Genomic DNA, 115,343 nt, shown 5'->3' on the forward strand with positions numbered 1-115,343 from the left:
TCCGCGCCAGGCCTCCAGGCCCTCACGGACCGCGACGGCGGCGATCACCAGCGCGGCCACCGGGTCGGCCCAGCCCCAGCCGAGCGTCGCGTTGAGCAGCAGCCCGACGAGCAGCACGCCGGAGAGATAGGCGCACAGCCGTGTCTGCTTGCCGTCGGCCTCGACCGCCCGCGAGCCCAGTGCCTGACCGGTGCGGCGCTGGGCCCAGGAGAGCCACGGCATGATGAGGATCGAGGCGACGGCAAGGCCGATGCCGACGGGTGAGGCCTCAGGCTGCTCACCGCCGACGAGCGCTCCCACCGCCTCGAACGTCACGTAGGCGGCGAGGGCGAAGAACGACACCGCGAGCGCCTTGAGGGCGGCGCGCTCGCGCGACTCCGGGACCGCATGGCGGAACTGCCAGAGGATGATGAGTGCGCTCGACACCTCGACGGTGGAGTCGAGCCCGAAGCCGATGAGGGCCACCGAGCCCGCAGCGATGCCGGCAGCGATGGCCACGCCGGCCTCGACGACGTTGTAGGCGACGGAGGCCCCGGCCAGCAGCTGGGCGCGGCGACCGAGCCGCGCCTGTTCGGCCGGGTCGGCCACCCAGTGGGAGTGCCCTGCTGCACCGTGCTCGTGACCGACGTGATCGACGTGCCCGGCGTGATCGACGTGACCGGCGTGAGCGGCCGGGGCGTCGGCGCCGCCGTGACCGCGCCGGTCGACGGGAGTCAGCCCGAGGTCGGGGCGGCGACCCTGCGTCATGACGCCTGCCGTCCGGACGTCGGGCACAGCGCCACGGCGTCGCCGGTGAGGGCGAGGAGCCGTTCGGCTGCTTCGAAGATCTCGAGCATCGCCTCGGGCTCCGCGAGCCGGAAGAGCGAGGCCCGCCCCTCGGGCCGCGACACCACGAGTCCGCACTCGCGCAGGCAGGCGAGGTGCTTCGAGACGGTCGACTGCGCGAGGCCCAGGTGGGCGGTGAGGTCGACGACCCGGTGCTCCCCCAGCGTCAGGTGACGCAGGATCGCCAGCCGGTTGGGGTCGCTGAAGCCATGGAAGAGCAGCGCGGCCACGGCGAGAGCGTCGGCTGCATCGGGCTGATCCACCAGCTCTTCATCGATCATCTTCGCTGTCATCGCCATTAGGCGATGCTATCTGCAGGGTCGTCCCGCGTCCCGGCGGCGCACGTGCGGCTCGACTCCTTGACGGCCGGCGCAGCCGGGCGACATGGTGACCCCCCGTGACCCCTCACTCGCAGGCCCCGCACCTTCGGGCTCGCCTCGCCGCTGGTGCAGCCTTCTTCGCCCAAGGGCTGCTCTTCATCACCCTGACGACGCGACTGCCGCAGATCCAGGACCGCTGGTCGCTCGACGAGCTGGCCGTGAGCGGCCTGCTGCTCATGGTCGTGCTCCTGGCCGGGGTCGGATCCGTGCTCGCAGAGGTGGTGGCGGGGCGGACCTCGAGCGCGGTCGTCGTGCGGCTGGGCCTCGTCGTCGCGACCATGGGCTTCGTGCTGCTCCTCGTCGCCCCGACCTTCCAGGTCTTCGTCGGAGGGCTCGCGGCCTACGGCGTGGGACTGGGACTCGTCGACGCCTCGAGCAACATGCAGGCGGTGACGGTCGAGCACCTCTATCGGCGACCGATCCTGCCGTCAGCGGGCTCACGGCGCTCGCCACCCTCCCCTATCTCGTCGCGACCCTCATCGCCCGCGGGATCGGGGACGGGCTCGTGCACCGCTACAACGCGGTGTGGCTGCTGCGGATCTGCGGTGTCGTCGCCGCCCTGTCCCTGGCCGTCATCGTCTTCGCGCCCAGCTGGGTCGTGGCGGTCATCGGCTTCACCGTGCTCGGTGGAGCGGTCGCGACGATCGCGCCGCTGTCCTTCTCCGCTGCCGGGGCGATCGCCGGAGGGCAAGGACAGGGCGACGTGCGACGCATCGAACGGGTCGACCAGGTGGTGGCCCGCTTCAACCAGTTCAACTACGTCGGCGCCCTGCTCGGCGCCGTGCTCACGGGGGTGATCGGCTCCGACAACCTCCGCCTCGGCTTCGCCGTGCCGATGGTGCTGGTCCTCGGGATCATCCCGCTCGCCTCGCAGTTCGCGATCATCCGGACTCGGGCCGACGGCTCCAGCGCTCAGGAGTCATCCGGAAGAGGCACGACTCTCCCTCGTAGTACTTCTCGATGATGCCGAGGTCCTCCATGCCGAGCCGTCGGCACACGGCCTTGGACGGCTCGTTGTCGGTGTGGGTGAGAGCCAGGATCTCGGGCAACCCGCCGTCGAAGCCGTGCTGCACGACGGCCACCGCTGCCTCCGTCGCATAGCCGCGACCCCAGGAGTCGGGGTGCAGGTGCCAGCCGATCTCGACCTCGCCGTGGTCGGCGTTCGGGAGCGTCAGGAGCAGGGCCGAGCCGGCGACCCGTGCAGGCGCGTCGGCAGTCGCGCGGACCTCGACCGCCCAGAAGCCGAGCGGGGGGTTCGCGCTCCTGCTGTGGTAGCGCTCGATCCGCTCGTGCGCCTCGTCGAGGTCCTTCATCAGCACCGGCTCGCCGTCGCCGAGCCAGGTGACGACCTCGAGGCGGCTCTGGATGTCGAGCAGGCGCTCGGCCTCGTCATGGGTCCACGGCCGGATGACCAGGCGCGGGGTCTCGACGTGCATGGGCACACCGTGGCACGAGAGCCCGCCCGTCGTCACGCCGATTGCGCGTGCGACGCTCCGGGCACGGCAGGATGGCAGCATGCCCGACGACACCTCCGTGACCACCGACGCCATCGCCGCGTATGCCGCTGGGCGGCCGGAGCTCGAGGCCGCCACCGAGCGCTTCGTCGAGATGGTGCGCGAGCTGCTCGACGACGCCGGCATCAACTACCTGTCGGTGACCGGCCGCACGAAGTCGCTCGAGTCGTTCGCCGCCAAGGCCGAGCGGCGCCACGACGGCAAGCTGCTCCACCCCAACCCGCTCGTCGACATCACCGACCAGATGGGGGTGCGGGTCATCACCTTCGTGCCCGACGACGTCACGGCCGTGGCCAAGCTGCTCGCCGAGGAGCTCGCCGTCATCGACGACCGCGATATGGGTCAGGAGACGGCTCGGGCCGGCCGCTTCGGCTACGCCAGCCGTCACCTGCTCGTGTCGGTCGATGCGAGCCGCACGATCCCGGCGGCATACTCCTCGTTGCGCACGCGGAGCGCATCCGTGCAGATCCGCACGGTGCTCCAGCACGCGTGGGCCGAGTTCGAGCACGACATCCGCTACAAGGGCACGGTGCCCGAGGAGCACGCCCACGACCTCGACCGGCGCTTCACCCTCGCTGCGGGGCTGCTCGAGCTCGCCGACCGGGAGTTCTCCGCCATCCGGGTGCGCCTCCAGCAGGCCCTGCCCGAGAAGCCCGACGACCCCGACGAGCCGGGCGGCCACCACCCCGGCATCGACGCGCAGGATCTCGCCAAGTTCCTTGCAGGCAAGTACACCGACGCGGGCTGGTCGCGCGGAGACCACTACACCTGGGTCTCCGGCCTGCTCCTCGAGCTCGGCATCACCTCGGTGGAGCAGCTGGCCGAGGTCATCGCTCCCGTCGACGGCATCGACCTCGGCGCGCGGATGGGCTACCGCTACCCGCCGGGGGCGGTGCGGCGCCTCGACGACGCGCTGCTCGCGACCTTCGGTGAGCGCTACGTCGAGCTCCCGGGCAACGAGCACCGCCGGGCCTCCCTCGAGACGCGGCTGCGCAAGCTCCAGGACTGATCGCACCACCGTGTCGATTCCCTCGGGGCGAGTTCGTCAGGATGATGTGGCGAGGGTCGCCACGAGCGCCAGCGCCACACCGGCGCAGCGCACCAGAGCACGAAGGAGCCTGCCATGGCTGACACGTACGTCTACCTGATCCACGAGAGCGACTGGGACTCCGACGCCCTGCTTGGCGGCGGACCCGACGTCGACATGAACGCGTCGTTCCCCGAGCACGAGGCCTTCCAGAAGGCCGTGGCCGACCTCGGCGCCCGCATCGTCGGCGGTGCAGCACTGCAGAACTCCCGGCACGGCGGCACCGTCACCCCGGGCGCCACGGGCCGGCTGGTCGAGGAGGCCGTCTACACCGACGGCCCGTTCACCGACACCTCCGAGGTCATCAGCGGCTTCTACCTCGTCGAGACCGACGACGAGGACACCGCCCGACGGATCGCCGCGCTCGTGCCGACCGGCGGGCACACCGAGTGGCGCAAGGTCTTCCCGTCGGGGATGTGAGTGACGGGCGCGGGTGACTTCGAGGAGGCGTGGCCGCGCATCGTGCGCGCCCTCGCCTCCTTCACCGGCAGCCTCGACGATGCCGAGGAGTATGCCGCCGAAGCCGTCGCGCGGGCCGCCGCCCACGAGCAGTCCGGTGGGTCGCCGATCCAGTCGTATGCCGCATGGTGCACCTCGGTGGCCAAGCGCGCCTGGCTCGACGACGCCCGACGTCGCACGGTGGAGCGCCGGCTCGCCCCGGAGCTCGCCCGCCCCGACGCGGACCCCCGGTCCGCTCCTGTCACCGATCGAGCCTCCATGGATGCCGACGACCTCTCCCGCGCGGGGCTCGACGACCGCCTCGCCCTGCTCTTCGTCGCGTGCGACGAGGCGATCTCGCCCACCTCGCGCATGGTGATCGCGCTGCGGGTCGTCTGTGGCCTGACCGTGCCGCAGATCGCAGGGCACCTCGGCATCCAGGAGACCGCGGCGGCCGCTCGGCTCACGCGGGCCAAGCGTGCCCTCGCCGAGGCCCGCGGCAGCTTCCGCATCCCTGATGCGCAGGAGCGCGAGCGGCGGCTGCCAGTCGTGCTCGCCTGTGTCGCAGGCATGTTCACGGTCGCACATCGCACGGTGCTCGACCCGGTCGACGGCGTGGCCGACACCGGACGGCAGGCCCTCTCGATCGCCGACGCCGTCGTCGCCGCCTATCCGGCCGACACCGAGGCCCTCGGTCTGCGTGCCGTCATCCGGCTCGGCCTCGCCCGGCGGCCCGGTCGCATCGACGACACCGGCACCGGACTGGCTCTCGACGAGGTGGACCGCCACGCCTGGGACCTCGCCCTCCTTCGGGCCGGCCTCACGGATGCGACCGCGGCTGCCGCCGGCGACGGGCGCTTCGCCATCGAGGCGGCGATCTCCGGGCTGCACTCCAGTGCCGCCAGCTTCGCCGAGACCGACTGGGATCGCATCGTCTCGCTCTACGAGGCCCTGGAGCAGCGCTGGCCCTCACCCGCCGTCCACGTCGCCCGCCTCGTCGCGACCGCCCACGGACGCATCGCACAGGCGCGGGGCACCACCGCGGTCGAGCGGGAGCTGCGGACCCTGGAAGCCGGCCCCGCGGCATACGCGAGTCGAGACGCCGCCCTGGCGCTGGCCGACATCGCGTGGCGCACGGGGCGGCGTGACGAGGCCGTGGCGCTCTACCGCGACCTCGCGGAGGTCATGCAGGCCGAGCCGCTGCGGCGCTTCTGCCTGCGGCGCGCCGGTGGGCCGGCTGCCCACCCGTCGGAAACGGCGTGACCGCACGCCGCGGTGGCTCCACACTGGTGGCGTGCCCACCTCCAGCCAGTGGCTCGCCTTCCTCGTCGCCTCGATCCTCTTCATCCAGGTGCCGGGTCCGAGCCTGCTCTTCACCATCGGCCGCGCCCTGACCGTCGGCCGCCGCGAGGCCCTGCTCTCGGTCGTCGGCAACGGCGTCGGAGTCACGGTGCAGGTGCTGCTCGTCGCCGTCGGCCTCGGTGCCGTCGTCGCTGCGAGCGCCACGGCCTACACCGTCATCAAGGTCGTCGGCGCCGGCTACGTCATCTGGCTCGGCATCCAGGCGATCCGGCACCGGGGCGAGGCCCGGCAGGCCCTCGAGTCGCAGGTGGCGGCGACCCGCGGCCATGCCCTGCGCATCGGCTTCGTCGTGGGAGTCACCAACCCGAAGACGATCCTCTTCTTCGTCGCCTTCCTCCCGCAGTTCACCAACACCGCTGCCGGCCGGGTCGGCGTGCAGATGGCGGTGCTCGGCGTCGTCTTCGGCGTCATGGCGATCTGCTCCGACAGCATCTGGGCGGTGCTCGCCTCCAAGGCCCGCGACTGGTTCGCGCGCCAGCCCCACCGCCTCGACCGGCTCGGTGTGGCCGGCGGCACCATGATGGTCGGTCTCGGGGTCACGCTGCTCGCCCGCGAGTAGCAGCCCGGGACAGCCAAAACCCAGCCGATCCCCAGCCGATCCCCAGCCGATCTCCGGCCGATCTCCCTCACACCGGCCCCCGGCCTTTGGTATGACGGAGGGGTGACGTTCGGCTCGTCGGTGATGACGGGCCCGCCAGACACGCACGAGCGGGCCCGTCATCACGAGCGCGCTGTCTCCGACGCCGCCACGGCGTATGCCGCCCTGCCGCCCGACCAGCCGGTGCGTCTCGCCAAGCACACGTCCAACCTCTTCCGCACGCGCAGCGCACCCACGGCTGCGGGCCTGGACCTGTCGGCCCTCCAGGGCGTCGTCGAGCTCGATCCCAGGGCGCGCACGGCGCGGGTCGGCGGCCTGACGACCTACGAGCAGCTCGTCGACGAGCTGCTCCCGCACGGCTTCGTGCCGCTCGTCGTGCCGCAGCTGCGCACCATCACCATCGGCGGAGCGGTGACCGGGCTCGGCATCGAGGCGTCGTCCTTCCGCAACGGCCTGCCCCATGAGTCGGTGCTCGAGCTGCGCATCCTCACCGGCACCGGCGAGGTCGTCACCGCGACGCCCGACGGCGATCACGCCGACCTCTTCCGCACCTTCCCCAACTCCTACGGCTCGCTCGGCTACGCCCTCGACCTCGTCATCGAGCTCGAGCCGGCGCTGCCCTACGTCTGCCTCCGCCACGTGCGGTTCCCGTCGGTGGAGCAGCTCGTCGCGGCCGTCGACGAGGTGATGACGACCCGCGCCCACGAGGGCGAGCGGGTCGACTTCGTCGACGGCGTCGTCTTCAGCGCGACCGAGTGCTACCTCACCCTCGCCCGCTGGACCGACGACCTCGAGGGCCGCGTACGGCCGAGCGACTACACGGGCGACCAGGTCTTCTACCGCTCGATCCAGACCCGGCGGCGCGACGTGCTGACCGCCCACGACTACCTCTGGCGTTGGGACACCGACTGGTTCTGGTGCAGTCGCGCCTTCGGTGCCCAGATCCCGGCAGTGCGCCGACTCTGGCCCCGGCACCTGCTGCGCAGTGACGTCTACTGGCGCATCGTCGCCTTCGAGCACCGGCACCGGGTCATGGGTCGCATCGACCACCTGCGCGGCCAGCCGCCGCGCGAGCGGGTGGTGCAGGACGTCGAGATCCCGCTGGGCCGCACGGCCGACTTCGTCGCGTGGTTCCTGCGCGAGGTGCCGATCGAGCCGATCTGGCTGTGCCCCATCCAGCTCCGTTCCCGGGGCGACGGGCAGCGAGGTGTCACGGATGGCGACCCGCCCTGGCCGCTCTACCCGCTGCGCCCGGACGAGCGCTACGTCAACGTCGGCTTCTGGTCGACCGTCCCCATCGCGCCGGGCGCAGCCGATGGTGACGTCAACCGCGCCATCGAGCGGCAGGTGACCGAGCACGGAGGCCACAAGTCGCTCTACTCCGACGCCTACTACGACGAGGCCACCTTCGCCCGGCTCTACGGCGACACGGCATACCGGCCCGTCAAACGGCGCTACGACCCCGACGGGCGGTTCCCAACCCTCTACGAGAAGGCGGTGCAGGCGAGATGACGATGACCGTGGGTGAGGCGTTCGACCGGATCCTCGGCGAGGGGACCCCCTTCCATCTCGTGGCCTTCGACGGATCGACCGGCGGCAGCCCCTCGGGGCGGGTGGTGCGGCTCAAGAGCGACCGGGGGCTCAACTACCTCCTCACGGCGCCGGGAGAGCTGGGACTCGCCCGCGCCTACCTCGCGGGCGACCTCGAGTTCGACGGTCTCGACGAGGGCGATCCCTACGAGGTGATGCGGCTCGGCGGCGGCGGGCTCGTGACGCGACGGCTCGGCCCTCGCGACGCCGCCGAGCTCGTCGCCTTCGTCGCCCGGCTGGGGCTGCACGTACCGCCGCTGCCCGACGTCGAGACCCCCGGCCCGCTGCGCCGCCTCGCCCACGGCCTGCGTCACGCCCGCGAGCGTGACGCCGAGGCGATCCACCACCACTACGACGTCAGCAACGAGTTCTACGAGCTCGTCCTCGGGCCGTCGATGACCTACACGTGCGCCTGCTACCCGACCGACACCGCCACGCTCGAGGCGGCCCAGGCCTACAAGTACGACCTCGTCGCCCGCAAGCTCGGCCTCGAGCCCGGCATGCGGCTGCTCGACGTGGGCTGCGGGTGGGGCGGCATGGTGCGTCATGCCGTCGAGCACTACGGCGTCACTGCTCTCGGCGTGACCCTGTCGAAGGAGCAGGCCACCTGGGCCCGGGCCCGCATCGAGTCCGACGGCCTCGCCGGCCGGGCGGAGGTGCGGCACGCCGACTATCGCGACGTGACCGAGCGCGGCTTCGATGCCGTGAGCTCGATCGGCCTGACCGAGCACATCGGGGTGCGCAACTACCCCGCCTACTTCCGGTTCCTGCGCGAGCGGCTGCGTGACGAGGGGCGGCTGCTCAACCACTGCATCACGCGCCCCGACAACCAGCACCCGGGCCTGCCCTCGCGCGGCTTCATCAACCGCTACGTCTTCCCCGACGGCGAGCTCACCGGGTCGGGCGAGGTCGTGCGGGCGATGGAGGACGAGGGCTTCGAGGTGCGCCACCACGAGAACCTCCGCGAGCACTACGCGAAGACCCTCGCCGGGTGGAGCACCAACCTGTCGAAGAACTGGGACGACTGCGTCGCACTCGCCGGGCTGACGACGGCGCGGGTGTGGGGGCTCTATCTCGCAGGCTCGCGAGTCGCCTTCGAGCGCAACGAGATCCAGCTGCACCAGGTGCTCGCATCACGCACGGCACCTGAGGGCGCGTCGGGCTTCTCACTGCGGCCGCGCTTCGAGCCGTCACACCCCTGACCCACCACAATCGAGAGAGCAATCCGTCCGCACCCTGGGCCCCGCGCGGTCGCCGAGAACTGCGGACGGATTGCTCTCTCGATTAGTCAACGTGCGGGCCGGGCCGGCCAGCCGGAGCCGCCGAGGTCAGATCGGAGACCACTGACCTACTCGATCGAGAGAGCAATCCGTCCGCACCCCGGGGCCTGCGCGGTCGCCGAGAACTGCGGACGGATTGCTCTCTCGATTAGTCAACGTGCGGGCCGGGCCGGCCAGCCGGAGCCGCCGAGGTCAGATCGGAGACCACTGACCCACGCGATCGAGAGAGCAATCCGTCCGCACCCCGGGGCCCGCGCGGTCGCCGAGAACGGCGGACGGATTGCTCTCTCGATTGTTCAACGTGGGGGCTGGGCCGGTCAGCCGGAGCCGCCGAGGTCAGATCGGCGACCACTGACCCACGCGATCGAGAGAGCAATCCGTCCGCACCCCGGGGCCCGCGCGGTCGCCGAGAACGGCGGACGGATCGCTCTCTCGATTGTTCAACGTGGGGGCTGGGCCGGTCAGCCGGAGCCGCCGAGGTCGACGTCGTAGGCCTCGTAGATGAGGTCGCTGCCAGCTTGACGATGGCGCCTCAGCCGGCCCATGAGCGTCGTCAGCTCCTCGCGGAAGACGGGCAGGTCGGCCATCGTGCCGCCGTGCTCGAGCACCGCGAGGTAGCCGTTGATCGCCTCGCCGAAGTCCTGGTGCTCAGCCCGCAGGCGGTCGACCGCGGGCCGCAGCCGCGGCGACGACGACTGCACCCGGTCGTAGACGCCGCCCGGGCTCTCGGTCAGTGCGACGTGGTCGCCGAAGTCGTGGGCGAGCTCGGCCAGGGCGGCGCGCACGCGCTCGCGCCACAGACCTCCCTTGCCGATCGGCGACTCGAGGGCGAGGTCGACCGCGCTCAGCGACTCGTGCAGCTCGGCCCGGTGCGCCCGCACGCGCTCGAGGTAGGCGGCGAGCTCCGTGCCCGTGGTGACAGGCCGATCGGTGTCCTGCTCGAGCGCCATGGTGACCACCTCCGTGGCCCCATGATCCCGCCGCGACAGCGGCGCCGTCCAGAGGGAGCGTGCACGTGACGCAGCCGGCATCTCACCCGGGCCGCGGCGCATACATGATGACGGCGACGCCGACGAGACAGAGCAGCGCACCGGCGACGTCGAAGCGGTCGGGCCGGAAGCCGTCAACGACCATCCCCCACGCCAGCGAGCCGGCGACGAACACCCCGCCGTAGGCCGCGAGGATCCGGCCGAAGTTGGCGTCAGGCTGGAGGGTGGCCACGAAGCCGTAGAGGCCGAGCGCGATGACCCCGGCGCCGATCCACACCCAGCCGCGGTGCTCGCGCACACCCTGCCAGACGAGCCACGCACCTCCGATCTCGGCGACGGCAGCGAGGGCGAAGAGGAGCATCGAGCGGGCGACGGTCACGGGCCCATCGTCGCACCCGGTGACCTCCGGTCAGTGGGCGCGTGGTCAGAGGTCGCCGGACGCGCGCCGCTCGCCCTCGCTGCGCAGGATGCAGAACTCGTTGCCCTCAGGGTCGGCCATCACGACCCACCCGCGGCCGTCGGCCGTGCGGCAGTTCTGCACGACGGAGGCGCCGAGAGCGGTCACCCGCTCGACCTCCTCGTCCCGCGGACGGTCGGTGGGCTGCAGGTCGAAGTGCACCCGGTTGCGCACCTGCTTGGCATCGGGCACCTCGATGAAGAGGATTCGGTGCGACCCGTCGGGCGAGAAGATCATGCACTCCTCGTGCCCGGGCTCGTTGGGATCGTCCGGATCCTCGTGGTAGCCGAGCAGGTCGGCCCACCAGACGGACTGGCGATGCGCATCGAGGGCGTTGACGGTCGTGTGCGAGAGGTGAAGGGCCATGCCCGCCATCCTGTCGCGACCGACGCTCGGGCCGCGAGGTGATGCGCGAGCGCGGCTCAGCCGACCTTGCGGCGAGTGGCGCTCCAGCGCCAGATGGCCGTGACGATGACGGCGCCGACGATGGAGCCGAGGATGCCGCTGGCTCGCAGCTCGAGCCCGTCACCCGCGATGAGACTGGAGAGCAGGCCGCCGACGAAGGAGCCGAGGAGACCGGCCACGAAGGCCATCGTCCAGTCGATGCCCGTGCTCCCCTTGCCGAGGATGAGCTGGGCGGCTGCGCCGACGAGCATGCCGAAGAGGATGAGGGCGATGATGAGCATGGGCTGAGCATAGGTCTCGCCCCGAGCAGCGCGCACGCTCTCGTCGGCGCCCGTGCCGCTCGCGTCAACCGCGGTTGACGTACGGGCCGCACTCCGCCTAGCGTGTCAACTGACGTTGACGACCCGTGGAGGTTCCCGTGGAGGTGGACGAGGTGCTGATGATCGCGCGCGCGACAGGAGATGACGACCCGCGGGTTGCCCTCGCGGCGGCGCGCGAGCTGCGGCGGGCTGCCGACCGCACCGAGGCCGCGGTGGTGCGCCGCGCCCGGGTGGGCGGGATGGCCTGGGCCGAGATCGCGGAGCAGCTCGGGGTCTCGCGACAAGCCGTGCATAAGAAGTACGGCCGCCGCTGACGCGGACGCCTCGACGTCGGGGCCGTCGGGGCCATCGGACGGTCGGGGGCGTCAGAAAGCGGGCACTCGACCGGAGGGAGCGGTGCGAACTGCCCACTCGACGGTTGGGAGCGGTGCGAACTGCCCACTCGACGGTGAGGGGGCGGTGCGAACTACCCACTCGACGGTGGGGGGGTCGGTGTGCGCCTGGTCAACGGTGCAGGACGACGACGGTGTCGAGGGCTTCGCGTGGGCCGTCGTCGGTGTCGACCGGTCGGACGCGGATCTCGGCCACCTCGACCCGCGCGTCCGAGGCCGCGGGGTCCAACTGCGCCAGCACCTCGTCGGGGTCGTAGAGCACGGCCCGGTCGTTCGGCCCGCCCCAGCCGTGCTCGAGGTTGCGCCCGGCGTGGCCGACGACGACGAGGTGCCCTCCCGGCCGCACGGCTTGCAGGCCCGCGCGCAGCGCCTCCCCCAGCTGCGGGGGCGGCAGCTGGAGGTAGCAGAAGAGCACGAGGTCGTGGGTCTGACCGCCCGGCACCGGGAGCGTGGCGTCGGCGACGACGGCGGTCAACCGGTCGGCGCGGTCGCCGAGCACGGCCGCGGCCCGATCACGCAGGCGGCTGATCGCCACCTCGGAGTAGTCGGTGGCGAGCACCGTCCATCCCTGCTCGACGAGCCAGATCGCGTTGCGCCCCTCGCCGGCCGCGATGTCGACCGCACTGCCCGGCTCCATCGCACCGACGAGCTCGGCCACGAAGCGGTTGGGCTCGGCCGACCACACGAGCTCGGAGGCGGCATACCGCTCGTTCCATGCCTGGGCGTCCATGACCCTCATTGTGCTCGCCCCTCCCCCGCGCGGCACGCGGCTGCCCCCCGGAGGGAGGCCCACGGCGCGACCCTCAGACGCGGCGAGCCCGAGCCGTCAGCCCGTTCCGGGCGAAATGTCCCTAGAGTCCTGCCTTGTGTCTGACAACTCGGGGATCTCACGTCGAACCATCGTCCGCGGTGCCGCCTGGACGGCGCCCGTCATCACCCTGGCCGCCACTGCGCCTGCAGTCGCGGCCTCCGTCACGTGCCGCGCGACACGGACGGGCACGGCCGCGGTCGAGCTCCTCGGCGTCGACCGCATCGTGACCATCAGCCGCATCGGGCTGCCCCCGTGCGGCGGCGCGCCCGCCACGCCTCTGCGCGTCACCATCTCGGTGGGCCGTGGCGCAGCCCGTCTCGAGCCGGCCTCGACCTCGCTCTGGGGACCGAGCGGCGTCGCCGGCAACCCCATCACCTTCACGACGCTCGGCTCCTACGCCGCCGGGACCAACGGCCTGGATCTCGGCATGATCGTCTCCGGCTACCCCGCCGGCACGACGCTGTCGTGGACGGTCTCGGCCGACGGCTACGTCGACAGCCGCGGCAGCGTCTTCATCAACTGACGGTCCGCGGCTCGAGCACCCTTCAGTCGACAGGGTTCTCGACGCCCTGGAGCCACGGCTCCAGGGCGGCCATCACGTCGGCGGGCACCTCGAGCTGAGGGGTGTGCCCCGCGCCGTCGAGGTATGCCGTGTGCCAGCTCGGGTTGAGCGCTGCCGTCCGCCGCGCTGCCGACACCGGCACGAGCCGGTCGAGCTCGCCGTGCACGAGGAGCACCGGCCGGTCGATGCCGGCGATGAGGGCGTCGTAGCGCCGGGGGCGCCGCAGGACCGCGAGGAGCGAGCGCGCGGCCATCAGGAAGTCGGCCTCCGGTGCCGGTGTCGTGCGGCGCCAGGCCGCGAGCTCGACACTGGCACTGACGAGCTCGTCGTCGGCGCGGGAGGCGTCGGCGAAGCACAGCGCGATCGTGCCGAGCACGCGCTGCCGGTCGCTGAAGCGCGCGTTGTAGCGGGTGAGCACGGCCTCGCCGACCCGCGGCACGGCATACAGCGCGAAGGTCGCGGCGACCTGGGGGTCCGGCCGCTGGCGCGGGATGGGCAGCGACGGGTCGATGAGCCCGAGACCGACGACCTGCTCGGGACGACGATCGGCGAGCAGGAGAGAGATCATCCCGCCCATCGAGTTGCCGACGAGCACGACCGGCCGGCCGAGCACCTGGTGGATGAAGCGGCTGAGCAGGGCGGCGTTGTGGTGGACCGACGACGACCGTCCCAGCGACGGGCTGAGCCCGAAGCCGGCGAGGTCGAGCGCGACGACCCGACGGTCACGAGCGAGGCGCGGCCCGAGCCCGACCCAGTTGAGGTGCGAGCCGCCGAGCCCGTGCACGAGGACGGCCGGCGGAGGGGCGCCGTCCTCGTCGCAACCCTCCGGACCGCCGAAGTCGACGTAGTGCAAGGGCCCGTCGAGGTCGACGGTGCGACTGGCCCCGCCCCACGGCGCGGCGAGGTCGAGGGGCGCGCCGGGGTGGGGCTCTGTCTCCGGCGACGCCGACCACGTGGACGGGACGGACGACGCGAGGGACTCCGACGGCTGGGTCGACATGAGGGGCAACCTACCCGGCCAACCTGAATGGCGGTCAGGCGTCGTGACGCGATGCACGCAGGTCGATGAGGCGGGCCTCCGCACGGTTGTCGGTGAGGGCCCGGGCGCGCTCGAGAGCCGCCGCGGCCTCTGCGGAGCGGCCCAAACGGGCGAGCAGGTCGGCCCGCACGACGTGATGGGCGTGGTAGCCGTCGAGCTCGAGGTCCTCGAGCAGTCGCAACCCCGCTGCAGGCCCGTCCACCTCGGCCACGGCAACGGCCCGGTTGAGGCGCACCACGTCGGTGGGGAGCACGGCAAGCAGCTGGTCGTAGAGCGCGACGACCTGGGCCCAGTCAGTGCCGGCGCCAGCGGCTGCGTCCGTGTGCACGGCGTTGATCGCGGCCTGGATCTGGAAAGGCCCGGGAGCGTTGCGGCGCAAGCACGCTCGCACAATCTCGTGCCCCTCGGCGATGAGCGCGCGGTCCCACAACGTGCGGTCCTGGTCGGCGAGCAGCACCGGGTCGCCACCCGCGTCGATGCGGGCCGGGCGGCGCGCCTCGGTGAGCAGCATGAGGGCGAGCAGCCCTGCCGCCTCTGGCTCGTCGGGCATGAGGTCGACGACGGCACGCCCGAGGCGGACGGCCTCAGCCGCGAGGTCCGGCCTGCCCAGCTCGGCACCCGTTGTCGCGGTGTGCCCCTCGGTGAAGACGAGATAGACGACGGAGAGCACCGAGGTGACCCGAGCCGGGAGGTCCGCGTCGCGCGGCACCCGATAGGGGATGCCCGCATCGCGAATCTTCCTCTTGGCACGCACGATCCGCTGCGCCATCGTCGCCTCGGGCACGAGGAAGGCCCGTGCGATCTCGGGCGTCGTCAGGCCACCGAGCAGGCGCAGGGTCAGCGCGACCTGCGCCTCCCTCGACAGCGCGGGGTGGCAGCAGGTGAAGAGCAGCCGCAGTCGCTCGTCGCGCACAGGGCCCTCCTCTCGGGGCTCGTCCGGGGTGGAGAGCAGCGCTGCCTCGGTCTGCCGTGCGTCACGGCTGGCCTCCCGGCGCAGCCGGTCGATGGCCCGGCGACGTGCAGTGGTGATGATCCAGCCGGCGGGACTGGGCGGCATACCGTCTCGAGGCCAGCGCTCGACGGCGACGGCGAAGGCGTCCTGCACGGCGTCCTCGGCGAGGTCGATGTCACCGAGGGCCCGGATGAGCACCGCCACCGCCCGTCCGTGCTCGTCGCGGAAGACGCGGGCGATGTCGGCGCTCGTCACCGGTCGGCGACCCGTGGAGTCGTGCGCGCTCACTCGGTGGTCGGCGCCTGCCCGGGGCCGCCCTCCTCGAACGGACGGATCTCGACAGCGAGCCCGGTGGCCCCGGCGATGCGCTCGGCCCACCCGAGCGCGATGTCGTAGTCGGCGGCGCGAACGATGGAGATGCCGCCGAGGTGCTCCTTGGCCTCGATGAACGGGCCGTCCGTGAGCAGCGCGTCGCTGACCGCGTCGGGCTTGCGCACGACGGTCGCCGAGCTCGTCGCTGCGAGCCCGCCGGCGAAGACCCAGCCACCGGCGGCGCGGATGTCGTCGTTGACCTTCTCGAGGTCGGCCATGACGACGGCGAGGTCGACCTCGGGCGGAGGCGGCCCGTCGCCGGAGAAGAGGCTGATGAGGTAGGTCCTGGTGGTGTCCATGGTCACTCCTGGTCTGTGCGCTGCGTGCGGGTGGTGGAGCCGGCGGCGTGGCCGCCGCTCACCCACTACACGATCGGCGCCGCCCTGGATCGACAGGTGCCACGCGCTCGCCCCCCGCTCAGCTGCGCCGTCGGTGCTCGACGAGGCCGACGAGGTTGCCCTCGGGGTCCTTCACGAAGGCCATCCACTCGTCGGTGCCGGCCGGGCCGAGCGTGTCGTCGTCGTGCCCGAAGATGACGTGCGGCGCGCTCTCGACGGGCACCCCGGCGGCGCGGAGTCGCTCGACCGTCGCGTCGATGTCGTCGACGCCGAGGTAGAGCAGGGCGCTCGGCGCGCCTCGGTCGAGCAGGAGGCGCACCCCGCCGAGGTCGAAGAAGACGAGACCCGGCGGGTCGAACGTCGCGACGGGTGCCCCACCGAGCAGATCGGCATAGAAGGCACTGGCGCGCTGGAGGTCGTCGGCGTGCTGGGCGATCTGCACGAGCGTCATGCTCCGCACGCTAGCCCCGTGCCCGGACCCCCGTCGAGAGGGCGCCGCACCGCCCGGGGGCGTGGTCGCAGCTGTCGCGACCACGCCCCCGAGCCCTGATGTCACCGGCGTGTCACCGGCGTGTCACCGGCGCTTGGTCACATCCCCGCTGCGCGCAGGCCGGTCTGCCACTCGATGAGATCCGCGATCTTGGACGCGACCTCGGCTCCGCCGACGAGCCCGTTGGCCTTGCCCCGCGCCGTCTGCAGCGCGTGAAGCGCGGCGTCGCGGTCACCGGCGTCGGCAGCGGCCTCCGCTGCCGCGAGCCGCTCCTCGAGCTGGGCCGCGAGCTTCTCGGATCGGACCGAGCCGTCGTCGGACGCCGCGAGCAGCCCCGCGACCTCGGTGAAGGTCACGCAGTCGCCGCCACCGCTCACCTTGCCCGCGGTCCACTCGATGCCGCCCTTGAGGTGCTCGAGGAACACCGGGTCGGAGTAGGAGGCGTCGACGTGGCCGGCGCCCTCGTACCAGGAGCGGCCGCCCTCGAAGTTGTGGCACCACGCGATCGGGTGGTCGGCGCCCATGCGGCCACCGGAGTAGGTGGACTCGTCGAGCGTGAGGAGCACGCGCACGTCGTCACGCGGGTTCGTCGTGAAGTTGTACCACTCGTCGAACCGGACCCACTCGAGCGGCAGGTGCTCGGTCGACGGGTGCGTCGGGTCCTCGACCCGCATCGTCGCCGTCTGCTGCGCCGGGTGGTTGACGAAGCGGGCCCCGCCGCCGGACAGCTTGGAGTACCACGGCACGGAGTGCATGGTGTCGGTCGCCGCGTGCAGACCGACGTAGCCGCCGCCGCTACGCATGTAGCCCTGGAACGCCGCGAGCTCGGAGTCGTTGAGCAGGCGCGGCGTGGCCGGGTTGAGGTTGTTGGTGTTGTCGACCGGCGAGGCGAACAGGATGGTCGCGTACTTCGACAGGTTCTCGGCACTCGTGAACGGCGTGCTCGACATCGTCAGCCCGGGCTGTCCGGGCGAGCCGGGACCCCACCAGCCCCCGGAGCTGTTGGGCGGGTCCCAGACGTCGACGGTGAAGCCGCTCTCCTCGCCCATGTCGATGACGGCGTTGGTCGTCTCGTCGATGTGCGAGTGGCGGAAGCCGAGCGTCTTGCCGACGACGAGGACCTTGTACTCCTCGCTGGCGCCGGCCTGGGGGCTGGCGTTCGTGCTTGCCGCCGAGTCGACGGCCCCCGCGGATGCCGCGCCGAACCCGAGGAGGAGCGCCGCGAGACCCGTCAGGGTCCCGAGCAGTCGTCCGGGTCCGACACGTCGATGTGTCGTTGTCATGGTTGTCTCCTTGTGTGGTGCCCGGGGCGGCGGTCGCCCGGGGGCCCGTCCCCCGGACCGCGGGCTGCGGTCCGGGGACGCTGGTGGGTCAGGGTCACCCCGGTGGGGGTCACCCCGGTGGGTTCACCCCGGGGTCGGGGTCACTCCCTGGTCGAGAACGCCGCGTCGAACGCTGCGCCGGACGGCTCGTAGGACGAGAGCCGGCGCACGAAGGAGAGCGCCTCGGGAGCTCCGACGAGGCGGTCCATGCCGGCGTCCTCCCACTCGACCGAGAGGGGGCCGTCGTAGCCGATGGCATTGAGCATCCGGAAGGCGTCCTCCCACGGCACGTCACCGTGGCCCGTCGAGATGAAGTCCCACCCGCGCCGGGGGTCCGCCCACGGCAGGTGCGACGACAGCCGACCGTTGCGGCCGTTGCCCAGACGCTTCTTCGTGTCCTTGCAGTGGACGTGGGCGATGTGGTCCTTGAAGTCCCAGAGGAACGCCACCGGGTCGATGTCCTGCCACACCATGTGGCTGGGGTCCCAGTTGAGCCCGAACGCCTTGCGGTGTCCGATGGCCTCGAGGGTGCGCACGGTCGTCCAGTAGTCGTAGGCGATCTCGGAGGGGTGCACCTCGTGCGCGAAGCGCACCCCGACCTCGTCGAACACGTCGAGGATCGGGTTCCAGCGGTCGGCGAAGTCCTGGTAGCCCGCTTCGATCATCGCGTCCGAGGCAGGCGGGAACATCGCGACGTACTTCCAGATCGAGGAGCCGGTGAAGCCCGTGACCGTCGTGACCCCGAGGGCGGCCGCGAGCCGGGCGGTGTTCTTCATCTCCTCGGCCGCGCGCTGGCGCACGCCCTCCGGATCGCCGTCACCCCAGACCCGGTCCGAGACGATGTCACGGTGCCGCGCGTCGATGGGGTCGTCGCACACCACCTGACCCTTGAGGTGGTTGGAGATGGTCCAGACCTTGAGGCCGTTGCGCTCCAGCACGTCGCGCTTGGACTGGACGTAGGCCGCGTCGTCCCAGCGCCAGGGGTCGAGGTGGTCGCCCCAGCACGCGATCTCGAGGCCGTCGTAGCCCCACTCCCCGGCAAGTCTCGCGACCTCCTCGAAGGGCAGGTCCGCCCACTGTCCGGTGAAGAGGGTGATGGGTCGTGTCATGAGGTGCTCTCTCTTTCTCTCGGTGCGGTCCCAGGTGCGTGGGACGTTGGTAGATTGCGGCGGACCGATGCCGGGACGGAGCGCAATGCCCCGGCGTCGGCCGCCGGGACGCGGACGCCGTAGCGCCCGCGCCCCTCCGCCGCGGGGAGCGAGGGCCCCCGCCGGCCGGTGGGGCCGAATCCCCACCGGTCGGTGGGTGGTCCACCGGTGCGAGACCGGATCGGGACCACGCTCCCCACGACGGAACTCATCTCAGCGACCGACCGGCATGAGGTCGGCCAGGCCGAGCATGACGGCGCGGAGCTCCGCCTGCGTCACCACGGTCTCGACGCGGGTCACGAACGCGTCGACCGCGCGCTCCGCCGCGTCCGTCCGGCCGGCGGCCGCGTGCCTGTCGACGTTGTCGAGCCGGTCAGTGAGCCCCTTGGCCTGCTGGGCCTTGAGGTCACCGGCGTCGACGTGGTCCGCGATGACGAGTCGGGCGACCGTCACCGGCTGCTCCAGCGTGAATGTCACGGTGGTGGCGTTGCCGGCGACGTCGTGGACCACCAGCGTGTTCTCGCCCAGCCTGGCGCCGAAGGCGCCCGGCACGACCGAGTTGAGGTCGGACCACACGTTGTCGGTGAGGTCCTTCTCCACGCCGTTGAGGGTCAGGCGGTCGACCTTGTTGGCGTCGTTCAGCTTGAACGACACCTTGGCGTAGGTGCCGTCGCCGCCGAGCGTGAACTGCGCGCCGTCCTTGACGGTGACCTTCGGTCCGGTGGTGTCGAGGGTGAAGGTGACCGTCGTGCTGTTGCCCGCGACGTCGAAGACGACGAGCGTGTTGGTCCCCTCCTTGCCACCGAAGACACCGGGCTTGACGCCGTTGAGGTCGGACCACACGTTGTCGGTGAGGTCCTTCTCCACGCCGTTGAGGGTCAGGCGGTCGACCTTGTTGGCGTCGTTCAGCTTGAACGAGACCTTGGAGTAGACCCCGCCCGAGCCGACCGTGAACTCGGCGCCGTCCTTGACGGTGACCTTCGGTCCAGTGGAGTCGATCTTGACGACCACCGTCTCGACCTCGGACACGTTGCCGGCCCCGTCAGTGGCCCGGAACGCCACCGTGTGGGTGCCGTCCGTCGTCAGGCTGACGGGACCGGTGTATGCCGCCCACGCGCCGTCACCGACGCGGTACTCGATGGCGGGGGCCGTGGTCACGTCGTCCGCTGCCGTGGCGCTGAGCGTCACCGGCGAGCGGAACCACCCGTCGGCCCCGTCAGGAGAGGCGGGGTCGGTGGTGACCGTGACCGTCGGCGCCGTCGTGTCCGGGGCGTCACAGTCCGTGGCGGTGTCGTCCGGGGTCAGCGTGAAGTAGTCGAACTTCGCGGTGATCGGCAGGGCCGCGGCTTGGTTGGCCGTGCCCCAGAGACCGATCCTCGGCTCGTTGATCCCGGCGAGGGACCGCGTGCCGCTGATCGTGCTCCACGTGTTGCCGTCGGCGCTGTACTGCGCCGTGACGTCGAGCCCGTTGCTGCTCGACAGGCGCAGCCAGAAGGTCTCCGGGAAGGAGGCCCCGAGGGCGGCCGAGTTCGTCTCAGACGCGGTGCCCCCGATCTCGGTGAGGAACTGCACGACGCGGCCCGCGGGGTCAGGCGATGCCGTCCGTCCCTGCATGACGAGCTTCAGGTAGTTGTTGTCGTCCCCGTAGATGATCAGGCCCGCCTGCTGGTACTGGCGGACCGCGGGGAAGCTCACCTTGGTCGTCGCCTCGAACGCGCCACCGGGGAGGTGCTGCAGCACGAGGTTCGGCGTCGCGCCACCGGTGGCTCCGTAGAGGTCCGGTGCCGCGAGCTTGATGACGAGGTGGCCGTCCTCGACGGACAGGTCGCCGTCGACCCGCACGTTGCTGCCCCACCGCGACGTGTCGAGCGCGCTGCCGTCGAAGCCGTCCGACCGTCCCGTGAAGCACGTCGGCAGCGGTGCGTTGACCTTGACCGTGACGTACGTGGACGCCTTCGCGCCGCGGGAGTCGGTCGCGGTGACCGTCGCCCGGAAGCTGCCCGGCTCGGTGTAGGTGTGCGTCGCCGTGCCGGTCTGGCCGGTGTCCGCGGTCGAACCGTCACCGAAGTTCCACGCGTACGTGATCGGGTCGTCGCCGTCGGGGTCGGTGGCCGTCGCGGTGAACGCGACCGCGAGCGGCCCGTCCCCGGTCGTGGGCGTCGCCGTCAGGCTGAGGTCCGGACGCTGGTTCTCCGTGATGCCACGGCCGCCGAAGTCGATCCAGTTGACGTTCGACCCACCGGTGAGCTGGACGAAGTAGAGCGGTCCGGAGACGGTGGCGGTCTCGCCACTCACCGCACCCGAGAAGTACTCGTACTGCTGCCAGCCCGCCGTCTGGTCGACCCGGATCCGGGCGACGGTGGGGCCGTCGGGCGAGCCCGTCCGGACCTCCCAGTCGGCGCCACCGACGTCGGATGCGGCGCGCAGCGTGATCCTGTCGATGTTCGTCAGGTTCATGACGTCCCACCGGATCCAGTCACCGGGCTCGATGTAGCCGATGTTGCTGCCACCGCCGAGCGAGTCGCTCGCGGCCTCGACGACGACACCGGGGTCGCCGTTCGTGCCCGCGCCGACGCGACCGGTGGCGTCGAAGAACTCCGCCTCCTTGCGCTTCGTGTGGACGACGACCGTGTCCTGACCCGTGAGGGCCGAGGCGCCGGCGGCACCTTTGTCGGTGTAGGTGGCGGTGATGGTGCCGAAGATGTCGGCACCCACGTGGCCCTCGTCACCGGGCAGCGGGAAGGTGCCGGAGCATCCCGTGTACTGCTCGTAGCCGTGGGCGTGCTCGTCGTGGCCGAGGGCCGGCTGCACGACGACCTTGTCGCAGTCGATCGTGCCGTCCTCCGGGTCGGTGACCTTCACCTCGTAGGAGATCGTGTCGCCGAACTCGAAGAAGCCGCCGTCGACCGGGGCGATGATCTCGACCTTCGGCGCCGTGTTGCCGACGACGATGTCGATGTTCGACACGGCCGTGCGCCCGTCAGCGTCGGTGACCGTGAGGCGGGCGGTGTAGTCGCCGACCGCCGTGTAGGTGTGCGACGTGACCGCGTCGGTCGAGTCGGTCGTGCCGTTGCCGTCGAAGTCCCAGGCGTAGGTGACGTCGGTGCCGTCAGGGTCTCGCGACCCCGAGCCGTCGAAGTCGACCTTGAGCGGTGCCGGTCCTGACAGCGGCGAGGCGGTGGCCCGGGCGACCGGTGCCCGATTGCCCTGGACGTAGTCGATCCGGTAGATGCCGGAGTCGGCGTTGTTGCCGCCGAAGCCGCTGCCCCACTCGATCATGTAGAGCGCGCCGTCGGGACCGAACTGCAGCGCGTGCGGCCGCGTCATCGCCAGGTCGGGAAGGAGGCGGTTCAGGTCGACGACCCCGGTGTGCTCGTCGTTCAGCTGCACCGTGAAGAGCCGGCTGTTGTTCCAGTCGGCCCAGATCGCCTTCTCGTCGAAGTACTCCGGCCACTTGCGGTCCGACTCCAGGTCGGGGTCGTAGGCATACGTGCCCGAGGTCATCGGGGCACCGCTGCCACCGATCTCCGGGTTTGCCGTGCTCGTCTTGCCCTGCCACAGCTCGGCGCCGATGGCGGGCGGCAGCTGGGTCAGGCCCGTGTTGTTGGGCGAGTCGTTGACCGGTGCGGCGCAGTTGTAGGCCGAGCCGGACTGGGTCGTGGCGAAGTCGTAGTCGATGTAGGGGGTGTTGGCACCGACGCAGTAGGGCCAGCCGTAGAAGCCGGGCTTGTCGACGATGTTCCACTCGACGCGCCCGTCCGGTCCACGGCTCGGGTTGGAGGACCCCGCGTCGGGGCCGTAGTCGGCCACGAGGACCGCACCCGTCTGCTCGTCCAGCCCGATGCGGAAGGGGTTGCGGAAGCCCATGCCGAAGATCTCGGGACGGGTCTTTGCGGTGCCCGGGGCGAAGAGGTTGCCCGTGGGGATGTCGTAGCCGCCTGCGTCCTTGGGCGTGATCCTGAGGATCTTGCCCGACAGGCTGTTGGTGTTGGCGGACGAGCGCTGGGCGTCCCAGGCGACCCGGCCGGTGCGCTCGTCGAGCGGCGCGTAGCCGTCCGAAGCGAACGGGTTGGTGTTGTCGCCCGTCGCGATGTAGAGGTTGCCGTCGTTGTCGAACTCGAGGGCGCCGCCGGCGTGGCAGCACTCGTTGCGCTGCACCGGGATCTCGAGGATCTGCGTGGCCGATGCGGCGTCGAGCGTGTTGCCGCTCATCGTGAACCTCGTGACCCGGTCGACCGACGCAGCGCCGGCCGGCGAGTGGTAGAGGTAGAGCCAGTTGTTCGTCGCGAAGTCGGGGTCGAGAGCGATGCCGAGGAGGCCGAACTCCTGCCCGGTGTAGACCGGGATCGTGCCGGCGGTGGAGACGTTGCCATTGGGCTGGATGACCCGGACGTCACCATTGCGGTCGACGTAGAACACCCGGCCGTCCTCGGCGATGTCGAGCTCCATCGGGTTGGCCGTGTTGTCGTCGAGCGTGACCTTCTCGAAGCTGGACGAGAGCGTCGCAGCGCAGTCGGCCGGGACCACGCCAGCGGCAGTCCGGATGCCACCGAGGAGGTGGGTGAGGAACTGCGGGTCGGCGAAGCTGGCGTCGGTGTGGCCGAGGCCGGTGTACCAGGCGCGGCCGCCGTCGTAGTCGCGGCACCACGAGATCGGGTGCTCAGCGCCCATCGTGCCGCCGGAGTAAGAGTTCTCGTCGAGGGAGGCCAGGACGTGCACCTTGCCCGTCGGGTTGCTGCGGAAGTTGTAGAGCTCATCGATGCGGTTCCACAGGCTGGGGAGCTCGGCGGTGGACGGGTGCGCGTGGTCTGCCACCTTGACCGTGTGGGTGGGAGTGCCCGCGGGGTGGCCGGAGAAGTAGGCCCCGACGAGCTCGCCGTACCACGGCCAGTCGTACTCGGTGTCGGACGCGGCGTGGACTCCGGCATAGCCGCCGCCACCCTCGATGTAGCGCTCGAACGCGGCCTGCTGGCTGGTGTCGAGCACGTCGCCGGTCGTCGAGAGCCAGATGACGACGTCGTACTTGGCGAGGTTGGCGTCTGTGAAGGCGCCCGCGTCCTCGGTGGCGTCGACGGTGAAGCCGTGGTCGGTGCCGAGCTTCTGGATCGCCGCGATGCCGGCCGGGATCGACCCGTGGCGGAAGGCGGCGGTCTTGCTGAAGACCAGCGCTGTGAACGGGTCGGTCTCGCCGTGTCCGTCGTGGGCGGACGCCATCCCGGCCGACCACAGGACCGCCATGGGCAGTGCGACGAGCATGGCGACGACGACGGCGACCAGTCGCCGTGTTCGTAGCCATGCCCTACTCGTGAGCAATCTCATCCCCTGCTCCTCCTTGAGAAGGTGGTGTGGTGCGCTCCCTGCTGCCCGGGGCGGGTCCCCCGGCCGTTCGGCCCTGGTGGTGCGGTGCTGCTCAGGTGTTGCTCAGGTGCTGCTGGTGGTGGTCGAGGCGGTGTCGATCCGCGCCGGGGTCTCGGGCCGGCGCCCCCTGCCTGCTCAGCGCGAGCCGAGCCGGACGTCGGCGGTGCCGGTCATGACAGGGCGCCCGAGGTCTCGCGAACGTCGGCCCGGAAGGGCACGAGGCCCGGCTCGTCGAAGACGTGGCGCGTGGCCCGCAGGGCGCCGCCGCGCACGGCTGCGGAGAACCCCAGGGTCGACAGCTCGATGCTGCAGCCCCCGGACTTCGGTGCGAACACCTCCGTGTCGAGCTCGGAGCGCAGTCGTGGCGCGAACCACTGGCCGAGGACGGCGAAGTAGCCACCGAGGACGATCATGCCGGGGTTGAAGATGTTGACGAGGCTGCCGCAGCCCTGGACGAGGCCGTCACCGATCTGCTCGACGGCCGCGCGGGCGACCGGGTCACCCGCCTCCAACCGGCTCCTGACCTCGTCGAGCCGTTGGACGACGTCGATCGACGGGTCGCGCACCGGGTCGCCCTGCGGCGCGAGGGCGCGCAGCAGGGCGCCGAGACCGACGACGGTCTCGAAGCACCCGACGCGACCGCACCGGCAGCGGCGTCCGGCCGGGTCGACCTGCATGTGGCCGAGCTCGCCGGCGAAGCCGCGGCTGCCGCGCAGCAGCCGGCCGCCGGTGACGATGCCACCGCCGACACCCGTGGCCCCGGTGATGAGGAGCAGGTCCGGGGCGGCCGCGCGGCCGCGCACGTCGAGCTCGGCCAGGACAGCCGCGTTCGCCTCGTTCTCGAGCAGGATCGGATAGGCTGGCTCACCGAGGTGGCGCCGCAGCGGCTCGAGGACAGCCGTCTCGTGCCACCCGAGGTTGGGGGCGTCCCACACCAGACCCGAGGCCGGGTCGGTGATGCCGGGCAGCGCGAGCGTGAGGCCGACGGGCACGGCGCCCCCCGCGGCGAGCGGCTCGATGACAGAGCCCACAAGGCCGGCGAGGCGGCGCAGGACGATCCCGGCCTGCAGGCCTGCGGTGTCGAGGGCCAGACGCTGCTCGGAGACCACCTCGCCGCGCAGGTTCGTCGCCATGATCGAGACGTAGTCGATCGCGACTTCGGCGCCGAGGGCGATGAAGTTCGTGGCGTCCAGCTCGATCGTCTGGCCCGGTCGGCCGACGCTGCCCCGCTCGATCTCGCCCTCGCGCACGAGACCCCGACCGAGCAGCTCGGCGACGAGGCTGGAGACGGTGGCCTTGTTGAGCCCCGTGTCCGCCGCGATGCGCGCCCGGGAACGGCCCCCGTGGACCCGGAGGTGGTTGAGCACGACGGAGAGGTTGTGGCGTCGCACGCTCATCTGGTCGGCGGTGTGGTGGGCACCGAAGCGCGACGCTGAAGCCTCCGAGACCATGACGGCCCCCATCTGCGATGTGACCAGCGTCGTCGCTAGTACGTTGGGACAACAAACTAAAGAGGTCACGTCGCGATCGTCAAGGTTTATGGTGTTTTTCCCGTGAAGGACCTGTGCGTCACGATCTGCGCCGTGGAGCGCAGGGAGCGCATTCTTTCTCGGCGAACCCGTGGTCCTGGGGGTGGTCATTGGGGTGCTCATGGGGTGGTCACTGGGGCCGGCTGGTCGAGAGGGTCGCCCCTGCGGCCTCGAGCACGAGGTCGTGGACGTCCGCCGCGGCCACCGTGTCACGGCGCAGGGCCGCGTCGGAGGTGAGGACGACGGGTCCGTCGGTCGCGTCGTCGGGCAGGCGTCCGTGGCTGCCGCGCACCCACCGCGGGTCGAGCGGGACGACCGTCATCGCATACCGCAGCCCGAGCTTCTTGCGCAGGAGGCTGAGCCCCGCGCGCGCCTTGGCCGAGCGGTCGGCGGGGTCGAAGAAGAGCTCCGCCGGGTCGTAGCCCGGCTTGCGGTGGATCTCGACGCCCCGCGCGAAGTCGGGCGCACGGTCGTCGTCGAGCCAGTAGTAGTAGGTGAACCACGCGCGCGGGTCAGCCACGAGCACGAGGTCGCCGCTGCGCTCGTGGTCGAGGCCGTATGCCGCCTGGCCGGCCTGGTCGAGCACCTGCTCGACGCCGGGGGTGGCGGCCAACAACCCGCGCACCTGCTCGAGTCGCTCGGCGTCCTTGACGTAGACGTGCGCCACCTGGTGGTCGGCCACGGCGAAGGCCTCGGAGGCCCACGGGTCGAGGTACTCCATGCCGGCCTGCGTGTGCACCTCGAGCAGACCCGCTCGCCGCAGCACCCGGTTGACGTCGACGGGCTGGTCGACGGCGGTGATGCCGTACTCGCTCACCACGATGACGCTGACGCCGAGGCGCTCCGCGTCGTCGAGGAGCGGGGTCAGGGCGGCGTCGAGCTCGGCGGCAGCGTCCCTGGCCTGCGGAGACTCGGGCCCGAAGCGCTGCAGGTCGTAGTCGAGGTGCGGCACGTAGGAGAGCGTCAGGTCGTGCTCGGGCAGCAGGATGCGCGTGGCCTCGATGATCCAGCGCGACGAGGCGATCGACGCCGTCGGTCCCCAGTAGTGGAAGAGCGGGAAGTCGCCGAGTCGCTCGGTGAGCCGGTCGTGCAGGGCGACCGGGCGGGTGTAGCAGTCGGGCGACTTGCGGCCGTCGGCGTGGTAGATCGGGCGCGGCGTGACGATCGAGTCGACGTCCATGCCCATCGCGTACCACCAGCACACGTTGGCCACCCGCGCGCCGGGGTGGGCCCGGCGCAGGGCGTGCCAGACCTTCTCCCCCTCGACGAGCGCGTTGTGCTGGCGCCAGAGGAAGACCTCGCCGAGGTCGCGGAAGTACCACCCGTTGCCGACCGCCCCGTGGTCGGCGACCGGGCGGCCGGTCAGCATGGTCGACTGCACGGAGCAGGTGACGGCGGGCAGCACCGTCTCGAGCGGGGCCTGCGATCCCGAGCCGGCGAGCCGGCGCAGGCGCGGCATGTCCTGCAACGCCCGCGGTGTCAGCCCGACGACGTCGAGGAGCAGCACCTTGGTGGGTGCACCCGGCTGCGGGGTGGAGGGGGCGTCGGTCGTCATGCGGGCTCCTTGAGTCCGAGGTCGATGAGCGTGTCGCGCAACCACGCGAGCTCACCGGCGATGCTGCGGGCGAGGTCGTCGTCGGTGGTGGGCCGGTGCGCCTCGGGCACGACCGACCACGTGTAGGTCTCGACCTCGAGGTGGTCGGTGAGCGCGGTGTCGCCGCCGACGAGCACACCGAGGGAGGCGCACAGGTCGTCGGTGGTCGCGGAGAGGGGTGGCTCGGGGGCGTGACCGAGGGGCACGTGGAAGTGCACCCGCCACGGCCGCTCGACCCCACCCGGCGCGGGGTCGAGCGGACGGTAGCCCCCCAAGGCCTCGCCCAGGTCGTCGCGGGCGCGCAGGGGCCGGCCCACACCGTGCTCGGCATCCTCCCCGAGGGCGCGCACCTGGTGGAGGAAGCGGTCCTCGTCGAAGGCGGCCAGCGCGGTGCGGGCCGCCTCGTCGGCGGGGTGCTCGATGTGGAGCCCGGCCGACACCTGGGCCTTGACGACCTGGCGGCCGGCCGCAGCGAGACGGGGCACCGCGACAGCGGCGTCCTCGAAGCCGACGGCGAGGTGGCAGAGGTCGAGGCAGACGCCGAGCACGTCGGTGTCCCAGTCGCTCATGCGCTCGACGAGCTCGGTCGTCGTCTCGACGACACACCCGGGCTCGGGCTCGACACCGACGCGGATCTGGCGGCCGGTGCGCTCGCGGAGGGCGTGGAGGTGGTCGGCGAGCCGGTCGAACTGCTCTGCGGCGAGCGTCTGCCGGTCACGCGCCCACGGGTGCCGCCAGGCAAGGGGAAGGGTCGAGATGCTCCCCCGCGCTGCGTCGTCGGGGAGCAGGCGGGCGAGCACCTCGGTGAGGTGGACGGTGTAGGTCAGGCGCGACGGCTCGGTCCAGTCGGGGTGGTAGACCCGGTGCTTGACGACCTCGTCCTGGAAGCCCCGGTAGGGGAAGCCGTTGAGGGTCACCACCTCGAGACCGCGCGCGTCGAGCTCGCTGCGCAGGCGGTCGGTGGCGACCGGGTCCTCGGCGAGGGTGCGGGCGACGGGCGCGCTCAGCCACAGTCCCAGGCCGAGCACGTCGGAGCCGAGGTGCTGCCGCACGGGCAGGGCGAAGCGGTCGAGCTGGCCGACGATGGTCTCGACGTCCTCACCGGGGTGGACGTTGGTGCAGTAGGCGACGTGGACCGTCTGCCCGTCGGCGTGCCGGAAGCGCACGGGTCAGTCCCTTGCGCCGCGCAGCACGGAGTTGCCCATGAAGCTCTCGGCCCCGACGAGCTCGGCCTGTGGCCCCTGGGTCTCCGGGAGCTCGAGCCGCCCGCTCTGGGCATAGAACTCGACGGGGTTGCGCCATAGCACCCGGTCGACGTCGTCGGCGGTGTAGCCCGCCGCGAGCATCGCCTCGGCGACACGCACCGTCTTGAGCGGGTCGCTGTTGCCCCAGTCGGCAGCGGAGTTGACGATCATCCGGTCGAGGCCGTAGCGCCGCAGGATCTCGACCATGCGGTGCTCGTCCATCTTGGTGTCGGGATAGACGGAGAAGCCCATCCAGCAGCCCGATTCGGCGACGACGGCGACGGTCATCTCGTTGAGGTGGTCGACGATGACGGCACCCGGCTCGACCGCCGACTCGCGCACGACGTCGAGGGTGCGCCGCGTGCCGGTCAGCTTGTCGCGGTGCGGGGTGTGCACGAGCGCGGGCAGCTCGTGCTCCGCCGCGAGGGCGAGCTGGGCCGCGAAGACCTCGTCCTCCTCCGGGGTCATCGAGTCGTAGCCGAGCTCGCCGACGGCCACGACACGGTCCTTGACGAGGTAGCGCGGTAGCACCTCGAGCACCTCGCGACAGCGGGGGTCGTTGGCCTCCTTGGGATTGAGGCCGATCGTCGCGTGGTGGGCGATGCCGTACTGCGACGCCCGGAACGGCTCCCAGCCCAGGATCGCGTCGAAGTAGTCGACGAACGAGCCGACGCTCGTGCGTGGCTGGCCGAGCCAGAAGGAGGGCTCCACGACGGCCCTGACGCCGGCGGCGTGCATGCGCACGTAGTCGTCGGTCGTGCGGGAGGTCATGTGGATGTGCGGGTCGAAGATGCGCACCGGAGGCTCCTTCAGTCTGCCCGGGAGGGGCTGGGGTCGGGGGTGTCGACGAGGGCGAGAACGGTGAGGGCGTCGGGCGGCACGACACGGCCGGCGGCCTCGCGCTCGGCGGCGAAGTCGCGCACCATGCGGGCGAGCTCGGCGTCGGCCCGCTCGGCGAGACCGGACACCTGCTCGACCGGGATGCCCATGAAGATGACCTTGAGCACCGCCTGACGCCAGGCGTCGTCGTCGAGGTGGGTGGCTGCATATGGTCCGACGGCCGCGCCGACAAGTCGAGTGTCGTTGGTGCGCAAGGCATCTCGCACGACGGGGAGCGCCGCGTCGCCGATGCGGGCAGGGCGGCCGGGGGCATCGAGCGCTGGCAGGGCGAGCAGCACGGCCCGCCGCTCGGCCGGGTCACCGTGCTCATAGACGCGGCTCACGACCTCGATGACGTATGCCGCGTCGCCGGGGATCGCGAGCAGCAGTGCCTCGCGCGCGGCGTCCCCGTCAAGGCCCTCGCGGGCCGCGGTGCGCGCCGCCGCCGGGAAGTGGCGCTCGATCGTGGCGGGGTCGCTCGCGACCTGCGCGAGCGCGTCTGCAGTCGTCCTGGTCGTCGTGGGGCTCATCGGGCCACCTCCTGCGGTCGTCGGTGCGGACGGTCCACCTGCGCCCGACGCTCGGCGTCACGCAGGAAGTCGAGGCTCGACGCCGCGAGCAGGGGCGCGGCGTGCGAGTGACGAGGCAGCTCGACGGCGACGAGGCCGGTGAAGTCGATCGTCGACAGCGCCGCGAGCACCGGCGGGAAGTCGACCTCGCCCTCGCCAAAGGGCAGGTGCTCGTGCACACCGCGTCGCATGTCGTCGATCTGCACGTTGGCGACGAGGGCGCCGGCGCCGAGCACGCAGTCGGCGGGGTCGGCGTCCTCGGTGCAGCGCAGGTGCCCCACGTCGATCGTGAGGCGCAGGCGGTCGGGCCGTCCGAGGCGCTCTCGCAGCGCGTCCACGTCGGAGATCCGCTCGACGAACATGCCCGGCTCCGGCTCGAGCGCGAGGTCGACGCCGTGCGCCTCGGCCACCGGGAGCAGCAGCTCCACGCCCTGCTCGACGCGCGCCCAGCACTCCTCACGACTCGCCCCCTGCGGTGCGATGCCGCTCCAGAAGGACACGGCCGGGGAGCCGAGGTCTGCGGCCACGCGAATTGCCGTCAGCAGCAAGTCGACTCGCCTGTCACGACCGTCGTCGGAGACGAGGGTGGGCTCGTGCTTGCGTCGGGCGTCGAGCACGTAGCGGCCGCCGGTCTCGACCATGACCCCGAGACCGTGACGGGCCAGGAGGGCGGCCACGTCGGCGGTGCGGGCGGCGAGCTCGGGCGCGAAGGGGTCGAGGTGCCCGTGGTCGAGGGTGAGCGCCACCCCGTCGTAGCCGAGGTCGGCGAGCACCGCGACCGCGTCGCCCAGCCGGTGGTCGGTGAAGCCGTTGAGGCCGTAGCCGAAGCGAAGACTCACGTGGCCGACACCCGCTTCATGGCAAAGGCGCCGACGGGGGCGGACGCGGCGAGACCCAGCGCGAGGCCGGGGCTGCCTGCCGCGGCGAGGGCGGCCGACTGGAGGGGCACGAGGCCGCGGATGCCGGCGCCGGTCGCCCGCCGCACCGTCGCTGCGTCGGGGGTGCGCGCGGCGGCCAGCTGGGCACCCACGACGCCCGCGGCATACCACCCCGTCAGGGCGAGCGAGACGAGCCGCCAGGCGACACCCCGCCCGGCGGAGGGCCCCGTCGTCAGGGCGCGCAGCGCTGACGCCACGGCGACCACGCTGGTCGTGGCGACGGTGCCCCGCGCGACGGAGACGGAGCCGCCGTGCACCTCCCCGCGGCTGAGGGCCGTCACGCCTGCCGTGTGGAGCGCCACGAGGGCGGCGGGGGCAGCGGCACGCTGGAGCGCCGGCCACCCGCCCGCGCTCGCGCCGAGCAGCACGTCGAGTCCGCGGGTCGAGGCCATCGTCGCAACGCTGAGGGGCCCCTGCTTGGGGGCGAGGTCGTAGGACCACACCGCTGCCGCGAGCACGCACGCGAGCGCGAGTGAGCGCCGGCCGCCCGCCAGCCCGGCGACGGCGAGCCCGGCTGCGGTCAGGCCGCCGGCGGTCGCGAGCGCGGTGCGCGCGGGCACCCGCCCTGACGGGATGGGTCGCTCCGGGCGCTCGACGGCGTCGACGTCGCGGTCGGCCCAGTCGTTGAGCGCCATCCCGGCCCAGTAGAGGCAGGTGGAGGCGAGGGGCAGCGCGGCCGAGCGCACGCCGGCGGGCCAGCCGGCGCTCGCCGCACCGGCGAGGGAGTCGCCGGGCACGGTGAGCGCCGCGGGGGCCCGCACCAGCTCGGCGAGGTCACGCAGTCGCGTCACGACGACGTCGCCCACTCCGTCAGCACGCGCTGCTGCTCGAAGAGACGGTGCTCGTCGGAGCCGACCGGGTCCTTGAAGAAGAAGCCGAGCGCCGGCAGCGGGCCCACCTCGTCGCGACGCAGCGCGAGGTCGGCGAGGCGGGCGAGGTCGATGACGAGCGGCGCGGCCAGGCTGGAGTCACACCCCTGCCAGGTGAACTGCATCGACATGCGGGTGCCGAGGAAGCCCGAGAAGGTCAGGTGGTCCCACGCCGTCTTCCAGTCGCCGAGGTCGGCGATGTTGTCGATGTGCACGGGTCCGTCGACGGGGTGGCCGAGCATGGCCTCCAGACCACGCGCCTTGCTGCGGGCCTTGCTCTCCATGGCCTGCGGGTCGGCGAGGGTCGCCCCGTCGCCGCCGCCGAGCAGGTTGGTGCCGGCCCAGGAGCGCACGCGCAGCGAGCGGGCGGCGAACATCGGGGCGAGCACCGACTTGACGAGGGTCTCGCCGGTCTTGCCGTCGCTGCCGCCCCACGGCACGCCGTGCCGCTGGGCCAGCTCCTCGAGGGCCGGCAGTCGGGCGCCCGTCGAGGGGGTGAAGTCGATGAAGGCAGCGCCCGCGGTGAAGGCGGCTGCCGCATAGACGGCACTCGGCGGCAGGGGCGAATCGCCTGCGGCCCAAGCCTGCTCGAGCGCTTCGAGGCTGTCGTGGGCGGTGTGCGCCTCGACGACGGCCTCGGTGGACGAGACGTTGATGACGACGACGCGGGCGAGCGACTCCGCGTCGCGGAAGGCGCGGATGTCGGCGGCAAGGCGCTCGACGGCCTCGGCCTGGCCCTCGTGGCCGGCGCGGTAGCCGGTGCGCACGCGGTCGTCGGTGCGCTCGAGCTCGTCGTGCACGAGGCTGAGCGCGGTGTGCGGGATGACGCCGGCGTCGGCGAGCTGGGCCGCGCGCTTGAGCAGGGGCACGTCGACGACGTCATGGCCGCCGACGACGAGGTGGTCGAGGGCGACGAGGCCGGCGGCCGCGAGCTCGGGCTGCTCGGTGACGAGGCCGTCGGTGCCGTGGCCGCGGGCGGTGATGAGGGCGAGACCGGTCGCCACGGTGGTGGCCACGGAGCCGCGGGCTCCGACCAGCCAGAGGCCCGTTCGTGCGTCGCTCATGTCTCGTTCTCCTCATCGGGGCCGACGTTGGGGGGGTCGTGCTGTGGGTGGTGGGTGGTGCTCGGTGTTGTCAGCGTGATGCTGGGTGGTGCTCGGTGGTGCCGGTGCCCCGGCGGCGAGGGGATGGGACCTCGCCGCCGGGAACCGAGTGGGTCAGCGCAAGGAGGCGATGACCGCGTTGGCGTCGCGAGCCAGGGCAGCCGCAGCCGCCGCGTCACGGACGTTGGAGGTGGACTTCGTCGCTGCGATGAAGCCCTCGAGCTGCGAGATGGCCGCGTTGGTGCGGCCAGCCGCGATGTGCTTCTCCGCCTGCTGGAGTCGCTTCTCGAGCTCGCGCTCCCCTGCCGGGGTGACGAGACCCTCGCGGGCCAGTCGCTCCGTCAGGGCCGTCAGCGTGAGGATCGAGGTCGTCGTGGTGAACGTCCTCGTCGTCGTCGTGACGAGACCCGCCTTGTCGGTGGCCGTCACGACGAGCGTGTGGCTGCCGAGCGAGAGGCGCCAGAGCGCCAGCGGCTTGTCGCCCGCGACCGCGACGCCGTCGACGGTGGCCGTCACGGTGTCGATGCCGCTCGTGGCGTCGGTGGCCGTCCACGTGATGTCACCGGAGTTGCCGACCGAGGCTCCCTCGGCTGCGCCGGCGACCGTGACGGTGGGCGCCGTCTTGTCGAGCTTGATCGTCACCGACCCGACCTGCGAGACGTTGCCGCCGTTGTCGGTGGCCCGGTAGAGGACGGTGGTGATGCCCTCCGTCGAGACCGTCAGGGCGTTGTTGGCGTTGACCCACGTCACTCCACCGTCGGTGGAGCGCTGACGCGAGGCGACGGTGCCGTTGTCGGTGGCGGTGATCGTCACCGTGACGTTGCTCGTGTACCAGCCGTTCGCGCCGTTCGGGGTCGCCGGGTTCAGCGTCGCCGTGACGGTCGGGGGCGTGACGTCGGCGACGCCGGTGCCCGTGAACGTGAGGGAGTCGAGCACGACCCCGCCGGTCGAGGTGACGTAGAGACGTCCGGTGCCGGTGGGCTTCGACGACAGGGTTGCTGCCGCGTCGGTCCAGCCGGAGCCGTTCACCGCGATCGTGCCGAAGGGAGCCGCGGTCGGCGAGTCCCAGCGGAGCGACAGGGTGCCCGTGCCGGTGGCGCGGGCGGTCACGCCGGTGATGCCGACGAGGTTCGTCGGGTCCCAGGCCAGCCAGTCACCGGCGTCGAACGAGGTGACCTTGCGCAGGCCGCTCGCGGCGTCGTCGTTGGTGATCTCCACACCCTGGGTCGCGTCGGCCCACTCGGCCTCCTGCTTCTTCGGGTTGAGGATGAGCTGCTCGGTGGTGGTCGCACCGGGGAGGCCGTTGGCCCCGTTGTCGGTGTAGGTGATGACGACGACGCCGAAGATGTTCTCGGTCTCGCCGTGCTGGGTCGCGTCAGCCGGGGTGGGGATGGCGAACTGGCATCCCGTGCCCTGGCTCAGCGGGTGGGCGTGGGCGTCGTGACCCAGACCGAAGGTCCAGGAGACACGCGAGCACACCGTGGCGGTGCCGTCCTCGGGGTCGGTGGTCGTGACGTTGAACGGCACGGCCTGGCCCCAGTCGAAGAAGGCGCCGTTGGGCGGGGTGGTGATGGTGACCGTCGGGGCGACGTTGCCGACGCTGATGACGGTGCTGGTCAGACCGCGCTTGCCCTCCGGGTCGGTGACCCGGAGCCGAGCGCTGTAGCGACCGAGGGTCGTGTAGGTGTACTGAGCGGTGACACCGGTGGCGTCGAAGGTGCCGTCACCGTCGAAATCCCACTCGTAGGTGAGGGCCCCGCCCTCGGGGTCGACGGACGCCGAGCCGTCGAAGGTGACCGTCAGGGGGGCGGTGCTGCTGCTCACCGGGGTGGCCTTGATGCTGGCCTGCGGCGCCTTGTTGCCGGGCGCGTAGTCGATGCGGTAGAGACCCGCGTCGGGGTTCTGCCGGAAGAAGCCGTCACCGTAGTCGAGCACGTAGAGCGACCCGTCCGGGCCGAACTCGATGTCGATCGGGCTGTCGGTGATCGGCTGCCCGTTCGTCTCGAGGGCGGCGTTGGGCAGGAAGTGGGTGATGTGATCGACCGGTCCGTCGGGCCACTGCACGTCGAAGACGGCGAGGTAGTCCTGCGAGAACTCGGCGAAGAACGCCTTGCTGTCCCAGTAGGCCGGGAACTTCGTCGTCGACGGGTTGGCCGCGTCGAAGTGGTAGACCGGACCGCCCATCGGGCCCTGGCCACCGGCCGGAGAGAAGTCGGTCAGCTCGGGCCACGGCTGGTGGGTGTTGTTGTCGCCGTAGTAGAGCTGCGGCGCGGTGGCCGGCGGGACCTGGGCGAGGCCGGTGTTCCACGTCGAGTTGTTCTGGGCTCCGGCGTTGCAGTCGAAGAACGGGCCGGGCGTCGCCGTCGCGAAGTTCCACTCGTTGTAGTTCGCGTTGGGGCCGTGGCAGTAGGGCCAGCCGCCGTTGATCGGCTTGTTGATGGCCGTGCTCTGCCACTCGACGTAGCCCATCGGGCCGCGCTGCGGGTCGGCCGCACCGGCGTCGGGGCCGTAGTCGCCCCACGAGACGGAGTTGGTCGCCGGGTCGACGTCGATGCGGAACGGGTTGCGCAGGCCCATCGCGAAGATCTCGGGACGGGTCTTGGCGGTGCCCGGAGCGAAGAGGTTGCCCGCTGGGACCGTGTAGGACCCGTCGGCGCCGACCTTGATGCGCAGGATCTTGCCGCGCAGGTCGTTGGTGTTGCCGGCCCCACGACGCGAGTCGAAGCCGGGGTTGAAGCCGGGCGCGTTGTTGTTGGGGGCGAAGCCGTTGGCGCCCGGGGCACTGGCCGGCGTGTTGTCGCCCGTCGCGAGGTAGAGGTTGCCGTCGCCGTCGAAGTCGATGTCGCCGGCGACGTGGCAGCACTGTCCGCGCTGCTGCTCGACCTTGATGATGACCTGCTCGGTCGCGAGGTCGAGCTTGTCGGTCGCGTCGTCCCACTTGAAGCGGCTGAGCTGGTTGTAGCCCTTCCACTGGTCCCAGTAGGAGGCGTCCGCGCCCGCGGGCAGGGTGTTGGGCGCCGACCCGGTCGGGGTCGTCGTCGGGTAGGGCGCCGTCATGGTGCGCGGCGCGTAGTAGAGGTAGACCCACTTGTTCGTCTCGAAGTCGGGGTCGAGCGTGACGGTCTGGAGGCCGTCCTCGGAGTTGTTGTAGACCGAGAGGGTGTTGATGACCTTCGTGACGCCGGTGTCGGGGTCGACGAGGCGCACGTCACCGTTGCGGGCGGTCGTGAGCACGCGGCGGTCGGGCAGGACGGCCAGGTCGATCGGCTCGCCGGTGTCCTTGGTCAGGGTGATCTTCTCGTAGTTCGACCAGTCGAGCGCGGGCTCGGCGCCGTGGTCGACTCCGTCGTGCGCGAGCGCGGGCGTCGTCATCACCCCGCCCAGCATGGTCGCGGCCAGGGCAGCTGCAGCAGTTGCCGCAAGTGCCCTCCGGCCTCTCAAACGACTTGTAACATTCATCGGTACGTCCTTCTTGACAGAGACGGGCTGAGCCGGTCCCCGGGGGGCGCGCCGCTGCAACGGCATCTTGCGCCCTCCGGGGGCCGGTGTTTCCGGTATGCCGCCCCGCCGGCGTGTGGCGGGGCTGCGGTCGTCCGTGCGGCCGGGTCAGCCGCGCAGGGCGGCCATCGCGTCGTAGCTGACCTTCGACAGCTCCATCGACTGGTTCGGCGCCGTCAGGGCGTTGCCCGGAGCGGTGTCCATCTCCCACATCGGGTTGTGCGAGCCCTTGGCCCCGACGCGACGCAGGAACGTCGAGTAGTCGATGTCGCCCTGGCCGAACGGCGCCATGACGTAGCCGTTGGCGACCGACGTGTCCTTCTTGCCGTCCTTCGCGTGGAAGAGCGGGAAGCGCGACGTCTGTGCTGCGACGACACCGGCCGGGTCGAAGATCGAGGTGACGACCGAACCGTCGGGAGCCGTGTAGGCCGTGTGCTTGTACTGCGCGACGTGCGCCCAGTAGATGTCCATCTCGAGGAAGACGTACTTCGGGTCGGTGTTGGCGAGGAAGTACTCGAGACGACGGATGCCGGACGACCGGGTCGGACGGCCCATCGCGTCGAGCGGACCGCTGTCGAGCAGGAAGCTGTAGGCGATGTCGTGGTTGTGGGTGTAGAGCTTGAGGCCGTGGCGGGCCGCGCGCTCCCCGTAGAAGTTCCACCGCGCGGCGGCAGCCTCCCAGTCGGCGACGTAGGCACTACCCGTGGGGTCGCTACCGGTGCCGATGTGGCCCATGCCGAGGATGTTGGCGATCTCGCAGGCCGTGTCGAAGGCGGCGATGTTCGCCTCGGTCATGCCCGACGGGATCTGGCCGTGGTTGCCCTCGGCCTCTAGGCCGAGGTCGTCGAGCCAGGTGCGGAGCAGGGTCGCGCCCGCGACGTTGTTGAGGTTGGCACCACCCTCGGAGTTGGCGTTCTGGCTGAGACCGGCGAACTCGATCTGGCGGTAGCCGATCGACGAGAGCTCGGTCAGGACCTCCTTGAAACCGGAGGCGTACTCGGAGGTCAGCGGGTTGCGGCTGACGGCGTCGCGCACGGTGTAGAGGATGATGCCCCGGCGCGGGGCGGGGATGAGGATGCCGTTGCCGCCCGGAGCGGCCTTGGCGGCGGCACCGGTCATGGTCACGGCGGCTGCCATGCCCGTCGTCGCCGCGAAGAACTGACGGCGGTTGAGGCCGAGCTTCGTGACGAGCTTCAGCGGGTTGACGTCGTTGTCGTTGTGCATGGTGTGCGTGCTCCTTCAGGGAGTGACAGAGACTTGGTTCAAGCGGGTCGAGCTGGTGACGCAGGTCGAGCTGTGGTGGAACCGAGCTCCTTTCGGCACGGGCGAGCGGCCGCGTGCGTGGACGTTCAGGACAGGGAGGGAGACGGCACGCGGGCCCCGTCGATCGGGGTCCAGGACCCCTCTCGCTCCGCGCTGGTCTCGACTGCCGACAGGATCCGCTGCACCTGGAACCCGTCGGAGAAGGAGGGCCGAGGGTCGGTGCCCTCGGCGACGGCGGTGACGAAGTCGACCGCCTGGTGGGTGAAGGCGTGCTCGTAGCCGAGGACGTGGCCGGGGGGCCACCACCCGGCGACGTAGGGGTGGGTGGCCTCCGTGACGAGGACCCGGGTGAAGCCGGCATCGCGACCGCTCACCGTGGCGTCGAGGACGTGCAGGACGTTCATGTCCTCGAAGTCGAAGGCGATGGAGCCGCGAGAGCCGTTGACCTCCAAGCGGATCGAGTTCTTGCGTCCGGTGGCGAAGCGCGTCGCCTCGAAGGTCGCGAGGGCTCCCCCGCTCATCCGCGAGACGAGCACGGCCGCGTCGTCGACGGTGACCTGGCCCAGCGTCGCCGACCCGTTGGCGCCGGACGTGCCGCTGATGCCGCTCGTGCCGACGTGGCTCGGGTCGCTCACGGGACGCTCGCGCACGAAGGTCTCGGTGAGGGCGGACACCCCCGTCAGCTGCTCGCCCGTGACGAACTGGGCGAGGTCGATGATGTGCGCACCGACGTCGCCGAGGGCACCTGAGCCGGCCCGCTCCTTCTGCAGCCGCCAGGTGAGCGGCGAGTCGGGGTCGACGAGCCAGTCCTGCAGGTAGGCGCCGCGCACGTGCAGGATCCGGCCGAGCAGGCCCTCCTCGACGAGGCGGCGGGCGTAGGAGATGGCGGGCACCCGGCGGTAGGTGAAGCCGACCATCGACCGGACGCCGCGGGCGGCGCCGGCCTCGGCGGCGCGCACCATGAGCTCGGCCTCCTCGACCGAGTTGGCGAGCGGCTTCTCGCACAGCACGTGCTTGCCCGCCTCGAGCGCTGCAACGGCGATCTCGGCGTGGGTGTCGCCCGGCGTGCAGATGTCGATGATGTCGATGTCGTCGCGCTCGAGCAGGCGCCGCCAATCGGTCTCTACGGACTCCCAGCCGAAGCGGTCCGCCGTGTCGTGTGCTGCCGCCTCGTTGCGTCCCGCGACGGCCGCGAGACGCGGCACCGCGGGGGCGTCGAAGTAGCTGCGTGCGTTGCGCCAGGCCTGCGAGTGGGCGCGCCCCATGAAGGCGTAGCCGACCATCCCCACCCCGAGGACAGGCTTGCGAGAGTTCGTCATGTCGTCATCACATCCGATGTCAGTGGTTTCCGAGGGTCCTGATCCGCTGCCCGCGCCGGCCGGGCCGGCGCGGGCAGCTGGTGCTCAGGACTCGAAGCCCAACGGCAGGTACTGCTCGACGTTCTCCTTGGTGACCACAGGAGCGTTGAGGACGATGCGCTTGGGCACCTCGACCTGCACGAGGTCGCTCAGGCCCTTGTTCTGGGCGATGAGGCGCGCGAGCTTGATGCCGTCGGCCGCCTGGGTGGGCGGGTAGATGACCGTGGCGGCCATCTTGCCCTCCTGGATCCAGCGCATCGCGTTGGCCGAGCCGGCGCCGCCGATGAAGGCCATCTCGTTGCGGTTGGCCTGGTCGAGCGCCGCCATGACGCCGACACCCTGGTCGTCGTCGTGGTTCCACAGGACGTCGATCTTCGGAGCCGCCTGGAGCAGGTTCGAGGCCTGCTTCTCGCCGGACTCGACCGTGAACTCGGCCGCGACGCGGTTGTCGACGGTCTGGTTGCAGGCCTTGAGGGCGTCGGCGAAGCCCTTCGAGCGGTCCTGCGTCAGGGGCAGGGCGTCGATGCCGGCGATCTCGGCGACGACCGGGTCGCTGATGTTCTTGTCCTTGATGACCTGGCACGCGTAGGTGCCGGCCGAGACGCCCATGCCGTAGTTGTCACCGAGGATGGTCGACCGCGCGGCGAACGGGCTGGAGAACTCACGGTCGACGTTGATGACCGGGATGCCGGCCTGCATGGCCTTCGTCGCGACCTCGGTGAGGGCGGCGCCGTCGGTCGGCAGCAGCACGATGGCGTCGACCTTGTCGTTGATGAAGGTCTCGATCTGGCTGATCTGGAGGCTCGCGTCGTTGGTGCCCTCCGCCGCCTTGAGCTCGACGTCGCTGTGCTTCTTGGCCTCCTCGAGCGCCGAGTTGTTGATGGCTGCGAGCCAGCCGTGGTCGGCCGCCGGGCCGGAGAAGCCGATGACGACCTTCTCGCCGGGGGCGTCGTTGTCGCTCGCGGCGTTGCCGGCCGCCTGCTGCGTCGAGGCGGCGGGCGTGGTGGCCGGCTCGTTGCTCGTGCAGCCGGCGGCGACGAGGGCAGCGCTCAGGGTGATCGCCGCGAAGGCGATCCGCTTGGTGGTGAGGGGAAGTGATGCAGACACGCTGACTCCTATGTGAGCGGGGTGGTGAAGTGGTGCTGTGAGTGGTGGTGCGTTGCCTCGGGAGGTCCCCCCTCGGCGAGGTCGGTCGATCGCCGCGGTGGCTAGGTCGACCTGGTGCGGGAGACCCGCTGTTGGAGCAGGACGGCGGCGACGATGATGGCTCCCTTTGCCACCGCCTGCGTGGAGGTGTCGAGATTGTTGAGGGTGAAGACGTTGGTGAGCGTCGTGAAGATGAGCACGCCGATGACGGTGCCGACGACGGTGCCGCGACCGCCGCTGAGCAGCGTGCCGCCGATGACGACGGCCGCGATGGCGTCGAGCTCGTAGAGCGTGCCGTGCGTCGAGGTACCGGTCGTCGTGCGGGCCATGATCATGACGGCCGCGATGCCGCAGGCGATGCCGAGCAGGATGTAGAGGTACATCGTCTGGCGCTGCACCCGGATGCCGGCGAGGCGGGCGGCCTCGGGGTTGCCACCGATCGCGAGCGTGCGCCGCCCGAAGGTCGTGCGGTTGAGCAGGATCCAGCCGACGACGGCCACGAGGGCGAAGAGGATGACGAGCACGGGGATGCCGAGCACGCTGCCACCGAAGAAGTTGATGAAGTCGCGGTCGCGGATGATCTGCGTGCGACGCTTCGCGATGATCTCGGCGAGACCTCGTGCCGCGGCGAGCATGGCGAGGGTGGCGATGAACGGCGCCATCCGGCCGTACGCGATGAGCACTCCGTTGATGAGGCCGCACGCTCCGCCGACCAGCAGGGCCGCGCCGACCATGACGATCCAGTGGATGTCGGCGGCCAGGGTCTGCGTCGCCACGGTCGTGGCCCACACCGAGGAGAGCGCGACGATCGCGCCGACGGAGAGGTCGATGCCACCCCCGCAGATGACGAAGGTCATGCCGACGCTGACGACGCCGATGACCGACCCGAGGCGCAGGATGGTGAGCGCGTTCTCGGGGCTGGCGAAGCGGTCGCCGGCGGTGATGATGCCGACGATGATGAGCAGCACGAGCGCCACGACGAGGCCCGCGTTGCGGCCGAGGGGGCCACCGAGGAACCCGGCGATCCCATACCGACGGTCGGACGTCCCACCGACCGGTGGTCCGTGCTGGGGCGAGGGCTCTGAGGCCCCCGTCCTGTCGGCCGCCGGATCTCCGGACGGCTGGTCGGCCTTCGTGACGTCGGCGCTCATGCCGCGTCTCCCTTCAGGATGATGTCGAGGACGGCGTGCTCGTCGAGCTCGTCGGCCGGACCCTCGTGGCGAACGGTGCGGTCGGCGAGGACCAGCACCCGGTTGGAGAGCCCCAGCACCTCGGGGATCTCGCTGGAGACGACGACGACGGCGACGCCGTCGTCGGTCAGTCGGCGGATCAGGGCATAGATCTCGGAGCGGGCGCCCACGTCGACACCGCGCGTGGGCTCGTCGAGGAGCAGCACCCGGCAGCCGCGGAGCAGCCAGCGGGCGAGGACGACCTTCTGCTGGTTGCCACCCGACAGGGTGCGCGACTCGCGGTGGATGCCGCGGGGTCGCACGTCGAGCGACTCGAGCAGCTCCTCGGCAGAGCTGTTCTCACCGTCACGGTCGAGCAGTCCGGCGCGCGAGAAGCGGGTGAGTGAGGCCAGGCTGATGTTGGCGGCCAGCGAGGCGCCGAGCACGAGGGCCTGGCTCTTGCGCTCCTCGGGGCAGAGGCCGATGCCGGCCGACACGGCGGCGGGCACCGAGCCGGGCCGGACCGTGCGGCCGCCGACGGTCACCGTGCCCGTCGTGGCCTTGCGGGCACCGAAGATCGTCTCGACGACCTCGGACCGGCCCGAGCCGACGAGGCCCGCGAGACCGACGACCTCACCGGGGCGCACGTCGAAGGAGACGCCCGAGAACTCACCGGTGCGACCGAGGCCCTCGACCCGCAGCAGGGGCTCGGCGTCGGCCACGTCGGGCTTGGGCGGGAAGACGTACTCGATGGAGCGGCCGGTCATGTGCCGGATGAGCTCCTGGGTCGGCGTCGTCTTGGCGTCGAGACCGGTGGTCACCGTGCGGCCGTCCTTGAGGACGGTCACGCGGTCGCCGATGTCGCGGATCTCCTCGAGGCGGTGCGAGATGTAGATGACGGCGACGCCCTGGTCGGTGATCTCGCGAATGACGCGGAAGAGCTGACCGACCTCGCCGGCGTCGAGGACGGCGGACGGCTCGTCCATGATGATCAGCTTGGCGTCGAGCGAGAGCGCGCGGGCCATGCTGACGATCTGGCACGACGCCGCCGAGAGCGTGCCGACCTCGGCCGAGGGCGAGATCTCCGAGTGACCGAGCCGCGCGAGGAGGGCAGCCGCCTCGCGCCGGGCGGCGGAGCGCTGCGAGAAGCCGAGGCGGGTGTGCTCGTGGCCGAGGAAGATGTTCTCGGCGACCGACAGTCCCTCGACGAGGTCGAGCTCCTGGTACATCGTGGCGACACCGAGGTCCATGGCCGCCTGCGGGTGGCCCAGCGTGACCTGCTCGCCCTCCCACTCGATGGTGCCCTCGTTGGGCTGGTGCACACCGGCCAGCACCTTGATGAGCGTGCTCTTGCCGGCGCCGTTCTGGCCCAGCAGGCAGTGCACCTCACCACGGCGGACGTCGAGGTCGACGCCGCCGAGCGCGACCACGCCGGGGAACCGCTTCACCACGCCGGTCATGCGCAGCAGGGGGGCGTCGGCTTCGTCTCGCCGTCGAGATGTCATGGGTCACACCGTGGCCCACTTCTGTCGGGGCGTCAAGCAAAAGTTTGTTTCTGTCTCAAGAAAGTTGGTGAGTGACACGCAGAACCCCGATGTGCTTCACTTCAAAGGTGAGTATTGCCCAGTCTCCGCAGCCCACGGCGCCTCCGAACGGCGCCGGTGAGCTGCTCCAGCTGCTGCGCGACCAGACGCCGCGCACGCGGGCTGAGCTGGCCAAGCTCACCGGTCTGGCGCGCTCCACCGTGGGCGCCCGTGTCGACGCGCTGCTCGCGAGCGGCCTGCTGGCGCCGAGCGGCGAGGCCGCCTCCACGGGTGGACGCCCGCCCGTCCGCTTCGCCTTCAACCCCGAGGCGCGCGTCGTCGTCGGCGCCGACCTCGGCGCCACCCACGGTCGCATCGCCCTCACCGACCTCACGGGTCGCCCGCTCTGCGAGATCGGCGAGGACCTCGAGATCACCGACGGCCCCGAGGTCGTGCTCGACTGGGTGACCTCGACGACCTCCAAGATGCTCGACCTCACCGGACGCACCGCCGCCGACCTCATCGGCGTCGGCATCGGCCTGCCCGGCCCCGTGGAGCACTCGAGCGGCCGACCGATGCGCCCGCCGATCATGCCCGGGTGGGACGGCTACGACGTGCCGGCGCACGTGAGCCGCGTGTTCGACGTGCCGGTGCTCGTCGACAACGACGTCAACATCATGGCGCTCGGCGAGCATGCCGTCGCCCACCCCGACGTCGAGCACCTCCTCTTCGTCAAGGTCGCGACCGGCATCGGCGCCGGCATCATCAGCGGCGGTCGCCTGCACCGCGGAGCCGTGGGAGCCGCGGGCGACCTCGGCCACGTCGCCGCCCCGCACGCTCCCGAGGTGCTCTGCTCGTGCGGCAACCTCGGCTGTCTCGAGGCGGTCGCCAGCGGCCCGGCCATCACGCGCGCCCTCGCCGAGATCGGCATCACCGCCGGCTCCAACGCCGACATCGTCGACCTCGTGCGCGGCGGCAACATCCCGGCCGCCCACGCCGTGCGCCAGGCCGGTCGCACGATCGGCGAGGTGCTCGCCACCTGCGTCAGCCTGCTCAACCCGTCGGTCATCGTCATCGGCGGCTCCCTGGCCCAGGCGGGCGAGAGCCTCATCGCGGGGGTGCGCGAGGTCGTCTACGGCCGATCGCTGCCGCTCGCCACGAGCAACCTGCAGATCGTCGCGGCCACCACCGGCGTGCAGGCCGGGGTCATCGGCGCCGCCACCATGGTCATCCAGCACGCCCTGACGGCCGACCGGGTCGACCTCGCCATCGCGTCGCAGTCCGCCTCCTGACCCTGCCCCCGTCGCTCCTGCAGAGCCGACTCCTGACGCGGACGCACGCCCTGCCCACCACAATGGGGGCATGACCGATCACCGGCCCGTCGAGACCTGGCTCACCGACATGGACGGCGTGCTCGTCCACGAGGAGGACGTCATCCCGGGCGCGCCCGAGTTCATCGAGGCGCTCAAGGCCTCGGGCAAGCGCTTCCTCGTGCTGACCAACAACTCGATCTTCACCCCGCGTGACCTCGCAGCACGCTTGCGCGGCAGTGGGATCGACGTGCCGGAGCAGGCGATCTGGACGTCCGCTCTGGCCACCGCACAGTTCCTCGCGGAGCAGCGGCCGGGCGGCAGCGCCTACGTCGTCGGCGAGGCCGGGCTGGTGACGGCCATGCACGACGTCGGCTACGTCATGACCGATCGCGACCCCGACTACGTCGTCCTGGGCGAGACGCGCACCTACTCCTTCGAGGCCATCACCCGCGCCATTCGCTTGATAGAGAAGGGCGCTCGCTTCATCGCGACCAACCCGGACCCCAGTGGCCCCAGCCCGGCCGGCACCCTGCCGGCCACCGGCTCCGTCGCAGCACTCATCTCGACCGCCACCGGTCGGCAGCCCTACTACATCGGCAAACCCAACCCGCTGATGATGCGCAGCGCCCTCAACCGGCTCGACGCGCACTCCGAGACGACGCTGATGGTCGGCGATCGCATGGACACCGACATCATCAGTGGCCTCGAGGCCGGCCTGCGCACGGTGCTCGTGCTCACCGGGTCGACGAGCCGTCAGCAGATCGAGCACTTCCCCTACCGGCCGACCCGGGTCGTCGACTCGGTCGCAGACCTCGTCGCCCTCGTCACGGAGCCGGCCCCGAGCTGACGAGGCCGTATGCCGCGGAGCCGGTCAGGCGGCATACCTGGCCTGAGGCACGCAGTGCCTTCACAGGCACGCCAGCGCCCGGGTGCGCGAGGGCTCAGCCCGAGACGAGGTCGCGGCCCGAGTCCGCCCACGCCCCGGTGCCGCCGCCCAAGTGGTAGACGTCGGTGAAGCCGGCAGCGGTCATCGCCGCGACCGCCGTCGCCGACCGGTTGCCCGAGCGGCAGTAGACGGCGTAGGACCCCGCGGGGTCGAGCGCGCTGATGCGAGAGGCGAAGTCGGCCGCCGACACGTCGATGTTGACGGCGCCCTCGAGGTGGCCCTGGGCGAACTCGGCCGGGGTGCGGACGTCGACGACGGTCGTGCCCGGAGTCGCCGAAGCCGCGGCGAAGGTGTCGACGTCGACCATCGCGCCGTTGGTGGGCGCTGCGACCGAGGTGGCGGTCGTCGTGGCCTGCGGCGCCGGGTCGGCCCCGCACGCGGCGATGCCCGCGACGCCGAGGACGGCGACGAGCGCGAGGGCGGTGGACGAGCGACGGACGTTCACGAGGTCTCCTTGAGCGGCGGGATCATCGCCAGCATACCCCAAGGGGTATGCAGTTCCTGATCGAGAGAGCGATCCGCGCGCCCTCGCGCCGTGCATCACCCGCACGCTGACCGGACGAATCGCTCTTTCGATCAGGAAGCTGGGGTCAGGAAGGCTGGGGTCAGGAGGGCTGGCGCCGCGAGAAGAGGCGACGCCACCACGGCGTGCGGGCGTCACGCTCGCGCTGCTCGGCGAGCTCGACCACCTGCCGCTCGGCGCGCAGACGCCGCTCGTGCTCCTCCACCTCGGCGCGCAGCGAGCGCCACTGGGTGACCATGTCGTCGACGTCGAGCGTCTTGGCGATCATCGGCGGCAGGTTGCCGACCGCGGGGCGCAGCCGGTCGGCGAGCACGCGCTTGTTGTAGTCCTCGACGATCTCGCGCACGTTGGCCTCCGTGCGCACGTCGACGAGGGACCCCGGATAGCCCGCGGCCTCCTTCCGCAGCGCCAGCGCCCCCGGCAGCGCCCCGCCGAGGTCGAGGTTCTCGCGCGCGGCGAAGCGCTTGAGCCACCAGTCCGGGTCGCCCGAGTCGCTGAGGTCGAGCGGCTTGCCCGCACCGGGCAGGTTGTCGAAGTCGCCACGCTCCTGCGCCTCGCGGATCTGCTTCTCCACGGGGCTCTCCCACGAGGGCTGGCTGGACATGCCATCAACGGTAGACGACGCCGTATGCCGGGGGGCGGGGGAGGCCCGGAGGGTGCGATCGCGCGTCGGAAGGGTACGTGCCAGGACGAGACCGGACGATCGAGCGACGAGGAGCATGAGACGTGAGTGAGCAGCGGGACCTGATGGCAGGTCGCTACCGACTGCAGCACCGCATCGGTTCGGGTGGCATGGGGCACGTGTGGCTGGCCTGGGACGAGCGGCTGAGCCGGGCCGTCGCGATCAAGCAGCTGCGGGCGCTGGCCGACCTCCCGGAGGGGGAGGCCGACGTCGCGCACCAGCGTGCGATGCGCGAGGCCCGCATCACCGCTCGCCTCGAGCACCCCAACGCCGTCCCCGTCTTCGACGTCGTCGACCACGAGGGGCAGCCCTGCCTCGTCATGCAGTACGTCCCCTCACGCAGCCTCCACGAGATCCTGCGGGCCGAGGGCACGTTGGCGCCCGTGCGGGTCGCCAAGGTCGGGGCCCAGGTCGGCGCTGCGCTCGCCGCCGCCCATGCGGCCGAGATCGTGCACCGCGACGTCAAGCCCGGCAACATCCTCATCACCGACGACGGTACGGCCCTCATCACCGACTTCGGCATCTCGCGGGCCTTCGGTGACGCCTCGCTCACCTCGACCGGCATGCTGACCGGCACCCCCGCCTACCTCGCACCCGAGGTGGCCCGCGGGGCGAGCTCGACCCCGGCCTCCGACGTCTTCTCGCTCGGCTCGACGCTCTATGCAGCGGTCGAGGGCACGCCGCCCTTCGGCGCGGGCGAGAACCCGATGGCGCTGCTCCACCAGGTGGCGTCGGGCCGGACCAACCCGCCGCAGCTGGCCGGCGCCCTCTCCCCCGTGCTCGAGGCGATGCTCGATGCCGACCCGGAGCGGCGACCGACGATGCAGGAGGCGTCCGAGGCGCTGTCGCGGCTCGTCGGCGGAGGCCTCGCCCCGGCCGACCGTGACGAGCGCCAGTCCACGAAGGTGCTGCCCATCGCCGGGGCCGCCGCAGCCGGTGCCGCAGCCGGTGCCGGCGCGGCCGCAGTGCTCGGGTCGGAGGGTGGCCACACCGTCGAGCTGCCGAGCGACCCGCCCCTCGAACCGCCCAGCGGCCCTCCCGGTGACGCGCCCAGCGGCGCTTCGGGCGACGCGCCCAGCGGCCCGCCTGCGCCAGCCGGGGATGCGGCTCCCCGCGCGGCGGTGCCCCAGCCGCTGAAGCCGCCTTCGCGCGAGGGCGACCTCGTCGACCCCGGGAAGCGGCGACGGCGCGGAGCCGCCCTGCTGGCTGGCGCACTGGCTCTCGTGCTCCTCGCGGTGTGGGGCGTGCAGCGCGTCACCGATCCCGGGGGTGAGGTCGCACAGGCTCCCGGCGTCACGGCGTCGAGCGAAGCGGCCCCGTCGTCCGAGCCGTCTTCCGAGCCGTCCGCCGAGCCCTCCTCGCCATCAGCCGCGCCCACGACCTCTCGGGCACCGTCCCCCACCACGACGAGGCCGGCGTCACCGACCACGACGCCGCCGCCTGCCCCTGCCCCCACGACGCGGGCGCCGAGCCCGACGACACCCGCCGCGGCTCCCGCAGCCGGGGCCGCGGTCACCGAGAGCGACCTCAGCAGGGCCGTGCGCGACTACTACGGTTTGCTCCCGTCCGACACCGACGCGGGCTGGGCGTTGCTCACCGACCGCTACCGGAGCACGACGGCGACGAGCCGCGACTACTACGAGCGCTTCTGGGGCAGCATCCGCAGCGTGCAGGTCTCGCAGGTCTCGAGCGAGGCGCCGTCATCGGTCGTCGCCACCCTGCGCTACGCCTACGACGACGGCCGCACCTTCGTGGAGCGCACGTCCTACACGCTCGTGCGCCAGGATGGCCGGCTCAAGATCGACCGCTCCTCCGTGCTCAGCAGCCGCCAGACCTGACGGCCCGCCCCGCCTGAGCAGGACGTCCCGCACGCGCGGCGAGAAGCCGCTAGGCGGGATCGACCTGCTCGGTGCCCGCTCCCGGCACCGGCTGGATGCTGGGGCGCACGAGCAGCGCAAGGGTCTCCCCGTCGCCGATCTCGAGCCTGTCACCCGTGATGACCAACGCCTGCTCGGTGGCCAGCAGCTCGAGGAGCTGCTGCTCCTGCGCCATCGCCTCGGGAGGTCCGGCCATCCGGGTGGTCGCCGCGTCGCCCACGACGAGCAGCCCGTCGCGCACCTCGAACTGGCCCATCAGACGGTTGACGCCCGTCGTGCCGGTCAACCGGCCGTCTGTGCCGAAGGCGAGCTGCGGCTTCGGCGGCTCCGTCACCACGCCGCCGAGCTCCTGAACCGTCCACTCCGTGCCATGGATCGCGTTGTCAGCCATGACCCGACCCAAGCACATCACCGTCCTCGGCCGCAGGAGGACAGGCACCCCACGTGCGACGACCCGCCGATCCGCGCCGCTCACAGCCGCGCGATCACGGCGTCGAGCATCGCCTCGGTGAGCTTGCCCGTGAAGGTGTTCTGCTGGCTCACGTGGTAGCTGCCGACGAGGCGCACCTCCCGCCCCGCGCCGGTCGTCAGCACGGTCTCGGCGCCGTGCCCGAAGCGCGGCTTGGGCGTCGGCACCGACCATCCGCGCCGTCTGGCAGCACCGAGCGCCGCGTCCCACGCGATCGACCCGAGGGCGAGCATCGAGCGCAGCCGTCCCTCCGACAGCTCGAGGTCGCGGTCGAGCCACGGGGCACACGCCGCCTTCTCCTCGGTCGTCGGCTTGTTGGCCGGGGGCGCGCACCGCACGGCGGCGACGATGCGGAGCCCGGTCAGCACCAGCCCGTCGCCCGAGGCGACCGACGTGGGCTGGCTCGCGAAGCCCCCACGGTGCAACGCGGCATACAGCCAGTCCCCCGAGCGGTCGCCGGTGAACATCCGCCCGGTCCGGTTGGTGCCGTTGGCCGCCGGTGCCAGCCCCACGACCAGCACCTCGGCCTCCACGTCGCCGAACGACGGGCCCGGCCGGCCCCAGTAGGGCTGGTCGGCGAACGACGCGCGCCGGCCCTGCACCGCGACGGTCTCGCGCCACTGCACGAGCCGCGGGCACGCCCGGCACACGCTGATGCGCGCATCGAGCTCCGGTATGCCGTCCGCCCCCGCCGCGAGTCGCCGCACCTGGGCGGGGGTGCGGGCCACCGGCGTCTCGGCGCTCGCCGGGTCACCCGGCCAGCCGGAGCCCGGTGGCACGGGCGACAGGAAGAGTCCGCCGGAGACCGGGTGCTGGGCGGGGTTCGGGTGACCGTCGGGGCACATGAGGCCACGTTACGGCGGGGCGAGGTGGCCACCGCGACGAGCGGGCGTCGAGGTCTGCTCCCTGGTCAGACCTCGACGCCCGCTGCACGCCGCTCGATGCTTTTGTTGCTGTCCAGGGAGGTGGTGCGGGGCAGCCCCCCAGCCCCGCACCGTTCCCCTGCCGATCAGTGCACCGCGCGGCGGCCCTGATACATCCCGCTCACATCCCGCTCACGGCGGACGCAGGCGATGTGCTCAGAGACCCATCGGCAGCTGTGCCGCCGGCGGGGTGACCGACACCGCCCCGCCGTCGAAGGTGACCTCGCTCAGCCACATCGTGCGGCCGGGCACGTCCGAGCCGATCGCCTCGGGCGCCCACGCGTGGTAGACCATCAGCACCCTGCCGTCGGCCTCGAAGAGCGCGCAGTGACCCGGGCCCGCGGCGACGTCGGTGCTCGTCAGGATCGGGTCGGGGTCCTTCGTGAACGGCCCGGTCGGCGACGACGCGGTCGCGTGCCCCACGGCATACCGCTCGCTGCCGTAGTCGTTGGCCGAGTAGAAGAGGTGGAAGACGCCGTCGCGCTCCCAGACGAAGGGCGCCTCGACGAGCTGCCCCTCCCACGGGAGGTCCTGTTGCAGAAGCTGTTTCGGCTCACCCTCCAGTCGCAGTCCGTCGTCGGAGAGCTGCTGCACCGAGATCCAGGTGTCGACCCCGACCGCGTTGCCGTCGTTCTTCCAGTAGAGGTAGGCCGTGCCGTCCGCAGCCACGAAGGGTGACGCGTCGATCGAGCCGCCCTGGTCCTCCTCGCAGACGAGAGGGCCGCTGCTCGAGTCGCGGTAGGGGCCCTTGGGGTCGTCGGCAACGGCGAGACCGATGCACTGGATGGCCGGGTCGGGCGCCTTCGTCGTGTAGTACATGACCCACCGGTCGCCGAAGCGGTGCGCCTCGGGTGCCCACACCTTGCCCGGTGTCGTCCACGAGGCGAGCTCGGGCATCGCGTCGCTGCCCTGCGCCCACGTGACGAGGTCATCGCTCACGAGCGTCTGGACGTTCATCCCGTTGCCGTTCGTCGAGATGGCGACCCACCCGTCGCCGTCGGGCAGGATCTGCGGGTCGGGGAAGTTGCTCGGCCACACGGGGTTCGTCGCGGCTGACGTGCTGGTGGTCACGGTGCCTCCGGTGGTCGGGTCGGGGTCGGCTGTCTGACAGCCGGTCAGCAGGGTCGCCGCCAGGGCCGCGACCATGCTGACCGCGCTGACCGTGGCTCGCGCGCCTCTCATCCTGCTCCGGGGTCGCTCGGCCACGTCGAGGCGTAGAACCGCAGGTGGTCGACCTCGGCGGTGACCGCCGGTGACGCACCACCGTGGGCCACGAGGCCGATGCGCGGCTTGGTGCCGGGAGCGAAGGCCCACGTCGCGCCCCACGTCCAGCTCACCCCGTCGCGGCTGGTGCCCGCCCGGTAGAGGTGCTCGCCGGCAGCGTTGCGGTGGTGGGCGAGTCGCAGCCAGAGGGTGGGTGCGGAGGTGCCGATGATGGCGCCGCCATAGCTCGTCGGGCCGTCCGGAGCGTCGGGGTCTGCCGCCGTCTCGCGGCCGAACTCGGTCTGGCGGGTGTTCCAGATCGCGACGTTGGACAGGCGCGCGAAGTCGTCGTCGTCCTCGTAGGCGACGAGGCCGACCTGCTGGTAGTTGCGCACGGTGTTGACACCCAGGTCGAGCGTCGTCTTGGCCTCGGCGATCCAGTCGCCGTCGCCGGGGGTGTCGTGCAGCAGCACGCTCGCGGTGTTGCCTCCACCGACGAGGTCGGTGCCCTCGACGGGCCAACGCAGGCTGCCACCGGAGACGGTGACGGCCGGGTTGGGTCGCACCCACGTGAAGCCGGCGAGGCTGGGGCTGTCGAACTCCTCCGCCTCGAGCAGCGCGCCCGCCTCGGGCACGGGCGCGAGGTCCGCCGCGTCCGCGGCGGCCGGGTTGACGACGACGTTGTCGACGACGGCGCGGCTGCTGCTGAGGCGCACCGGGGCCGAGGCCGGCCGGGCGTCGCCCGGCACCTCCACGCGCGCGGCGACGTCGGCGAGGTCGCTCTCGGTCACCTCGGCGGTGAGGCCGTCGGCGGTCGCCTCGATCGTCAGGGTGCGCCAGGCATCTGCGGGGAGCGCCGGGAGCGCTGTCGCCGACGACCGGACGGTGCCGTCGTCGAGCTGGGCCGTGAGGCGCCCGCCCTTCGGGTCGAGCGTGACCTTGATGGCCGGGTCGCGCCCGACGAGCACGCGCAGCGGCTCGGTGCCGCGGTGGTCGAGCCGCACGTGCAGCGGTCCGGCGGGCGCCGAGGCGGTCGTCGACGCGGTGCCCCGTACGAAGCCGGTGTCGCCGGCGACCGGGTCGCTCGGCCCTTCGGCCATCCCGCGGAAGCCGCCGGCCGCCGGGTCGGTCGGCGTGATGCCGAGCCCCGACGACAGGGTCGGGGCGGGCTGCGGGGTGTCCGACGGCCCTGCTCCTGCGCGCGTGCGGGGCCAGCCGTCGACCCAGTCGAGCCGGTCGAGCAGCATCGGCCGCCGGTTGATGCCGAAGGTCGACGTCAGCCAGGGGTTGGTGCGGTCGAGGGCGTGGTAGGCGATGAAGTCACGGCCCTCGGCGTCGGTGATGACGGCGTGGTGGCCGGCCCCGACGAAGCGGTTGCCGTTCTGAGTCAGCACGATCGTGCCGCCGACCCGCGAGGTCAGCAGCGACGTGCCCTCGGCGTCGACGAACGGCCCGAGCGGTGAGCGCGAGCGCCCGGCGAAGACGGAGTAGCCCGTCGTGGGACCGGCGCAGCAGTTGGCGGCCGAGCCCATGAGGTAGTACCAGTCGTCGTGGCGCACGACGAACGACCCCTCGTAGCGGTTGTCGATCGCGACCTGCGTCGCCGTGCCGACCGGGGTCAGCCCGTCCGCCGACACGCGCGTGGCCCACAGGCCACCGAAGTAGCTGCCGAAGTAGAGGTAGCGCTGGCCGTCGACGTCCGTGAAGCCGGCCGGGTCGAAGGTCCAGAGGAAGCCGCCGCCGGGGGCGGGTCGTGGTGGCACGGCCGGCGCATCCGTCGGGGTCCACGGACCGGCCGGCGACGACGCCGTCGCGACGCCGATCGCCGAGTCGTCACCGGGGTTGAGTGTCGTGTCGGTCACGGTGAAGTAGAGGACGTACTTCCCTGCGACGTAACGGATGTCAGGAGCCCAGAGGCCAGCGGTCGGTGTCGCCCAGGACGGGCGGTTGCCCGCGTCGAAGACCGTGCCGAGATACTCCCAGCTTGACCAGTCGCGCGTGCGCGCCATGTGCATCGCACCGGGCGCGTCGCCCGCGCGCAGCGGATCGGACGTCGCGTAGGCATACCACCAGCCGTCGCGGCCGCGGATCACCGCGGGGTCCGCGAACGTGTCGGAGAACGAGTCCGAGACGGCGTTGGCGTATGCCGTGGGGCCGGGCTCGGCGGCATACGTCGGCGTGGCGAGCGTGGCGCCGGTCGCGGCCAGCGCGGCGAGTGACGCCAGCGCGGCGGTGGCCCGGCGCAGGGGGCGGGATGTGCGGGGTGGACGGGACATCAAATCTCTCCTAGCCCTTGACGCCGCTGCTGGCGACGCCCTCGATGACGTATCTCTGGACGAACGAGTAGATGAGCAACACGGGGATGGCGGCGAGCATGGCGCCCGCCATGACGACGGGGTAGTCGATCGTGTAGGCGCCCTGGAGCCGGCTGAGGCCGGCCGGGAGGGTGAGGCGCTCCGGTGAGAAGAGCACGTAGATCGGCCAGATGAAGTCGTTCCAGTTGGCCAGGAAGCTCAGCACCGCGAGGGTCACGAGAGCCGGCCGGGCATTGGGCAGCACGACCGAGCGGAACGTGCGGAACGGGCCGGCGCCGTCGAGGCGGGCGCTCTCCTCGAGCTCCTTGGGCAGGCCGATGAAGAACTGCCGCATGAAGAACACGCCGAAGGCTCCGGCGGCTCCGGGCACCACGAGCGCCCAGATGGTGTCGAGCCAGCCCAGCTGGTCGAGGATGAGGAAGTTGGGCATTAGGAAGATGAAGCCGGGCACGAAGAGCGTCATGATGATGCCGGCGAAGATGGCCTTCTTGAAGCGGAACTCCATGCGCGCCAAGGCATAACCGGCCATCGAGCACACGACGACGACGAGCGCCGAGTGGAGCGTCGCGGCCAGCATCGAGTTGGCGAACCACTGCAGCACGGGGCTCGCCGCGTCCTGGAAGAAGAGCACGTCGTAGGCCCGGAGGGTCCACTCCTGGGGGAACCAGGTCGGCGGGACCGTGCGCGCCTCGCTCTGCGTCTTGAAGGACGTCAGCAGGATGAGCAGCAGCGGCCCGACGAAGATGACGGTGAGGATGGCGAGGGTGGCCCAGAAGAGGGGCCCGTTCCTGCGTCTCATTTCTTCTCCCTGAGGGCCCAGAAGTTGACGAGGGCGATGAGCGAGAGGAAGACCGCGAGCACGTAGCTCATGGCGGACGCCTCGCCCATGCGGTACTGCGACAGGCCGAGGTCGGTGATGACCATGATCGCCGTGCGCGTCGTGTCACCCGGCCCGCCCTGGGTGATGAGGTAGCTCTGGCCGAACATGTTGGCGCTGGCGAGGATCGTCGTGATGACGATGAAGATCAGCACCGGCCGCAGCCCCGGGATCGTGATGTAGCGCAGCTGCTGCCACGCCGAGGCCCCGTCGAGCTCGGCGGCCTCGTAGTGGTCGGCTGGGATGTCGCCGAGGCCCGCGAGGTAGATGACGGCGTTGAAGCCCATCGTCCACCAGATGGTGACGCCGGCCAGCGAGATCCACGCGTAGGGCTGCGAGGTCGTCCACGCGGTGTCGTCGGGCAGGCCGACCGCGCCGAGCAGTCCGTTGACCAGGCCGAAGGACGGGTCGAGCAGGTAGGCCCACATGAGCCCGATGACGGCCACGCCGAGCACGAAGGGGGCGAAGAAGATGGCGCGGAAGAACGTGCGCCCCGGGAACCTGCGGTTGAGCATGATCGCGAGCAGCAGCGGCAGGACGACGAGGAACGGCACGCTGATGAGCACGAAAAAGGCGGTGGCCTTCATGCCGTTCCAGAACGACTCGAACTGCACCGACGAGCTGTCGAAGAGGTCGAGGTAGTTCTGGCCGCCCACGAAGGGCTTGTTGGGCAGGAGGAAGTCCCAGTTGTGCAAGGAGATCCACAGCCCGAGCACGCCCGGCACCAGGACGAACACCGCGAAGAGGGCGAGGAACGGCGCGAGGAAGAGGTAGGGGGTCCACCGCGAGCCGTGGATGCCGGCGGTCCGACCTCGGGAGCGGCGTCCGCCCGGCGCGGGCTCCGCTCCCGAGGTGGGTCTCGGGGGCTGTGTCGTCGTCACAGCCATGGCGTCAGCCGCCGTACTTCTTCGCGTTGGCCTCGAGGATCTTCGTGGCGCGGGCGGCTGCGTCGGCCAGCACCTTGGCGGGGTCCTGGCCGCCGTTGATGGCGAGGTTGAGCGCCTTGTCGAACTCCGGCATGGCGTCACCGATGCCGGCCACGGTGGGCGGGAAGCGCAGGTCGTCGATCTGGCTCGCCAGCGCCGCCTGGTCGGTCAGGGCCTTGAACTCCGCCGACTCGCGGACGCTGTTGCGCACGGGCACCTGGCCGGCCTTGGCCCACTCGAGGCTCTTGGTGCTGATCCAGTTGAGGAAGACGCGCGAGGCGATCGCCTTGTTCTCGTCGGGCGTGCGCTGGGTCGGCAGGACGAACTGGTGTGAGCCCGCCCACGCCGCCGGGGTGCCGCCGATGTTGGGCAGCGGGGCGACGCCCCACTCGAGACCGGTCTTGGCGCCGAGGGTGTTGATCGTCCAGATGCCGTTCCAGTTGAAGGCCGTCTTGCCGTTCTCGAGGGCGATGAGGTCGGCGTCCTGGGCGATCTTCGCGGCGGAGTGGCCGTTCTTGACGAGGTCCTGGAACCACGTCATCGCCTTGACGGCGGGCTCCTCGCCCCAGAGCACCTGGGTGCCCTCCTCGTTGAAGAGCGAGCCGCCGAACTGGTAGATGAGCGCCTGCACGGTGAGCCCGCCGGTGAAGGGGAAGGGGCTCGCCCAGTGGCCCTGGATGCCCTTGGCCTTCATCGCGTCGAGGGCGGCGCCGTACTCGTCGGCGTTGGTCGGCGGCTTCTCGGGGTCGAGGCCGGCCTGCTCCATGACGGCCTTGTTGTAGAAGAAGCCGAGCGGGTGCACGTCGAGCGGGATGGCGTAGCGCTGGTCGTTGTAGATGCCGGCCTTCCACGGCACCGGCGCGAAGTCGGCCTCGCTCATCTTCAGGGCGGTCGCGACGTCGTCGAGCGGCTGGATCACCTTGCGGGCGGCGTTGGTGGCGACCGAGTCGACGTGCATGATGCCGATGTCGGGGCCCTTGCCCGAGGTCACCGCTGCAGGCAGCTTCGTGTAGTAGTCGGCCCACTGCATCGTGTTCATGCTGACGGCGATGTTGGCGTGCTCAGCGTTGAACTGGTCGACGAGCTTCTTCATGAAGGGGCCGTCGCCGCCGGTGAAGCCGTTCCAGAAGGCGAGCGACACCTTCGGGCCGCTGTAGCCCGTGGCGCCACCTCCGCCGCCGACGGTCTGGGGCGCCTGGCCGGGCACGCTGCCCGACCCGCTGCCGCAGGCTCCGAGGGCGATGGCGCCTCCGAGCCCGAGGGCACCGGTCAGCATGCGTCGGCGGGTGAGGGGTCCGGATGTGGTGCTCATGAGTTGTTCCCTTCGGTGATGCGGATGCAGTGCCACGAGATGGGCGGGAGGACGGCTCGCAGGGTGCTGCCGTCGAGGACGGCGTCGCCGGCGCGCGGCACGACGCGCTCCGGGTCTGCCTCGGTGTTGTGGGCGTTCGGGTCGGCGTCGTGCAGGGTCAGGTGCTCCACCTGACGACCGGCGGGGTATGCCGCCCGGCCCCCTTCTCCCCCAAGGCTCCCGACGCTGCCGGCCGAGTGGGCCAGTGCGTCGAGGTCGATGGTCAACGCGCAGTCTTCGGTGCGGCTGCGGTTGACGGCGAACACGACGAGGTCGCCCGTCTCCGGGTCGAGCGTCGCGGTGGTGAGCAGCTGGTCGACGGCGCCGTAGGCCTGGGTCTGCACCGCGTCGGAGACGACGGCGGGCCGCAGGACGGTGCCGGCGGCATACCGGGCGGTCAGCGCGAACGGGTGGAAGATCGCCTGGCGCCAGGCGGGGCCACCTGCGCGGGTCGAGATCGGGGCGATGACGTTGACGAGCTGGGCCTGGCAGGCCATCGACACCCGGTCGGTGTGCTGCATGAGGGTGATGAGCAGGCTGCCGACGACGACGGCGTCGGTGACCGAGTAGACGTCCTCGATGAGCTCGGGCGCCTCGCGGATCTCGAGGCTGCTCTCGCCGTCGAAGCGCGCCTGGAACCACACGTTCCACTCGTCGAAGGAGACGCTGATCCGCTTGTCGGAGCCCTTGACGGCGGCGACGTGGTCGGCGGTCGCGACGACCGCGCGGATGAAGCGGTCCATGTCCTCCGCGCAGGCGAGGAAGGAGTCGAGGTCACCGTCGACGGGCTCGTAGTAGGCGTGCGCCGAGATGTGGTCGACGAAGTCGAAGCAGCGGTCGAGCACGACGCGCTCCCACGTGCCGAAGGTGGGCATCGCCCGGTTGGAGGAGCCGCAGGCGACGAGCTCGAGGGAGTCGTCGAAGCGCTTCATCGCGCGCGCCGTCTCCTCGGCGAGCCGGGCATACTCCTCGGCCGTCTTGTGGCCCATCTGCCACGGGCCGTCCATCTCGTTGCCGAGGCACCAGACGCGCACGTCGTGCGGGTCGGGGTGGCCGTTCTTGACGCGACGGTCGGACAGCTCGATGCCGGGCTCGGCGTTGCAGTACTGCAGCAGCTCGATCGCCTCGGTCATGCCTCGCGTGCCGAGGTTGACGGCGAGCATCGGCTCGATGCCGAGGCGCGAGGCCCACGACATGAAGTCGTCGGTGCCGACCTGGTTGGTCTCGATGGACCGCCAGGCGAGGTCGAGCCGCGTGGGCCGGTCCTCCTTGGGCCCGACCCCGTCCTCCCACTGGTAGTTGGAGACGAAGTTGCCGCCGGGGTAGCGCACGATCGTCGGTCCGAGCTCGCGCACCAGCTCGGCGACGTCGGTGCGGAAGCCGTGCTCGTCGGCGGTCGGATGACCGGGCTCGTGGATGCCGGTGTAGACGCACCGACCCATGTGCTCGACGAAGGTTCCGAAGATCCTGCGGTTGAGCGGCCCCACCGCGAACGCGGGATCGAGCCGCACGGACGCCACACCCATTGGTCCTCCTTGACCTGGACAGTCGAGGCCTGACCGCGGTTTACAACGGTTGACCTTTTCCGGTGGTGCCATTTCTACAACGGTTAACATTCGGTTGTCCAGAGGTACGATCAGGCGTTGTCGAACCGAGACCGCGGCCAGTCGCTAGCGTGGGTCGCGGCGACCCGACGGGTGGAGGACGAATGGCGGCACGGCTACGCGACGTTGCCGAGCGCGCAGGCGTGTCGGTCAAGACGGCATCCAACGTGCTCAACAACTACCCACACATCAAGCCGTCCACACGCGCGCGGGTCGAGCAGGCCATGGCCGAGCTCAAGTACCGCCCCAACCTCTCGGCGCGCAGCCTCAAGCACGGTCGCGCCGGCTTCCTCGCGCTGGCCGTGCCGGCGATGGACTCCCCCTACTTCGCCGAGCTCGCGGCCCGCATCACCGCCGAGGCCTCCGCGCTCGGCTTCATCGTGCTGCTCGACGTGACCGGGGGCGACGCCGACGCCGAGCGCGTCGTGCTCGAGGGCATGCGCTCGCACGTCATCGACGGTGTCATCTTCTCGCCGCTCGCCCTGTCGGCCGACGAGATCAGCGGCCGCGCCGACGACCTGCCGATGGTGCTCCTCGGCGAGCGCCCCGTGCCGACGGGCTTCGACCACATCGCGGTCGACTCGGTGGCCGCCTCTCGGGCCGCCACCGACCACCTCGTCGCGCAGGGCCGTCGCCGCATCGCCGCCGTCGGACGCGAGGCCGTGCGGGGCACGGCCTCCGAGCGACTGCGCGGCTACCGGCAGGCGCTGCGCGCAGCCGGGCTGCCCTATGACCCCGACCTCGTCATCGACGTGCCGCACTTCGACCGCGCCGACGGGCACGCCGCGATGCTGCGCCTGCTCGAGCTGCCCGACCCGCCCGACGCGGTCTTCTGCTTCAACGACCTCATGGCGATCGGGGCACTCCGGGCCTGCGTCGAGTCCGGCGTGCACGTGCCCGACGACGTCGCCCTCGTCGGCTTCGACGACATCGCCGAGACCCGCTACAGCAACCCGACGGTCTCGACCGTCTCGCCCGACCTGACCGGCCTCGCCCGTCAGGCCCTCGAGCTGCTCACGCGGCGCATCTCGGGAGACGACACGCCTGCCCGAGAGGTCAAGGTCTCCTGGACCCTCGAGGCCCGCGAGACGACCCTCGGGGTGCCGCGCCGGCGACGCCGACGAATCGCCACGGGCGCCGGCCCGGGCTGAGCCGCGCGTCGGTCAGACCCACAAACCCGGCTCGCGCCCGGGCCGGCGTGCGGCGACGGAGCCCGACCAGGCACTTCGTGGGTCTGACCGACCGCGATCGCCCCAGCCTCGCTGGTGCCGGACGTCGGCCCGACGACGTCGGAGCCCCGGCCGACGGGCGGCCGGGGCTCCACGGGCACGGGCGGCGCTGGTGGGAGGCGCTCGCGCAGGTGCCTGCTCTAGATCGACAACCCGTGCCCGAAGGGCAGCAGCGGGTCGTCGAATCCGGGGACGTCCTCGTGGTGCTGGCGCACCTGCTCCATCGAGCGGGGCAGGTCGAAGGGCAGCCGGCCCTGCGGGGCGATCCTGCCCGTCAGGGCGTCGAGCAGGGCGTCGTCGCTGCTGCCGAAGCTGCCCACGACAGCGGCCGCCGACTCGAGCAGCGGCGTGACGACGGCCGGCCGGTCGAGCACCACGTCGATGACGAGGGGGCAGACCGCGGCGATCCTCGCCAGCCGGTGCACGAGACCCGGCGGGAAGTCGAGCGAGCCCTGGTGGAACCACGCCTCGAGGAAGAGGTCGGAGCGCGGCTCGAAGGGGGCTGTCAGTCGCACGAGGGCCACGTCGGCGTCCTCGGGGCGCTCGACGAGGGTCATCCCGTGCCGGTCGAGCGCCTCGGCGGAGACGCGCTCGGCATAGACGCGCAGCCCCGTCCTCAGCGGCAGGGCGGCGTCGCGGTTGGTCAGCACCGTCACCGACTGCGCCTGGGCGGCGTGACCCTGCTCGCGGAAGTCGGCGCGGCCAACGGTGTCAGCCGCGGCGTCCTCGTCGACGTAGGGGTCGTCGAACAACCCGAGCCGGAACTTCACCTCGAGCAGCCGCCGCGCCGACTCGTCGACCCGCGCCTCGGTGACCCGCCCCTGCGCCACGAGGTCGAGCAGGATCTCGACGCACTCCTCGCCGCCGAACTGGTCGGCGCCGGCCTCGAGGATGAGCTCCATGCGGCCGTGCGGGTCGAGATGCTCGACACCCCAGGCGCGAGCGGGCAGCACCTGGTCGCCGACGTGGTTGTCGTTGACGAGCTCCCAGTCGGTGACGACGACGCCGTCGTAGCCGAGCGTGCCGCGCAGCAGCCCCGTGACCACCTGCTTGTTGTAGCCGAAACCCACCGGCTCGATGGGCTCTCCGTCGATGACGAGGTCGAGCGGCATACCGTAGTAGGGCATGATGCCCGCCGTGCCAGCCTCGATGATCGGGGGGAAGGGCTTCAGGTGGTCGGCGAATCTGCCTCCGGCATAGACCTGCTCGCGTCCGTAGGGGAAGTGCGCGTCCTCGCCGTCCTTCTGCGAGCCGCCGCCCGGGAAGTGCTTGCTCGTGCAGGCCACGCTGTCGTCGCCGAGCGAACTCCCTTGAAATCCCTGGAGATACGCCACTCCGAGCTCGGTGACGAGGTCCGGGTCGTGACCGAACGTGCCGGCCTGACGGGCCCAGCGCGGCTCCGTCGCGAGGTCGAGCGTGGGGTGCAGGGCAGCGCGGATGCCCACGGCGACATACTCCTGCCGCGCGATGTCGGCGAACTCCCTGACGGCGTCGGGGTCGCGCAGCGCGGCGAGCCCCAGGGGCTCGGGCCACTGGGAGAAGGCTCCCGCCGAGAAGGAGACGCCGACGTTCTCGATGAAGGCGTGCCGCGGGTCCGTCGAGATCGTCACCGGTATGCCGTGGGGCGTGGTCTCTGCGAGCGCCTGCAGGGCGTTGCTCCAGCGGGCCGCCGACCTCGGGTCGCCGAGGGCGTGCACGTTGAAGTGGTTGAGGTGCTTGTCGAGCACGACCGTGCTCGTCGGTGACTTGCTGATGGCGCCGGGCCGCTCGATGAGCGACCCGTCCGCGCCCGCCTCGATGACGGTCTGGAACATCAGCCCGACCTTCTCCTCGAGGGAGAGCCGCCCGACGAGGTCGTCGACGCGGTCCTCGACCGGCAGCCGTGGGTCCTCGTAGGGGTCCATCCGGCCGTTGCCGTTGAGGTCGCGGTAGGCGACGCCGTCCTCGGTCGTGCTGAGCTCGGGGCGCACGGGTGGAGCCTTTCGTCGGAGAGGGGTCTCGTGGCCGCCCGATGCGTGCGGTCGGGCGGCCACGAGGTCTGGAGGGTGCTGGCCGGCACCCGGTCGGTGGGTCAGGCGACAGGGCTCGCGCCGAACTCCTCGATGCCGATGACCGGTCGCAGCGCCTTCTCGACGGCGGACGTGCTGAAGCCCCGACGGACGACGTCGTTGCCGATCACGTTGCCGATGGCTCCCATGACCATGGCCTGGTCGAGCGACAGGTAGCGGCGGGCCACCATGCCCGACCGGACCGCGACGGCGTCGAAGAAGCCGCCCCTGCCGTAGGAGTCGAAGTCGGTCTGGATGTTGAGGAGGTTGGTGTAGGCCTCGTCGGGCTCGTGCATCATCGCGAGGAACGCTGCGTGGGGCGTCACGACACCGTCACCGTAGGTCGGGGACGGGTTCGTCGCGGGCCGGCAGCCGTCGAAGCCGACGTCGTAGTTGGTCATCTCCTGGTCGGAGAAGTAGCCGTTGGCGCCGTTGCCGGGCTCGTTGCCCGGCCCGAGACCGAGCGGGTCCACGCCGTACTCGCGGTAGCCACCGGCGGGGTTGCTCGACGGGCTGAAGCCCCAGTAGCCGTAGCCCGCGTCGATGAGTCCGTGCTCACGCTGGGCTCGGACGTGCAGCGGGTGGTTGCGGCCCCACGAGTTGGGTGCCCAAGTGGCCTCGTCGACGAAGACGTCAGGCATGAGCTCCTCGAACATCGAGCCGCCCCAGCCGGGAACGACGCGCTTGCCGCGATAGGTGTAGGCACCCTCGTAGACGTCGAGCCCGTAGTACTTGCGGGTCTCGCCCACCGGCTTCATCTCCTGCCACGACCAGTCGCACGTGTCCGGGAAGGTTCGCCAGGTCGCGTAGTACGCGGTGGGGTTGATCTGGCCGGTGATGATGCCGAGGTAGGTCGTGATGCGGGTCTCGGACACCGTCGTGTCGTAGTGGTGCGTCGTGAGCCACACGGGGTCGCCCCCGATGTGCGTCCCCTGGTAGACGCCTCCGGGACGGTTGTGCTCGAACGGGAAGAAGCCACCGTGCAGCAGGCCACCGGCTCGCACCTGGTGCGCCGGGTCGCTGTTGTCGTTGTAGAACGCGTCCCAGCGCATCCGGTCGAAGATCCGCCTCGCCCACGGGCCGGCGGCGCGGTCGGAGTTGGCGACGACGAGCAGCGCCGCTCCGAGCCAGCCGTTGTCGACGCTCGACGCGAAGGGATAGACCTTGTCACCCGACCCGGGCCACTCCGTGAGCGCCTTGCCGGTCGCCTCGTCGTACCAGTTGTAGTACATCCCGCTCGGCTCGTGGTGCTCCATGCCGTGGACGGTCTTGAGGGTGCGGATGAGCCGCGCCGTCGCCTCGCCCCGGGTGATGATGCCGAGCTCGCGGGCCACGATCGTCGACCACAGGTAGCCCCCGATGTTGGTGGGCGACGTGTAGCCCGAGCGGTCGCCGGCCGCGAGCGACTCGGGGATGTTGTCGGCCGGCAGGCCGGTCTTCGGGTCGGTCATCGCCACGAGGCTGCGCCACGTGTCGGCCGCCCAGGTGCGCACGCGGGTCGCGTCGAGCGAGAGGTCCGTCGCGCCACGCAGGTATGCCGGGGCGCTGCGTGGCGCTGCTGCGGCACCTTGCCCAGGGGTGAGGGCGAAGGCCGCGACGGAGGCGGCGCCCCCGACGAGGAGCGCACGACGGGTGGGCGTCGGACGGTGGCCGGTGGGGCGGCTCGGGGTGAGGTCTGACATGGGCTGTGCTCCGTTTCGGTTGCGGTTCACGCTTGTGTCGAGGGGTGTGCTCACGGGTGTGAGTGGCTGGGGGGTTGGGTCACTTGAGGCCCGTGGTGGCGATGCCCTCGATGAACTTCCGCTGGAAGATCAGGAAGATGGCGAGGATCGGGAGGATGGTGACCGTGGCGCCTGCGAGGAGCAGGCCGTAGTTGGTGCTGTTCTGCCCCGTGGCGTAGAGGGCGAGCGCGACCGGCAGCGTGTACTTGTCCTCGGACTGCGCCACGACGAGCGGCCAGAGGAAGTTGTTCCAGCTGCCGAGGAAGGTGAGGATCCCCAAGGTCGCGAGCGCCGGGCCGCAGAGCGGGAGGATGATCCGGCCGAAGATGGCCAGCTCGCCGGCGCCGTCGATCCGACCCGCGTCGAGCAGGTCCTTCGGTAGCCCGAGGATGAACTGGCGCATGAGGAAGACGCCGAACGGACTGACGAGGAAGGGCAGGAAGAGTCCGGGCAGCGTGTCGACGAGACCAGCATTCGCGACGAGCACGAAGAGCGGCACGAAGGTCACGACGCCAGGGATCATCAGGGTGCCCAGGACGGCCACGAAGATGACCCGCTTGCCCTTGAAGTCGAGCATGGCGAGCGCGTAGCCGAGCATCGAGCAGAAGATGAGGTTGCCCAGCGTGACGATGACGGCGACGAAGGCCGAGTTGAAGAAGAACTGCCCGAAGTTGAGCCGGCTGAACAGCTGGGTGTAGTTGTCGAGCGAGGCGGCCTCGGGCCACCAGGTGGGTGGCACCTGGCGCAGCTCGCCCTCGCTCTTGAAGCTGCCGAGGATCATCCAGACGAACGGCGCGATGACGGCGATGAGGGCGACGGTGAGGATGACGTAGAGCCACCAGTGGCCACCGTGGCCCGAGCCGACCATCCCGAGGCGCGGCTGGCGCCCGGAGGGTTCGTCGTCCCCGGGCGGCGGGGCGAGGGGGCGAGGAGCGGTGTCGACCGACATGGTCAGGTCCTCTCTCGGAACAGGCGGAACTGGATCGCCGTGACGATCGCGATGACGACGAAGATGAGGTAGCTCATCGATGCGGCCAAGCCGTAGTTGCCGTAGCCGAACTGGTTGAACGTGTAGTAGGACACCGTCATCGTGCTATTGAGCGGACCACCCTTCGTCATGACGAAGGGCTCCTCGAAGATCTGCAGGTAGCCGATCGAGGTCGTCACCATCACGAAGAGGATGGTGGGGCGCAGCAACGGCAGGGTGACGTGCCGGAACCTCCGCCACACACCGGCGCCGTCGATGGCCGCCGCCTCGTGGAGCTCGGCGGGTACGGCTTGGAGGCCGGCGAGGAAGATGATCATCGCGGTGCCGAAGGTGCGCCACGCGGTCATCATGATGATGGCGGGCATCGCCCAGTTCGGGTCGCCGAGCCAGTTGGGACCGTCGATGCCGAACCAGCCGAGGACGGTGTTGATCAGTCCGGCCGGGTCCTGCAGCAGGAAGCGCCAGACCACGGCGACCGCGACGATCGAGGTGATGACCGGCGTGTAGAAGCCGAGACGGTACATCGAGCGGAACCGGGTGATGCCCTTGTCGAGCGCGACGGCCGCGGCGAGGGCGAGAAGGAGGGTGAGCGGCATACACACGATGACGAAGTAGGCCGTGTTGAGTGCAGCCTTGCGGAAGACCGGGTCGGACAGCGCCTTGGTGTAGTTGTCCAGCCCGATGATGTCCACCGAGAACGGCGAACGCAGGTCACGCGCCTTGGTGTCGGTGAAGCTCATGAAGAACGACTGGAGGACCGGCCAGGCGGTGAAGGCCAGGAAGAGCAGGCAGAAGGGGATCGCCAGGATCCACGCCGCCCGCGCCTCCCGCCGGCCGGAGAGCTGCCCCGGCCGACGGGAGATGGTCTGGGTGGTCATCGCTTACTGACCCGTGCCGATGGAGTCCGCCTGCTGCTGCACGGTCTTGAGCGCAGCCGCGGGGTCGGCGCCGGTCTTCGTCACCTTCTCGAGCTCGGTGTCGAAGCTGTTGACGACCTGCTCCCACGTGGCGAACGACGGCGGGGCCTTGGCGGTCTCGAGCTGCTTGCCGAAGACGGCGAGCTTCTCGTCGACCTTGAGGGCCGGGTCCTCCCACGCACTCTTGACCGACGGCAGGTCGGTGGACATCGTGTACCACTTCGCCTGGACCTTGGGGTCGGCGAGCCACTGCACGAACTTCCACGACGTGTCGCGGTTCTGGGTGTTCTTGAAGACGGCGAGGTTGGAGCCGCCGACGAAGGACGACGAGCCGGCCGAGCCGGCCGGGATCGGCGCGACGTTGTACTTGTCCTTGAAGCCCTCGCCACCGACCTTCTCGACCGCGGACATCATCCACGGGCCGGAGATGAACATCGGCACCGAGCCGCTGGCGAAGTCGGGCTCGGTGGTCGGGGTGGCCGGCGCCGTCTTGTTGGAGATGCCGTCGGTGAAGTACGACTGGTAGTACTTCGTCGCCTCGAGGATCTCGGGGCTGTCGAAGTTGTAGGCCTTGCCGTCGTCCTTGGTGAGGTCGGCGCCGTTGGACCAGGCGAACGGCATCAGGGTCTGCCAGGAGCCGGTGCCACCGGCCTGCAGGCCGATGCCCCACTTGGCGCCGGCCTTGGTCTGCATGGCCTTGGCCATCTCCTTGAGCCCGGCCTGGTCGGTCGGCGCAGCGTCGTAGCCGGCCTTCTTGGCGAGGTCGGAGCGGTAGAAGAGGACGCGGGTCTCGACGTACCACGGGATGCCGTAGGACGTGCCGCCCACCTCGGTCGTCTTCTGGGCGCCCTCGAAGAAGACCGACTTGTCGATCTGGCTCGGGGTCGGGTCGAGCGCGTCGAGACCGGCGAACTCACCCATCCAGGTGGTGCCGACCATCGCGACGTCGGGGGTCTTGTTGGCCGTGATCGCGGTCGTGAACTTGTCGTGCGCGGCATCCCACGGGATGGCGGTGACGTTGATCTTGACGCCGGGGTTGGCGGCCTCGAACTCCTTGGCGAGCTCGGGCAGCTTCTCGCCCTCGGCGCCCATGGCCCACACGGTGATGGTGCCAGTGGCGGCGCCGGTGCTGACGGCTGCGCCGGTCTGGCCGGCGCTCGAGCCCTCGGTCTCGGCGCCGCGGCCGCAGGCGGTCACGGTCAGGGCCGCGGCGGTCATGCAGGCGACGGTGATGGCAGTGGTGCGTCTCATCGGGTGTCTCACTTTCTGGGGGTGCCGCGAGGGGGTTCTCGGGCCTGGGAGGGGCTGGTCTATGGGGATCAATGACGGGGAATCGGTCTGCGGGGAATCGGTGTCGGGGACGGGTGGGAGGGGGCGGGTGGTGAGCGGGCGACGAGGGCTAATCGCGCCCGACGGTCGGGTGGCTAGGAGGCCGAGCAGCCGCAGGAGCCGCGCAGCACGACCTCGGTGGGCAGCACGACGGGAGCCGGCAGGGGCGCCGCGCCCTCGACGCGCTGGTGGAGGCGCTCGGCGGCGAAGACCCCGAGCTCGTGGACGGGTTGGCGGACCGTGGTCATGCCGGGCCGGACGTAGCGGGAGGTCATGACGTCGTCCCAGCCGACGACGGCGATGTCGCCAGGGACGTCGCGGCCGGCGTCCTGCAGCCGGCTCATGATCGACAGGGCGAGCTCGTCGTTCGCGCACACGAGGGCGTCTGCCCGCAGCTCGCCGGACAGCACCCGGTCGGCCACGGCGGCACCCTCGCGCTCGCGGAAGGGGACGCGCACGGGCGGCGCGGGTGTGAGCCCACGTGCGGCGTGGGCCGCGACGAACCCGGCGTGGCGGTCACGGATGTCGGGAGCCGCGTCGGGGTCACCGATGAAGAGCAGCTGCGTGCGGCCGTGGTCGAACAGGTGCGTCGTCAGCTGCTCGGCGCTGTTGGTGTTCTCCGCCGCCACGAGCTCGACCCCGTCGAGAGCGCCCACGCCGTCGGCGGGAGCGCCTGCGATGACGACGACCGGCTTGCGCCCGCGCAGGGCGCGAGCGACGGCGGGCGGCATGGCGGCCGAGCCGAGCACGCCGATGGCGTCGACCCGGGTGGCGAGGTGACCGACGGCGCGCGGGAGGTCGCTCTTGCCGTTGGCGAGCAGGAGCACGACGCTCTGCCCGAGCTCGGCGGCTCGGGTCTCGAAGCCCATCAGCAGCTCGGAATAGTAGGGACCGGTCAGCTCGGGGAGCACCAGACCGTAGGCCTCGTGGTGGCGCACGGCGAGGCTGCGCGCGGCGCCGAGCGGCACGTAGTGCAGGGCGTCGACGGCGTCGAGCACCTTCTGGCGGGTCGCGTCCGAAACGACGGTCGAGCCCTGCAGGACCCGCGAGACGGTCGCGATCGAGACACCCGCGCGCTCGGCGACGGAGTAGATCGTCGCGCCGACGGCGGGGAGGGCGACGGGGGTGGCCAGCGCCGCGGCGGCGGAGGTGGGGGCCGCGGTCGGGGGTGACGTCCGCGCCGGCCGCTTGCGTGGGGTTGTCGCCACGGGCCACCTCCTTCGTCTCGTCGTCGAGTCGTCTGGTGCGCTGCTGACGTACCCGTTCCTCGCGGTTCGAATGCGTTGTAAGCGCTTACATCTGACCCCATCGTGCCCTCATCCCCCTGGTTGCGCAACCCCCCTCGCCCTGAGCATCCCGATGCGCACCCGCATCGGTCGCGGCAACCGCGAACCACGCGTGCGCCAGATCCGCTGCCGCACATGGCAATTCGTCGTGTGCTGGGCTGCAACGACGCGCACGTATGCCGTCCGGCGGGCTGGGTGCCCACCGGACGGCATACCGGCTGCTCCGCCGGCGGCGGTCAGTCCTGCATGAGGCCCAGCTGGTTGCCGTCGGCGTCGGCGACCACGGTCGTGCGGCGGCCGCCCCCGACGTCGGTGGGCTGCTGCACGACGCTCGCGCCGGCGGCGACGAGTGCCGCGCTGCTGGCCTCGAGGTCGTCGACCTTCCAGAAGGGCACGGGCCCGGTGAGACCCTTGCGGCGGCCGTTCGGGTCGAGGGCGATCTCCTGACCGTCGACGTTGAAGCCGACGTAGTAGGGCTCGTCGGTGTGTGGCTCGGCGCCGAGCAGTGTCGTGAAGACGCCCTTGGCGGCCCCGAGGTCGCTCACGGGGAAGATGATGGTGTCGGCAGCGGTCATGTCGTGCTCCTTGGTGATGATCCGTGGTGGTGCCGTGGTGGCGATCGCTCCGAGGCCCTGCGGGTGCGTGTCACATCCGGGGGCCGCGGCTCGTCGAGTAGGTGACGGATGCCGGGCGCAGAATGTGACGGCGCGATGACGGGATGGACGGATGGACATGGCGGCACCGGGGCGGGGTCAGAGCGGCGGCGAGGGCAGCGAGAACGGCGGTGGCAGCACCCCCACCGACCGGGTGGTCCGCGACTTCGAGGCGCATCGCGCCCGGCTGCGGGCCGTGGCCTACCGCGTGCTCGGCTCGACGAGCGACGCCGACGACGCGGTGCAGGAGGCGTGGCTGCGCCTGGGGCGGACCGACGCGAGCCAGGTCGACAACCTCGGCGGCTGGCTGACGACCGTGGTCGCCCGGATCAGCCTCGACATGCTCCGCTCACGCGCAGCGCGCCGCGAAACACTCTGGGACGGTGAGCATCGCGAGGTCGAGACGGAGTCGCGCGTCACATCGCTGCACCCCGGACCGACGGCCGCGCCGGACCCGGCGGCCGAGGCCGAGCTCGCCGACGCGGTCGGCGTCGCACTGCTCCTCGTGCTCGACTCGCTCACCCCGGCCGAGCGCCTCGCCTTCGTGCTGCACGATCTCTTCGGGCTGCCGTTCGAGCAGATCGCCGGCATCGTCGACCGCTCCCCCGCCGCCACCCGCCAGCTCGCGAGCCGGGCCCGCCGACAGGTGCGGTCGGCCCAGGTGCAGGCCGACGCGGACCGCTCGCGCCAGCGCCGGGTGGTCGAGGCGTTCCTCGCTGCCTCGCGGGCGGGTGACTTCGCCGCACTGCTCGAGCTGCTCGACCCCGACGTCGTGATGCGGGCTGACACCACGGCGGCCGCCATGGGTGCGGCCTCGGTGGTGCGTGGCCGCTCGGAGGTGGCGGGGGTCTTCAACGCTGGGGCGAGAGCGGCTCGGCTCGCCGTGCTCGGCACCGACGACGGGGGGGCCCTCGGGCAGGTCGGGGCCGTCTGGGCCGTGCGCGGCGAGCCGAAGGTCGCCTTCGCCTTCACGGTCGTGGGCGAGCGCGTCGCCGGCATCGAGCTCATCGCCGACCCGGAGTGGTTGACGACGACCGAGATCACCTATCTCCCCGAGCATCGGCCAGGCGCTGCGCCGGCAGCGGAGCCGGTCGTAGGCTCGGAGGGTGGCTGAGGGAACGCGCGCAGCAGTCGTGCTCGGGTCGGGGGGCGCCCGCGGCTATGCCCACGTCGGCGCCATCGAGGTGCTGCGAGAGCGCGGCTTCGAGATCGTCGCCATCGCGGGCACGTCGATGGGGGCGCTCGTCGGAGGGGTCACGGCCGCCGGCAAGCTCGATGAGTACACCGAGTGGGCCCGCGGCCTCAGCCAGCGCGAGGTGTGGCGCCTGCTCGACCTGTCGATCACCTCGCCGGGCGGCGCCATCCGGGCGGAGCGCATCATCCACAAGGTCGGTGAGATCCTGGGCGGCGCGACGATCGAGAGCCTGCCCATCCCGTTCACCGCGGTGGCGACCGACATCAACGCGCGGCGCGAGGTGTGGTTCCAGCGGGGCTCCGTGGAGCGGGCCATCAGAGCCTCGATCGCCATCCCGGGCGTCATCACCCCGGCCGTCATCAACGGCCGCGTGCTGGTCGACGGCGGCCTCATCAACCCCGTCCCGATCGAACCCACCGCCGCGGTGGAGGCCGACCTCACGGTCGCCGTGTCGCTGTCGGGGATGCGCGCCCTCGGAGCCACGGCCACCCCTGTCAAGGCGTCGTCGGAGCAGCGCCCCCGCGAGGAGTGGACGACCCGGCTGCGCCGCGGCGCCTCCGAGATGCTCGAGTCCGAGCGGGTGCGCGCGATCACCGGCCGCTTCGCGCACGCGAGGGAGGTGCCTGACGCGCTCGACCCGGCCGTTGCCGCCGGCCTCGACGGTGCCCACCTCACCGACGGGGTGCTGTCCGTGCCGGTGTCCCTCGGCGGCGACCCGCCGGTCGGCTCCCTCGCGACCGATGCCCTCGTGCGGGCCCCGGCCGACATCGGGCTCGTCGACCTGCTCAACATGTCGCTCGAGACGATGAGTGCGCTCATCTCCCGCTATCGCATGGCGAGCAACCCGCCAGACGTGCTCGTCACGGTGCCCTCCAACGCCGTGCGCACCCTCGACTTCCACCGCGCTGCCGAGATGATCGAGCTCGGGCGGCAGCTGACGACCGAGGCACTCGACCAGGCGGGCTACTGAGGGGACCTGACGCTGTCGGCGGTCGGCGTCACAGTGGTCGGGTGATCCTGCACGCCGACGCCGACGCCTTCTTCGCCTCGGTCGAGCAACGCGACGACCCACGGCTGCGCGGACGGCCCATGGTCGTCGCGCACGAGGTCGTCGCGTGCCCGTCCTACGAGGCCCGGGGTCTCGGCATCCACGCCGGTATGCCGCTCGGCCAGGTGCGCCGGCGCTGGCCGCAGGTGCTCGTCACCGGCTACCGCCCCGAGGCCTACGAGGCTGCCTCCGCCGGGCTCTTCGAGGTCTTCCGCCGCTTCACCCCACTCGTCGAGCCCGGCTCGATCGAGGAGGCCTTCCTCGACGTCGAGGGTCGCGACCGGGGTGACCCTGGCGGCTTGGCCCGCGCGCTGCGCTCGGCGTGCCGGGAGGAGGTGGGCCTGCCCGTGTCGGTCGGGGTGGGTCGCACCAAGCTCATGGCCAAGCTCGCGAGCCGCCGCGCCAAGCCCGACGGTCTCGTCGTCGTCGACGCCGAGCTCGAGGCCCGGGTGCGGCCTCGGTTGCGCCTCGACGAGCTCTGGGGCGTCGGTCCGACCACGTGGGGTCGCCTGCACGCAGAGGGCCTGCACGTCGTCGCCGACCTGCAGGGCTGGTCCGAGGACGACCTCAAGCGCATCGTCTCGACCGCGATGGCACGCCGGCTGATCGCGATCGCCGACGGCACCGACGACGCGACGATCCGGCTTCCTCGCCCGCGCCGGTCGGTCAGCGCGAGCCGGTCGCTGCCCGCGACCCGCACGCGGTCCAAGGTCGTCGCGGTGCTCGACGAGTGCGTCGGTCGCGCGCTGCACCGGGTCGTGGCCCTCGAGGGTCCGGCCCGGCTGCCGAGCCGGCTCGAGGTGCTCGTGCGCTACGACGACGGCACCCACGTCCAGCAGCGTGGGCGGTTGCCCCACCCGAGCGTCGACCCCGAGGTCGTCGGCGCGGGCGCGGCCGCGCTGCTCGAGCAGACGGCCTACGAGTGGGACGGGCGGGGGGTGACGATGGTCGGGGTCACGCTCCCGCTCCCCGCCTCCGCTCCGGTTGACCTCAGGTCCACGTGAAGTCGCACCATGGGTCCGTGACCTCTTCGACGACAGAAGCACTGAGCGCGGTCGGCGCCGCGGCCTACCTCGAACGCCTCGGTGTGGCCGCGCCCGAGGCGCCGACGCTGGCAGCGCTCGCATCACTGCACCGGACGCATCTCATGGCCGTGCCCTTCGAGACCCTCGACATCTCGCTCGGCCGGCCGGTCCGCCTCGACCTCGGGTCCGTGCACGCCAAGGTCGTCGATGCCCGCCGCGGCGGCTACTGCTACGAGCTCAACCCCCTCTTCGGCGCGCTCCTGCGCCACCTGGGGTATGCCGTCGACCTCGTCTCGGCCCGCGTGGCGACCTCCGACGGCGGGCTCACCGACCAGTTCGACCATGTGGCTCTCGTCGTCACCTCCCCCGCGCTCGACGGGCCGGTGCTGGCCGATGTCGGCTTCGGAGACGGCTTCATCGAGCCGCTGCCGCTCCGTCACGCCGTCGTGGCGCACGAGCGGGGCAAGGACGTCGGCCTGGTGCGCGAGGGGGACGACTGGCACTACCGCGAACGGGTGGAGGGCGGGGAGTGGCGCACGCAGTTCGTCTTCACGACCACGCCGCACCCGCTCGCGGCCTTCGAGCCCCGCAACGTGTGGCAGCAGACGTCGCCGCAGAGCCACTTCACGCGGGGACCGGTGGTCTCACGGCTCACGCCGACCGGGCGGGTGACCGTCCGGGGCACGCGCCTCATCACGACGACGCACGGCCGCCGCGACGAGGTGGTGCTCGACGAGGCCGACGTGCCAGGGGTGCTGGCCCGGCACTTCGGCATCGTGATCAGCTGACGGCCTCGGGTCGCGAGCCTCATGGCGTGGGGCCGCGTGCGGGTAGTGGGGGTCCCCCGGGGGTGAGCGTGGGGGGCCTCAGCGGCCCCGCGGCATCACCCGACGAGCCCTCAGCCCCAGGCGTCCGTGCTCGGGCGGCACAGGCAGAACGGGTGGCCGGCCGGGTCGGCATAGACCCGGAAGCCACGCTCGGGCGAGGGCTGCGGCGGCTCGACGGGGTCGAGCGCCGTGCCGCCGAGGGCGAGCACGCGCTCGTGGGCCGCTGCGATGTCGGCGACCACGAAGTCGAGGTGCGACTGCTGCTGCCCGCGCGGCCAGTCGGGCGACTCGTGGTTGGGGGCGAGCTGGGTCGCGATGCGCGGCCCGTCCCAGACGACGTCGAACCAGTCGCCCTCGTCGTCGGCGCGCACCGTGCCGCCGAGCAGGTCGGCGTAGAACTGCGCCACGCCCGCGGGGTCGGCGCAGTCGAGGGCGACGCAGTCGAAGGTCACCGTCGGTCCGGGGGCGGTGGAGGTGTCGGTCATGCGGGTCTCCTTGTCTCGAGGTGCCCACCCAACCACCGCCAGCCGACAGCGGGCCGATCCCCACGGCATACAGGCGCTGTCTGAGGCGCCCGCGCGCGTTGACGGGGCCCGCAGCGCTGATGCTGCTCCCCCCGACTCGACTGACGCGACTGATGCGGCCGAGAGGCCCGTCAGGGCGCCGCGGCTGGCCAGACGACCGCCGTCGAGGTCACCGGACGCACGACCGAGGAGGGCGCCGAGCCGTCGATCGTCACCGAGTGCGTGCCGGGAGGAAGCTCCTCGAAGGTGGCGACGCCGTGCCCGGCACGCAGCTTCGGCTCGGCTTTGGCGAGCACCTTGCCCTTGGCGCTGCGCACCGTCACGGTGACCGGCACCTTCGGCGGGTCCGCCCCGGGGTCGTCTGCCTCGAGATCGAAGACGACCTTGAGGCCGGATCGCTGGGTCACGAGGTCGGGCACCGAGGCCCGCACCGAGACCGACTTCAGCTCCCGACGACGCACCGGCTTCGCGGTGAGGATCTCCTGCACCTGGTCGAGCACGAACTGGTTGTGCTGGAGGTTCGTGTGCTGGTCGGGCACCCGCACGAGCAGGTTGGTGTCGAGGCTCTCACCGAGGCCGACCGCCCCGGTCAGGGTGACGGTGCCGTCGCCGAAGTCGTTGTCGTTGCCGAAGGTCTGCGAGGTGACCGCCCGCCCGCCCTGCAGTGACACCGTCGTCTGCGTCGGCTGGCGGATGCCGACGATCATGTGGGTCATGTCGCGACTCGCCGCCCGGGCCGACTCGGCGGCCTGCAGATCGGTGTGGAAGGTCATCGCGTCGGTCAGCATCGAGGAGGCGAGGTTGGGCACGGCCACCTCGGTCGTCTTGGCGTAGCCACCGCCGTTGCTGATGCACGCATACTCCGGCAGCAGCTGGTAGAGCGAGGGCATGCTGCGTGAGAAGTCCGTGAGGTCGATGCTCAGCGGACCGATGCCCTTCTTGACGCCGTTGACGAGCTGCTCGAGGGCGTCGGTCGCACCACGCCAGGGCGTGCCCATCGTGATGAGCTTGCGGGTGACCTCGGCGCCGCCGCACTTCTCGATATACCACCGCGCGACGAGACCGCCCATCGAGTGCACGACGAAGACGATGCGCGCGTCCGCCCAGGCACCGCCCTGCGCGCGGAGCCGCTCGAGTGCCGGCTCGACCACGGAGCCCAGGCGCTCCCCGTTGTAGCGGTTGGACAGGCGCCAGTCGTAGGGGAAGGCGATGAGGTTGGGCGGCTTGGGTCCGTTGTCTCTCTTGTAGCCAAGCTTCTCGAGTGAGCTCACGAGCGTGTCGTAGCCGCGGATCGGCGTCCAGATCCCCGGCAGCACGTGGACGTCGGGCATGAGCGCGACCGGCTCGACCCCGTCGTCCGGCGCGGCGTCCCCGATGCCCTCGGGCAGCGCCTTCTTGAGGATCGATCCGCGCCCCGTCAGCAGCTTCCACACGGCGCCGGCGCTCGGTGCCCAGATGAGGTTCTCGCTCGCGGGCGATCCGTCGGACCCCCTGACCCCGAGGGTGCTCCCGGTGATGCCCGGAAGCACCACGACCAGGTCGTTGCTCGTCATGTCCAACCGCCTCCCACGCTGAGGTGAACGTCCTGCTCCACGGTGGCACCGAACCTCGTCGCTGATACCCGAAATGCACAACGTCGTGCAGAGTGGAGCCACCTGATTCGGCGCCCCGACACGAGGAGAGAAGGCCCGTGTACATCACCGAGGTGATCTCGCACCAGCACGACGAGCAGCGCCGGATGTTCGCGATGCTCGAGGAGTGGCCGCGCGACGACCACGAAGGGCTCGCTGCGATCTGGACCCGGCTCGCCATCCTCCTCGAGACGCACGCCGAGGCGGAGGAGAAGTACTTCTACCCCGAGCTGCTGCGTCTCGGCACCGGAGGCGCCGACGCCGAGTCCGTCGAGGAGGAGGTCGAGGACGCGGTCAAGGACCACAACGAGATCCGGGCCGCGGTCCGCAAGGTCGCCCGGTGCAGGACGGGGTCGAGCGCGTGGTGGACCGCGGTCACCGACGCCAACGTGCACAACAGCGACCACATGGGCGAGGAGGAGCGGCAGGACCTCGCCGACTTCCGCCAGCAGGCGAGCCTCGAGCTGCGCCACGAGGTCGCCGTGCAGTTTCTGCGCTACGAGTCGCTCAAGGCCGCGACCGGCGTCGCACCGGTCGACAAGGACCCGAAGCACTACGTCTCGGCACGCAAGGGAGCCCCGACCTCGGCCACCGCGAAGCGGGCGGCTCGCGCGGCCAAGAAGGCCACCAAGGCCGCTGCCCCCGCCCGCAAGGCCGCGTCCAAGAAGGCCTCCCCCTCCGCGTCCCAGGACTAGCCCGACCCCAAACCCCCAGTCGAGTGAACACTTTCCACCGGCCCCAGTTGGGTGACAACTGCCCACTCGACCGAGAACGACGTCGAGTGGGCACTTTCCACCGGCTTGGCTTGGCGGTCTCAACTCGTCTGCGCAACGGTGAGTAATTGGTTGAGTTTAGCGGCGGGGGTGTGGAAGCCGAGGGTGGCTCGTGGTCGGGTGTTGAGCAGCGCCTCGACCTCGGCGACGCGTTCGTCGGTGACGGTGGTGAAGTCGATGCCTTTGGGGAAGAACTCGCGGATCAGGCCGTTGGTGTTCTCGTTGGTGCCGCGTTGCCATGGTGAGTGCGGGTCGCAGAAGTAGACGGTGCAGCCGGCCGCGACGGTGAACCGGGCGTGCTCGGCCAGCTCTGACCCTTGGTCCCAGGTCAGCGTCTTGGCCAGGTGCGCGGGCAGCGCGGTGACCATGTCGATGAGCCGGTCGGTGACGGTGGTCGCGTCGTGCCGGGCGGGTAGCCGGGCGATCATCGTGTACCGGGTGCTCCGTTCGACCAGCGTGATCGCGGCCGTCCGGTTCCCGGCGCCCAGGATCAGGTCGCCTTCCCAGTGTCCGGGCACGGCCCGGTCGGTGGCCTCGGCCGGGCGGGCGGTGATGGTGGCCTGCCCGACCCAGGACTTGCCCCGGGGCCGGGCGGCCAGCTTCGAGGCCGGTACCCGGTGGGTCCGGCCGCTGCGCAGCGCCTGCTCCCGGGCCAGCTCAGCGCGGAGGCTGCCGCGGCCCTGGACGTACAGCGCCTGATAGATCGTCTCGTGGGAGATCTGCATGGACTCATCCTGCGGGTGGCGCAAGGCCAGCTCGCCCTGGATCTGCTGCGGGGACCAGTGCGCGTTCAACCCCTGGATGACCTCGGCCCGCAGCGCGGCGTGCTCGGGCCGGTCCAGCTTCCGCGGCTGGGGCCGGGCCCGGTTGGCGTGGGTGCGGTGCTGCGCGACCCGGACCGAGTACACCCCGCCGACCCGGTTACGGGTCAGCTCCCGCGACACGCTGGAGCGGTGCACGCCCAGCTCGGCCGCGATCCGCGCCGGGCTGCGGCCCTCACCCAGCCGCAGCGCGATCACGCCCCGGCCGGCCTCGGTCAACCTGCCCCGCGCGTCGGTCCAGTCGCCCTCGCTCACCGCCGGGGCAGGGCGCAGCAGGCCACCGACCGGTCCCATCCGAAACGTCATACCGGCCACCTTGGCCCACCGGCCCACCGCGCGGCGGTCCACCCCGAGCCGCCGCGCCACCTCCAACGCCGCCAGGCCCTGCTCCAACAGCCCCAACGCCTGCTGCCGCTGCACCACGCTGTACCGCCCAGGCCTTCCAGCCATCATCTGCCTCCACACGATTCGTGTTGCGCAGACGATCTGAAGCCAAGCTTCAGCTCGACGTTGGGCAACGTCGAGTGGGCACTTTCCACCGGACGACGTGGGTGACAACTGCCCACTCGACCGAGAACGACGTCGAGTGGGCACTTTCCACCGGACAAGTTGGGTGACAAGTGCCCACTCGACTGGGTGGTGGGGGGGTGGCCGTCGGGAAATGGGCACTCGTCTCTGTGAGGGGTCAGTCAGTGCGGCGGCGGCGGCGCTCGAGGGACAACGCCGCCAGCACGACGACTCCGGCGATGAGCCCCCAGAAGGCCGCCCCGACGCCCGCGATCGTCACCCCGGACGCAGCCACGACGAGGGTCACGGCTCCCGCCTCGCGCGAGGCCGGATCGGCGAGCGCCGTTGCGGCAGAAGCGGCGAAGGTGCCGAGCAACGCGAGCCCGGCAATCGTCTCGATGAGGCCGTCGGGTGCCGAGCGGGCAGCCGCCGTGACGATCCCGGCGAGGGGACCGAAGGCGAGGTAGGTGACGCCGCACGAGACGCCGGCGATCCACCGACGGTTGCGGTCGGGGTGTGCCTCCGGCCCGGCGGCCAGCGCTGCCGAGATCGCGGCGAGGTTGATGGCGTGCGCTCCCCCGACGGCACCGACCACGCTCGCCCCGCCGGTGTAGAGCAGCGGCCCGCGCATGCCGAGGCGATAGCCGAACGACCCGAGCACGGCGATGCCGGGGATGTTCTGGCTCGTCATCGTCACGATGAAGAGGGGCAGCCCGATGGCGAGCAGAGCAGTTGGGTCCCACATGGGAGCGACGAAAGTGACTGCAGGAGTGAGCTGCTCGACATCAAGCGTCCCGAAGACCCCGGTCACCGCCATGACGACCACTGCCGCTCCGAGCGCCCCGAGCACCGCCCACCGACGAGCGAACGCCACGAGCAGCAGCCAGACCACCATGACCGGAGCGATCGCGGCGGGCGTGGCGACAACGGCCTGGATAGGCGCCACGCACAGCGTCAGCAGCACCCCGGCAAGCATCGCGCTGGCGAGGGACACCGGGATCGCCTCGACGAGCCGCTCGAGCGGACGGATGAGACCGCAGAGCGCGAGCAGCACCCCGCACACGATGAAAGCGCCCACGGCAGAGGCAAATCCGCCCGCAGGCACGGTGGCGGCCACGAGCAGCGCCGCTCCCGGAGTGGACCACGCCATCGTGACGGGCATCCGCAGCCGCCACGAGAAGAGCACGCAGCCGAGGCCCATCGTCACGCACAGCACGAGCAGCCCCGAGGCCGCCTGCTCCGCGCTCGCGCCGACCGCCTGGAGCCCGGTCAGCACCACGGCGAAGGAGCTCGTGAAGCCGACGAGCCCGCAGACGACGCCCGCCAGCACCGCGTGCCCCGTGCCGCCGCCCGGCGCCGCCGTCTCCGTCGGGGTCGCGGAGGTCACCGGCGCCTCAGCCGAGGTGGTCGCTCGACGCGAGCGCACGGCATACGCGCTCGTATGCCGTGTGGTCGGCGGCGGCGACGAGGCCCGGGGGCGCGATGTCGCGCGGTCGGTAGGGGCGACCCGTGGGCGTGCCCACCACGCCACCCGCCTCGGCCAGCAGCAGCGCTCCCGGCACGTGGTCCCAGGGCGCGGCGGAGTGGTAGAGCACGTAGTCGGCCTCGCCCTCGACGAGCTTGGGGTAGTCGATGCCGCACGAGACCCACGTGAGCGCCATCGGCGAGAGGCCCTCGAGGGCCTCACCGATCCAGGCCCGGCGCGAGGTGCGACCGCGCAGGTCGGCCGTCTCGGCCGGGGGCGAGACCTCGAGGCGCGCGACGCCCGCCGGCGAGTGCCGCCACGTGCCGCCGCCGCGCTCCGCGACGTAGCCGAGGTCGTGCTGCGGCTGCCAGATCCAGGCCCGCACGACCTCGCCCCCGCGGGTCTCGCTCGCCATGACGGCGTGGTCCTTGGAGCCGTGGACGAAGTTCTTCGTGCCGTCGACGGGGTCCACGGTGAAAGCGTGGTCGGCGGCGGCATACCGCTCCATGAGCGAGGGGTCGGCCGAGTGCGCCTCCTCGCCGAGCACGACGCAGTCGGGGTAGGCCGCGACGAGCGCCGCAGTGATGAGCACCTCGGCCTCGCGGTCGGCATCGGTGACGAGGTCGCCGGGCTTCTTCTCGTGGATCTCGCCGGCGGCGAGGGCACGGAAGCGGGGGTTGATCACCTCGGCGGCGACGTCCTGCAGGAGGGCGAGCACGGCATCCGTATCCACGTGGTCCAAGGTAGTGGTCGGCGCTCGATGCGCCCCGACCGCTCCGGTGGGCGGGAGGTGCTGGTCTGCGCACCGGTCACGGCTGCGGACGCAGGTGCCCCGGGAGGTCGAGCCACCACTGGAGGATGCCGCTCGCGAGGTCGTCGGACGCCGCACCGCCGACCTGGGGGTCGGGCAGGGCGTCGCGCACCTCCCGGAGCAGGTCGTAGCGGCCCCGCATCCCGAGCACGTAGGAGAGGCCACGGAGCCGGTCCTGCGTGGCCTCGCCCGTGTCGGGCGAGTCAGGCCCCGACAGCGCGACCTCACGGATGCGCTCCGCGAAGGCCGCCTCCCGCTCGTCACGGCGACGCGACGGGGCCTCGGGAGTGTTGCCGACGACGTAGGCCGCCTCCTGCGCGACGTCGGCGGGAGTCTTGGGGCCCAGCGAGAGTCGCTCGAAGAGGTCGAGGTCGGCGGCCTGCCCCATCCACGTCAGCACGGCGAGGCTCTCGTGCGCGGCCGCCATGTCGAAGCGGCGGAGCGACTCGACGAGCGCTGCCACGTGCACGCGACCGATGGCGCGGCTCTGCGGCGAGATCATGAGGATCGCCAGGGCGTTGGAGCGGTCCTCCTCGTTCGTCTCTCCGAGAGCGGTGGAGATGAGCGTGCTGAGCACCGGGTCGCGCGCCAGGGTGTGGCCCTCGCCGAGGTCGAGGGCTGCCCGGACCCGCTTCTGCGACTCGCGGATCGCCTGGGCGCTGACCGCCCGGCCGTCGCGGATGATCGAGGCGGCCACGCGCCGGTCCTCGGCGGTCAGCACCGTCGCGAGCCTGCTGGTGCCCGCGGGTCCGAGCGCGCGGATGAGGTTGGCCGCCCCGCGGTGAACGCGGTAGGGCTGCTCCGGGTCGCGCAGGTGGCGCACGGCCAGCCGGGCCGCCTCGAGGCGCAGGTCGCGGTCGAGCCGGGCACCCTTGACGAGGGTCGTCAGCACGATGAGGCAGGCGCGGAGCGAGCTGCTGTTGGTCGGCTCGCGCAGCTGTCCGAACATCATCGCCAGCGCCTGCGGGTGGACGGTGAACTGGAGCAGGCTGAGCGTGTCGTTGTAGAAGGTCGCGTCCGGCTTGGCGACGACCTCCTCGGCCATCGAGGCGACGATCGGCCCGCTGCGGGGGTGGCCGGCGAGACGTGCGACCGCCTCGGCGCGCTGGGCGTAGTCGAGATGGAGGTGCAGGCTCACCTCCTCGATGCCCCGACGCAGCAACCGCTCCCAGTCGCCGGCGCGCACCATGGCGTGCGGCATCCGGCCGAGGTTGTCGGAGAGGCGATCCCACTCGAGGCCGGTCATCCGCTCCGCGGCGAGCGCCTTCTCGAGCAGGACCAGGGTCGCGTCGACGTCGGGTGCACCGGGCGGCGACAGGGTGGCGGCAGGGCGGACCGGGTTGCGCGAGCGGGAGAAGAAGTCGATGGCCGCGAGCAGCTGGCCCTCCGGCAGCCCCAGGACGACCTCGTAGCGGCGCACGAGCCCGTGGGTGATGTCGACCCGGCCTCCCTCCCAGCGCCCGACCTGGGCCCGGTGCACGGCGGGTGCGCGACCGCCGCCGTCGGCGAAGCCGGCTGCGGTGCGCACCGATCCGTCCTCGGCGTGCTGTCGGGCGTTGCGCAGCACCCACTGCATCTCGGCGAGCTGGCTCATGGGCGCGGGCCGCCCGCTGAGCCTGCTGAGCCCACTGCGCCGGTTGAGCCCGTTGCGCCCCGGCGCCGCTCCCGCAACATGGCGTCGCGTTCGACCTGCACATCGACCCCTTTCCGCGACTCCCGCCCCTGTGACGAGGAGTCGCGCCCCTGCTCGCGTTGCGCTGCGACCATCATTGCGCAACGTAGGCGTCGCTGCCGAGAAGTTCGGCTACCGTAGGGATCGGCTCGCAGCCTGTGGAGGGGATGCGGTCCGCATGAGGCCGGGAGTCAGCAGGGGATGGCTCCCGGCCTTTCATGTCCCCCAGCCCTTCTCGCGCTCTCCTGGCCCTCTGCTCGCGAACTCCTTGCGCCCTCCGGCGGTCTCTCGCCATCGTCGACTGTGGCCGACAACCCGGTGGCGGGCCGGCTCGGGCGCCTGCCAAGGTGGTGCCGGTGAGCACCGAGACCGGCCCGGCCCCCACCCTGACCGACGGCATCGTCACCCTGAGGGCGCACACCCCACAGGACGCCGACGCGATCGTCACCCAGAGCCTCGATCCCGACAGCCAGCGATGGACGACGGTCCCCCGCGGCTACACGCGTGACGACGCCCTCTCGTGGATCGAGCGCAACCTGGCCGCGTGGGGAGAGCCCGGGGGGGTGCGCTCGTGGGCCATCGAGTGGGTCGATGCCACCGGCCGGCCACGCTTCGCCGGCACCATCGACCTGCGCCCCGGGGCGACCGTCACGGTGGGCGAGCTCGGCTTCGGCCTGCACCCCGACGCCCGCGGCCAGGGCATCATGGCCCGCGCGGTCCGTCTCGTGTGCCGGCACAGCTTCGACACCGGCGGCTGGGGCCAGCCGCTGAGCCGCGTCCACTGGCGGGCGATCGTCGGCAACTGGGGCTCGCGTCGCACCGCCTGGGCGTGCGGCTTCACCATCCACGGCACGATCCCCGAGAGCCACCCCGATCCCGACGGCGGGCCCACCGCCCTCGACACGTGGACCGGCAGTATCGCGGCCGGAGACCCGCTCCGGGCCAGCACGCCCTGGTATGCCGCCCCGGTGACCGAGGCGGACGGCATACGGCTGCGCCCGTGGCGGGCCTCCGACATCGACGCGATCGAGCCGCGTGACGACGACCCGTCCCACTGGATGCCCGGGCGATCGGTGCTGCGGCGCGAGACCTTCGTGGCGTGGCGCCACCAGCGCGAGGAGCGGATGGCGGAGGGGACGGCCGTCGAGTGGTGCGTCGCCGACGCGGAGACCGACCGGGCGCTGGGCGGCGTCGTGCTCTTCAGCCGGCAGGGGCCGATCGACGACGTCGCCGAGCTCGGCTACCAGCTCTTCCCGAGCGCTCGCGGCCGCGGGGTCGCGACGACGGCCGCCCGGCTCGCCATCGCCCACGCGCTGCAGCCCGCGGTCGAGGGCGGGCTCGGCCTGCGCCGGCTCGTCGCCGAGACGGCCGCCGACAACGCGGGGAGCAACGCCGTGCTGCGGGCCAACGGCTTCACGGAGTTCGGGCGCGAGCACGCCGTCGACCGGCTGGCCGACGGCTCCTGGGGCGACGGCCTTCACTGGGAGCTGCTCCCCTGACCTGAGCCCACCCCCGCCGGTCGGGTGGGGGTGTCAGCGGGCGATGTAGCCGCCGTCGATGTAGAGCTCGAGTCCCGTGACGAAGGCGGAGTCGTCGCTCGCAAGGTAGGCGACACCCGCCGCGATCTCCTCAGGTCGCCCGAGGCGGCCCATCGGCGTCAGGTCGAGCATGGCCTGCTCGAAGGGCGTGCCACGCGCCCCGTCGAGGATCGGGGTGTCGACGAAGCCCGGGTGGATCGAGTTGACCCGCACGCCTTCGGTCGCCCAGTGCAGCGCGACGTTCTTCGTCAGCGTGCGCACCGCGCCCTTGGCGGCGTGATAGGCGGGCGAGGTGCCGAAGCCGCCGCTCGTGCCGAAGATCGAGCTGATGTTGATGACCGACCCGTGGCCCGACGCCTTGAGCAGCGGGGCCGCGATCTTCATGCCGAGGAAGACGCCGGTCTGGTCGATGGCGATCGTCCGCTCCCATTCGGCAAGGGTGGTGTCCTCGATCGGCAGGAGGTCACCCATGCCGGCGTTGTTGACGAGCACGTCGAGCCCGCCGAAGAGCTCTGCCGCGCGGGCGACGGCGGCCTCCCAGTCGGACTCGCTCGTCACGTCGTGCCGCGCGAACTCCGCACGAGCGCCGCTCTCGCGCAGTTCCGCTGCCACGGCGACCCCGGCCTCGTTGACGTCGGTCAACAGGACTGCCGCCCCCTCCTCGGCGAGCCGCCGCGCGGTCGCCTTCCCGATGCCGCTCGCTGCACCTGTCACGAGGGCCACGCGTCCATCCAGCCGGTTCATGCTGATCACTTCGATTCGGTTAGAGCTCCCGGGTTGTCGTCCTTCCATCGTCTCGCCGTGCGACCGCGGACGCAGTTCTGCGGGTCACAACGGGGCTGTTGTGACGCACGAGACAGCGGGAGCCCCTCAGGGGGCGACTCGGGGTCGAATCCGGGTGGACCCCGGTAGCGCAAACCCCCGGGCGGGTAAGACTCTGGAGGCAGTGAGCACGACGATCGGTCGTGCCAGGCATGAAGGAGACACCGTGGCTTTCGGTGAGCAGCTCAAGCACAAGGCGGACGAGGTCCACCTGCAGGACAAGGCGAAGGACTTTGGTGACGCGGTCGCCGAGGTCATCAAGGAGGCCGTTGGACTCGTGGCGGGACTCGCCCAGGACAACCGGCCCAAGGTCGACGACGCCCTCGACAAGGCCGAGGCGAAGCTCGTCCAGACCAACGGCGGCAAGCACGCCGAGACCGTGACCAAGGTTCGTGCCTCGGTCGACAAGGGGATCGACAAGCTCGTCGAGCACAACACCGGCCCGAAGGCGCCTCCCACCCAGCCTTCGTCCCCGGTGCCCGACGACCGTCACTCCGCGTTCGACGAGGACTCCCCCGCCGGCTCTCCCAGCTGAGACCGGCACCCAGAGGCCGTATGCCGCTGTCCCACCCAGCGGCATACGGCCTCTTCCTGTCCCCAACCTCCCCATCGAAAGAGCATTTCTGCGCGCTCCCCGTCCGCCCGGGCCCCGCCGCCCAGGCGGACGAATCGCTCTTTCGATTGGGATAGGCATCGTTGCTCAGGGGGCGCGGGTCGGCTCGCCTCTCAATCGAAAGAGCATTTCCGCGCGCTCCCTGCCCACCGGGCTGGGCACCCAGGCGGACGGATCGCTCTCTCGATTGGGGTGGGGGGCGGACGGATTGCTCTTTCGATTGAGAAAAGGGGGGTGCGTCGGTCAGGGGAGGCGGTAGGCGAGGGGGAGGGTGCGGCGGACGCCTGACGGAAGGGCGTCGAGCATGACCCGGCCCGTGCCGGTCGCGTCGTGGGTCAAGCCGGCGACGTGGCCGAGCTCGTGGAGCAGCACGGTCAGCAGGTCGATGCGGCCGTCGGCCAGCGAGTTCTTCCTGGCGACGAGGTCTCCCGCCGCATTCGTCGAGGTGAAGAGGGAGCCCGAGGTCGAGGTGTACCAGCCGAACCCGGCTGCGTCGCGGTCGAGGTAGACCACCGACCCCACCGCCTGCGCGAGCACGCCGGGCGCGAGGTCGGCGATCACGAAGGTCACCCGCGTCAGCAGGTCCGAGGTCGCCCCGGCCGAGACCCACTGGGCCGCCGCAGCCTCGGCGACGGCACGCACGGTCGCGTCGGTGACGGTCAGCGACGAGGTCGTCGTCGCTGACGTGCCGGCGGCGAGCAGCTGCTGCGTCGTCGGGACGGCCGTGGGAGCGGTGGTCGTCACCCGGGGAGGCGTCTGGTCGGCCTCGCGCTCGTTGTAGCTCGCGAGCAGGTTCTTGAGGTCCTCGATGCGCCTCGGGTCGCCGCTGGCGAGCGCAGCGTTGACCTGGTCGATGATCCAGCGGGCGCTGACCGGGTAGGAGATGAACTGGCTGCCGGTCGAGAGCAGGCCCGAGATCGCGTGGCGGAGCAGCGCCTCGACGTCGCCGCCGCCGTCGTTGAGCGCGTCGAAGAGCGTCATGCTGCGGTTCGGCTCCGGCGCGGCGGTGAAGACCGATCCGACGAGCTGGTCGGTGCGGAAGACCTGCGTGCCGTCCGCCCACGTCGGCCAGCTGTTCGTGTGGTTCTTCCAGTAGCCCGGCGTCAGGCCTTCACCGGAGCCGTTGCCGAAGTAGCCGGCGACGTCGCTCGCACTCGCGGTCTGCTCGGTGATCGGCTCGTCGACCGAGGCGGTCGCGGTGTTGCGGTAGGCGCCGCCCCGCACCACGGTCGTCGCGGAGAAGAGCCAGGCCTCGCCGATGTCGAGCAGGCCGTCACGGTCGAGGTCGCCGATGTTGAAGACCGTCCCGGCAACGAGCACCGGGGCAGGCGCGAGGTCGTCAGCCACGTTGGTCGGGGTGCCGTTGTCGTCGCGGATCGTTGCCATCACGACGGCGACGTTGCCGGTGTTGCGCACGACGTAGGTCCACGTCGCGGTCGTGCCGACGAGCAGCTCCTTGGCCGGCTGGCTGTTGGCGTCCTCGACGGGGGTCGGCCGGAACGGGTCGAGGGCGTTGACGGCCTTGACGAGCGTGATCTGCGGCGTCACGCCGAGCGTGTGGTGGAGGTCGTCGTCCCACACCGTGACGGTGCCGGTGCTCGTCGTCAGGTCGCCGCGGACCCGCACGACGTTGACGAAGGGCCCGTAGACCATCGTGCGCGCGAGCTCGTAGAGCCACGTCTCGGTGGGGTCGAGCAGGCCGTCGCGGTTCGTGTCACCGATGTTGTATGCCGTGCCGGCAGCGAGCACCGGAGCCGGGGTCAGGTCGTCGGCCGGGTTGGCGGGTGTGCCGTTGTCGTCGACGATCGCCACGGCTGCCAGCGGGGCAGCGTCGGTGTTCGTCACGGCATACGTCCAGCGGGCGGTGCTGCCGGCGGCCACGAGCACCGGGTGCGCCGGGTCGGTGGCGCGGATGCCGCGGAGGAACTTCTCGACCTGGATGCCGCCGCGGGTGCCGAAGAGGTGGGCGACGTCGGTCGAGGTGACCGTCTCGTGCACCGGCTGCCCGATGACGACGCCGGTGACCGTGGCGGTGTTGCGGTAGGCGCCGAGCGGCACGGTGCCGGTGGCACGGAAGAGCCAGGTCTCTCCCGGGTCGAGCAGGCCGTCCTTGTCGGTGTCGCCGACGACGTGGCCATCGCCCGCGTCGACCGGGTCGACGACGAAGCCTTGGTTGGGGTCGCCCGTGCCGTTGTCGTCCTGCACGCCCACGACGTCGAGGGCCGTCGTGCCCGGGTTGCTGACGAGGTAGGTCCACACGACCGTGCTACCCGCGAGCAGCACCGGGCCGGGCCCGTTGTCGGCGTCCTCGTAGCGCGTCGGGCGCAGCGGGTCGACGGCGTTGACCGCCTTCTTGACGACGATCTGGTTGAGGGCGCCGAAGTGCAGGCTCGGGTCGGACGAGGTGGCGGTGGCTCCCGACCTCGGCTCGCGCCCGGTGACCGTCGCGGAGGAGATGAACTGGCCGGCGGTCACGCTGTAGACCGCCTTGGCGACGCCCGCCGACGTGAACAGCCAGGTCTCGCCGGGGTCGAGCAGCGCGTCCCGGTCGAGGTCGCCGACGTTGAAGGCGGTGCCTGCCTGCAGCACCGGCACGGGGGTGAAGTCGTCGGCCGTGCCGGCAGTGCCGCGGTCGTCGACGAAGGCCGCGACGACGATGCCGGCCGTGCCCGGGTTGGTGACGCGATAGGTCCAGACGACCGGGGTGCCGATCTCGAGGTAGAGCTGGTGGGCGGTGTCGTCGCCCTCCTCGAGCACGCTCGGGCTGAGCGGCACGGCCGCGTTGGTCGCCTTCTTGACGACCACGCCGAGGTCGAAGCCGCGATACCACGCGACGTCGGTGGCGCCGTAGGTGACGTTGCCGACCTTGGCCGTCACCGTCGCGACGTTGACGTGGGCACCCTCGGTGGCGAGCCGCGGGCCGAGGCCCGCCGAGGTGTAGAGCCAGACCTCGGAGCCATCGAGCGAGCCGCTGCCGTTGCCGTCGCCGCTGACATAGACCGGGCGGAAGTCGTCGCTCGTGTCGGTCGGCGTGCCGTTGTCGTCGACGAGCACGATCGCCGACGCCGGGATCTTGACGTTGCCCTTGCGGCTGACGAGGTAGGTGAAGACGAGGGAGGTGCCGTTGAGCAGGTGCCGCGCGTTGGCCGGGTCGTTGGCGTCCTCTGCGGCGCTTGGCGCCAGCGGGTTGACGGCGTTGACGGCCTTCTTGACGGTGAGCACGCCGCCGGTGAACGCGGTGAAGTAGGTGTCGTCGCGGTCGGTGAGCGCCGTGCCTCCGCAGCTCGTCGGACCGCTGATGCACTCCTGGGCGCTGACCGTGGAGATCGAGGTGTACAGGCCGACGGCCGCCGTGATGGTGCGCACGCCGGCCGACGTGTAGAGCCACACCTCGGCGAGGTCGAGCAGCCCGTCACGGTCCGTGTCACCGGTGTTGTAGGCGACGCCGCCCACGGTCACGGTGACAGGACGCGGGGTGAAGCCGTTGCTGTCGGTGACGGCCGTGACCTTGAGCGGCACGTAGCCGGTGTTGCGCACCAGGTAGGTGAAGACCGCGCTCTGTCCCACGGCGAGCAGTGCGCCGGGCGGGGTGTCGGCGTCCTCCGGCCCCGTCGGGCTGAGCGGCACGGCGGCGTTGACAGCCGTCTCGATGTCGACCCGGCCACCGGCGGTCGCGTAGTTCGCGAGGTCGGTGCCGGTCACGACGAGGCCTGCGGCGTTGGTGGCAGTCACCGTCGCGACGTTGGTGAAGCCGCCCACCGTGCCGACGACCCTGCTCCACGCGTAGGCCCAGCGCTCGCCGGCGTCGAGCACGCCGTCGAGATCGGCGTCGCCCACGTTGTGCACGCCGTCCGCGCCGAGCAGCGGCACGATGGCGCCCGTGCTGAGGCGCACGTCGTCTGCCGCGTCGGCGGGTGTCGCGTTGTCGTCGACGAGCTCGGTCACGACCATCGGGCCGGCACTGGTGTTGGCGACGACGTAGGTGAAGCGCACCGTCGACCCGACGGCGACCGTCGGTCCGGTGGTGTTGGCGTCCTCCGCGGCAGTGGGCCGCAGCGGGTCGGCTGCGTTGACGGCCTTGACCAGGTCGAGACCGGTCGTGCCGAGGTAGAGGGCCGGGTTGCTGTCGCGGTAGAGCTCGCCCCCGGCGCCCTGGGCCGTGAGGTGACCGGTGTTGGTGAACCAGCCCACCTGCGCGGTCGTCGGTGCGGCTGCCACTCCGGCGGAGGTGTAGAGCCAGGTCTCCCCGGCGCCGAGCAGGCCGTCGTAGTTCGTGTCGCCCACGTTGAAGGTCGAGCCGGCGAACGTCGTCGTCAGCTCCAGCGCCGCCCAGTCGTCGCTCGCGTCGCCGGGGGTGGCGTTGTCATCGATGACCGACACGACGGAGACCGGGGTGAGCGAGCTCGTCGTGAGGCGGTAGGTCCAGCGCACCGGGGCGCCGGCAGCCAGACGGGGCGCGGTCGCCATCGTGTCGGCCTGCTCGGTCAGCGACGGGCTCAGCAGGTTGACGGCGTTGAGGTCCTTTCGGATCGAGACGAGCGTCGGGCTCGTGGAGTAGTTGGTCGGGTCGGCCGCCGCGACGAGGCTGCTCGCGACCGGGTCGTAGCCCTGCACGGAGACCACGTGCTGGTGGTCGCCCGGGAGCGCCGTCTGCGGTGCACCGGCGACGCCGACAGCGGTGTAGAGCCACGTCTCGCCCGGGTCGAGCAGCTGGTCGCCGTCGGTGTCGCCGGAGACGTAGGTCGGGTGGAAGTCGTCGCCCGTGGCCGGGGTCGCGTTGTCGTCGGTGATCGAGAGCACCTGCAGGGCAGTCGTGCCCGGGTTGGTGACGAGGTAGGTCAGGGCGAGGGCGGAGCCGGGCACGAGCAGCCGTCCGGGCGGCACGTCGGCGTCCTCGACCGACGTCGGACCGCGCGGGTCGACGGCGTTGACGGCGCCGTTGACGGCGATGACGATGCCGGGCTTGCAGGGGCAGTCGACGCCGAGGTCGACGAGGCCGCGGTAGTCGATCTGCACGCCGCCGACGTTGCCCGGCTGGGGGTCACGCGGACCGCCGTGCTGGTCGTTCCAGAAGGAGTCCCTGGGGGTCGAGAGCGCGAGCTCGTCGAGCGGCGTCGCGGGGGCGAAGGTCATGTCCATGCCACCGGCCACGGCCAGGGCCCGGATGAAGTCCTGGATCCACGGGCTGAAGGAGCGGTTGACGACCGGGGCGCCGAACGGCGCGAACGGCACGACGAAGCTGTTGAACTCGCCGCCCCAGTCGTACATCCGGGCCCGGCCGGTGCCGGCGATGAGGACGTCGCGTCCCGCTCCCCCGTAGGCGAAGGTCGGAGCCGACCACCGCTCCGGCACCGGCCGGCGGTTCGTGCCGCCGTCGACCTCGAGGTAGGGCGAGGACTGCAGCAGGTCGTCGCCGAAGCCACCGAAGAGCCAGTTGGTGTTGGTGCCGCCGACGAGCCAGTCGTTGCCGACGTCGCCGTAGATGATGTCGCAGCCGTCGTCGCTCTTGAGGAAGCCGCCGGCGGCGTCACGCATCGGCAGCCCGGCCGCGTCGAGGACGAAGGGGGTGAAGTTGAGGAAGAAGTCGACCTTCTGGCCGGCGACACAGGTGCCGGTGAGCCCGATGTCGCGGGTGCCGTCCGTGCAGTCGAAGATCTTGGACCACGGGTCTTCGGCGTTGTAGTCGGCGAACTTCGTCGTCGTCGGGTCGTAGCGCAGCGGGTCGGCCGGGTCGATGCCCCACTGCGAGGCGGTCATCGACTGCTGGAGGTCGCTGAAGAAGAACGGCAGGGCCTCGGCGCCCGAGATGGCGTCGTCGCCCTCGTTGCCGTGGATCCAGTCGTTGCCAAGCCCGCCGTAGACGATGTCGGCGTAGCCGGTCGCCGTCGCGTTGCTGCTCGGGTAGACGAAGAGCCGGGCCTCGTGGAAGAGCTCGCCGACGGGGTAGGTCAGCGCCTGGGTGAAGGGTCCGGGGATCGCCTCGAGCACGTTGGTGGCGTGGGCGACGGCGACGTCCCACAGCGGCTCGGTCAGCCCGTTGCGGCTCGTCTTGTAGTAGCCGTCGTCACCGATGACCGCGTCGTCGCCGGTGCCGCCGTAGAGCCGGTCGTTGCCGGTGCTGCCGATGATCGTGTCGTGCTGCCCGTCGCCGAAGAGCACGTCGTTGCCGACCTGGCCGAGCACGAGGTCGTCGCCGCTCTCGCCGTGCACGAGGTCGGCGCCGCCGATGTCGCTGGCCGCCGTGGCCCGGTAGGTGTAGTCGAGCAGCGTCCACGCCCGGGGCACGATGCGCTCGGTCGTCGAGTAGTTGTCGTAGTTGAACGCGAGGAAGGCCAGGGCCGCCTTGGTGGCACCGTTGGCGTCCTTCGTCACGCTGCCGCTCGCGCCGACGAGTCGGTAGAGGTTGCCGTTGTCGCCGAGGATCGCATCGGCGTCGTGGGCGTGCCCGGTGCTCGCCAGGTCGCCGAGGTCGTTGATGCCCACGCGGGTGCCGGCGCCGCCGTAGATCGAGTCGGCACCGTCGGGCCGCTGGTCGCGGCTCACGAGGCCGAACATCGTGCTGCTGCCGCCCACGAGGTCGTCCTGGCCGAGCCCGCCGTAGATGACGTCACCGCCACCGTTGCCCTCGACGTAGTCGGCGCCGTCGGTGCCCGGGCCGCCCCAGTCCTCGGCCGAGGCACGCGGGTCGTTGACGGTGTCACGGGTCTGCACGTCGAGGGTGACGACGCCGCGGTCGTCGATGACCGAGCCGTCACCCTGGATCCAGTCGTCGCCGAGCTGGCCGAAGAGCACGTCGTCACCGGCGCCGCCCGCGAGGCTCGAGTCGGAGAAGGTCGCGGGGTCGGGCGTGAAGCTCTGGTCGTGCAGCGTGACATAGCGCACCGCCGCCCCCCGCGGGTCGGCCTGATAGCCGTATGCCGTGCAGCCCGTGATCGTCGTCGCGCCGTTCGCGTTGACCCACTCGCACGGCACCGAGGTGCCGGTGAAGTTCGTCCCCGTCGTCTGGGCCGCGCCGGTGACGGTGGAGAGGATCGTCGTGCCCGACAGGAGGCGGAAGCGCGGGCTCAGGATCGTGCCGGTGCGCAGGATGGTCGCGTTGTCACCGGTGACGACGTCGTTGCCCGAGCCGCCGTCGAGGTAGTCGCCGTAGGTGCAGGCGCCGATGCCGACGCACGCGCTGTGCGGCCCGTCGGTGCCGCCGGTGCCGCCGTAGACGTCGCCGTAGGCCCCGCCGCCGGCACTGAAGTCGACCCCGGCGTTGTAGCCGCCGGCCCCGCCCGAGCCGCCCACCGATCCGGCGACCGGCCGGCCCGTGTGTCCGCCGATGAGGTCGTCGTCGCCGCCACCACCGGTCATCCGGTCGGAGCCGGCGCCGCCGATGAGCAGGTCGTGGCCGGCGTCGCCCGTCACGAGGTCGTTGCCCCAGTTGGCGGTCGGGCCCGTGAAGATCGAGGTCCACGTGAAGAGGTGGTCGTTGAGCGCCACGTCGAAGGGCAGGCCAGCGGGCTCGATGCGGCAGCCGGTCGTGTCGGCGTCGGCGTCGATCTGCGTGCAGTCGACCCGGCCGTGGTCGCCGAAGACGAGGTCGTTGCCGGCGTTGCCCCAGATCGTGTCGCCGCCGCCGCCGCCGAGAAGCAGGTCGTTGCCGAGGTCGCCCTCGATGGTGTCGCTGACGCCGTTCTGCGGCTGGACGACGGCGAGTCGCATCAGGACGAGGGTGGTCTGGAGCCGCTGGAGGCGCACCGCGTCGTCGGCGACGAAGGTCTGTGTCGCCTCGTCGAGGCGCCACGTGCGTGCGTCCTGCACGTCCTGCGTCACCTGGCCGTGGTCACCGAAGATGACGTCGGCGTCGTCGGCCTGCCCCGGTGCCGTGCTCGGCGCCGATCCGAAGCCCTCGCCGATGAGCACGTCGTGGCCGGCGAAGAGCGAGTCGGCGGTCTGCAGCGAGCTCGCGTTGGCCGTGGCGACCGTGAGAACCCGGGTGATGACGTCGAGGTTGACGCCCGAGTCACCGTAGATGAGGTCGCGTCCGCGCTGGCCGAGGATGAGGTCGTCGCCCGAACCGCCCGCGAGGATGTCGCCGGCCTGGCTGCCGATGATCGTGTCCTGCCCGGCGCCGCCGTAGATCGTGACGCCGATGGTCGGCAGCTGGGCGCTCGGCAGCGACGCGAAGAGCGCGCCGGCGTCGATGAAGTCGTTGCCGGCGTAGGCGAAGGGCGCCGCGACCGGGAAGACGTAGTTGGGGGCATTGCCGACGGGCTGGATCGTCGGCTTGGGTCCGAAGAGGTGACCGGTCTGCGCCGTCGGGTCGCCGCTGAACCAGATGCCGTCCTGCGAGGTGTCACCGTGGATGACGAGCGGCGAGTCGGGACCCGCGCCGCCGAGGACGACGATGTGGTCGCCGCCGACCCGGACGAAGCCGGTCTCCGGCGACTTCGGGTCGTAGACCGAGACGGTGAGGTCGGTCCAGGTCGTCGTCGGCAGCGCCCCGCCGCCCAGGGTCCCACCCAGCGGACCACTGAGCAGGAGCGTCGCCCCGCCGTCGGCAAGACCGGTGACGGTGAAGGCGCCCACGGCATACCCCGGCAGGTTGACGCGACTGCCGACGGCGAAGCCGGCGGTGGTCCAGGCGACGCCGTCGGTGCGGGTGACGCGGCCGACGCCGCCCACTGTGGTCACGGTGAACGTGCCGGTGACGGCGAGCAGCGCGTTGCCCCCACCGTGCACGGTCGTCAGGCCGCCGTGCAGCGCCGGGATGCCCACGGGCAGCTTGTCGTCCTCGGCCGTGTCGGCCCCCGGCACGAGCGTGCTGCGGATCGTCAGCCGGTCGTTGCCCTCGCCGAGCAGGATGTTGAGGACCTCGATCGTCGACACCGACCCGTCGGTGACGAAGGTGCCGTCCGCGTTGGTGCGGATGGTGCCGTAGCTGATGCCGCCGGGGAAGGCGTTCGGCTCGCCGAAGGCGGTCGTGCCGGGGAAGATGATCGACGGCCCCATGCCGAAGCCGGTGAGCGCGGTGCTCGTCAGCTCGCCCGTGAGGTTCTCGCGGCTGCCGTCATTGAAGATGTTGAGCACGTCGACCTGGCGTGCCTCCGACGGCTGCTGGCCGATGCCGAAGGGCGGCGTGTTGATCTCGTCGGGCGCGATGACGGCCGAGGTGAGGCTGCGGCGCAGGCCGCCGGTGCCGCCGTCGACCTGGAGCGGCCCGCGGATGTCGGAGAGCAGGTGCGCCCGCTTCGGGAAGACGATGAGGTCGCCGCGGCCGGGGGGCAGCAGGTAGGCGTCGTCGGCCGCGACGGTGACCGTGACGGGCACCCACCAGTTCGTCGCGTCGAAGGTGACAACGGCGGCGTACTGGGTCAGCGTCACGGTGCCGCTGGCCAGCACGGGCGCGACGGTGAACGTCATCTTGTCGAGGCCCGCGCCGAAGATCGACTGGATCTTGAAGGTACCCGTGACCCCGGTGAACCGCACGAGCTGCCCCTCGAGGAAGCCGTTGTCGAGCCAGCTCGTGCCGTCGCTGCGGGTCAGCACCTTCGTGCCGGCGTCCCACGTGACCGCTCCGGTGAAGAGGCCCGCAGGCGAGACCCGCTGCAGGCTGACGCCGGCGAAGGTGCCGCCGGCCGGCAGGGCTGCCGAGAGCGTGATCGCCGAGGCCGTGACGGCGACGATCGTGTATGCCGTCGCGATCGTGTTGCTCGAGGCGCCGGCTCCCGTGACGAGCAGCTTCTGGCCCGCCTTGAAGCCGTCGAGCACGAAGCTGCCGAGCTCGGAGCCCGCCGCCCGGGTGAGCGTCGCACCCGAGATCGTGACGTTGCCGCGGAAGAGCTCCTTGGCTGCGAGGCGGCCGACGGCCGCGAGGCAGACCTTGCCGAGGATGCCGGCGCCGCAGGTCGGGTCGGTGACGATGGAGGTCTGGCCGTCGGTGACGATGCCGATCGAGACCGCCGCCTTGGGCGCCTTGAGCAACCGCACGGCATACGTGTCGGTGGTGCCGGGAGTGGAGCCGTCGGGCACACTGACGACTGTCGAACCGCCGCTCGGCTTGATGTAGACGCCGGGTGAGTTGTCGTCGAGCACGAGCACGTCGAGCGAGCCCGTGACGCCGTCGTAGGTCGTGTCGCGGCCCGGCGCGGTCGTGGCGACCGTGATCGACACGATCGTGTGGTGCGGGTCCTGCACGAGGAAGTTGTCGACGGCGGTGACCGTCACGAGCACCGGCACGTTCCAGGCGCTCTCGCCGTTGGTGCAGACGACGCAGATGGTGATGCGGTAGGTCTGCACCCCGCCGACCACGGCACCGAGCGAGAAGCGGAGGTCGTCGCTGCTCAACTGGATTCGCGAGTCCGACGGCGTCAGCACGTAGGTGACGGTGCCGCTCGGAGCGCTCGGCGGCTCGATGGTGAAGGTGTCGGTCAGCCGCGTCGTCGGCGTGCCCTTGATGACCGTCGTGTCGGTGTCGGCGATGGCTCCGTCACGCTGGGTGACGACGACGCCGGGGGTGAGGTTGTCGTGGATGGTCACCTCGACGTTGCGCACGACGGCTCCGGCGAAGACGGGGTCGGCGCTGATGACGGTGTGGCTGATCGCCATGACGATGGTGCCCTGAGGCAACGTGTTGGTGGCTGCGGCGAACCAGACCGTCTGGGGCGTCTGCCAGTTCGTCGCGGTGAAGAGCAGCACCACCGCGCGGTTGGGCACGAGGTGGGCGACGCCGAGCTCGTCGTAGACGGTGTGGAAGTAGCCCGCCGACGTCGCGCACACGGCCGCGGAGGTCGTGCAGACGTAGAGGGTGTCGCCGAAGGGGTCGCCCTGCTCGAACGGGTCGAGGGCGTCGTAGGGCCGCTTCTCGCGCGGGGTCGCCGCGGCCGAGACGGTGATCCACACGTCGGACGTCGGGGCCTTCGCGAGGCGCACGCCGTGGCTGTCGATGCTGCCGATGGCGCTGCTGCCGGTGAGGCGCCGCACGGAGCTGAAGCCGCCCGACTCGCTGATCAGCACGACACCCTGCGACGGACGGGCCACCGAGACGTTGAGGCCGGCGGCGATGATCCTGTTGTAGTCGGCGTCCGAGCTGATGACGAGGTGGTTGATCGTCGAGCTCGAGCCGTTGGGGTCGCGGCTCACGACGTCGCCGACGACGTCACCGGCGACGTTGATGACGTCGCTCCCGAGACCGCCGAGCACCCGGGTGGCGACACCGGGGGCGGTCGAGAGCACGTCGATCGTGTCGTCGCCCTGGAGGGCATCGACCTCGACGACCTGGATGTTGCGGAAGCTGACCTGGATGCCTGCGCCGTAGATCGCGGTCGCGGTGACGACGATGTGGTCGGCGAACTCGGTGCCGAGGATGACGAGCTTGTTGAAGCCCGTTCCGCCGTCGACTGACACCGGGGCGTTGATGTTGTACTGCACCTGGTTGTCGCCGTTGCCGGTGCGGATGTCGGTCTGGGCCGCGGTCGAGAAGCCGGAGGTCAGCACCGGGCTGGGGAGCACCCCGCTCACGGTGGCGACGGCATACGTCCCGGGGGTGAGCACCGACGACACGACAAGGGTCGTGGCGGTGACCGCGGTGACGACGTAGGGCACGCCGGCCAGGTTGTCGTTGGCGCCGGCCCCGGCGAGGGCGATCGTCTGGCCGACGAGGAAGCCGTCGGTCACGAAGCTGCCGCTGCTGCGCGTGATGGTGCTCGTGCCCGCGGCCGGGCCAGAGGTCACGGTGATGCCGCTGCGGGTGAGCGGGCCGCTGCTCAGCGAGACCGAGAAGGTGCCGCTGCCGCGCAGCGGCGGGACGGTCGTGAGCGTGCGGGCCAGGGTGATCGACGTGGCCGTGACGGCCGAGATGACGTATGCCGTCGAGGCCGTGTTGTCGTTGAGGGCACCGGCGCCCTTGACGACGAGGGTCTGCCCGACGGCGAAGCCGTCGGTGATGAAGCTGCCCGAGCTGCGCGTGATGGTGCTCGTCGTGCTGTTGATCGTCACCGAGCCGGTGAAGAGCGGGCCCATCACGATCGAGCCGTCGGCGCGGGTCTTGGCGAGGGCGAAGGCCTGCACCGCGAAGGCGTCGTTGCCCTCGTCGCCCTCGAGACGCAGGGCTGCCTGGTTGCTGTAGACGGTGAAGCTGTCGTCGCCGCTACCGCCCTGGGCCACGATCGGGGCGCTGGAGCCGGGCGAGAGGTAGCCGCGGGTGGTGGCGATCGTCGTGAACCAGTCGGGAGGCGAGAGCCCGCTGCGGGCGTCGTCACGGCGCAGGCCGAAGACCTGCCCGATCTGGAAGCTGTCGTTGCCGGCGCCGCCGTCGAGGGTCGCGACCGCGACGTTGTCGTCGACGGCGAAGTGGTCGTTGCCACCGTGGCCGAGCACCGCGAAGCGGCCGTTGACGGCGTTGTCGTAGTTGATCCGCTCGACCACGCCGACGTAGGCGCTGAGCTTGGCGATGGCGAGCGGGTCGAGCGATCCGAGGGCGCCGGGGTGCAGCACCGAGACGTAGCCGGAGCGGTTGGCGCAGGCGGCCGTCGCGGTCGCGCCGCAGTAGACGGACGGACGGGCCGAGCTCTCGCCGGGGATGTAGGACGACGAGCGGAGCAGGAAGATGTCGTCGGTCGTCCACGGGAGGCCCGTCGCGGGGTTGAGCCCGTTCTGCACGCTGTCGGCGCCGTGCACCTCGAGCGTGTCGACGCCTCGGGCGGGTGCCCCGCTGTCCAGCACGTTGACCACGTAGTGCTGGGTGCCGCCGGCGCTCCCGTGCGTCCACACGACGTAGGTGTCGGTGCCGTCCTGGCCGTCGAGGGTGAGGGTCGATCCGGCCACCGGCATCGTCTGCAGGAGGTAGACCGTCAGGCTGTCGGACCCGTCGCCGGCCGGGGCGAAGGCGCCCGGCGAGGTCGCGACGGCCGAGCCGTAGGCGCGGGTGTTGCCGCCGAGCAGGGTCTGGTCGAAGAAGATCTGGTCGTCGTCGGCGTTGCCGTAGACCCGGGTCAGGCCGCCGGCGCCCGGGGTGACCTCTCCGCGGAGCACGATGACCGTGCCCTCGTCGGCCGTCGCGTCGACGACGCCCGGGTGCCAGTCGCCGTGGATGTCGATGTTGCCCGTCAGCGTGCGCGGGCGGTTCGGGTCGGTGGTGTTGCCGGTGCCCGCGTCGCCGGCCCGGACGGTGGCGAGGATCTGGGCGCTCGGGTCGGTGACGACGTCGTCGGCCGCAAGCAGCAGCACGTTGCCGGACTGGGCCTGGATCAGACCACGCGGCACCACCTGCACGTTGAGCACGAGCGAGGGGCTGACCGGCTCGCGCACGAGGGTGGCGCCGGAGTGGAGCACGAGGATGTCGTTGCCCTCGACGGTGGTCTCGGTCGTCGTGAGGCGGATGTCACCGGCCTGGGTGCGGGCGAGCAGCACGGCGGCCGGGCCGTCGAGCTCGGTGAGGTAGATATTGGCCTCGGCCTGGGCGGCGATGTCGCACGTCGCCGTGACGGCCCGGTCGGCGGCGCTGGCCCGGAACCACCGAAGGCTGTAGGTCTCCTGGCACCCGCTGCCGCGTGCCGAGTCGATCTTGAGGTCGCCGGTGAAGACACCGGTCGCTGCGCTCGTGAAGCGGCCGATGCTGCCGCCGAGCGCGAGCAGGTCGATCGAGTTGCCGATGACGTTGACCGTCGTGCCACCGGCGCCGCTGGCGTGGCCGTCGAGGATCGAGCCGGCCGTCGTCGTCAGCGTGACGTCGGCGCACGTCGTGAGCGTCCCGCGCACGCAGGTCGTGACGGTGTCGACGTGGAGGTCACCGGCCATCGTCGGGTTGGCGGCGGCATACGCGCCTGCCGGGGTGCTCGGTGTCTCGGTGATGCGAATGACGCCGGCCGCATCGGCGTTGAGCACGCCGTAACGGGCGTAGGAGGAGTCGATCTCGACGAAGTTGGTGTCGGTGCCGATCGTGCCCGGCCCGCCCGTGCCCGCCGTCAGCGTGATGTCGACACCGACGACGTCGGCGGCCGCGTCGCCGATGACCGGCGGGAGCGCGGTGCCGACCGGGGCGTCGACGATCGAGGCGGGCGAGGTCAGCGTCACGTCGTCGTCGGTCGAGCGCACGAGGCCGAGGCGCAGGTCGGCGTTGGGGCCGAAGGGCACGGTGACGTCTGACGTGGTGACGAAGTCCGGGTCGATCGGGCTGAAGGCCTGGGCCACGACGACGCGGCGCGCGATGCTGGCGGCGCCGGTCGCAGTCAGGGTGATGAAGCCGTTGGTGTCGACGTTGACGTTGCCGTTGCCGTGCACCGCGACGAGGCCGATGACGTTGATGCGGGTCGCGCTCGGGGCGGCGTCGGCCGCGGCGATGGTGATGCTGCCGTTCGGCGTGCTCGCGCCCGAGCCCGAGTCGAGCGTGGCGAAGTCGTAGGTGCTCTTGACGGCGTGGCTGTTGCCGCCGGTGACGGCCACTGCGAAGAGGCAGTCGTCGGCCTGTGGGCTCGTGACGCAGTTGACGGCGTCGGGGTGGTAGAAGCTGTAGTAGGTCTTCGTCAGCGACCCGTTGTTCTGGTTGATGACGCTCACGCCGGGAAGGCCCGTGCGTCCCGTGCCCCACAGCGTCGCCCGCAGCACGACGTCGAGGTCGTTGCCCGCCACGAGCGAGTCGATGCGCACGACGTAGGCGGGGTTGGCGGCCACCGCCGGGTCGGGGATGGCCGGGTCGCGCAGCCAGGTGCGCAGGTCGAGGTGGGCGTTGACCCCGGCGGTCACGCTGAGCGCGAGGTCGTGAGCGGCATACTGCACGAGGTCGATCGCGAGGCGGTGGGCGGCGGAGCCGATCGAGCCGCGCTCGGCGTCGAGGTGCACGATGTTGCTCTGGATGAGCGTCGTGTGCGTGTCGGCCCCCGAGACCGGCACGCCACGGCTCGTCGCGGCGAGGATCGAGCCGAAGGTCGCGTGGACCCAGGTCGCGCCGAGCGGGTTGGTGATCGTGCCCCGCAGCGTCACGTCGGAGTCACCGGTGTTGTCGATGACGACGAGGCTCGGGGTCGCGTCCTGCACGAGGTCGAAGCGCACGGTGCTGGAGGCCGTCGTGCTCGTCGCCAGCGTCACGTGCGGCTGCCCGGTCCGGTTGATGACGTCGATGTCGCCCACGACGAGGTCGAAGGTCGAGTTGTTGAGCAGCGTCACGGTGCGGAAGTTCTCGTGGAAGGTGAACGTGCCCCAGCAGTGCGTGCCCGCAGGCGGGTTGCTGGCGCAGCCGCCCTGGATCGTGCCTGCGGCGGAGGTCATCCAGATGTCGCCGCTGCCGGTGTTGCGGATGTCGCCGACCGTGATGGTGCCGGTGTAGGTCGTGCCGATGTTGGGGTTGGCCACGCCGTTGACGGTGACGTTGACGGCCTTGACGACCTTGCCCTGACTGTCGACGAGCAGGTAGGGGTCGGGGCCGGAGTTGACGACGACGTCGGAGTTCCAGTCGATGATCCGCGTCTGTGTGATGCCGCCGTCGGTGCTCTCGACGCGGTTGGGGTTCTCCGCCTGCACGTAGAGCACGAGGTGGGCGGCGTTGGGCTGCCCGGGCAGGGTGACGAGCGGCGAGGCCGGCGCGTTGGCGGAGGTGTTGACGCCCGGGATGAGGCGGGGGCCGGCGTAGATGACGACGCCCTGGTGGCCGAAGACCTTGGCGTCGGCGTTCACCGTCGCCGACCCGCTGCTCAGCGACGGGCCGATGCAGTAGCAGGTCGAGCGGTCGTCGAGGTCCGCGTCGAGGGGGTCGTGCCAGGCCCGCACGTCGACGCCGTAGCGGCCGGTGATGGACCCGTTGCTCGTCGCGATGCCGTCGAGCAGCGCGACGTCGCTGGAGTTGAGCGTGTAGTAGGGGAAGATGTTGGTCCCGCCGAAGAGGGCGCCCATGACGGCGTGGGTGTAGAGGAAGTGGGCGCCACCCGAGTGGGCGTTGACCCGCACCGTGTCGCCGGCGATCTGCGCGCCCGCGCCGGTGGCTGCGGCCGTGCGGTCGGTGACGGTGGTGTTGGCGCCGGCCGTGTAGCCGCCGACGAGGCCGCCGCCGGACGAGCTGGCGTGGTCGGTGCTGAGGTGGTTGCTGTCGGCGAGCACCGCGACGTTGCCTCCGGCGGTCACGTTGGCACCGGCACCCGCGACCTGCGCGACGCTCGAGTCGCCAGAGATGGCGGCGCCCGGGGTGACGAGGCTGCCGATGAGCGCGGTGCTCTTGGCGTTGACGGTCACGCTGGCGTTGACGACGCCGACCGCGATGACGCCACCCGAGCCGTTGGTGACCCACGAGGTGTTGCTCGACTCGACGTGCGAGATGACGCTGACGTTGCCGCCGGCCGTGACCGACCCGGCGAGGTAGGCGAGCGCCGTGGGGCTGCTGGTGAGGTCTGCCGTCGGCACCGACACGCCGACGACGCCGCCGCCACCACCGGCCGCGGTCGACCGGCTCTCGCCATCACCGACCGGAGGGTTGAGGGTGCGCAGCGACACCTGACCGACGGGGGCGCCGTCCACCGGGTTGAGGTCGCCCTGGTAGAGGCCGTAGCTGCCGCTCGAGACAGTCGTCAGGTCGACGCGCAGCTGGCCGGACGGGCCCGAGCAGCCGTCGGTGAGGCAGGCCGGGGTGAGGTGCAGGCCGGTCGCCCAGACGCGCTGCGTGCCCAAGACGACGGTGTCGACGAAGGTGCCCTTGCCCGAGATGGTCGTCGTCTCGGTCGTCGAGAAGGTGATCGGGGTGCCGGCGACGGCGCTGCCGTCGGCGGCATACGAGGCGATCGGCGCGAGGCCGAAGCCCGACGCGTTGGCCGTGGTCACGAGGTAGGTCTGGCCGCTGACGAGACCACCGATCGGCGCCGGCACGAGCTGGTGCGTGCCGGCGCTCGGCGCCGAGATGGTCATGGCCACCGGGTTGTCGGTGCAGGTCCTGCCCGGGTCGCCGGAGGTGGGGCAGCCGTAGGTGTGCGCCGTGGCCTGGTAGCGGCTGGCGGCCAGCTGGATCCGGTAGGCGTCGACGACGATGACGTAGTAGTAGCTGCCGCTCGTCAGCCCGCCGACGGTGCCGCCGGTCGAGAGGTACTGCACCCGCTGGCCCGACACGAAGGTGTGCGCTGTCTGCATCGGGAGGCCGTTGGCGAAGAAGCCGGTGATCGGCGACACCATGATCGTGTTGAGGCTCGTGTCGGTGAGGTAGCAGTGGTCCTTGTCGGGGCAGGCGGTGACGTCGACGGCGCCCGGGTCGAAGGCGACGGCTGCGGGCGCCTGGTAGGTGACGCGCTGGCCGGTGGTGAAGGAGTTGCCGCGGGTGATCGTGGTGCCGGAGGCGACCCCGGGGCTGAAGGTCAGGGCCGCGGCCTGGGCGGCGGCCAGCGTCGTGTAGAGCTGCACGCGGTAGGCGTCGATGACGCGCACGAAGAGCCGTTGGCCGGTGGTGATCGAGCCGTTGAGCGTCGCGGAGCCGGACAGGATGACGGCGTCGCCCGTCTCGAAGTTGTGCGGCGTCGCGAAGCGGATGACGTCGCGGACCGGGTCGACGCCTGGTGCGCCGGTGAGGTCGGCGGAGTCGATCTGGCCGCTGGCGAAGGTGTTGCCGAAGGCGAGGTAGTTGTCGTCGACGCTGATGACCGTGTAGACGCGGGCCGTTGTCAGGCCGCCGAGCGACGTGCCGACGTAGAGGACCGTGTCGCCCGTCTGCAGGCCGTGCGACTGGAAGTAGACGGTGTTGGTCGTGAGGTTGACGTTCGCGACGTTGACGATGTCGCCGGGCAGCCCGCCGGGGGCCCGCTCCTCGTGCTGGCCGTTGGCCACGTAGGTGTCGGGCAGCGGGCCGGTGCCGGAGTCGCTGCGCGACTCGGCCTTGACGGTGGCGCTGCCGCCGATGCGGGCGTCGACGCCGCGGGCGAGGTATGCGGTGACGGTCGGGTTCGTCGTGACGACGGACCGCGCGACACCGACCTGCACGCCGCCGCCGCCGTAGCTCTTCGCCGTCGCGTTGGACTCGGCGCGGTGCGAGACGGCGGCGATCTCGAGGTCGCCCGAGAGGTGGATGCCCTGGGTGGTGCCGGCGGTGCCGATGAAGGCCCGGACGGTGGGGGTCACCGTGCTGTTGGCGTAGCTGCCGCCGCCGGCCACGACGCCACCGGCGCCGAGGATGCTCGTCGAGGTCGCCGTCGACGTGTCGTCGGCGGTGACGCTGAGGGCGGCGGACCTGCTCGTGGCGGTGCCGATCGTGGCGCCTGCCGCGACCGAGGCCGTGGTCGTGCCGCGCACCTGGGCATAGCTGTTGAGGACGCTGATGGCCACGCCACCGCCGCCACCGCCCTTGGCGGTCGCCGAGGCGGTCTGCGTGTGCGTCGCACCGACGTCGATCGTCGTGCCGAGGCCGGTGATGGTGGCCGTGCCGCCGATGGTCGCGGTGACGGCGCCACCCGTCCCGGAGTCGCTGTGCACGAGCGTGCAGTTGCCCTCGGTGCTCGCCCCGCCGACGGTCGCGCAGGCGCTGCCACCCGCGCCGGCGCCCAGGCCGATGGCGACCGTGAGCAGGTCGGCGATCGCCTGGTTCTGCGACTCGGCGGTCACGGACAGGCTCGCGGCGCCGAGCAGGTCGCCGTCGAAGGCGGCGCTGGCGCCGCCGCGGTCCTCGGCCTTGGGGATCATCGCGCTGATCGAGATGCCACCGCCCGCCCCGCCGTTGCCGGTCGCGCTGGCCTTGTCGGTGGCCGTGGCCGAGACGTCGACGGCGCCGGTCGCCCGGAGCACCGCGTGCTCGCCGACGGTCGCCGACACGACGGCCCCGCTGCCGATGACCGCCTCGGCGCCGACGCCGGTGCCGGCACCGAGCCCGATCGCGACGGAGACGCCGCTGGACGTGGCGGTGTTGGTGCCTGTCGCGGTCACCGACACGGCTCCCGTGGCCGCGGCGGCGGCCGGCATGGCTGCATCGAACGAGGCCGTGACAGCAGCGTCGACGACGGCGGTCGCGAGGATGACGGTGATGCCGACGAGCCCACCGGCCCCGCCGCCGGCGGTGGCGGTGGCCGCGTTGGTGCCGGTGGCCGTGACCGTGATGCCGGTCGAGCCGACGGTGACCGTGCCCTGGCCGACGGTGGCGCTCGTGTCAGCGGTGCCGGTGATCTGGGCGTTGCCCTTGACCGCGGCGCCGGCGGCGATGGCCACCGCCCCGGTGGCTGCGTCGACCGTCGCGGTGTTCGTCGAGAGGGCGGTGACCGACAGGCCCCTGACGCTCGCGTTGCCGGTGAAGCTGGCGGTGACGGGAGCGGCCACGGTCGCGGTCGGCACCGTGACGCCGATGGCGAGGCCGACCGAGCCCGAGCCGACTCCCGCGGTCGAGGTCGCGGTGTTGGTGCCGACGGCCGCGACCGTGGCGGTGCCCGCGGAGGCGACAGAGGTGGCCGCGACGACCGCCGTGATGCCGGCGCTCTGGCCGATGCTCGCGAGCGAGGCCGAGCCGGCAAGGGCGCCGTAGCCCCCGACCGAGACGGCCACCGTCTTCGCCGTCACCGACGTCGACCCGGTCGAGGTGACGTCGGTGCGCGACGAGGAGCGAACGATGCCGGTGAGGGTGGCGTGGACGCCGGCATCGACGCTTGCGTCGGAGACGAAGACGGTGGCCGCAGCCAGGACGCCACCGGCGCCGCCCGAGGCGACGGACGAGGCGCAGTTGGTGCCGTGGTTCGTGATGGTGTTGACGCCGGAGCTCGTGCAGGCGAGGTCGGTCGACGCGAGAGCCGCACCCGTGCTCGTCGTGTCCGGCCGCCCGGCCCGCACGGTGACGGCGCCGCCCGAGGACGTGATGTCGGCTGCCGAGGCGGTGCAGACCCCAGCGGCCGAGAAGGCTCCGACGCAGGCTCTCGTGTCGGCGTCGCGGGTGATCACCGAGTGGGCGTAGGCCCCGGCGCCGCCACCGATGACCGAGAGCGAGACCAGCACCGTCGTGGCCGAAGCCGTGTTGGTCGCCGCCGCCCGCACCGTGACCGACGACCCGTCGGCCTGGCCGTCGAGCTGGGCCCGCGTGTGGCCCGAGATGGTCGCCTGCGGCAGCACGATGACCACGGAGACCGCACCACCGGAGCCGCCGGGGGCATCGGCTCGCGCCTCGTTCCAGGCCGTGGCGACGACCGCGACGGCCCCCGAGGTCGTGACGTCGCTCGTCGAGGTGAGGGCCGCGTCGGTCGACCGTGCGTTGGTCGCCCAGGCGAGGGTGAGCCCGGCGCTGACCCCCGCCGAGACCGAGATGTTGAGGGTGTCGGCGCGGATGCCCGTGTGGTTGCCTGTGGCCGTGACCGAGACACCGAGTCCGCCGATGGTGACCGTGCCGTGGGCACCCGAGGCCGCTCGGGTCGAGCCGGAGTAGGTGATGACCGCGACGGCTCCGCTGAGCGCCGCTCCGACGCCGCCCTGCACCGAGACCGCCTGGTTGGTCGGGATGATCGTGTCGACCGCCGAGACGACGAGGCCGCCGACGGCGCCGGCCGAGCCGATCGTCACGTTGCCGACGAGGGCGGTGGTGTCGCCGCTGATGGTGGCGACGGCGATGGCTGCACCGATGGCGCCGGCGGCGATGCTGACCCCGAAGGTGCGCGCCGAGACGGTGCGCGTCGCGACGGTGTCGACCGCGATCTGCGTGACCGCCCTCGGCACGGTCGCTCCCGTGTCGATGTGCGCGGTCTGGCTGCTGCTGTCGGTGATGACGACGACCTGGCCGCTGATCGCGAGACCACCGAGAGCGCCAGCGGCCGCGAGCCCGTCGATGCGCTCGTCGAGCACGGCGTGCACACCGACGGTGCCGCCCGAGCTGACGGATCCGGTCGAGGCGATGCCCGCGTCGGTCGCGAGGCCCACGGTGATGATGGCGACGCCGGCGCCCAGTGCCCCCAGCCCGACCGCGGCCACCCCGGCCACGCTCGTGAGGTCGAGCCGGTCCGTCGCCCGCAGCTGCACGTCGCCGCCGGCGTGGACCGCCCCGTAGATCGTGGCCGAGGTGCCCGAGGGCGGAGCGGGCTGGGTGAACGGGGCCGAGGCCACCGACCCACCGGGGCTGGCGCCCGTGACGGACGCCTGGGCGCCGGTGGAGGCAGCCTGCTGGCGCACCTGGTAGTTGTCGTCGCTGAGGGCCCACGACGGGGTGGCCGACGCCGCATCGGTCTCAGGGTTGACGGCCGAGGCGGTGAGGTCGACGAGGGCAACGTAGTAGTGGCCGCCGAAGCTGACGAGCTCGCCCTGCACGTAGTCGGTGCCGCTCGCCCAGGCGGCGATGCTGCCCGCGCCGCCGAGCACGCTGCCCCAGCCGCCACTGGCGCCGCCACCGCCACCGGAGGCGAGCGAGTCGGCGCTGCCGGTGGACGTGCCGGTCGGCGACTGCTCGCTGAGCGACCAGTCGCTGCTCGAGGTGGCGGGGTTGTCGCCCACGGTGCGACGCTTCGCGGCATACGTGCTGCCACCGGAGGTGACGACGTCGCCTGCCTCGTAGGTCACGCCCGCAGCCCACGCCCGCGGGATCCAGACGGACGGGTTGGTCGTCGGGTTCTTGCCGACGTTGCGGCTACGCGCGAAGTACTTGACGCCAGAGACCGACACGATGTCGCCGGCCTCGTAGGTCGTGGCCGAGCTCCAGACGCCGCGGTCGGGTCCGCTGACGGCGCTCTGGTAGGTGTTGGTCGCCGCAGTGCCGACCGTCCAGACGGTCACCGACCCGGCGACGCCGACGACGCCACCGCCGAGGCTCACGGCATACGTCTGCACGCGCTTGGTCGCGAGGGCGTTGAGCTCGACGGTGCCGTTGGCCCACACGTCGCTGCCGACACCGAGGTAGGCCTGGACGGTGATGTTGGCGACGCCGACGTCGACGCCACCGCCGATGCCGCCCGCGCCGATGCCGACGCCTCCGGCAACGGTCAGTGTCTTGAGGAAGTCGGTGGCGGCGACGACGACCGACTGGCCTGACGACGCGCCGGCGATGATGCCCGAGGTGCCCTGGTTGACGGTCGTGCCGCCGGCGATGAACGCCTTGACGACGACGGTGAAGATGTTGACCCCGATGCCGCCGGCGATGCCGACGAAGCCACCGGCGATGCCGGCGGTGAGGCCGAAGAGCTCCTCGGACGAGTTCGCCTGCACCGCGAGGCCACGGAAGGCGCTCTTGACCCCGAAGGCGCCGGAGGCCGTCGAGGTGCCGTCGGAGATGCCGGCCGCCGCGGACCCGCCGGCCAGGACGACGACGACGTTGGAGGCGCCGAGGTGGGCGTCGGTCGTCTTCGTCACGACGCCGACCGACACGCCTGCGCCCAGACCGGCATAGACACCCACGCCGAGCGAAGCGGCGACGAGGACGAGGTCGGTCGCGTCGTCGGCGAGCACGAGGATGTTGTTGCCCGCCCGGAGGGTGACTCCGGAGCCCGTGGTCGCGGTGGTGGTGAGGTCGAGCACCGTGACGCCGACGGCACCGGCGAGACCCGCGTTGCCGCCGATCGCGGCGGAGGCGGCCACCGAGACGAACGACTCGCGGGCGTCAGCCTCGATGACGATGTCGCCCCTGGCGTTGACGACGGCGCCGTTGCCGATGCTCGCGGAGGTCGTGATGTCGATGACGCCCACCGCGACACCGGCGCCCGCCGCCACCGAGCCGGCTCCGGCCGCAGCCGCCGCGATGCCGAGCTGGTGGAAGCTGTTGCCCGCGAGGACGACGACGGACTGGGCCGGGTTGGCGCCGGCGGCGTTCGCTGAGCAGTCGGTCTCGGAGGCGCAGTTGACCCTGGCCGTCGCGCCGATGCTCGCCGTGGTCGTCACCGTGATGACGGAGACAGTGCCCGACACGTTGACCGCGACGCTGCCGCCGACCCCAGCGCTGATCCCGATCGCGTTGATCGAGTCGCTGTTGGTCGCGGTGACCGCGACGCCGCTGAAGCCGGTGCGCGTCGTCAGCTGGGCGGTCTGCGGGCTCGTCATGCGCGGGTCGGGCGCCGGGAGGACGCCGGACGGGACGAGGCTGTGCGCGGTGCCGGTCGCGAGCGCTGCGTTGAGCGTGATGGCGAGGCCTGACACGGCCCGGTCGCGGGTGGTCGCGAGGCGGATCTGCTGGGCGCCGAAGGCGCCGGTGCCGACGACGATCGCGTAGTAGGTCTGGCCGTCGGTCAGACCGCCGATCGGGGTGCTGCCGCCGGAGCTGTAGATCACGGCGTCGCCGGTCGCGATCGAGGTGTTGAACGCGTAGGGCAGGGTGATCGTGTTGCCGCTGACGTCCTTCGCCGGGATGAACCTCGGCGAGGCGTCCTTCGTGGGCTGGGCACTGTTGGTGGGGACGAGACGCTGGGAGACGCCCATCAGGGCGTTGGGCAGGCTCAGGGCGATCGGGGGTCCGCGGGCCGTCAGCGAGAGGGTGAAGCGGGTCGGGCTGAGGACGTTGACGTAGTAGGTGGCGCCGTCGGCGAGACCACCGATGCTGGCGCCGCCGCCGTTGTCGTAGATGACCTGCTGGCCGGTGCTGAAGCCGTGCGCGGTCGGCGTGACGATGGCGAAGTGGTTGGGGTCGCTCGGGTCGAGGCCCTGAGGGATCGGGTTGCCGTTGCTGAAGCCGCGCGGGTCGAAACGCGGGTCCTGCTGAGTCATCGTGTGGCCGCCGGTGGCCACCGTGCCGTGGGCGACGCGTCCCGCGAGGCCGTATGCCGTGACCTTGGCTCGGTCGCCGACCGTGGCGGTCGTCGTCTTGGTGAGCACCGGGACGGCAGCACCCGCGCCCACCGAGCTGCCCGAGGCGGTGACGTTGCCGGCGACGATGAGCAGCTCGAGCACCTCGTCGGCCGTGACGAGCACGTTGCCCCCGGCGACGACGACCGTGTCGGCCCCGAGGGACGCCGACGTGGTGACGTTGACGACCGAGACACCGGCGTTGAGGGCGATCGCGACGCTGCCGCCCACGGCGCCGCCGACGGAGATCGACGTGATGTGCTCGCTCGAGGTGGCCAAGACCACCACGTCGCCGTTGGCGACGATCCGGCTCCGGGCTCCGACGGTGGCCGTCGTGGTCTTCGTGATGACCTCGACGTCGGCCCCGGCCCCGATGCCGGCCGTGCCGCCGATGGCGAGCATGCCGGCCGCGGCCACGATCGTCGTGTGGTCGGAGGCGATGACGACGACGTCCTGGCGACCCGCGGCACCGGCGTTGGTCTGGTTGACGAGGGCGTCGGTGCCGATGCTCGCCGTCGTCGTGTCGGTGAGCACGTTGACCGTCGTGGACCCGGCGATGCCGACGCTCTTGCCCGCCCCGCCCGCGATCGCGATGAGCATGATGTCGCCCAGCTGGCTCGCGGAGACCATGACGCCCGGGGTCGTGCTCGCGGTCACCGCCCGGGCGTCGAGAGTCGCGCCCTGGCCGACGCTGGCGCCGACCCGGCTGCTGCGCACGAGGACCGAGGCTGCCAGCCCGATGCCCGCGCTGCCGGCCCCGATGGCCAGCCCACCGGCATACAGGCGGATGGGGGTGGCGTCGCCGCTGTCGTCGATCGCGCTGCGCGCGCTGACCTCGAGGTCACCGCCCGCGGTGAGGGTGACCCGGTCGGCCGCGACGGCCCCGCCGCCGACGCTCGCGTAGGTGCCGGGCGCTCCCGAGCCCTGGTTCTGCACGATGACGATGAACGAGCCCGCCGCAGCGGCCTGCTTCGCGACGCCCAGCGAGGCGGCGGCGGCCAGCACCGGGTCGGTCGCGATGGCGCGCACCCGGACGTCGCCGCCGGCCCAGACCTTGGTGCCGTTGCCGATGGCGGCCCGGACGTCCTGGTTGGTGACTGCGACGATGACCGCGACGCCGACGCCGGTGCCCTTGGTCGAGATGCCGATGCCGCCGGCGATCGCGATCGTCGACACGTCGTCGCGGGCGAGCACGACGACGTCCTGGGCCGTGCCGCCGCGGGTCGTCTGGTTGACGAGGGCGGCGGTGCCGATGCGGGCGCTCGTCGTGCGGTTGCCGACGATGACGATGAAGGAGCCACCGATGCCGAGGTCGCCCGTGCCGGCGCCACCGCCGATGGCGACCGAGGAGAAGGGCGGGGTCTGGAGGCTGTCCATGCCGAGGACGGGGAGGTCCTTGATGGTGTCGGCGAACTCTCCGAGCAGGTCGTTGATGATGTCGAAGGGCAGCGGCGACAGGTGGGCCGTGGCCTCGACGGTTGTGGTGCCGGCGGCGTTCGTCGTCGTCGGTGCGGCGCTGCTCGAGTCGAGCAGGGCGGTCGTCGTGACGGCGGTGAGGACGGTGACCGCGATGGCCGCGCCGACGCCCTGGCCGTTGAGGGAGAGCCCGGCCGCGAGGGCGAGGTTCTGCAGTCCCATCGGGGTGGCGGCGCGGACGCTGAGGTCACCGGTCGAGGTCAGGGTGGAGCCGGCTCCGACGGAGGCGGTCGTCACGTACTTCACGACGATGACGCCGGCCGACCCGGCGATCTGCGGGTCACCCTTGCCGCCGGCGGCGGCGATGCCCCACACGGTCACCCTGTTGTCGAGGGGGACGTCGGTGGTCTCGTCGCGGGGGGTGGTCGCCTCGACGGTGATCTCGTCGCCCTTGAGGGTGACGCCGGTGCCGACGAGGGCGGAGCTCGCGATGTCGAGGTAGGCGAAGCCGACGCCGATGCCGAAGCCGGTCGAGTCGGCCTCGGTGTTGAGGGCCGTGCCGGTGCCGCGCGCGGTGATGTCGGTCAGCTGGTAGGCGCCGACGAGGACTGCGCCGGTCGCGTCGATCGTCACGCCGTCCACGACGCGTGCCGTGCTGGTGGACTGGACCCACACGACGCCGAACGCGGCGGCGATGCCGACGGCGCTGCTGCTCTGGCCCGACTGGGCGCTCGACGCGGACGAGCCGGTCTTGGCGGCGTCGTTGGCCTTGGGCAGGGCGTCGGCGCCCTTGCCGCCGGCGTTGGGGTCGTTCTTGACGGTGTCGGTGGCCGTCGCGTCGGCCGTCTTGGTCGCCGAGGTCTTCTCCTGGCCGACCGAGCTGGCGTTGGCCTGGGCGAGCGCGGCGATGCGCGACTTGGCGGTGATCGAGGCGCTCGCGACGGTGGCGCCGCGGGCGAGCTCGGCGAGGGTCGTCCACCCGACGACGATGGGCAGCGCCAGGGCCATGCCGACCCCGACGTTGGTCGCCTTGACGTCGCCGTTGGCCTGGGTCTCGGTGAGGTCGGACGTGTGCACCGCCTCGATGACGAGCGCGCCGCTGATGTCGATGGCCGGGCCCGTGCCGAGGCGGGCGGTCGTCGTCTCGCCGGAGTTGACGACGAGGGCGACCGCCGGGCTGATGGCCGTGCCGCCCTTGGCACCGGCCTCGGCGACGGTCGAGATCCAGCGCTCCGAGGTGGCCGAGATGGTGACGTCGTGGCCACCGGTGAGCGAGACCCCGTTGGCGATCTCGGCCTTGGTGATCGTCGAGGCGAGCACCTGGATCGCGGCCGAGGCGCCGATGCCGACTCCGGCGCCGTCGGTGTTCTCACCGGTGATCTTCTTCGAGATGAGACACGGGAGGCCGAGCACCTGGGCGCAGGCCTTGAACGTCGGGTTGGCGGAGGCTCCGGCGACGTCGGCCTCGGCGTAGCCGGCGGTGACGGTGACGTCTCCGTCGTGCATGACGAGCGTCGCACCGGCCGGGACGAGGGCCTGGGTGCTGGCCGTCACGATGTTGAGCGCGAGCGCGCCCGCGACACCGAGGTCGCTCGTCTTGCTCGCCCCCGCCGTCGCGTCGGCGGAGATGGTGTGGATGGCGTCGGGGTCGGCGCTCGGGTCGTCGGCGTCCTCGACCTCGGTCATCGTCGCTGACACGTCGATGCCGTGGGCGTCGATGCGGCTGGCACCCGTGGTGGCGAGGTTGGTCATCGAGACGAGGTTGACGACGATGCCCGCACCGACGCCGATGCCGGCCTTGGTCGCGGTCGTGCCCTTCGCCTCGCCCGAGACGTCGGTGTTGGCGGAGCTCGCCAGGATCACGGGGCCGTCGGTGGCCGTGATGACCAGGCCGTCGGAGAGCCAGGCCTTCGAGACCGTGGTGACGATGCTGACGGTGAAGGCGCCGGCGACGGAGACCGCACCGTCGCTCGTCGCTGCCGTCGGGGTGCCCGAGCTCTTCGAGCTCTTGCCCGTGGTCGCCGTCGAGACGGCGTTGCCCTGGCCGAGCCACTTGTCGGCCGTCTGGTTGACCCCCCCGTTCGGGTCCTTGGGGGCTCCCGGGGCTGCGGCGTCGGTGACGCCCTCGTTGGCCGACGAGCCGCTCGCGCCGAGCGAGACCGCGGCCGCGCTGACGCTCCGGGCCACGTGCGCGGTGACCTCGTCCTCGACGATGGCGAGTGCCAGGGCGAGCGCGATGCCGGCCGTCTCCGCGTCGACGTCGCCGCGACCGATGGTCTCGGTGCTGGTGTGCTGCGAGGCCTCGAGCACGATCTCGCCGGGCACGACGAGCGTCGCGCCGGTGCCGAGACGGGCCCCGGTGGTCACGGTGGAGAGCGTCAGCCCCACCGAGGGCGAGATCGCGATGCCGCCGCCGGAGCCGCTGACGGCCTCGGCCCCGGTCTCTGCGTCGGTCTCGGCGACGATCTCGAGCAAGTCGAGGGCGGTGAGCACGACGCCGTCCTGGATGCCCGCTGTCGTCGTGACGTTGTTGATCGTCATGCCGAACGAGGCGCCGATGCCGACCTTGGGCGGGGTGTTCGTGTCGTCCGCCGCGACGACGACGAAGTAGTGCGCCTCGCCGGTGGTCTTCGTGATGTCGAACTCCAGCTCGTTGCCGAGGATGGCGTTGGCGAAGCTGTCGGCGAGCTGGATGTAGCCGGGGCGCTCGACGATGGCGAAGTAGAAGAAGTTGTTCTTCAGGGCGCAGTCCGGGTTGAGGCCCGTGACGGTCAGGCAGAGCAGCGAGCTGCTGCTGGGCACGATGCCGATGGCGTCGCCGCCGCCCGTGAAGTAGACGAGCTTGTCGCCGGTCTTGACGTTGCCGTCGGCGAGCTCGTAGTAGAGCCGGATGGTGGTGAGCTTGCCGGCGCTGTCGAGCAGGATGTCGGCGGCCGGGTCGAACGCGTCGCGGTAGGGCGTCGCGCTGGCGGTCGCAGCGCTGCCGGAGTGGGCGCCGAGGGTGAGGGCGCCGCCTCGGGCGTCGATCGTCGTCGTCGTGCCCGCCGCGCTCCGGACCTGGGCGCTCGTCGTGACCGTGACGATGTTGATCGCGACGGAGCCCGCGAGACCGAGCTTGCCGCCACCCGAGGAGGCCGAGATGGCGCCTGCGTCGATCGTGTGCGTGCAGTCGGCGTCGGCGTCGGCGCACGAGGTCGGCGAGGAGTCACCGGTCGGCGTCATCGTGGCGCCCATCGCGATGCCGACGGCTCGCACGGTGGCGCCGGCCGCGATGTCGGCGAGGTTGTCGACGGTCGCCAGGTTGAGGCCGACCCCGGCACCGACGGCGAGGGTGGCGCCGTTGGTGCCGGTCTCGCCGTCACCGGTCGCCGAGGCGTCGGTGTTGGCCGAGCTCGAGAGGGTGAGCGGACCACCGTTGACGATGATCGTCACCGTGCCCGGCAAGGAGACGTTGCTGACGGTCTTGACGAGGTTGAAGGCGATGGCCGCGGCGACACTCAACGGCGCCGGCTGGCTGCTGTTCGGGTCCGCCGTGCTCGCCGTGGGAGTCGCCGCGTCCTTGCCCGGCTTGGCGCCCTTGGAGCCGGCGAGGTTGTTGCCCATCGTGAGGTAGCTGTCGGCCAGGGCGTTGACCGAGCCCGTCGTCGAGGTGTCCTTGTCCGGCGCGCCGGCCGTGCCCGCCCACGAGTAGCTCGAGGTCGTCGAGGAACCGACGGCCCGGAAGAGCGCCGACCCGACGGCCGTGAGGCTCCGCTTGGTCTGCGCCGTCACCTGGTGGTCGGCGGTGTTGACCGAGACGGAGGCGCCGATGGCGCCGTTCGACGTCGTGTCACCGAGCGTGGTGGAGTCGACGCCGGCGCTCTGGGTGGCGGTGGCCGAGTAGGCACCGGTCAGGGTGAGCAGCGAGCCGGTGCCGAGGTCGGCGTGGGTGGAGACGTTGGAGATGCCGACGGCGACGACGGGCGTGACGGCGATGGCGCCGGCCGACCCGCTCTTGGCGAAGGTCGTCATCGAGCTCTCGGTGCTCGCCTCGAGCGTGAGGTCGCGCGCGCCGGTCAGGGTGGCCCCGTCACCGATGGTGGCAGAGTCGCTGTCATTGACGATGTTGACCCCGACGCCGGCCCCGATGCCGACGACGTCTCCCGGGGTGTCGACGAGGTAGAAGAAGTGGTCCGAGCCCTCGGCGGTGGAGGGGTCGACGGTGAGGATCAGAGCGCTGTCCGGCGTCGAGCCGAAGATCGGCGAGATGAGCAGGCTGCCGGAGATGAGCTGGATCCGGGTCTTGCCGTCGGCGTCGGGGAGGCAGAAGAAGAGGGTGTCGTGGTTGGGGCACCAGAGGTAGTACTGCGAGTTCATCGTGAGCCCGCCCATGCTCACGCCGCCGCCGTTGGAGTAGGCGACCTTCTCGAACGTCTTGGCCGGCAGGCCGCTGCCGTGCGTGAGGATGAACGGCAGCGCGATCGTCTTGTTGTCGGCCGCCACGTTGTCCTGCGGCCGGAAGAACGGGCCGATCGGGCGGGCGGTCGCGTTGGATGTCGTCGCGTGGCTGCTCGTCAGGTTGACGTCGGCGCCGGTCGCGGTGAGGGTGGCGCCGGGCGCGAGGGACGCCGAGCTGTCGACCGTCACGACGTTGACCGCCACGGAGCCCTGCAGGCTGAAGGTGGGTGCACCCAACGCGTTGAACGCGCCGACGGAGTTGCCGATGCCGGAGGCGGCCTTCGTCTCGAAGGTGTGCACGCCGTCGGGAGCCTCGATCGTCACCGCTCCGGTGCGCAGGGTGGTCGCCCCGCCGATGCGCGCCGCCGCGACCGCCTTGGCGATCGCGATCGCCACGGCGGCGCTGATGCCCGCCGCACTCCGGAGCACGGAGCTGGCATCGGCGGTCGTCGTGGCCTCGGTGGAGCTTGCCGCGTGCACGAGCACCGAGCCGTCGCCGGGGGTGGTCACACCGAAGCTGCCGGACGCCGGGTGGATGTAGGCCTCGACGTTCGTCGTGATCCGCGAGATGGCGATGGCGGCAGCGACGGCGATCGGGCTGAGGACCGTGCTGACGTCGCTGAGCAGCTGCGCAGGTGTCGTGGGGTAGACGACGCCGGTGGAGTTGCTCGTCGCGCCGCCCTGGCTCGCCACGCCGGTGGTCGTGACGGTGTGCTCGGCGTCTGCGGTGACCGACAGGGTGGCCGCGCTGTTGGTCGGGCTGTTGGCATCGATGAGGGCCCGTGAGGTGCCGTCCAGCGTGACGATGGCGACGCCTCCGCCGGCACCCGCCAGCAGCGCGTTGCCCGCAGCGGTGAGGGTGGTGGGGGTCGACGAGGCGACGGTCACGTCACCGACGGCACGGAAGCGGGTGGTGCCGGTCAGGCTCGTGATGGCCTTGGTCGTGACGTCCAGCTGGGCGTAGGCCGCGTTCGAGGCCGGGTCGGTGTTCGACGCCAGCGCGCCTGCCTGCAGGTCGGCGCTCACGGTCGAGGTGCTGGAGACGTGGATGTCGCCGGACGACACCAGCGTCGAGTCCTTGATTGTCACCGTCGCGGTGGAGGTGATCGACACCTGGGCGATCGGCGAGGTGGTCGTCACCGTCGAGGAGGCGCTCGCGCCGATCGAGATGGACCCGGAGCGGACCGTCGCCCCCGTCAGCGAGATCGTGGCGCCGGGTGCGGTGGTGATGACCGCGGAGCCCGTGCCGTCGGCAGTGGCGACCGCACGAAGGTGGACCTCGCCGTTGGTCGCGCCACCGGTCGTGTTGATGACGACTGCGCCGACCGTGATGGTCTCGGCGGTCACGTCGAGGACCATGCCGGGCAGCAGCAGGTCGGTGTCGAAGGTGATGCTGTCGACGCCGCCCAGCCCGTCGATGACGAGCTTGGTCAAGCCGGGCGTTGCGAGGTTGAGCGTCTCGATCGTGGGGCTCGAGACGCTGAGCGTCGTGCCCGAGACGGAGACGTGGATCGTGTCGTTGCCGGCGGTGCCGCTGACGTGCACCTCGCTGCCGATGATGGCGATGGGCTCGAGGCCGGTGTAGCGCAGCAGGGTCCCGTCGATGGTCAGGGTGCCGGTGCTGGGGTCGACGGCTGTCGTGGTGATGACTCCGCGGCGTCCACTGACGACGAGGGAGTCGAAGCCTCGAGCGCCGCCGTCGAGGCCCGCAGAGAGCGAGCCCAGGGCGCCGAGGGTGTAGGTGTCCTTGGTGTCGGCAGCACCCACGAGGTGCCCGACCCGCTTGAAGGAGACGCCGCCGAAGGAGCCGGCGTCCGGACCGCTGATCGTCCACGCGGTGTCGGTCGGGGGTCCGCGCACCGTGTTGCTGCCGCCCCCGCCGTCGAAGGCGAGCACCACGCCGGAGCTCCGGACGTCGATGAGCAGGTCATCGTCACCGGCCCCTCCGACGACCCGCACGAGGGCGATGTTGACGGTCGAGCCGACGACGGCGCCGCCGCCCCCGGCCGCGGTGAAGGTGACCGTGCGGGCACCCCCGTCGTAGGTGATCGTGCCGACGAGCGTCAGGGTGCCGGCATCGAGGGTGAGCACGCCGTCGACCGCGATCCAGGCGAGGCCGTCAGCGGTCGTCGCGCCCGCGGTGGTGCTCGCGGCAGTGGTCGAGGTCGTGGTCGAGGTGGTGGTGGTCGAGGAGGTCGTGCCCGTCTGGCCGGCCGAGGAGGTCGTGGGCGACGGGGTGGTCGAGGGGCTCGTGCCGGTGCCCGTTGCCGCGGCGTCCCCAGCGGTCGGAGGCGGCGGGATCGGAGTGCCGGAGACGTCAGGCACAGGCACCGGGTCCGTCAAGGGGTCGGCAGGCGTCGTCGGGTCCGAGGCCGGGTCCGAGGTCGCATCCGAGGTCGGATCAGCGGCGGGGTCGGACGTCGTCGAGTCGGCCGTCGGGTCGGTCGCAGGGTCCGTCGTCGGGTCGGTTGCGGGGTCCGTCGCGGTGTCCGTCGCAGGGTCGGGCGTCGGCTCCGTTGCGGGATCCGTGGCTGCGTCAGCGGTCGCGGAGGGGTCCGAGACGCTCGGGTCGCTGGAGCTCGTGGCGTCGGTCGTCGGGTCAGTCGCAGCAGCCGCTGCGCTCATCTTCGCGGCGTCCGTCGCCGCGCTCTGAG

At 71.5% G+C, this 115,343-nt stretch carries 74 protein-coding genes (2 of these 74 cut by a window edge); 20 read left to right on the top strand and 54 right to left on the bottom strand.

Annotated elements, in window-relative coordinates; genetic code table 11:
- Both LG278_RS20100 and LG278_RS20105 read right to left on the bottom strand, forming a co-directional pair.
- On the bottom strand, positions 1-747 hold the 5' portion of the coding sequence (locus LG278_RS20100) for a cation transporter (RefSeq protein ID WP_404389398.1). Its footprint begins 18 nt before the window's first position; only the first 747 of its 765 coding nucleotides appear in the window; it begins with the start codon at positions 745-747; the stop codon falls past the left edge of the window.
- Positions 744-1,118: an ArsR/SmtB family transcription factor gene (locus LG278_RS20105; protein WP_404393724.1), complete on the bottom strand. Its 375-nt coding sequence runs from the start codon at positions 1,116-1,118 to the stop codon at positions 744-746. The genes LG278_RS20100 and LG278_RS20105 overlap by 4 nt, the downstream gene beginning before the upstream one ends.
- 592 nt (positions 1,119-1,710) lie before the next feature.
- Here LG278_RS20105 and LG278_RS20110 point away from each other — a divergent pair.
- Positions 1,711-2,169, top strand: a complete 459-nt coding sequence (locus tag LG278_RS20110) for a hypothetical protein (protein WP_404389400.1) — start codon at positions 1,711-1,713, stop codon at positions 2,167-2,169.
- Here the strand turns inward: LG278_RS20110 and LG278_RS20115 are convergent.
- Complete coding sequence (locus LG278_RS20115; RefSeq protein ID WP_404389402.1) at positions 2,087-2,641, bottom strand: GNAT family N-acetyltransferase; 555 nt, start codon at positions 2,639-2,641, stop codon at positions 2,087-2,089. The two genes, LG278_RS20110 and LG278_RS20115, sit on opposite strands and share 83 nt — an antisense overlap.
- A gap of 79 nt (positions 2,642-2,720) precedes the next feature.
- Between LG278_RS20115 and LG278_RS20120 the strand changes: the two genes are divergently transcribed.
- The 6 genes from LG278_RS20120 (at position 2,721) to LG278_RS20145 (ending at position 8,996) form a co-directional block, all read left to right on the top strand.
- Positions 2,721-3,728 carry a GTP pyrophosphokinase family protein gene (locus tag LG278_RS20120; RefSeq protein ID WP_404389404.1) on the top strand — a complete coding sequence of 336 codons (1,008 nt, stop codon included), beginning with the start codon at positions 2,721-2,723 and terminating at the stop codon, positions 3,726-3,728.
- A gap of 114 nt (positions 3,729-3,842) precedes the next feature.
- Entirely contained in the window at positions 3,843-4,226 is a 384-nt protein-coding gene (locus tag LG278_RS20125; RefSeq protein WP_404389406.1) for a YciI family protein, read from the top strand.
- Positions 4,227-5,507, top strand: coding sequence for a DUF6596 domain-containing protein (locus LG278_RS20130; protein WP_404389408.1), 1,281 nt, complete (start codon positions 4,227-4,229; stop codon positions 5,505-5,507). It abuts the gene before it with no gap.
- Between the two features lie 31 nt (positions 5,508-5,538).
- Complete coding sequence (locus LG278_RS20135; RefSeq protein WP_404389410.1) at positions 5,539-6,165, top strand: LysE family translocator; 627 nt, start codon at positions 5,539-5,541, stop codon at positions 6,163-6,165.
- A 102-nt stretch (positions 6,166-6,267) separates the two neighbouring features.
- On the top strand, positions 6,268-7,716 hold the full coding sequence (locus tag LG278_RS20140) for an FAD-binding oxidoreductase (protein WP_404389412.1): 1,449 nt from the start codon (positions 6,268-6,270) through the stop codon (positions 7,714-7,716).
- Positions 7,713-8,996 (top strand): class I SAM-dependent methyltransferase, encoded by a 1,284-nt coding sequence (locus LG278_RS20145; protein ID WP_404389414.1) that lies wholly within the window; start codon positions 7,713-7,715, stop codon positions 8,994-8,996. Before LG278_RS20140 ends, LG278_RS20145 begins: the two co-directional genes overlap by 4 nt.
- A gap of 539 nt (positions 8,997-9,535) precedes the next feature.
- On the opposite strand, the gene LG278_RS20150 is transcribed toward LG278_RS20145, so the two are convergent.
- The 4 genes from LG278_RS20150 to LG278_RS20165 form a co-directional block, all read right to left on the bottom strand.
- A complete protein-coding gene (locus LG278_RS20150) occupies positions 9,536-10,024 on the bottom strand; it encodes a hemerythrin domain-containing protein (protein ID WP_404389416.1) in 489 nt (162 codons plus the stop codon).
- 82 nt (positions 10,025-10,106) lie between these two features.
- Positions 10,107-10,442 carry a YnfA family protein gene (locus LG278_RS20155; RefSeq protein WP_404389418.1) on the bottom strand — a complete coding sequence of 112 codons (336 nt, stop codon included), beginning with the start codon at positions 10,440-10,442 and terminating at the stop codon, positions 10,107-10,109.
- A gap of 45 nt (positions 10,443-10,487) precedes the next feature.
- Positions 10,488-10,886 carry a VOC family protein gene (locus LG278_RS20160; protein ID WP_404389420.1) on the bottom strand — a complete coding sequence of 133 codons (399 nt, stop codon included), beginning with the start codon at positions 10,884-10,886 and terminating at the stop codon, positions 10,488-10,490.
- Between the two features lie 56 nt (positions 10,887-10,942).
- A complete protein-coding gene (locus LG278_RS20165; protein ID WP_404389422.1) occupies positions 10,943-11,206 on the bottom strand; it encodes a GlsB/YeaQ/YmgE family stress response membrane protein in 264 nt (87 codons plus the stop codon).
- A 143-nt stretch (positions 11,207-11,349) separates the two neighbouring features.
- Between LG278_RS20165 and LG278_RS20170 the strand changes: the two genes are divergently transcribed.
- Positions 11,350-11,559: a sigma factor-like helix-turn-helix DNA-binding protein gene (locus LG278_RS20170; RefSeq protein ID WP_404393726.1), complete on the top strand. Its 210-nt coding sequence runs from the start codon at positions 11,350-11,352 to the stop codon at positions 11,557-11,559.
- Between the two features lie 190 nt (positions 11,560-11,749).
- Here the strand turns inward: LG278_RS20170 and LG278_RS20175 are convergent, their stop codons facing one another.
- On the bottom strand, positions 11,750-12,367 hold the full coding sequence (locus LG278_RS20175; protein WP_404389424.1) for a class I SAM-dependent methyltransferase: 618 nt from the start codon (positions 12,365-12,367) through the stop codon (positions 11,750-11,752).
- Between the two features lie 136 nt (positions 12,368-12,503).
- Between LG278_RS20175 and LG278_RS20180 the strand changes: the two genes are divergently transcribed.
- Complete coding sequence (locus LG278_RS20180) at positions 12,504-12,971, top strand: hypothetical protein (RefSeq protein ID WP_404389426.1); 468 nt, start codon at positions 12,504-12,506, stop codon at positions 12,969-12,971.
- Positions 12,972-12,993: 22 nt separating this feature from the next.
- On the opposite strand, the gene LG278_RS20185 is transcribed toward LG278_RS20180, so the two are convergent.
- The 21 genes from LG278_RS20185 to LG278_RS20285 form a co-directional block, all read right to left on the bottom strand.
- On the bottom strand, positions 12,994-14,010 hold the full coding sequence (locus LG278_RS20185; RefSeq protein WP_404389428.1) for an alpha/beta fold hydrolase: 1,017 nt from the start codon (positions 14,008-14,010) through the stop codon (positions 12,994-12,996).
- Between the two features lie 34 nt (positions 14,011-14,044).
- The gene (locus LG278_RS20190; protein ID WP_404389430.1) at positions 14,045-15,289 is read right to left on the bottom strand and encodes an RNA polymerase sigma factor; all 1,245 of its coding nucleotides are present in this window, start codon (positions 15,287-15,289) and stop codon (positions 14,045-14,047) included.
- Entirely contained in the window at positions 15,286-15,672 is a 387-nt protein-coding gene (locus LG278_RS20195; protein WP_404389432.1) for a YciI family protein, read from the bottom strand. The genes LG278_RS20190 and LG278_RS20195 overlap by 4 nt, the downstream gene beginning before the upstream one ends.
- Before the next feature lie 118 nt (positions 15,673-15,790).
- The gene (locus LG278_RS20200; RefSeq protein ID WP_404389434.1) at positions 15,791-16,162 is read right to left on the bottom strand and encodes a VOC family protein; all 372 of its coding nucleotides are present in this window, start codon (positions 16,160-16,162) and stop codon (positions 15,791-15,793) included.
- A gap of 137 nt (positions 16,163-16,299) precedes the next feature.
- Positions 16,300-17,484 (bottom strand): ThuA domain-containing protein, encoded by a 1,185-nt coding sequence (locus LG278_RS20205; RefSeq protein WP_404389436.1) that lies wholly within the window; start codon positions 17,482-17,484, stop codon positions 16,300-16,302.
- Between the two features lie 140 nt (positions 17,485-17,624).
- Positions 17,625-18,632 carry a sugar phosphate isomerase/epimerase family protein gene (locus LG278_RS20210; RefSeq protein ID WP_404389438.1) on the bottom strand — a complete coding sequence of 336 codons (1,008 nt, stop codon included), beginning with the start codon at positions 18,630-18,632 and terminating at the stop codon, positions 17,625-17,627.
- 252 nt (positions 18,633-18,884) lie between these two features.
- A complete protein-coding gene (locus LG278_RS20215; RefSeq protein ID WP_404389440.1) occupies positions 18,885-23,990 on the bottom strand; it encodes a ThuA domain-containing protein in 5,106 nt (1,701 codons plus the stop codon).
- A 209-nt stretch (positions 23,991-24,199) separates the two neighbouring features.
- Entirely contained in the window at positions 24,200-25,426 is a 1,227-nt protein-coding gene (locus LG278_RS20220) for an ROK family protein (protein WP_404389442.1), read from the bottom strand.
- Between the two features lie 262 nt (positions 25,427-25,688).
- Positions 25,689-27,113 carry a nucleotide pyrophosphatase/phosphodiesterase family protein gene (locus LG278_RS20225; protein ID WP_404389444.1) on the bottom strand — a complete coding sequence of 475 codons (1,425 nt, stop codon included), beginning with the start codon at positions 27,111-27,113 and terminating at the stop codon, positions 25,689-25,691.
- Positions 27,110-28,318, bottom strand: a complete 1,209-nt coding sequence (eboE, locus tag LG278_RS20230) for a metabolite traffic protein EboE (RefSeq protein WP_404389446.1) — start codon at positions 28,316-28,318, stop codon at positions 27,110-27,112. The genes LG278_RS20225 and eboE overlap by 4 nt, the downstream gene beginning before the upstream one ends.
- A 3-nt stretch (positions 28,319-28,321) precedes the next feature.
- Complete coding sequence (locus tag LG278_RS20235; protein WP_404389447.1) at positions 28,322-29,194, bottom strand: TatD family hydrolase; 873 nt, start codon at positions 29,192-29,194, stop codon at positions 28,322-28,324.
- A gap of 11 nt (positions 29,195-29,205) precedes the next feature.
- On the bottom strand, positions 29,206-29,805 hold the full coding sequence (locus tag LG278_RS20240; protein ID WP_404389449.1) for an EboA domain-containing protein: 600 nt from the start codon (positions 29,803-29,805) through the stop codon (positions 29,206-29,208).
- Positions 29,802-30,683, bottom strand: a complete 882-nt coding sequence (locus tag LG278_RS20245) for a sugar phosphate isomerase/epimerase family protein (protein WP_404389451.1) — start codon at positions 30,681-30,683, stop codon at positions 29,802-29,804. Before LG278_RS20245 ends, LG278_RS20240 begins: the two co-directional genes overlap by 4 nt.
- Positions 30,680-31,573, bottom strand: coding sequence for an SCO3242 family prenyltransferase (locus tag LG278_RS20250; protein WP_404389453.1), 894 nt, complete (start codon positions 31,571-31,573; stop codon positions 30,680-30,682). Before LG278_RS20250 ends, LG278_RS20245 begins: the two co-directional genes overlap by 4 nt.
- Positions 31,570-32,715, bottom strand: a complete 1,146-nt coding sequence (locus LG278_RS20255; protein WP_404389455.1) for an inositol-3-phosphate synthase — start codon at positions 32,713-32,715, stop codon at positions 31,570-31,572. Before LG278_RS20255 ends, LG278_RS20250 begins: the two co-directional genes overlap by 4 nt.
- Positions 32,716-32,868: 153 nt before the next feature.
- The gene (locus LG278_RS20260; RefSeq protein ID WP_404393728.1) at positions 32,869-36,126 is read right to left on the bottom strand and encodes a PQQ-dependent sugar dehydrogenase; all 3,258 of its coding nucleotides are present in this window, start codon (positions 36,124-36,126) and stop codon (positions 32,869-32,871) included.
- Between the two features lie 234 nt (positions 36,127-36,360).
- On the bottom strand, positions 36,361-37,476 hold the full coding sequence (locus LG278_RS20265) for a sugar phosphate isomerase/epimerase family protein (protein ID WP_404389457.1): 1,116 nt from the start codon (positions 37,474-37,476) through the stop codon (positions 36,361-36,363).
- A gap of 125 nt (positions 37,477-37,601) precedes the next feature.
- A complete protein-coding gene (locus LG278_RS20270) occupies positions 37,602-38,834 on the bottom strand; it encodes a Gfo/Idh/MocA family protein (RefSeq protein ID WP_404389459.1) in 1,233 nt (410 codons plus the stop codon).
- Between the two features lie 84 nt (positions 38,835-38,918).
- Positions 38,919-39,980, bottom strand: coding sequence for a substrate-binding domain-containing protein (locus LG278_RS20275; RefSeq protein ID WP_404389460.1), 1,062 nt, complete (start codon positions 39,978-39,980; stop codon positions 38,919-38,921).
- A 101-nt stretch (positions 39,981-40,081) separates the two neighbouring features.
- Positions 40,082-41,170: an ABC transporter permease gene (locus LG278_RS20280; protein ID WP_404389462.1), complete on the bottom strand. Its 1,089-nt coding sequence runs from the start codon at positions 41,168-41,170 to the stop codon at positions 40,082-40,084.
- Entirely contained in the window at positions 41,167-42,693 is a 1,527-nt protein-coding gene (locus LG278_RS20285; protein ID WP_404389464.1) for a sugar ABC transporter ATP-binding protein, read from the bottom strand. The genes LG278_RS20280 and LG278_RS20285 overlap by 4 nt, the downstream gene beginning before the upstream one ends.
- 89 nt (positions 42,694-42,782) lie before the next feature.
- On the opposite strand from LG278_RS20285, the gene LG278_RS20290 reads away from it, so the two are divergent.
- Positions 42,783-44,003 carry an ROK family protein gene (locus LG278_RS20290; RefSeq protein ID WP_404393730.1) on the top strand — a complete coding sequence of 407 codons (1,221 nt, stop codon included), beginning with the start codon at positions 42,783-42,785 and terminating at the stop codon, positions 44,001-44,003.
- Between the two features lie 70 nt (positions 44,004-44,073).
- Positions 44,074-44,871 (top strand): HAD-IIA family hydrolase, encoded by a 798-nt coding sequence (locus LG278_RS20295; RefSeq protein ID WP_404389466.1) that lies wholly within the window; start codon positions 44,074-44,076, stop codon positions 44,869-44,871.
- A gap of 94 nt (positions 44,872-44,965) precedes the next feature.
- On the opposite strand, the gene LG278_RS20300 is transcribed toward LG278_RS20295, so the two are convergent.
- Positions 44,966-45,415, bottom strand: a complete 450-nt coding sequence (locus LG278_RS20300) for a rhodanese-like domain-containing protein (RefSeq protein WP_404389468.1) — start codon at positions 45,413-45,415, stop codon at positions 44,966-44,968.
- Between the two features lie 160 nt (positions 45,416-45,575).
- Entirely contained in the window at positions 45,576-46,097 is a 522-nt protein-coding gene (locus tag LG278_RS20305) for a DUF1992 domain-containing protein (RefSeq protein ID WP_404389470.1), read from the bottom strand.
- A gap of 122 nt (positions 46,098-46,219) precedes the next feature.
- On the opposite strand from LG278_RS20305, the gene LG278_RS20310 reads away from it, so the two are divergent.
- Complete coding sequence (locus tag LG278_RS20310) at positions 46,220-48,013, top strand: serine/threonine-protein kinase (RefSeq protein ID WP_404389471.1); 1,794 nt, start codon at positions 46,220-46,222, stop codon at positions 48,011-48,013.
- 49 nt (positions 48,014-48,062) lie between these two features.
- Here LG278_RS20310 and LG278_RS20315 read toward each other — a convergent pair whose 3' ends face one another.
- The 8 genes from LG278_RS20315 to LG278_RS20350 all read right to left on the bottom strand — a co-directional run bounded on the left by LG278_RS20315 (position 48,063) and on the right by LG278_RS20350 (position 57,642).
- Entirely contained in the window at positions 48,063-48,443 is a 381-nt protein-coding gene (locus LG278_RS20315) for an META domain-containing protein (protein ID WP_404389473.1), read from the bottom strand.
- A gap of 80 nt (positions 48,444-48,523) precedes the next feature.
- Positions 48,524-49,366, bottom strand: coding sequence for a uracil-DNA glycosylase (locus tag LG278_RS20320; RefSeq protein WP_404389475.1), 843 nt, complete (start codon positions 49,364-49,366; stop codon positions 48,524-48,526).
- 234 nt (positions 49,367-49,600) lie between these two features.
- On the bottom strand, positions 49,601-50,626 hold the full coding sequence (locus LG278_RS20325) for a glycoside hydrolase family 43 protein (protein WP_404389477.1): 1,026 nt from the start codon (positions 50,624-50,626) through the stop codon (positions 49,601-49,603).
- Positions 50,623-52,923 (bottom strand): family 43 glycosylhydrolase, encoded by a 2,301-nt coding sequence (locus LG278_RS20330; RefSeq protein ID WP_404389478.1) that lies wholly within the window; start codon positions 52,921-52,923, stop codon positions 50,623-50,625. Before LG278_RS20330 ends, LG278_RS20325 begins: the two co-directional genes overlap by 4 nt.
- A gap of 10 nt (positions 52,924-52,933) precedes the next feature.
- A complete protein-coding gene (locus LG278_RS20335) occupies positions 52,934-53,761 on the bottom strand; it encodes a carbohydrate ABC transporter permease (RefSeq protein WP_404389480.1) in 828 nt (275 codons plus the stop codon).
- On the bottom strand, positions 53,758-54,726 hold the full coding sequence (locus tag LG278_RS20340; RefSeq protein WP_404389481.1) for a carbohydrate ABC transporter permease: 969 nt from the start codon (positions 54,724-54,726) through the stop codon (positions 53,758-53,760). The genes LG278_RS20335 and LG278_RS20340 overlap by 4 nt, the downstream gene beginning before the upstream one ends.
- A 4-nt stretch (positions 54,727-54,730) precedes the next feature.
- On the bottom strand, positions 54,731-56,077 hold the full coding sequence (locus tag LG278_RS20345; protein ID WP_404389483.1) for an ABC transporter substrate-binding protein: 1,347 nt from the start codon (positions 56,075-56,077) through the stop codon (positions 54,731-54,733).
- Positions 56,074-57,642: an alpha-N-arabinofuranosidase gene (locus LG278_RS20350; protein WP_404389485.1), complete on the bottom strand. Its 1,569-nt coding sequence runs from the start codon at positions 57,640-57,642 to the stop codon at positions 56,074-56,076. The genes LG278_RS20345 and LG278_RS20350 overlap by 4 nt, the downstream gene beginning before the upstream one ends.
- A 182-nt stretch (positions 57,643-57,824) precedes the next feature.
- On the opposite strand from LG278_RS20350, the gene LG278_RS20355 reads away from it, so the two are divergent.
- Positions 57,825-58,871: a LacI family DNA-binding transcriptional regulator gene (locus tag LG278_RS20355; RefSeq protein WP_404389487.1), complete on the top strand. Its 1,047-nt coding sequence runs from the start codon at positions 57,825-57,827 to the stop codon at positions 58,869-58,871.
- A 218-nt stretch (positions 58,872-59,089) separates the two neighbouring features.
- On the opposite strand, the gene LG278_RS20360 is transcribed toward LG278_RS20355, so the two are convergent.
- The 7 genes from LG278_RS20360 to LG278_RS20390 all read right to left on the bottom strand — a co-directional run bounded on the left by LG278_RS20360 (position 59,090) and on the right by LG278_RS20390 (position 67,813).
- The gene (locus LG278_RS20360; protein WP_404389489.1) at positions 59,090-60,919 is read right to left on the bottom strand and encodes a glycoside hydrolase family 3 protein; all 1,830 of its coding nucleotides are present in this window, start codon (positions 60,917-60,919) and stop codon (positions 59,090-59,092) included.
- Positions 60,920-61,020: 101 nt separating this feature from the next.
- Positions 61,021-62,679: a glucoamylase family protein gene (locus LG278_RS20365; protein WP_404389491.1), complete on the bottom strand. Its 1,659-nt coding sequence runs from the start codon at positions 62,677-62,679 to the stop codon at positions 61,021-61,023.
- Between the two features lie 79 nt (positions 62,680-62,758).
- Positions 62,759-63,667: a carbohydrate ABC transporter permease gene (locus tag LG278_RS20370; protein ID WP_404389493.1), complete on the bottom strand. Its 909-nt coding sequence runs from the start codon at positions 63,665-63,667 to the stop codon at positions 62,759-62,761.
- Between the two features lie 2 nt (positions 63,668-63,669).
- Entirely contained in the window at positions 63,670-64,584 is a 915-nt protein-coding gene (locus LG278_RS20375; protein WP_404389494.1) for a carbohydrate ABC transporter permease, read from the bottom strand.
- A 3-nt stretch (positions 64,585-64,587) separates the two neighbouring features.
- Positions 64,588-65,874, bottom strand: a complete 1,287-nt coding sequence (locus tag LG278_RS20380) for a sugar ABC transporter substrate-binding protein (RefSeq protein WP_404389496.1) — start codon at positions 65,872-65,874, stop codon at positions 64,588-64,590.
- A 173-nt stretch (positions 65,875-66,047) separates the two neighbouring features.
- Positions 66,048-67,160 (bottom strand): LacI family DNA-binding transcriptional regulator, encoded by a 1,113-nt coding sequence (locus tag LG278_RS20385; protein ID WP_404389498.1) that lies wholly within the window; start codon positions 67,158-67,160, stop codon positions 66,048-66,050.
- A 314-nt stretch (positions 67,161-67,474) separates the two neighbouring features.
- Entirely contained in the window at positions 67,475-67,813 is a 339-nt protein-coding gene (locus LG278_RS20390) for a VOC family protein (RefSeq protein WP_404389500.1), read from the bottom strand.
- A gap of 151 nt (positions 67,814-67,964) precedes the next feature.
- Here LG278_RS20390 and LG278_RS20395 point away from each other — a divergent pair, with 151 nt between their 5' ends.
- Genes LG278_RS20395 through LG278_RS20410 form a run of 4 tightly spaced genes read left to right on the top strand, consistent with a single transcriptional unit; the run spans position 67,965 to position 71,947 of the window.
- Positions 67,965-69,005, top strand: a complete 1,041-nt coding sequence (locus tag LG278_RS20395; protein WP_404389502.1) for a sigma-70 family RNA polymerase sigma factor — start codon at positions 67,965-67,967, stop codon at positions 69,003-69,005.
- A complete protein-coding gene (locus LG278_RS20400; protein ID WP_404389504.1) occupies positions 68,998-70,056 on the top strand; it encodes a patatin-like phospholipase family protein in 1,059 nt (352 codons plus the stop codon). The genes LG278_RS20395 and LG278_RS20400 overlap by 8 nt, the downstream gene beginning before the upstream one ends.
- Positions 70,057-70,097: 41 nt before the next feature.
- Positions 70,098-71,138 (top strand): Y-family DNA polymerase, encoded by a 1,041-nt coding sequence (locus LG278_RS20405; protein WP_404389505.1) that lies wholly within the window; start codon positions 70,098-70,100, stop codon positions 71,136-71,138.
- Between the two features lie 17 nt (positions 71,139-71,155).
- Entirely contained in the window at positions 71,156-71,947 is a 792-nt protein-coding gene (locus tag LG278_RS20410; protein WP_404389507.1) for an arylamine N-acetyltransferase, read from the top strand.
- Between the two features lie 110 nt (positions 71,948-72,057).
- On the opposite strand, the gene LG278_RS20415 is transcribed toward LG278_RS20410, so the two are convergent.
- Positions 72,058-72,471, bottom strand: a complete 414-nt coding sequence (locus LG278_RS20415; protein WP_404389509.1) for a VOC family protein — start codon at positions 72,469-72,471, stop codon at positions 72,058-72,060.
- 170 nt (positions 72,472-72,641) lie between these two features.
- The gene (locus LG278_RS20420; RefSeq protein WP_404389511.1) at positions 72,642-74,063 is read right to left on the bottom strand and encodes an esterase/lipase family protein; all 1,422 of its coding nucleotides are present in this window, start codon (positions 74,061-74,063) and stop codon (positions 72,642-72,644) included.
- 137 nt (positions 74,064-74,200) lie between these two features.
- On the opposite strand from LG278_RS20420, the gene LG278_RS20425 reads away from it, so the two are divergent.
- The gene (locus LG278_RS20425; RefSeq protein ID WP_404389513.1) at positions 74,201-74,836 is read left to right on the top strand and encodes a hemerythrin domain-containing protein; all 636 of its coding nucleotides are present in this window, start codon (positions 74,201-74,203) and stop codon (positions 74,834-74,836) included.
- Between the two features lie 119 nt (positions 74,837-74,955).
- Here the strand turns inward: LG278_RS20425 and LG278_RS20430 are convergent, their stop codons facing one another.
- The 4 genes from LG278_RS20430 to LG278_RS20445 form a co-directional block, all read right to left on the bottom strand.
- Positions 74,956-76,158 (bottom strand): IS30 family transposase, encoded by a 1,203-nt coding sequence (locus LG278_RS20430; RefSeq protein WP_404389515.1) that lies wholly within the window; start codon positions 76,156-76,158, stop codon positions 74,956-74,958.
- Positions 76,159-76,420: 262 nt separating this feature from the next.
- Entirely contained in the window at positions 76,421-77,629 is a 1,209-nt protein-coding gene (locus LG278_RS20435; RefSeq protein WP_404389517.1) for a benzoate/H(+) symporter BenE family transporter, read from the bottom strand.
- A gap of 7 nt (positions 77,630-77,636) precedes the next feature.
- A complete protein-coding gene (locus LG278_RS20440; RefSeq protein WP_404389519.1) occupies positions 77,637-78,440 on the bottom strand; it encodes an inositol monophosphatase family protein in 804 nt (267 codons plus the stop codon).
- A gap of 76 nt (positions 78,441-78,516) precedes the next feature.
- Positions 78,517-80,112, bottom strand: a complete 1,596-nt coding sequence (locus tag LG278_RS20445; RefSeq protein WP_404389521.1) for a hypothetical protein — start codon at positions 80,110-80,112, stop codon at positions 78,517-78,519.
- A 434-nt stretch (positions 80,113-80,546) separates the two neighbouring features.
- Here LG278_RS20445 and LG278_RS20450 point away from each other — a divergent pair, with 434 nt between their 5' ends.
- On the top strand, positions 80,547-81,689 hold the full coding sequence (locus LG278_RS20450; RefSeq protein WP_404389523.1) for a GNAT family N-acetyltransferase: 1,143 nt from the start codon (positions 80,547-80,549) through the stop codon (positions 81,687-81,689).
- Between the two features lie 33 nt (positions 81,690-81,722).
- Here the strand turns inward: LG278_RS20450 and LG278_RS20455 are convergent, their stop codons facing one another.
- Positions 81,723-82,451 carry an SDR family NAD(P)-dependent oxidoreductase gene (locus LG278_RS20455; RefSeq protein ID WP_404389525.1) on the bottom strand — a complete coding sequence of 243 codons (729 nt, stop codon included), beginning with the start codon at positions 82,449-82,451 and terminating at the stop codon, positions 81,723-81,725.
- A gap of 265 nt (positions 82,452-82,716) precedes the next feature.
- On the opposite strand from LG278_RS20455, the gene LG278_RS20460 reads away from it, so the two are divergent.
- A complete protein-coding gene (locus LG278_RS20460) occupies positions 82,717-83,085 on the top strand; it encodes an antitoxin (RefSeq protein ID WP_404389527.1) in 369 nt (122 codons plus the stop codon).
- Positions 83,086-83,406: 321 nt separating this feature from the next.
- On the opposite strand, the gene LG278_RS20465 is transcribed toward LG278_RS20460, so the two are convergent.
- Positions 83,407-115,343, bottom strand: the 3' portion of a protein-coding gene (locus tag LG278_RS20465; protein ID WP_404389529.1) for a hypothetical protein. It continues 1,198 nt past the right edge of the window; the window shows 31,937 of its 33,135 coding nt (coding positions 1,199-33,135); its start codon lies beyond the right edge, outside the window; its stop codon occupies positions 83,407-83,409.

The sequence above is a fragment of the Humibacillus xanthopallidus genome, assembly GCF_044793955.1.
GTDB classification, from domain to species: Bacteria; Actinomycetota; Actinomycetes; order Actinomycetales; family Dermatophilaceae; genus Humibacillus; species Humibacillus xanthopallidus_C.

What these genes read in the sequence shown, in the direction of transcription:
- LG278_RS20105 (WP_404393724.1), bottom strand. Translation starts at nt 1,118, where the DNA reads ATGACAGCGAAGATGATCGATGAAGAGCTGGTGGATCAGCCCGATGCA.
- LG278_RS20115 (WP_404389402.1), bottom strand. Translation starts at nt 2,641, where the DNA reads ATGCACGTCGAGACCCCGCGCCTGGTCATCCGGCCGTGGACCCATGAC.
- LG278_RS20120 (WP_404389404.1), top strand. Translation starts at nt 2,721, where the DNA reads ATGCCCGACGACACCTCCGTGACCACCGACGCCATCGCCGCGTATGCC.
- LG278_RS20125 (WP_404389406.1), top strand. Translation starts at nt 3,843, where the DNA reads ATGGCTGACACGTACGTCTACCTGATCCACGAGAGCGACTGGGACTCC.
- LG278_RS20145 (WP_404389414.1), top strand. Translation starts at nt 7,713, where the DNA reads ATGACGATGACCGTGGGTGAGGCGTTCGACCGGATCCTCGGCGAGGGG.
- LG278_RS20150 (WP_404389416.1), bottom strand. Translation starts at nt 10,024, where the DNA reads ATGGCGCTCGAGCAGGACACCGATCGGCCTGTCACCACGGGCACGGAG.
- LG278_RS20160 (WP_404389420.1), bottom strand. Translation starts at nt 10,886, where the DNA reads ATGGCCCTTCACCTCTCGCACACGACCGTCAACGCCCTCGATGCGCAT.
- LG278_RS20165 (WP_404389422.1), bottom strand. Translation starts at nt 11,206, where the DNA reads ATGCTCATCATCGCCCTCATCCTCTTCGGCATGCTCGTCGGCGCAGCC.
- LG278_RS20175 (WP_404389424.1), bottom strand. Translation starts at nt 12,367, where the DNA reads ATGGACGCCCAGGCATGGAACGAGCGGTATGCCGCCTCCGAGCTCGTG.
- LG278_RS20185 (WP_404389428.1), bottom strand. Translation starts at nt 14,010, where the DNA reads ATGTCGACCCAGCCGTCGGAGTCCCTCGCGTCGTCCGTCCCGTCCACG.
- LG278_RS20195 (WP_404389432.1), bottom strand. Translation starts at nt 15,672, where the DNA reads ATGGACACCACCAGGACCTACCTCATCAGCCTCTTCTCCGGCGACGGG.
- LG278_RS20200 (WP_404389434.1), bottom strand. Translation starts at nt 16,162, where the DNA reads ATGACGCTCGTGCAGATCGCCCAGCACGCCGACGACCTCCAGCGCGCC.
- LG278_RS20205 (WP_404389436.1), bottom strand. Translation starts at nt 17,484, where the DNA reads ATGACAACGACACATCGACGTGTCGGACCCGGACGACTGCTCGGGACC.
- LG278_RS20210 (WP_404389438.1), bottom strand. Translation starts at nt 18,632, where the DNA reads ATGACACGACCCATCACCCTCTTCACCGGACAGTGGGCGGACCTGCCC.
- LG278_RS20215 (WP_404389440.1), bottom strand. Translation starts at nt 23,990, where the DNA reads ATGAGATTGCTCACGAGTAGGGCATGGCTACGAACACGGCGACTGGTC.
- LG278_RS20220 (WP_404389442.1), bottom strand. Translation starts at nt 25,426, where the DNA reads ATGAGCGTGCGACGCCACAACCTCTCCGTCGTGCTCAACCACCTCCGG.
- LG278_RS20225 (WP_404389444.1), bottom strand. Translation starts at nt 27,113, where the DNA reads ATGACGACCGACGCCCCCTCCACCCCGCAGCCGGGTGCACCCACCAAG.
- LG278_RS20240 (WP_404389449.1), bottom strand. Translation starts at nt 29,805, where the DNA reads ATGAGCCCCACGACGACCAGGACGACTGCAGACGCGCTCGCGCAGGTC.
- LG278_RS20255 (WP_404389455.1), bottom strand. Translation starts at nt 32,715, where the DNA reads ATGAGCGACGCACGAACGGGCCTCTGGCTGGTCGGAGCCCGCGGCTCC.
- LG278_RS20260 (WP_404393728.1), bottom strand. Translation starts at nt 36,126, where the DNA reads ATGACGACGCCCGCGCTCGCGCACGACGGAGTCGACCACGGCGCCGAG.
- LG278_RS20265 (WP_404389457.1), bottom strand. Translation starts at nt 37,476, where the DNA reads ATGCACAACGACAACGACGTCAACCCGCTGAAGCTCGTCACGAAGCTC.
- LG278_RS20270 (WP_404389459.1), bottom strand. Translation starts at nt 38,834, where the DNA reads ATGACGAACTCTCGCAAGCCTGTCCTCGGGGTGGGGATGGTCGGCTAC.
- LG278_RS20280 (WP_404389462.1), bottom strand. Translation starts at nt 41,170, where the DNA reads ATGAGCGCCGACGTCACGAAGGCCGACCAGCCGTCCGGAGATCCGGCG.
- LG278_RS20285 (WP_404389464.1), bottom strand. Translation starts at nt 42,693, where the DNA reads ATGACATCTCGACGGCGAGACGAAGCCGACGCCCCCCTGCTGCGCATG.
- LG278_RS20290 (WP_404393730.1), top strand. Translation starts at nt 42,783, where the DNA reads ATGTGCTTCACTTCAAAGGTGAGTATTGCCCAGTCTCCGCAGCCCACG.
- LG278_RS20295 (WP_404389466.1), top strand. Translation starts at nt 44,074, where the DNA reads ATGACCGATCACCGGCCCGTCGAGACCTGGCTCACCGACATGGACGGC.
- LG278_RS20305 (WP_404389470.1), bottom strand. Translation starts at nt 46,097, where the DNA reads ATGTCCAGCCAGCCCTCGTGGGAGAGCCCCGTGGAGAAGCAGATCCGC.
- LG278_RS20315 (WP_404389473.1), bottom strand. Translation starts at nt 48,443, where the DNA reads ATGGCTGACAACGCGATCCATGGCACGGAGTGGACGGTTCAGGAGCTC.
- LG278_RS20320 (WP_404389475.1), bottom strand. Translation starts at nt 49,366, where the DNA reads ATGTGCCCCGACGGTCACCCGAACCCCGCCCAGCACCCGGTCTCCGGC.
- LG278_RS20325 (WP_404389477.1), bottom strand. Translation starts at nt 50,626, where the DNA reads ATGAGAGGCGCGCGAGCCACGGTCAGCGCGGTCAGCATGGTCGCGGCC.
- LG278_RS20330 (WP_404389478.1), bottom strand. Translation starts at nt 52,923, where the DNA reads ATGTCCCGTCCACCCCGCACATCCCGCCCCCTGCGCCGGGCCACCGCC.
- LG278_RS20335 (WP_404389480.1), bottom strand. Translation starts at nt 53,761, where the DNA reads ATGAGACGCAGGAACGGGCCCCTCTTCTGGGCCACCCTCGCCATCCTC.
- LG278_RS20340 (WP_404389481.1), bottom strand. Translation starts at nt 54,726, where the DNA reads ATGGCTGTGACGACGACACAGCCCCCGAGACCCACCTCGGGAGCGGAG.
- LG278_RS20345 (WP_404389483.1), bottom strand. Translation starts at nt 56,077, where the DNA reads ATGAGCACCACATCCGGACCCCTCACCCGCCGACGCATGCTGACCGGT.
- LG278_RS20350 (WP_404389485.1), bottom strand. Translation starts at nt 57,642, where the DNA reads ATGGGTGTGGCGTCCGTGCGGCTCGATCCCGCGTTCGCGGTGGGGCCG.
- LG278_RS20355 (WP_404389487.1), top strand. Translation starts at nt 57,825, where the DNA reads ATGGCGGCACGGCTACGCGACGTTGCCGAGCGCGCAGGCGTGTCGGTC.
- LG278_RS20365 (WP_404389491.1), bottom strand. Translation starts at nt 62,679, where the DNA reads ATGTCAGACCTCACCCCGAGCCGCCCCACCGGCCACCGTCCGACGCCC.
- LG278_RS20370 (WP_404389493.1), bottom strand. Translation starts at nt 63,667, where the DNA reads ATGTCGGTCGACACCGCTCCTCGCCCCCTCGCCCCGCCGCCCGGGGAC.
- LG278_RS20375 (WP_404389494.1), bottom strand. Translation starts at nt 64,584, where the DNA reads ATGACCACCCAGACCATCTCCCGTCGGCCGGGGCAGCTCTCCGGCCGG.
- LG278_RS20380 (WP_404389496.1), bottom strand. Translation starts at nt 65,874, where the DNA reads ATGAGACGCACCACTGCCATCACCGTCGCCTGCATGACCGCCGCGGCC.
- LG278_RS20390 (WP_404389500.1), bottom strand. Translation starts at nt 67,813, where the DNA reads ATGACCGCTGCCGACACCATCATCTTCCCCGTGAGCGACCTCGGGGCC.
- LG278_RS20395 (WP_404389502.1), top strand. Translation starts at nt 67,965, where the DNA reads ATGGACATGGCGGCACCGGGGCGGGGTCAGAGCGGCGGCGAGGGCAGC.
- LG278_RS20415 (WP_404389509.1), bottom strand. Translation starts at nt 72,471, where the DNA reads ATGACCGACACCTCCACCGCCCCCGGACCGACGGTGACCTTCGACTGC.
- LG278_RS20420 (WP_404389511.1), bottom strand. Translation starts at nt 74,063, where the DNA reads ATGACGAGCAACGACCTGGTCGTGGTGCTTCCGGGCATCACCGGGAGC.
- LG278_RS20445 (WP_404389521.1), bottom strand. Translation starts at nt 80,112, where the DNA reads ATGAGCCAGCTCGCCGAGATGCAGTGGGTGCTGCGCAACGCCCGACAG.